Here is a 115,343-nt window from a genome sequence, read left to right as displayed (position 1 = left end):
ACGCGTTGCGTACCGTCGGGCGCGCTCGTCGTCAGTGTAGGCCGCGTAGGTGGCCAGCCCCTCGATCGCGAGCGCGTTCGGTCCTGCAAGGACAGTGTCGTCGACCGGCGGCTCGGCGGCCACCTCGCGATCCGTCGCATCCAGACTATGGGCGTCGCTCTCGCCCGGTGCCTGGCTGTTCGCGAAGGCGTCGACGGCGTCGTTCCAGAGCGTCGTCGTCAGGAACTCGATCGTCCGCGCGGCCGGCTCGCGGTACTCGTCTCTCCCAGTGAGGAGATACGCGTTCGCGAACGCGCGTACGAGCGCGCCGTTCGAGTCCAACAGCTTCTCGTGCTGGAGGCCCGACCAGTCGGGATCCGTCGCGAACCGATAGAAGCCCCCATCGTACTCATCGAGCAAGTTTGCGCTCACCGCGTCGAACGAGCGCAGCGCCATCTCCCGGTCGCGCTTCAGGGCGAACTCGAGTGCGTCGGGCAGCGGGAACTTCGGTTGCTGGCCCCAGCCGCCGGCGGTCTCGTCGTACGCCTCGGTGAGCTGGCCGAGCATGGCAGACTCGACATCCGGCGTGAGGTTTCCGGCGGGCGGGTTGTCTTCGCGGAGCGGTCGCGGGATGCGACCGGCACCACTGCCCTTGGTGTCCCACATGGTGCGGACGCTGTCGAGGACCTGTCGCATGCCGTCGTGGCCGAGGTAGCCCGCGCCAGTCAGCACCGAGCCGTCGGGGGCCAGAAAGACAGTCGAGGGAAAGCCGCCCATGTTGTACCGATCACGCACGCGCGGGCGACGGTCGACGTCGACACGAACGGGTACGAAGCTGTCGTTGACGTTCGCCGCGATCCGCGGCTCTGCGTAGGTCTCTTCGTCCATTTCGTGGCAGTGGTCACACCACGTCGCAGTGAGCGAGAGCAAGATAGGGATCTCTGCCGCTGCAGCCTCGTCGAAGGCCTCCTGGCCCCACTCGCGCCACTCGACGCGCGTTCCGTCGTCGCCGTCACTGCCCATACCGATACCCATACCCGAAGTGGGCGGGTGAGCGGCGTAAGCCCTTCGTTCGCCCCTCCCGTGGGGGCGAACTGGAGGACTTCCGCAGTGTAGTGAGAGTAAAGGGTTTTCACCCTTCGTTGGCTATATTGCGGTATGCTCCGGTGGATCTTCGCGCTGTTGCTCATCCCGTTTCTTGACGCGATGTTGCTCGGGATCGTTGTCTGGGAGGTCGCCGCAATCTCCTGGGTCGGTATGGTGCTTCTCGTCGTTCTCACAGGCCTCATCGGTATGCTCCTCGTCCGCGCAGAGGGCCGCAGAACGCTTCGAAAGATGCAGCGCTCGCTTGCCCGGGGTGATCCCCCGACGAATCAGCTCCTCGATGGGGCACTCTTGATCGCTGCCGGTGCGTTCTTGCTCACGCCCGGCCTCGTCACGGACCTTATCGGTTTCCTGATCGCGATTCCGCTCACCCGGATCCCGATCAGAACTGGTCTCAAGCGGTACATAATCGTTCCCTATGCCGACAAGAAAACCGGCGGTCTCGCAAGCGGTGCAGTCTGGACATTCGGCTTCCCCGATGGTGATCACCCAGACGCAAGCGGCGCTGGCACAACGCAGGGGACCACCGGAACTGGTGTCGGAACCGGCACCGCAGGTGGTACGTACGACCTCGGCACTGACGACTACTCGGTCGATACTGGTTCCAGCTCCGGATCGGAAGCAAGGTCCAGCCGAGATAGCGCCACCGACGACACCACGATCGATCTCGGGACAGACGAGGAGACAGAGAACGCGGATGACAATGACGAAGACAGTCAGCACGCGCGGTAGCGCGTCTCACAGGACGAAGAGAAAGAAACGCTTAAACATACCACCGAGCAACTAACGAGTGCAGACGCGGGCCAATAGCTCAATCAGGTTGAGCGCCACTCTGATAAGGTGGAGGCTCTCGGTTCAAATCCGAGTTGGCCCACTTCTTGCGACGAACAAACTCGTGAGCCGCAGGTGCGTGCTGCCGCGAGGATTTGAATGACGGAAGACGCACGCTCACGAGCGCAGCGAGTAAGGCCGTTTCCAGGTGGTTCAAATTTCAAACCCGAGTCACCCATATTCTCGCCGGGACAAATTTGCGAACATAACGAGTGAACCTGTCTTCGGGAACTCACAGCTATCCGTTCACAGCCACAGCCACAGCTACAGCTACAGCTATCCACTCATGCTCTCGATGCAACGTACTCTACACTCGTCTTCGAACTTCGCTACAAGTGATGTCTGCCACACTCTGCTGATCCGTGCAACTAAGAATCCGATATATTCGACACCATCGATGACCGCGTGCAACGCGGTCCTTGTTGCGTCTCTGTTCTCACAGGAAACCACTCACTGCTTTGCTTCATCTCGGTGGTACTCGAGTACGCCACAGTGCACAGTGCCCAGTTCCTAGCGACTTCCACCACACATGCGACGGACAGGTGTGATAAGAATATCAGGTAAGTAGTAGGTATGAGAGAGTTCTTCCAAGTAGAACATTCTATCACACAATAATGATCCCGCCGGATATTGCAATATATCCTCGAATCGAGGATAATAGAGCGTGTATTCTTAAATATTATGTAGTTGGTGTAGAGTGCGAAGAAATCCCGAATGTAGCTAATTTCTTGCCTGTTAACTGTGTTTCAAGGGTTCAACAGTGCTTTCAGCGAAACTAATAGAGATACTAATATATTTGTGCGATGTATAACTGAATTCAGATAGTTCGGCGAGGCTGTCGTCTCAGGACACGTTTGAAATAACGAGCCCTTCAGCACGGAGAACAACACCCACGTCGCCGTTGTCACCCTCGAACACTTCTTCGTGCGAGGTAATATCGTCAACACCGGCACCAACACGGAACTGTTCTACGTCCGGCAGGGATGCAAGCGTCCGTCGTTCCTCCGGCTGTAACTCGAGATCCTGCAGGAAAACCGTCTCCTCGCCCGCCTGACAGCGCACACGAACCGTCGCGGCCCGTGGCAGTTTGTTCTGGACGACTAGCGTCCCTGCCCCAAGCCCGACGAGTCCCTTCACGGTCGCGACGAGCATCGAGAGGTTCGTCGCACGAATCTGATTCCCGATTTTAGTGAACTCTTCCTCGAGTGCATCGGGAACCGCGGCCGGTTCCGGTGGGAAGTTCTCTGGATCGTTGCGGTAGACGAGTAGAGTGAGCGATGAGACGAGGACACCGAGCAGTCCAAGGAGGATGAGGAACCACGGCAGTCCGGCCTCCTCTTCCGGTGTCTCAGTCGTCGAGTCGGATTCGTTAGTCGAACCTGAGTCGGACTGGTTGGACGATGGCTCGTCTGGGTCGTCCGAACCACCGGACTCATCGACCGGTTCGTCGTCGATAATCTCGACACCGACACCGACTGTCGAAGCGGTGGTTGCGTTGTCCGTTTCAACGGCAAAGTCGTATGCACCGATCTCTTCTGGGGCGTCGATCGTCGTCGAAACGGTCGTCGATTCCCATGGGCCGAGCGTCACCCGGTCGACGTAGACGAGTTCGTCATCGAGCATGAACTCGACGTACTGGTCGCCGGGTTCAGTACCGGTGTTGTTAATCTCTGCAGTGAGCGTGAGTTCGCGATCGGTGTCGTTGGTGTAGTCGCCGGTCAGATTCTGTGGCTCGTAATGGGTGCTTTTGGATCGAACCGTGGCGTTCGCAAGCGCCTCGTCGTTGTTGCTGAGGATTGCAACCTCGATCATCGGAACGTCGGTCTCACTGGGACGGTAGAAGAACTGTTCAGTTGTCCGTTCACCAACATCGAGCGAGACGTTCTCCCGGTCACGAATGTGTCTCAACGTCCGATCCGAATCGGAGATTCCGCTATCGGTCCGCAGTCGGACCTCCTGCTGGCCGGCGATTTCGCCAGTATTCTCGATGACGACGGTTGTGACGAGTTTTTCGCTCGCGTTGACCGGGTCATTGACCTCCTCGATCGTTACCTCGAAACCGCTTCCGGTGATTCGGGGCTCGTCGGTGTCTCCGGAACCAGGTGTAATCAGTTCGGCGTCGACACGCGGTGCATCTCCCTGTTTCGTCTCGTACGAGAACGTCTCGGTGAGTGTCTCGGCACCGTCTAGTTCGACCGTCCGATTCTCGATGTGGTCACCGTCGACGTAGAACTGAATCGGATATTCCTGTGGTTCGTCCGGGATGCGGTCCGAGCGATCGTATTCGATCTCGGCAATGAGCTCAAGTGTCTCGCCTTCATCGGGGTTGTTCTGGTCGACAAACGTAGCCTGAACGTTCTCCTCGTGTGTTGCCTGGCCGATGACATCGACAGATGCGGTGTGTGAATTATAGCCGCTCTTAACCGTTGCGTCGACGGATGGTGAGTCGTTCTCATCGGTCTGATACGTGAACGTCTCGACGGTCTGCTCGCCGGGGCTGAGTGCGACTGGTCTCGTAGTCACGTGCGAATCGTCGATCAAGAAGTCGATAATGTAGTCCTGTTCACCGTCGGGGATGTTCCCGTGGCGAGTAATTTCTACAGGAACCTCAAGCTCGTCGCCCGCAGCAGGGAATCGCGTCCAGTCGTCGGTGATTTCGACATCGACGCTGGCCTCGTTGACGGTGATATCGGTCGTGTCAGTACTCCCATCCTCGGTACGTACACGAGCACTCTCGATTATGTCGTCACCTTCTTCGGTTTCGTATTCGAATGTGACCGTCCCCGAGTCATCACCATCTAGTGAGATCGAGTCTGTCAGTGTCTCTTTGATCTCGTCGTTGCCATCACGAAGGAAGAGCTCGAGTTCCTGGTCATCTGACCCGTAGTGTGGATTCGTGACTTCGACAGTGATAGAGAGCGTCTCCCCTTCTCCAGGGCTGTTCGTCTCGGTAATATTGGGCTGGAAGTCGACCGTATCGTGTTCGGTATACTCGACGACATCGTTGCCCGCTTCGACTGTCGAGCCGCCGTTGACAGTCTGAACCGTGCCGTCGTTGGTGAGTTCGAGTGTATCGTTGAGGTAGACTCCATCTGTGACGACGAGATCAGGGTCGTTCTCCGCGACGCGGACTTCGTTGTCACCGACCATGACTGGTTCACACGACTCTGTCACAACGGTGCCGCTCTCGAGGTCGACGACCAGCGCGTCACCACCAGCGGAAACGACGGGATCCGGTGGCAGCGACTCTACATCCGCACTCGAACCCGTGATAACGTACTCATCGTCGAACGTAACGACTACCGTATTTGAGTAGTCGTCCGACGAATCGGTACACTGCTGTGTCACAGTCGACAGTATCGATGGTGGGGGGCCATCGAGAGTCGTCGTCGATCCGCTCGTCTCTGCTGTCGGCCCATTGGCCACATTGATTGCACCCACTGTACCAACACCGAGAGCGACGAGCAGGACTGTCAACACGAGCACCACCCCGAGTGATCGAGGGACACGCCGACTGAAGCACAAACCCGATCCAGCGCCCGAAGTCACGTCCCCGTTCGTCATGCTGTGTTCGCTCCGTGCATTGCTGTCGCTGGTTCGGTTCCATCTCGTTCGACGGGACAACTCATCGTCGGCTGTTCGCCAGCGTCCCTGTGCTGCTCTGTCATAGTTTCTTCTTCCGCGTCGCCTCGAACCAACTCGAGTCGAGTCGCTCTTGACGAGCAGTAGGAAATCCATTCATATCATATTGCCGGCCCCGCGAGGTGTATTCGAGCGAGAGGGGGCCGAAACAGTTACCTATACACACCGAACGGCCGACGAATTTTTCACGGTCTGGTGTGACGGCATCGTAACGATGCCACGATATCCTGGGGGGCGCTCTGTTTGTGACGACGAGAGTGACCGGGACCCTTTGCGAGACCGATCACCGACTGCCTCACCGACAACACAGACCGCTGCCAACGCCGACTCGAGTTCGACCCCCCACTCGAGTACCGGACGCAACGGTCTGACTCGGCGCACTGCGCTGAGTGCGATGACGACCGCCGCGGTTGGACTAACGGCGGGCTGTCTCGATTCGATCCGCCACATAGGGCAGACACGAGTTCCGGTCGATCCCGAAGACCCCGGTGACGATCCGGATGCGACGCCGGGTGAGTTCTACCACCTTCTTGAGGAGAACGATATTGCGGTTAACGAACTCTATCACGATACGGAGGACGACGACTGGATTCTGTTCTATGAGTCTGCTGCGTCGGATGCGGTCGAATCAGACGACGAGATTGCGCTCATCTACCGCGTGTTCAGCGAGGGGTTGGTTGACCGCGGTGCGGAGGTCAACCACCTCTACACCGAAGTTGAGGATCGGTTCGATGGGCAGGTGGAAGGCTGGGCGGTCAGCGCCCAGTGGGCCCAAGAGCACCTTGATGGAGAGGCCTCGGATATCGAACTGTGGAACGCGATTGCTGGAACGAAGCAGTACGAAGACGGTGAAGGGCCGGGCGATGGGGGGAACGAGTCCGACGAGTCGACGACGGGGAGTGACGAAGAATCCGACGAGACTGCTGAAGACGACGAGAGCAGTGCTGAGGACGATTCGGAAGGCTCGGAAGGCGACGGAGACGACGGCACGGAAACGGACACTGCGGAGGAAGACAACGAAACAGAAACGGATACCGCGGAGGAGGACAGCAACGACAGCACTGAGACTGACGAGTCGGATGACGCAACCAACACTGAAACCACAAATGGCACTGAAAGCGACGAGTAAGTGCACTGAGCAGAGCCATCACAAGCAGCCCAGAATCGCCCCCGTGAGCGACCAGCCAGAACCCGCACCGTGGCGACGGGTTGCTGGCTCCCACCGGTGATCCCGTAGCTATGGCGTTATTCGAACTCGAGCGCAACGCGAACTTCGAACAACTCATTCGGCACCTCGAAGCCAGCTCGAACCCGGACATCCGCCGTCGTGCTGCCGAGATCCTCGGTAGCCTCGAGACGAGTGCGGATGATACGGTCACTGAGGGACAGCCCCGATCTGTTCGGGACGATGTCGTCGACGCACTCATCACGGCGTCACAGGACGACGAAAGCGACGAGGTCCGGGCCGCAGCGATCGACGCGCTGGACCAGTACGGCCAGGACGCACTTGAGGCGTTCATCGGCGAGCTCTCGGGGCAGGACTTCGAGAATCTTGCAGAGTGGAAGAAGGCGAAGGTGCTTGCACGCGGCCTGTCGGCCGACCGGGCTGAACTCCGGATGGCCGCTGCAACTGGCCTCGGACGGATCGGCGAGGACAACGTCGTGAAGGCGCTTGTCAACCGACTGGACGACCCTGATCCGCGAGTTCGGAAACGCGTTGCCCGCGCATTGGGGCGTATCGAATCCGCAGGGAGTGTCCCAGCGCTTGCGAAGCGATTTCACGCCGACACCTACGCCGTCCGAATCGAGATTGCCTACGCGCTCGCGGATATCGGGACGGACAACGCGCTTCGCGAACTCATCGATGTCGCCGACGCGGAGGACGAGGTGCTCCGGCGGATCGCGGTTGACGCACTCGGTCGCCTCGGCAGTACGGAGGCCGTTGAAGTCCTCGCGAACGCGCTGAGCGACGAGACGGACATTGTTCGCCGGACGGCCATGTTCTCGCTCGTCCAGTTGCTCTCGGAGGCCCCTTCGAACGCGAGCCACCAGGTGCGCGAGAAAATCGTCGGGGAACTCGAGGCGGCAGACACCGACGAGGTGATCGATCCACTGATCGAGATTCTGGATCGGAGTACCGAGACGGCACAGCGGCGCAACGCCGCGTGGCTTCTCGGACGCGTCGCGAACGACAACGACGGCCAGACGGAGGGCGCACAGGATGCGCTCATTGAGACGATGGGCGACGACGACGAGATGACTTCGAAGTTCGCCGCGACGAGCCTCTCGTTGCTCGACAGCGACGGCCTGGAGCTGCGGCTACTCGAGCTCGTTGAGGACGGGCTGAAAGACGAGGAGCTGCGCGTCAAGGCGCTGTTCGTACTGGGGAAGATCGGCACGGATACCTCACGGCGACGGCTCTCGAGTTTCGTCGAACGAACCGACAGCGATCGGCTGCGAAAGCGTGGGTTCTCCGCGCTCTCGAAGTTAGGTGGTGTCGGTACAGTGGCTGGTGACCCAATATGAGCAGTGGAGAACAGAAGCTGGCGGACGTAACGGGGAAGTTTACACAGGTCGTCCGGGAGGGCCGCAAACTCTCGGATACGAACTGGTCGAACGGCCGCATCGTCCTCTCGAACAAGCGAATCGTGATTGTCAGCAACGACGGGAAGGTGACGATTCCGCTCGGGAAGGTGCAGTCGATCCGCGGCCGGTACGACGTAAATCAGACCGTCGCGAAGGTCTCGAACTACATCAGCATCAACTACGGGGCGAACGTCTACCTCATCTCGATGGGCGACGTTCAGGAGTTCGAACTCCAGATCCAGAAGGCGGTGCTGGACGGCGAAATCGTCCTCGTGAGACATCCCGCGGTGAAAGGCGGGGTCGTCCAGGACTCCTCGTGGCGCAAGGCGCGCGTAAAGATCAACGAGGGTGTCGCGAACTTCGCCATCGAGAGCGGCGAATTCGTCCAGATCGAGGTTGACGACGTGGGGACTGTCGAGAGCGACGAACGGACGGTTCGCTCACAGGAGCGGCCCGTGATCGAAGCCGAGCACACAGAGGACGGCTCAAGTGTCCAGACGTATCTTTCCGGCTCGAGCCAGAACTGTGCGATGTTGAAGTCCGTGCTGGATCGCGGGGCAGAGAAGAACGCCTCGCAGATCGATCTCTCCGGAAAGGAAGAAGAAGTGTTGATGGCGATCTACTCGGGTGTCTCGCCGTTCGAGGTGCCGGAATTTTTGGATATCGATACGGACGAGGTCGAGGAGATTTACGAGCGCCTGATCGAGCTACAGGTGTTAGAGGAGGTTCGCGTTCGACGGGAGGTCGCATTGAAGCCGCGTGGGCGGAACATTGCGAGTGAAGCGATGAACAGCAAGTGAGGACTGACACGGGCACGGGGGCGGTCGGCAACGTTCGCAGCGGTACTTCCGGCACTTTCTATACTGAGATTAGAGCGGGTAGGTGCGACTAGTTGTCCAGCAAATCGAGAGAATAGTGTGGGAAACCAGCGTGTTCCCCATCCCCAGTTGTGTCGTCTCGCCTGTCGTGCGCAGTGTGTCGTCAGCCGGCCCTCACTCGGTCTTGAGGTAGCTCACGTCACGTTCGAGCTCGTAGCCACGCGGGACGCCGACGTTTTCCAGACAGTCGTTACAGAGTGGCTTCGCGTAGGTGCGATTGTTCGTCTTGCCGAGAATATTGGCGTCGTCGAGTGAGACGATGTCATCACAGCGGCTACACTCGATCTTGTCGCCGTCAACGATATTCATGCCGCAAATTCGTTCGAGCGGGGAGATAAGTCTCCCGGCCGACTGGTGGTGGATCGAGCTGGAACAGGGAAATTGGCCACTAAGTTTAACTACCTGTCCAGCAGCTCGGCCATTAGGTTTAAGATATACAGGTATCGGCAGTTAGAGTTAAGAGTGTAAAGTTTGGCAAGTAGACTTAATAACAATCACTCTGAACCTGTGTCCACTGCCCGGTATCGCCGGGTGTATAATACCAATGTTCGAACGAATTACAGACGACGACCGCGGTCAAGTGGGGATCGGCACCCTCATCGTGTTCATCGCGATGGTGCTGGTCGCTGCGATTGCCGCGGGCGTGCTGATCAACACGGCTGGCTTCCTGCAGACGCAGGCTGAAGCCACCGGTGAGGAATCGACGAGTCAGGTGAGCGATCGCCTGCAGATCGTGAGTGAGTCGGGGAGCGTCGCTCCCACTACGTTAGGTATCCATGATGGGTCTAACGATGGTGAACTTACAGTCACAGTGACGCCAGACGATGAGGCGCATACTGGGGAAGATATAACAATTTCTGTGGGCACCAGTGCTGCTGATGGGATCGAAGACACGCAGCTTGGTGAACTCCCAGAAGAAGTGGGAGTTGAAGGTGAGTTTGTCCTCGATGGGCTTCCTGAAATTGCTGATCTGGAAGTCACTATCGACGGTGACTCGTTCGCTGCAGAGACTGCACAAGTGGACACGACTGTCGCTGATCCAGAACATGACTTCGGCGCTCTCGAAGCAGCAGACGCACCAGCCGACAGTTCGCAGGTCTTCGCAGCGATCGAGCTGCCAGACGGAACCAATGAAGACTTCGATGAGTCGGAAATCGAAAACGAATTAGCTGTCCGTGCAACGGATAGTGACCGCAGCCAGGGCATCATTGAAGAGGTTGTCTTCGAAGCCAACGAGGCTGCTGACTTCGAGACTGCTGCAGTTGAAACTGCACTCGATGACGCCAACCTCGACGACGATGACGTGGCAGTCTTCGACCTAGGCGAACTTGACGAGGGAGACTACGTCCTCGAATTGATCGGCCTCGATGAAGAAGCCGTCGACACCTTTGCAGTTGATGACACGGGCGACGATCATGTGATTACAGACGGCGCAGCTGGACCAGTCGACATCATCCCGACTGAATCTCTTGAGTTCGGTGACTTCGAAAACCGCGTGAGTGAAGTCCAGTTCGTCACTGCAACGGCACCTGGATCGAACCCGATTGACCTCGAACAGACCTCTGTTCAGTTCATCGGCGAGCAGGGCGCAGACAGTGTTGCAATCAGTGAAGCCCGGAACGTCGAGAACATTCAGGGTGTCACTGACGGTGTGCTGACGGACAGCACTGACCGAGCGGAAGTGACGTTCCGTGTCGTCGGTGAGATTGATAACTACGACCGTCTGACCGAAGGTGAGCGGTTGTCGGTTATCTTCACGACCGACTCCGGTGCGACGACGGAAGCGGAACTTCGTGTTCCAACGACCATTACGAACGATGACGAATCGGTGAGGCTATAACAATGTTCGAAACCAACAATGACGACCGCGGTCAGGTTGGGATCGGTACCCTCATTGTGTTCATCGCAATGGTGCTGGTCGCCGCAATCGCTGCGGGCGTCCTGATCAACACTGCAGGTCTCCTGCAGTCGCAGGCCGAAGCGACAGGTGAAGAGAGTACTGAACTCGTTTCCGAGCGGATTGATGCCACGAGTGCTGTCGGTATCGTAGACAACGATGGCGGTGCAGAGGATGGACACCTCGAAGAGATCCGCGTTGGCATTACTGCCGCACCAGGGGCAGATGATATCTCTCTCGAAGATACGATAATCCAGGCTGTCGGTCCAAACGGACAGTCTAACCTCGTCTACGCCGACGATGAATTCGACCACGATGCTGACGAAGTCGAAGATCTCGAGGGAGCGTTCGTCGCTGAAAATGACAACGACGAATACGTCACCCCATCTGACGCAGTCCTCGACGACGAGAACGACTTCACGCTCGTCTTCAACCCAGAGGACACGCCGTTCGGAGATGGTGAACCGTTCGGTGAGGGAGACGAGTCGACACTCGACATCGTCTCGCCATCGTCCGCAACGACCCAGGTCACGCTGACTGCGCCTGACCTCTTCAGTGAGGACGGCGAAGCAGTTCGACTCTAAGTCGGCACAGCTGACCGCATTGCAGTTTATTTTTTAGCCGGTGCGTGCTCAAACCACAGTACAAGCGAAGAGCAACAGCAAGCACAGTACTGTGCAGTGCAGGACTGTCCCAAACCGACAGGGTGAAGACTGCTACCCAGCGCATCGTTACTCGAGTACACCACTCCACACCGAAACCGAGTAATCGACACCTGAAGACACGACTGGCCAGAGCGCTTTTAAGAATCTGAGACCTCAAAGAGACGTAATGGGGTTCAGTACGAGCGGCGCTGTTCTCGTCATCCTGGTTGGCTTCCTCGTTGCCGTCAGTGTCATCGTCCCCACGGTGTTCAGCGTCGGCGCGGCGACCGGCGACGCGTTCGCCGCCCAGAACGACCAACTGCGGGATCAACAGAACACCGCGCTCTCGATTGACACCTTCGAGTACATTGGTGACGATGACGAACACGACGCTCTCGTCGTCGTGACCAACGACGGGTCGACCTCGCTCTCCGTCGACAAGACCGACCTCGTCGTCAACGGCCACTTCTACCCCACGCACGGTTACGACGACGAGACCACGATCATCGACGGTGACGCAGAACGAGACGAGAGCGACGTCTGGGCCCCCGGCACGCAGCTCGAAGTCGAACTCTCCGACGGCGGCGACGCGAACGGCGAACTCGAGTTCGCCGGCGACGAAGACGAGGACAGTATTCGCATGACGACTGAACGCGGTGTTGCTGAGACGGCGTGGATTACGGTATCGGAGTGAACCCGGCGCAAGCGCGCGGCGGTTGCAGACGAACGCGGGCCAGAAGACAAACCAAGGACGAACCACAACGAATGGAGCACGAATAAATGTCGAGCGTCTCGGCGACCCACCTGATCATGTTCATTGGCAGTCTCGTGATCGCCTCGGCGGTCGCGGGAACGGTCATCATGGAGGTCGGGAACGTGAGCGACTCGATCGAAATGCGCGGTTCATCGGTCGCCGAGGAGATTGAGACCGACATCGCGATTATCAGCGACGAATCCCAGGCTGAGGCGATGGTTACTGCACCCGACGGTGACGACGTATACGAAATCACGGTTCTCGTGAAGAATATCGGCAGTGGGGATATCCCAGCACAACAGAGCGCCGTCGATGCGCTCGTTGACGGGACGTATTCCCCCGTGACGAACGTCGAACGGATCGACTACGACAGCAACACCTGGGACGCCGGTGGCGTTGTCGAACTCACAATCGAAACCCATCAAGTAAGTGGCGACACGGACGTGGCGGTGCTCGTTACGGGCAGTGAAGACACGATCACGTTCTACTGGGACGAAGACGACGACTGAACGGACCGAACAGAACTGCAATGAACTCAACCCACACATGACACTACTGCTATTCAGCCAACTCGGTGGCGGCGACGACTCGGACGACGCTGACGATACCGACGCCGACGAGGGCGACGACCTCCTCGGCAGCGACGACGGCTTGATCGGTGACGACCTCGGCTTCGAGGACGGCGGCGACGACGAAGACTCGATGGACGACGAGCTCACCTACCGCCTCGACGAGGTCGAAAAGGAGGTCGACTCCCTCGAGAACAAGGTCGAAACCGTCCGCGGTGAGAACGAACAGATCAGCGACTCAATCACGAGCGTCGAACGCAACGTCGACAAGCTCGTCGACATGTACGAGATCGTCACCCAGGGAATCAACCCCTTCGTTGGCGACCAGGAACTCGGCAACGCGTTCGAGACTGCCGCGGGACAGGGTGGTGTCTTCGGCGGCGAGGACGACCCCGCCGACGATATCGACGACGATATTATGAACTCCGAGGCGGAGGACTTTCTCGACGACGACCTCGATGAGGAGCCTACAGACGACGATTTCGACGAGGTCGACACCTTCGAAGACGGCGACGAGGATGTCCTGGAAGACGAGTTCGACGATGACGATGATGACGACGATGTTGGCGACGACGGCACCGACTTTGATGACGAGTTAGCTGCAGACGAGAATTCGTTCGACGACGAGCTTGGCGTCGAGATGGACGCAGAGTCGGAGCTATCCGACGAACCCCTCGACGAAGCCGCCGAAGATGACGACGAGAACGACGACGAGATTGAGATGGGCTCCACCGAGTCGACCAGTGACGCAGACCCAGATTCCACTGCTCCTGAGCCAGACCCAGCAGCCGAGGATCCATCCGCCTCAGCGCCCGACGGAACGAACGGCGAGGACGGCGACCTCCCGTACCTCGTCACCGTCCCTGCCAGAAACGACGCCGAACTGGCGGCACTCGAGTGGCTCCAGTTCCTCGTGGATGCGGTAGGACTCGAGGGGGCGGCACAGACGATTGCGTACTACGAGTCGGTGGGGTGGATCTCGTCGCCGGTGGAGACGTACTTACAGCGGTTGTTGAACGGGTTTGGTGGCGACGAAACGCCGTCTGCGGCTGGTGAGGTTGAGCCGAAGTCGGTGCTGCGAAACGATGAGCACAAGCGGAGTTTGCGGTATATTGCGGGAATTGCGACGCCAGAGCGTGATATGCCGGACGCTGAGGCTGTACCAAGCACTGAACCTGTGCAAGGGGTTGAGCCTGTCTCGGGTGCAGAAACTACGACAGCGCCTGCCGTTGGTGCTGACACTGGCACTGATACCGCCTCTGTGCCTGATAATCGCGATGAGACAGTCGCTGCGGCCAGCGCAGAGACGGCACCTGCACCGGACGCGTCACTCGAGTCCAATTCAGTGGACGCCGCTGCGAGCGAGTCGAGTGGAGGGGTGATGGAGAACGGTGCGGGAGGTCCTGAGCATGAGTCTGGAGGGAGGCACGGGTTAGAGGAGGAAGAGCAGGCAGCTTCGGAGGTGGCTGAGGGGGGGTCGGAGTCTGAGTCTGAGTCGGCGTCTGAGCCTGAGCCTGAGTTGGAGTCTGAGTCTGAGTCGGAATCAGCAGTAAACGACCGCGGGTCGGGTGACCCGCGGCTTTATTGATTCCCTCAGCCCTGCAGTTCAAGCACTCCGCGCTCTGCGATACGCGCGGATGAGGATGGGCGGCTTACAACTCGCCCCGACCCGAACAGACGCACCAACCTAACTTGCGGTTGGGTTTTGTGAGTCCGGTAATTTACCTCGTCTACATCTTCGATACCCCGATACTTCGCCCACGCTCGCCACGCCACGTTCACCGACGCATTCCTGTCAGCGTGGTCTTGCGTGACGGCACACTCCCCATTCGTGCAACGGAATCGGCGGCCCTGTCGATACCCGCGCTCACCACAACATGAACACGTCTTCGAGTTATGATACGCGTCAACCGTATCACACGGAATCGACCGCCACAACGCCTTGTAACGTACGAAGTCCTCGAACTTGTGGAACGGGAGCTTGTGCAACCGTCGATTCATATACGTGCCGTACTCGATAGCGTCGCGGATACCACTCAAATCCTCGAACACGATGACCGGGTTCGAGAATTGCTCAGCGAATTCGACGACGGCGAGCGACATGCGATGGAGAACCCACTCGGTGTAGCGTTCCTCCTTGTCGCTGAACGTGCGGTGGATGCTGGTTTGCCCGTGGGTTTGGCATCGTTTCTTCACCGTGTGATACCATTGGCGACGGGCTTTCACCGAACCGTAGTCAATGACCAGCGTGCCGAGCGTCTCGTGTGACTCACGGTCGAGTGCGGTGAGTGCGACGTTGCGTTCGTTGATGTCAACGCCGACGAGCGTGTCTGCTTCTTCCTCGGGGTCGGGGATGGTGAACTCCGTAGTGACCGTGACGTGTAGGTGGTACACGCCATCTCGGTACAGGAGTTCAGCTTGTCCCACTGACCAGTTATCGTTATCGAGTGCGTTCTTGAGTTGGTCAATATCGGTTTTTCGAGCCCGCAAGTGACCTCGGACCGTTTTGTACGGCTTCGGACTGATACGGAAGTCAACGCGGTCTTCCTCTTCATCGATGGAAAGCTCGTATCCTTCCATGTGTGCCATTACGATCGGGTACGCACCCGTCTTATCCGTAGATGGCGGCGATGGATTTCCGGCGCGAGTGTCGTCTTGGTTGTGCCACCAGTCGAGGAGGCGCTTGTATGACGTCCACGTACCGAGGGCTTTGCCAACGACGGCGCACTTGTTGTTGCGGAGGAAGTCGTCGCGGTCAACTTCGCGTTGAATCTCCGTTCGATTGTACCCATCTCGTTTGAGGTCGATGGTTTCGTTGAATATCTCGCGGGCTGTGAGTCGAGCGTCGTGAAGCCACTCGGGGTTGCCCGACTCGATGAAGAGGCGGGATTGAATAGTGCGAGTAGCTTCTTCGACACCCATAGTTTGACTATCGTTGCGAGCCATTATAGAACTGGTGTTTCGGCTTGCCAGAGTACCGCTGTCATGCGCATTCAATTAGTTTGTGCAAGTATCACTTCGTCTGGTGCCCCAAGTACCGGCACAGTGTCCTCGACATGGTACGAGATGACCTCGAAGACGTGTTCCATGGGACGGCTGGGCGGTTCGGGCATGATATTGTGGCACTGGAGATTGCGTCTGACCATGTTCACTTGTTCGTGGCGGCCGACGCGAAGTGGAGTCCCGCTGAGATTGCGAAGCAGTTCAAGGGGTATTCGGGTCACGAGATTCTACGGAGGTATCCAAATGTCAAGCAGGCATTCTTCTGGGGGAGCGGGTTGTGGAAGGATGGGTATTACGTGGGGACGACGGGTGAGGTTTCGGAAGAGGTTGTTCAGCGGTATATCGAGTCGACGGTTCATTGAGGAGAGCTTACGCGATTCACCCCCGGGCCAGGTGACCCGGGGAACTCTCGCTGCTTACTTTAGAATCGTGGGTGGAGTCGGGACAGGACTCGACAGCAGATGTGCGGTGCGGTGAGTCTACGTCTGAACCCGAATCCGGGTCCGGGCCAGGACCAGAATAAAGGTCAGAGTCTTAGTTTGCGCCCGAATATTACCGTTCGTCGTCACAGCGTGCTGGACGTTACCAACTGACCGGAGGCGATAGCGGCTCTGTATGCTTCTCTTTTGATCGGTGGATAATGGCGTCTACACCGGGAGCACTGTACACACCGAATGTGCCAGTGTGCGTCGGGTTGACGGTACCAGCCAGAAGTTTTGTATGCTGAGCTTTCAAAGGAGTCTCTACGACACGTACGCGGTCGCAGTCGACGCCGGTTGTCGGTAGCCGTGGCGGCTGTCGACGCGTGACCGCGATCGACGAAACTGCTGCAGACACGCGGTGCGGACCGAGGAACGCAGAACGAACAATGGGTATTGCGGATAACACAGCGGCGATCAACGACCTCAGCAAGTCCATCATTCGGTCGTACGACGAGATGGATCTCCCGGCACGGTTGTACGTTCCGGGGGTACTGCTGCCTGCGTTCCTGTTCTTCCTTGCGACGATCGTCATCGCGGTGATTCTCGATGTCTTCTTGCTGGTCAAACTCCTGATTCCAGTCCTCGGACTTGTGATCTTTCTCGCGGCAGTGGGCTATCCACGGCTGGCGGTCGACCAGCGTCGCATCGAGATGGAAAACCGGTTTCATCTGTTCATCATCCACATGACCATCCTGTCGACGACGAACATCGACCGGATGGAGGTGCTGCGCAAGCTCGCCCAGGAAGAGGAGTACGGCGAACTGGCAGACGAAGTCCAGCGCGTTGTCGACCTCGTCGATGTCTGGCACCTGAGTCTCGGCGACGCCTGTCGCCGTCGGGCGAAGGCAGTACCGAGTGAATCCGTTGCAGACCTCTTCGAACGGATGGCCTACACGCTCGGTGCTGGCCAGCAACTCGATGAGTTCCTGCACCAGGAACAGGACGTCCTCGTGGAGAAGTACTCGACGGTGTACAAGCAGTCACTTGGCAACCTCGACGTGCTGAAGGACCTCTACCTCTCGCTGATCATTTCGATGACGTTCGCGCTGGTGTTTGCAATCGTGCTGCCGCTGCTGACCGGGAACGATCCGACGCTAACGACTAGCATCGTCATCGTCCTGTTCGTCTTCATCCAGATCGGGTTCTTCTTCGTCATCCGCGCGGTCGTGCCCGACGATCCGATCTGGTATCTCGAAGACGGCTATCGTACGGCGACAAAGAAGCGAATGCTCGCTTCGACCGTCGTCGGCGTCGGATTGAGCGTTCTCACCGTCTTCCTGCTCGGGCTGATCTTCGTCGACGTGATTCCGGAACCGGGTGGACTCCCACTTCGTGACCTGCCCTCGATGCTCCACATGCCTATCGCGACCCTCCCGCTGTTGATCCCGGGACTCGTCTTCTGGTACGAAGAGCGACGCGCGTTCGAGCGCGATCGGGCGTTCCCGAACTTCATCCGTGCACTCGGGACAAGCGAGAGCGCAAAACAGAGCACCACCTCCGAAGTGCTCGCGACGCTGCGCTCGAAGGACTTCGGTCCACTCACCGAGAACGTCGACGACCTCTATCGGCGGCTAAACATGCGCCTGAGCACCGAGAAGTCCTGGCGTTACTTCACCGGCGAGACGAACACCTTCCTGATCCAGAAATTCAGCGAGATGTACCTGGTCGGTCGCGAGATGGGCGGCGGGCCGAAGCGACTCGGGGAACTTATCAGTACGAACATGAGCGAGATCATCAACCTGCGCGAAGAGCGCAAGCAACAGACGACCACGCTCGTCGGTGTCATGTACGGTATCACCGCCGCCTCGGCGTTCGCGTTCTTCATCGGACTCGAGTTGGCCCTGATGCTCTCGAGTTTCGATATCGATCTCGACGGCCAGATGGGCGGTTCGCTCATTCACACGAACGAGTACAACGTGCCGGTGCTCCGATTCCTGATCGTGCTGGTGTTGATCTTCAACGCGTTCATCTCGTCGCTGGTGCTTCGGGTGGCAGATGGCGGCCATTTCGGGAATTCGTACATTCACTTCACAGCACTGCTCTGGATTGGCGCGGTGACGGGAACGCTGACGGAGCGACTCGTCGATGTCCTCATCACGGTCGATCTGTGATTGGCTGGTCGTAATTGCTCGCCGTTTGCATCACTTTGTCTGGGCGGGTGTTCCATGGATATGGAGGTGACGTGGTCATCGTTATCGTCATCGTCACATCATCGTCATAGCTATCGTTGTCGTCACGGCCATCGCTGTGGCTCGTTTCCTGCTGACTAACACTATAGCCCACTGGACAGCTCACCCCGATCAGCGGTTGGACGGCTCCAGACGACTGGCCACAAGACAATTAATGACTGCGTCGAAATCGGTGACGTAGACAACCATGCGTTTCGACCGAGAGCAGCGATTTTACGCGGCGACACGTGGCATCGAATCTGTCCAGAGCGGCGCGCTCCTCTTTGGCTTCTCGCTTATTCTCTCGTTCTTTATGGGGACGGTTATTTTCATGAACGGCGGGTAGCCGGCTGGCGCTGACGTTGTTGCTTTCGCTTTCGCTGTCGCTGTCGCTGTGAGCCGTTCGAAACCAGCTGTACGCTCTCGCTGTCCTCCCGTGACCAACCGTTGAGATCGTGAGGAAACCTACTCGAGTGCGTCACGCAGGTCGCCAATCGTATCGGTTTCGTCGAGTCCGTGTTTGGCGGCGGTTTTTCGCAGTTGTGTCTCGGAGAGTTCAGGAGTGAATTCGGATTTGGCGAACAGGAGGGAGGCGGTTCGCATAGTGGGTGTGTTACGGGCGACGTGTTGGGCATACCAGAGGACGAGGTTGTCGAAGGTACCGACGACATCGTCGGAGGCGGTACGGTGGCGGACGGTGTCGCTGCCGAAGCGGGAGACGATATCGATTGCGAGCCGGGCGTCGGCGCGCTCGAGTTCGTCGGCGAGGATGGAGCGAGCGTGTTCGGGGCTCTGGGGTGGTTGTGGGGTGGGTTGTTGTTGCTGGTGCTGGTTCTGTGGCTGCTGTTGTCGCTGCCGCCGTTGTTGTTGCTGTTGCCCACCCTGCTCTTGGTGCGCTCGTTCCTGACGGGGGTCGTCTTGTCCTTGCGTTGGTGCGTGCTCTGACGGGCGTGCCCCGCGGTTTGTCCCAGTGTCCGTGTTGTGTCCACCTGCAGCGTCTGCAGTGGGCTGTGTCTGTGCGCTGGCGGCCTCCTCACGAGTGGCCCGCTGTGTTTGTGTTTCCTCAGGGACGTTCGGCGGGCTGTGGTCGGCCGAAACGACGTACCGGCTCTCTGAAACCTCGGCTACGTAGGGGCTCTCGGTGAAGTCCAGTTCGTCGGGCGAGAGGACGCCACCGCCGTTGTTGCCGCCGGGTTGCTCGCTCGGGAGCACGGGGGGTACGTCGGCGTCGTCCGTCGAGTCTGGGTCGCCACCCTCGTTACGATCTGTCATGGAACGATCGATAGTCGGTGTTCGGGGGCAATCGAAAAGAAACCTTTGTTCGGGTGAGCCGTGTGAGAACGGTGAAATCGACGAGTGGACGAACGCATCCGCTCGGTGTGACTCCAGTGATCTGGCGGCTCGGAGCGTCACGGGCCAATCGGCCACAATTACTTAATACGTAGGTTGTCATAGTTTTCCTGAATGACGACTCGTAGCCATCCGGAGCGTCGAGCCAGCAGGCAGGTTCCGATCGGTGGCCGATTAGGGATGGCAACGAGCGAACGCGCGGTAGACGCCAGCGGAACAGGTTCACCATGGTACTCTCGATAATCGGAAACATACTCGGAGATGGCGATGGCGACGGTGGTAGTGGCCGCTCGAGCTCCGAGAACGATAGCGACGACATCATCGGTGGTGACCTCACCGGCAGTATGAGCGACGACGAACTGCTACCTGGGGCGCGATCGGAGAGCGCCGGCGGTAGCAACGGCGGAACTGGCGGCGATGGCACTGGCGATGACGACCTCTTTGACGACGGCGACCTCGGTGGTGATCTTGACGGTGATCTCGATGGCGGTGGCGATGACTTCCTCGATGACGACTCGATGTCGATGGACGACATGGGTGAGATATCCGAGATGGGCGATATGGATGACATGGGGTCGATGGACGGAATGGACGACGGCACCACCGTCTCGAGCGAGATCGAAGCACGCGTCGAAGAGATGGAGAACAGCGTCGGCTCGCTTTCGTCGACGGTGAACACCGTCCAGAGCGAGAACGAAAAGATCGGCGAATCGCTCGACGATATCGAGGAGAACATCCGGAAACTACTCGAAGTCTACGAGATGGTAACCCAGGGTGTCAACCCGTTCGTCGAGGGAGACACCCTCGCCGATTCGATGACCGCCGGCGGTGCCGCAGGAAGTGGGAACTTCGGCGGCCAGAGTCTCTTCGACAGCAACGACGACGGCGAGGAGGACGAAGCGATCGACGAGGACATCGCAAACGCCGAAGCCGATGACTTTCTGGACGAGAGTATCATCGACGAGGACGACGGTTTCGACGATGGCGATGACGACCTCGACGATCTGGAGGACGATATGAGCATGGACGCAGATGCAGACAGCGACCTCGATGCAGACGCTGACTCCGGTGGTGACGATGACCTGTCGTTCGATGAATTGAAATCCGAGTACGACTCCGGCGATGCCGACTGGGACGCCAATAAGGCGGCCAACGACAACCTCGATGATGGAGGCTCCCAGGATGCCGAGGACGTCGCGGGTCCACTTGATGACGACCTCGAGGACGACTCGTTCGGTGACGATCTGGAAGACGACTCGTTCGACGACGACCTCACAGTCGAGGACGAACCGGTTGACGAAACCGCCTCGCTGATCGACGACGCGGACGCCAATGCCGCGGCGAACGACGCTACGGAACAGGCCGATGCCAGCCTCGAACACCCCACGTGGGACGACGGCGGTCGACCCTACCTCGAAACCATCCCCTCCGAGTACGACACCGAGTTCGTCGTCATGGACTGGCTCGAGTACCTGGTCAGCGAACTGGGGCTCAACGGCGCGGCTCGGACGCTTCGCTTCTACGAGTCGATCCACTGGGTGAGCACTTCGGTCGAATCTCACCTCCAGACAGTGCTGAACGGATTTGGTGGCGGTCCTGACATCGGTGACCCGGAACCCCACTCCTCGCTTGGCGTCGAGCACAAGCGAAGCCTCTGGTGGATTAGCCAGATCGCCACTCCGGAAAAGAAGCGCCGCCCGTTCGACGTGTGGGTCGCAGACGAAGGCATCATGATCGAGCAGGCGATGGCCGCCGCGGAGCAACACCAGCCAGAAGCTGCCACAGCGGACGACGCTACGCCGACCACGGGGGACGTCGGCGAAACGGACGCAGCAGCGACAATCGACGACGAGAGGCCGGCCACAACCGCGGGAGAAGAGCCCGCTGTTGGCGCTCCCAGCGAGGAACTCACGTTCGACGAATCGGCAGCTACCACGCGCCAACACGAGTCGTCACCGGAGCCAGAGCCAGAGCCAGACCCAGAGTCGGAACCGGTTGCGGTGGCGGATACCGACGAGCACGCTGCTGGGTCACTCGATACCCACGACTCTCCCGACGGTGCACTCGAGGAGGATGCGAACGACCATGTCAACGATAATGATGATGACGACATCGAACTCGAGTTCACTACGGACGAATCGCTCGATCCGTTCGCGGTCGAGGGCGACGAGCACGGCTCGACTGAGCACAGTGAAGACGACTGCTCGGAGTTGGGTGTGGGTGACGAGGAGACGGCAGCTGCGACCGCAACCGCGGACGAACTCGAGTCCAGCGGGGCACAGAAAATCTTCATCGAGGAGGCAGAGGAGGAGGCGGACACGCCGAGCCCAGACCACCGCAACGACCCGGCCGCCGACCGAGTCGAGCCGGAAGCGGAGGTCACGGACGGCGGACAGATGATCTGGGTCGATTCGGATGTCGTGCTCTCTGAGTCCGGTGCCAGACTGTGTAACACGCGTACCACTGCCGGTGGCGTCGACCGCGGGGCGCGAGCCGAAATCGCAAAGCCGCTCGTTGTCTCGGACGAACCAGCCGATCTCGAGGGCTGGCAGGTCGAACGGATCAAGCTCTTGCTCGCCCCGGAAGAGTTCGACATTGACCGTGAACATGGAACCGACCACGAGGAGGCGGCTGACGAGCACGAACAGGCTCGTGAGCGTGAGCAGTAACCACCCGTGGACGAGCACCGAGCAAGTAGACTGAAGAGCCAGGAGAACGAGCCACGAGGCAAGACGAGAGACGATGAGTCAGTTTAAAAATATCTTCTCACTCGGTCTCGACGACCGCGACCGACTGAACAAGGAGCTCGGGGGCGGTATCCCGACTGGAAGTATCGTACTGATGGAAGGCGACTACGGTGCCGGCAAGAGCGCGATTTCACAGCGCTTTGCGTACGGCCTCTGTCAAACGGAAAAGTCCGTGACGTTTCTCTCGACAGAGCTCGAAGTCAAGGGCTTCGTTGACCAGATGGACTCGCTGAACTACAACGTTGAGGAACATCTCCTCTTCGAGAACATGCTGTTCCTCCACGGCGACCTCGACAGCGGCGGTGTGCTCTCTGCGACTGATGAAGAGCAGACGCGCCAGGATCTGTTGACCGACCTGATGGACGAGGAAACCCTCTGGTCTGCGGACGTCATCATTATCGACACCTTCGACGCCATTTTGCGAAATGACCCGAAGTTCGAGGCGCTGGTTCGACAGAACGAGGAGCGTCAAGCCGCCCTGGAGATCATCTCGTTCCTGCGAGACGTGATCTCTCAGGGGAAAATCGTCGTGCTAACGGTCGACCCGTCGACGGTCGGCGAGGAGGCAATCGGTCCGTTCCGCTCGATCGCGGACGTGTTCATCGAACTCGAGATGATCGAGGTCGGGAACGACATCCGCCGGCAGCTGTTCATCAAGCGCTTTGCGGGGATGGGCGAACAGGTCGGTGACCGGATCGGTTACTCGGTTCGGTCCGGAACAGGGATCGTGATCGAGAACCGGAGTGTTGCCTAGAGGGTGATTGTGGCATGACGGAAATGGGGACGCCGAAGCCGTCGGACGAGCTTCAGGAGCTGGCTGCACGCCGTCCACACCTGCGTGAGCACCTGAAGAAGTTCAGGCAGATCACAGGCGAGTTCCCGCTGTTGATCGACGAACCGTCGGGCGAGTACGAGACACCGCATCCGAACGTCCTGTACCCGGTTGGTGGCCCGATCTACAGTCACGTCTACGGCGACGTAGGGACGAAGATGCAGTACTTCGCGGTCGAGCCGACGCTGTCGGACGAAGAGCAGTCGGTGTTCTCGACGGTCAAAGACTCGTTGCTTCGCCGAAGTGCGACCAAGGCAGCACCCGAGAAGGACGCAGAGTACAGCGACCGGATCGAGGAGTTGCTGAGCGAGACGACCCACATCAAGGGAGACGAGGTTGAAAACCTCGTTGAGCGGCTCAAGGTCCGCTTCCATCCGGGCATTCAGGAGATCCCACAGGAAACCTACGAGAACATTCGGTATCGGCTGAACCGGGACATTGTCGGTCTGGGGCCACTCGAGCCGGTCATGCGCGACCCGGCGAACGAGGACATTCACGTGATCGGCCCCAACGAGTGTTACGTCGATCACGGCGTCTACGGGATGGTTGAGACGACGGTTGACTTCGGCACGCAAGAGGAGTTCGACCGCTGGCTCTCGAACATGGGTGAACGCATTGGGAATCCGATGACCGACGCCGAGCCGATCGTCGACTCGACGCTGCCCGACGGCTCGCGTCTGAACGTGATCTACAGCGACGACGTGAGCGTGAAGGGGCCCTCCCTGACGATTCGTCAGGGCGACGAGGTGCCCCTGTCGGTCACCCAGATTACGAACTGGGGGACGCTCTCGCCCGAGCTGGCGGCGTACCTCTGGCTCTGTCTGGAGAACGAGCGAACGGTGTTCGTCGTCGGGGAGACGGCGTCCGGGAAGACGACGACGCTGAACTCGATTATGTCGTTCATTCCGCGGGATTCGAAGATCTACACCGCAGAGGACACGGCAGAGGTGCTCCCGCCACACGACACCTGGCAGCAACTGCTCACCCGTGAGAGTCGCAGCGAGGACAGCGCCGATGTCGACATGTTCAACCTGGTCGAGGCCGCGCTGCGTTCCCGTCCTGAGTACATCGTCGTGGGTGAGGTTCGTGGTGAGGAGGGTCGGATGGCGTTCCAGGCGGCACAGACCGGTCACCCGGTCATGCTTACCTTCCACGCGAGTGATATCGTCTCGATGATTCAGCGATTTACGGGTGACCCGATCAACGTCCCCGAGACGTTCATGGACAACGCTGACGTGGCGCTGTTCCAGAACCGTGTCAAGCAGGGCGACGATGTCCTGCGTCGCGTGACCTCGGTTCAGGAGATCGAGGGCTACTCCGAGCAGATGGACGGTGTTGTCACCCGACAGGTGTTCTACTGGGACCCCGTCGAGGACGAGATCGTCTTCCAGGGGATGAACAACTCCTACGTGTTAGAAGAGCAGATCGCGACCCTGCTCGGCTACGCGGACACGCGCGACATCTACGACGACCTGCAGTTCCGTTCGGACATCATCGAACGGATGATCCAGGAGAACATCCTGGCCTACCACGAGGTGAACGACACCATCGATTCGTTCCAGCGCGACGGTGTCGAGGGTCTGCCGTTCCACGTGACGCGGCCGGACTAAGGTACCCGTTCTTGATTTCGACCACGCCGGCGAAAACGTGTAAAGAGCTAAGAGATTTCGACGAGAAGGAACTGTCATGTCAGAAGACGTCGTTGCCGACTTTACCGGCCGGTTCTTCCGCAATCACGGGGAGTCACCGGGCACGCCAACGTCGGGGCGAATCATCATGACGAAACGCCGCCTAGTCCTCGCGACGAACAACGACAAGACGACGATTCCGCTCTCCACAGTCATTGACGTCAACGTCGGAAACGTCCCCAGTCACGTCAAACAGTTCTTCGACGACACCGTGACGATTGGCTACAACGACGACGGTCAGACCCGCAGCGCTGTCATCGAGAGCACGGGCGAAACCGTCGACACCTTCGTCGCAATTCTCTTTCGCTGTCTCCTCAACGGCCGCAAAGCGGCGGTCAAACACCCCGCACGCGTCGGTGGCCGCGTGAAAGAGACGCCCGTCGTGCCCGGCAAGATCCGTATCAAAAATCGACGAATCGAAGTCGCGAGCAAGCGCGGAACCTTCAGCTTCGATGTCGAAACCGTGATGCGAATCCAGCGCTCGAACAAACTCGGCGACAGCGCAGACCGCGTCACGCTGGTCGTCAAGTACATCGACACGGACACCGACGCCGGCCTGACGAAGACGTCACTCATCTCCCCCGCCAAGAGCCAGTACGTCAACCTGCTCGGGCGCTTCCTCCGACTTGAGTTCGACGACCTGCGCGAGGAGGTCGCCGACATCGAGCTGACGAACCCCGAAAAGCGTGTGCTGGTCGGTATTCACGCGACTGGCGGCGACATTGACTTTACGAATATGCTCGACGGCGACCCGGCGTACGTCACGAACGTCCTGAATTCGGTGCAAAACAAGGACCTGGTACTCGAGAACGCCAGCGGTCTGTCGCTGACCTCGAAGGGGCGAATTATCGTGAGCGAGCGGATCGAGGACGTGAACGCCTGAGTCTGGCCAGTGTGCGTTCTGCAGTGGTGGTGTGGTGGTGTGGTGGCTGTCTCTCCTTGTACTTACGATTGTCCAGCACTCCTCCTCGATCCAAATCAGAACTGAACTGAACTGAGTCGCGGCTGTGCGCTTCGGTTGCGTCGGGTGTCGCTTTGCTGTGGAGCGAGACAGAAGCCGAATAGAACAGCTAGGATCGAGACGCGCTACTGCTGGCGGTCGAACAGGTCCGCTGGGTCGACGCTCGTGTTCTCTGAATTCTCGATCAGCAGGTCGTCAAGTGCCTGTTTGAGTTCGGATCGGCGCGGGAGTGCAAGCATCTGGCAGGTGAACACCTGGTCGCTGTTGGTCTGGATGTTCGAGTCGAGCATGAACGCGTGATCGTCGGTTTCGGCCATCTTGGACGTGATCGGTGTCATGATCGACGAGCCGGTATCGGCGACGAACTGGGGCGGTTCGTGCTTGATTTCGGCGTTCAGCACGTTCGCCCAGCCGTCGACGAAGCCGCTGGTCATGATGTTGCCGAGTTCCTTCAGCGCGCCCTGTTCGACGGAGCCCCACTGTTCGTCGGTCTCCATCGGGACGAGCGAGTCGACGACCGCCCGCCCAGACGGCTGGTCGAACAGGATGACGAGGTTCCCGCTGAACTTGCCGTCGAACGGCATGACGGTCCCGACGTAGCGCTTGTTGCCGACCTCCGCCGGAATATCTTCGATCGGGACCAGCGTCAGGCGACTGATCTCGACCGTCGTATCGATGCCGGTCATCGACGTGATATTGGTTGCAGCCTTCTCTGCGCCCTCCTTGGTCATGTCGTTGAAGACCTTGAGCTTCTCCACCGAGACGATGTCTTCGGTCCGCGGTTCGAAGGCGCGCTCGAGTGAACTCGATTCGGGCACGAGCAGGATCCGGAAGTCGATTGGTTCGTTGACCCCTTCATCGGCGGCTTCGACGCGGCTGCGGAAGACGAACAGGTAGTTGTCTTCGGTCGTTGCAGACTTTGGCAGCACGTCGGTGCCGGTGCCCTGGATGTACGTCGGCGGCGAACTCTTTATTTTCGCGTTCAGGTAGTTCGCCCAGCCGTCGACGAAGCCGCTGGACATGATGTTGCCGACCTCCTCGATACTGCTCTTTTTCTTCTCGGGATCGTCGGCCGGGACGAGTTTGTCGGTGATCGCTTTCCGTCCCTGTTCGTCGAACGCGAGGACGACTTCACCCGAAATTTCGCCAGTGAGATCGATGTTGACGCCGGCGAACTCGTTGCCGATGAACTCGTACTGGAGGTCCGAGGAGGACATGAGCGAGACGTTCGTCACCTGCACGCTCGTGCTGATCCCCGTCAGTTGCGAGAGCGATTCGGCAGCCGATTGTGCGCCGTCGTGAGCGAGCTCCTGGTAGGTTTCGAGCTCGCGAATATCGATTTCCATGGAGGATTACCCGGCTGCGATGCTGTTGAGTTCCTCGAGGACGCTCTCCTTCTGGAACGGTTTCGTGATGTACCCCTCGGCACCAGCCTTGATCGAGTCTTTCATCTGCTCTGCCTGCTCGACGCTGGTGCACATGACGACCTTCGCGTTCGGATCCATATCCGTAATCTCGTCGGTCGCCTCGATACCATCTTTGATCGGCATCACGATGTCCATAAAGACGATGTCCGGCTGTTCTTCCTGATAGAGCTCGACGGCCTCGACCCCGTTTTCGGCCTCACCGATGATGGTGTGGTCTTCTTCCAAGATTTCACGGAGAAGATCCCGCATGAAGCCGGAGTCGTCCGTGATCAGCACATCCATGAACGAGTCAATACACGCAGATTACTTAATAATATTGACCAAGATGATGACACTCGGCGACTGGAATCCACTGACAGCGTGGCGGTCGACGAACGGGACAAGACGAGAGTTGGTCACGAAGGCGTCCCACTGCCTGTTTACTGATCCACACGGGTAGATTACGTCTAAACTGGGTCCACAGTGTCTGTAACCGATTAATGGTGTTCGTTTGACTCGAAAATCGGCCACAAGCTTTACAACCGTATGGCCATAAATCAGTTTCAAATCTGATAATACGAAGGTGTCTGTCGTTGGTACATCTACAACGGCTGGAAAACAAATAGCTCTGTCGTTCACGAAGCCGATTTGCTCAGCGATTGCAACGCAGTACTCGTTCAGCCACCACTAACAGCGCATCAACTCATACGGTCCGTTACCAGTGGTCGGTCCGACGGGGCCGCGATTATCGGGAAGACGCTACAACGGTCCGTATCACGTTCGCTGGTAAATCCGATGGCGATTATCCGTCGCCTCGAACGTCGACTTCAGCGACGGCGGAATCGTCTCACTCTTGCCGATCACCAGATAGCTGTCCTCCTCAAGCGATCGGGCGATCGTCTCGAGCATCGACCGCTTGTACTCCGTATCAATGTAGATGAATAGGTTACGGCAGGTCACCAGGTTGAACCCCGATTTCGACGCTCCGCTGATCAGATCGTGGCGTTCGAACGTCACCGGCCGCTTGACCCGGTCGCGCACGCGATAGACCCCTTCTTCTTGGTCGTGGTCGACGTACTGCTCGTAGTTCGAGAGGTACTCGAGTTCCCCGCCGAGATCGCTGGTTCGTGATTCCTCGTAGACGCCGTCGCGGGCGACTGTGAGGGCGTCCTCGCTGATGTCGGTGGCGAGGATCTCGACGGCGGATTCGTTGATCTGTGGATCGGCGTGGACGAGCATTGAGAGCGAGTAGGGTTCGCGGCCGTCGGCACAGGCGGCACTCCAGATCGAGACGCGACGTTCGCGAGCAGAGAGCGTTCGGAGAACGTCGCGAATGCCGTCCCAGACCTCGGGGTTGCGAAAGAAGCCAGTGACGTTGATGCTCATCGAGTCGAGCAGCGCCGCCTGCTCGTCGGGGTCGGTTCGGAGCTGGTCGAAGTACTCGCCGTAGTCGTCACACTTCGTCCGGCGAAGTCGGGCCGTGACTCGTCGGTCGAGGTAACTATCGTTGTAATGGCTGGTCGAGAATCCCAGTTCGGTTTCCATGTAATCGAGGAGAGCGCGGAACGAGTCATCGGCTGGCACGGTTCTACACAACTTTCAGATTCCGTGCAATAATAACCTTACGACACTGTTTAGCTCTCTTACGTCTTTACAGTAGTTAATTCGAATATGTGTTTCTCATTATGGTTGTGCTGAAGCTCTGGAAAATCCCAGGCAGGCATCGGGGAGAAACGAATGTTGAGTCATCGGTGGAGGTAAATCGGGCAGAACGTATAGCCTTCCAAACTATTATATGTGTTGACATCTCTCTCAAAGAGATGGGTTTCTCAGACAGCATTCAGTGACCCGCGATACGGTAGGCGAGGTGGGCAGTGGTCTGTGGTGGGCGTGGGTGATGACCGATCACCGATCACACTGTCGGTCGTCCGAACGTGTAACTACGTGGCCACGGAGTGGGAATGAGCGGCCGTGATGGCAATAACGGTTATGTGGGCGCAGTGAGATATTACTTGCAGGATTGGAGTCGGTGGCCTGACCGGCCAGCGGAACTGTCTCCGACGATACCAACGAGGGGAGAGACTGGGATGCAACTCGATTCACTACTACCAGCATGGATTCGGCACCAGTACAGTGTCAAGATAGCAGTCGCGCTCGGCTTCGTCGCCGTCGTGACCATTGGGTTCGGTGTGCTGTTCGGACTGCACATTGTCAACGGCCCGTCCGAGGGCCTCCAAGAGCGCGCAATCGCCGGCCTGACCGGTCTGCTCGTGATTTTCTCGGTTAACCTCGGACTCGTCGGCATTGTTCTCGGTGGGAACGTCGCGCTGTCGCTGCGCCAGCTCGGCGAGCAAACCGAGCGGATCGGGGATGGCGAGTTCAACGTCGACCTCGAAACCAATCGGGCCGACGAGATTGGCCAGCTCTACGACTCGGTCGGTGCGATGCGTAACTCGCTTGAAACGACACTCGAGGAGGTCGAGGCAGAGCAAGACCGCGCCGAGACGGCTCAGCAAGAGGCCGAGGAGCAAGCCGCCCAGCTCGAAGCAGAGCGCGAGCGGATTCAGGACCTCCAGCACCAGGCCGAACAGCAGAATCAGGAACTCGTCGCCGAAGCCAAGCGCTTCTCCGACGTGATGGACGAGTGTGCCGCCGGGGACCTCAGCCAACGACTCGAGCCACAGACTGACGACGAGGCGATGCAGGCCATCGCCGAATCGTTCAACCGGATGTTAGACCGCATCGGCGACGTCGTCGCCGAAGTCCAGGACGCAAGCGAATCGGTCGACGAGATGTCCGCCGATCTGCAGGGTTCGAGCCAGCAGATCCGCACAGCGAGTCAGGAAGTCGCCGAGTCAGTCCAGGAAATCGCAGACGGCGCGACGAGCCAGACCGAGGATCTCGAACTCGCCGCCAGCGAGGTCAGCGATCTCTCGGCGGCCACCGAGGAAGTCGCGGCGACGACCTCTGAGATTGCGACCCAGTCCGAAGGGATGGCGACACTCGCAGACGACGGCCAGGACGCGGCAGCCGACGCCGCACAGAACATCGACCAACTCGTCGAAACCACTGAAACTGTCGTCGAAACGGTCGAGGAACTCACCGAAGAAGCCGACCAGATCGGTGAAGTGATCTCACTCATCGACGACATCGCCGACCAGACGAACCTGCTCGCGCTCAACGCAAACGTCGAAGCCGCCCGCGCCGACGAGAGCGGCGACGGCTTCGCAGTCGTCGCAAACGAGATCAAATCGCTCGCCGAGGAAACCATGGATGCCGTCGACGAAATCGAAGGGACACTCGAGTCCATCCGTGACCGGACGGGGACGACTGCAGAGGAGATCACGATGGTTGACTCGAACATTAAGACGACGGCGACGCGCGTCGAGGAGCTACAGTCCCAACTCGAGACGATCAGTTCGGAGGCGAATCAGATGGACGCGAGTATCCAGGAGATTACGCAGACGGCGGACGATCAGGCCAGTTCGGCCCAGGAACTCGCGACGATCGTCGACGACGTGACGAGCGTCTCGGCAGAGACGAGCAGCCAGGCCGAGCAGGTCGCAGCGGCCTCCGAGGAGACGACGGCGACGACGGAGAGCGTCTCGACGATGGCGGGCGACCTTGACGAGCAGGCACAGCGGCTGAACGAGTTGATGAGGACGTTTACAATCGAACGCCAGGCGCACTCTCAGGTGGCGGCCCCGGCGGGAGTCGGAGACGACTAGCGCTGCGGGGACGCGTCTCCTTGAGCGGGTCGAGCAACAACCAGCAACACTCACTGACGATTCCACGAAACAGACTCATACTTACTAATGATCGAACACACGACGACGTTCGTACTAACGAGCACGATTCTTGCAGTGATGACGGCCATCTTTCTGCTCTGGACCCGTCGACTTGAGGTCGAGTCGCGGGCCTGCGGGTATGCGGTCGTCGTTGCCTGTGGTGCGATGAGCGCCGCGTACCTGCTCATGGCCGCAGGTGTCCTGCCCGTATCGACGACCGGGCGTGACGAGTCTCTCGTACGATTCCTCGGTTACTCTGTCGCCTGGGGCGCGGTCTGTTACGTGATCGAGACCGTCTCGGGAGCGGAACGACGGTACACGCTCACAACTTTCGGTGGGATTCTGCTGAGCCTCTGGGCGACTGTTGGAAGCTGGATACTTGCCGGCGCGGCGGGCACCGTTGCCTCGCTTGCGATCATCGCTGGCGTCGGTGTGATGGTGGCCACCCTGTACGGTCCGCTTGCACGCGAGGCACAAACCGTAAGCAGCGAGCGCACGCTCCTGTACGGGCGGCTCAAGAACCTGACCGTCCTCGTCTTCGTTGGCCTCCTCGCAACCGGGATGCTCTCCGCACAGAATCTCGGATTCACCGACGCCTTCGTCGGACAGACGCTCGCGACCTACCTTGATTTCGTCTGGCTCGCCGGCTTCGGCGGACTGGTGCTCCGGAGTACGGACGCGCTGTCTGATGCCGAAGACGACCGAGCCGCGACAACTGAGACGGACTCGAGTTCGAGTACCGACCATGCCACGTCCGGGGCGGTGCAGTCTACGGACTGATCGGTGCGGTGTCGGTGTTCAGGTTCGAGAGCGAGCGAAGAATATGTGAGTGACTGCGGGCGGGTCCTGATATTTCTACGCGACTGACGAACAGAGCAGCGAACGTACTGCTGGCAGCTACGTCGAGTGCGTGTCGTCGGCGAGCCGGTCGACTTCGGACTCGATCTCGTCGACGATGCCTTCAACCTGCTCGTTCTGATCGACGATTGCCTCGATTTCGGTCGCAACCTCGTGTGACTGTTCCATCGCGGTATCTGTCATGCTCGCGACCTCCTCAGTACTCGCAGCTTGATCGTCGGTCGCCGTTGCGACCTCCTGGATGCCCGTACTCGCCTCCTGAACGGACTCCTCGATGCGCTCTAAGTTGTCGACCGTCTCCTCGACCAGGCCAACACCGCTCTCGATCTCCTCGTTCGCGGTCTCGAGACTGTCGACTGTCTCTTCGGTGTCTGCCTGAATCTGGTCGATCATCCGCTCGATATTCTTGGCCTCTTCTTGGGACTCTTCGGCCAGGGATTTGACCTCGTTTGCGACGACCGCGAACCCGTCACCCGCCTCGCCGGCGGTCGCCGCCTCGATCGAGGCGTTGAGTGCGAGCAGGTTGGTCTGGTCGGCAATGTCGTTGATGACGTCGACGATCTCGTCGATCTTCTGGACGCTCTCGCGGAGATCCTCGACGTCGTCGGTCACCTCGTCGGCAGCGTCGTCGACGACACCCATCTTGTCGATGGCTTCTTCGGCCGTCGCCGTCGTATCGTTCGCAATTTCTTCGGCGCGTTCGCTGGTAGCGCTGACCTCCTCGGCGTTCGAAGCGATCTCCTCGACCGTCGCCGACAGCCCGGCAACCTCGCTCGAAATCTCGCCCATCGCGTCGGACTGCTTCGCCGCCAGGTCGCTGATCTCGTCGGAGCGCTCTGAGACCTCCGTCGAACTCTCGCGCAGGTCACTGACCGACGACTGGACGTTCTTCGAGACTTCGCGTCGGTGCTCGAGTTCGTCCTCGACATCGGCGTAGGCGTCGATGTAGGTATCCATCGCAATCTGTTGATCGACGTTCAGCAGTTTGAGTGTGGAAAGCGAGTGCTCGACGACATCGTCGACCATCGCCTGTGCTTCGGAGAGGGGAACGAGTGGCTCGTCCTGCGACGTGTCCGTTCCGTCCACCTCGGCCGCCTCCGCTTCGGGCACACTCCCGACGGCCTCACTGGCAAGATCGTCCATCGCGTCCTCGGCAAGCGCCGTCAGAATTCCCTCGTAGTAGATCGAGTAGCCGCCGAGATAGAACTTCGGCCCCATATCCAGCATATCGTGGATCTTGCCAATTCTGGCACGCCGCTCAGCATACTCGGCTCCATACGCACCGCGTCCGAGATCCAGGAGATACTCGTACTGGGTCTTCTCGAGTGCATCGACAGATTTCGACGAGGAATTGAGAACGGCGGTCGCATCAGCGTTCGACTGCAAATGGGCGTAGAACTCGTCGACGAGGTCGTCAGCAATCTCTTCGAAGAGTGGTGCCATCGACTCGAGTCGGTCCGCGTCTGCGCTGTCGAAGCCGACGAACTCTTTTCGCCACTCGATTTCGCGTCGATCAAGCCCGATCCGTGCGGCGAGTGCTTCTCCGTCGACGTGCCGTCTGTTGTTCGCGTCGATTTTGAACTGCGACTGACGCTCCTCCTGGTTGCTAGACATTAACTCAATGTTCCGTCGATCCAACTATATACTTGTTGGCGGCGATATATCTCACGGGCCATCCAAGCGCCTGCTGGCCGTTTCGACAACTCCGGGTCCTGAGAGGACGTTGGAAGAACGCGCAGTTGGCCGTGCGTCACCGCAGTCAAAACACGTAACAACCGTCAACCGCCTCAGACGCGAACGTCCGTCGGATCAATCCACAGCACGAACTCCTCTTCCTGTCGAACGATCCCAGCGATTCCCTCGCCGTCGACGGCGGTGTCGACCGTCGTCGCGTCGATCTGTCGCACCTGGCGCACCTCATCAGCGAGCCAACCGATTCGATCGGTCGAATCACGCTTGCGTTTGAAGACGATGATCCGATTCCCGAGTTCGTCGTCCTCGTTCTCGCCGAAGATTGTTCGCAGGTTGACTATTTTCGTCGTCTCGCCGCGAAGGTCCATCACGCCCTCGACGTGGTCGGGTGTGTTCGGAATCGTGGTCAGTTCGTCCGTGTTGACGATCTCCGCGACGTAGCCGATGTCGACACAGTAGCGGTTTTCGCCGAGGTCGAACTCGAGTACGTGGACGGAGATGTCGTCGGGTGTGTTTGTGTTTGTGTTGGTGTTGGTGTTCGTGCTGGTATTGGTGCTAGCGTCGGTATTCATCTCGTCGGTCGCGTTCGATCGTGTGGAGTTGGTCTGGTTCGTGGATACCATGGCAGTTCGGTGTCGATAGGTTGTCGGGCGGTCTTAGCTGTGATCGTCCGTCGAGAGGCGACGAACGTCGCCTTCGATGTCGTTGATCAGTTCGTCGACGGTTTCGGCGTGGCGTTCGATGGCCTCGAGACCGGTGGCGACCTGCTGGGATTTGTCCATCGCAGTGTCGGTCATGCTCGCGACCTCTTCGGTGCTTGCGGCTTGATCGTCGGTCGCCGTTGCAACCTCCTGGATGCCCGTACTCGCTTCTTGAACGGACTCCTCGATGCGCTCTAAGTTGTCGACCGTCTCTTCGACCAGGTCGACACCGGTAGAGACGCGCTGGTTTGCCGTATCGAGGCTGTCGACCGTCTCTTCGGTGTCTGCCTGAATCTGGTCGATCATCCGCTCGATGTTCTTGGCCTCTTCTTGGGACTCTTCGGCCAGGGATTTGACCTCGTTCGCGACGACCGCGAAGCCGTCACCGGCCTCACCAGCGGTCGCCGCCTCGATCGAGGCGTTGAGCGCGAGCAGGTTGGTCTGGTCGGCGATGTCGTTGATGACGTCGACGATCTCGTCGATCTTCTGGACGCTCTCGCGGAGATCCTCGACGTCCTCAGTTACGTTATCAGTTGCCGATTCGACATCCTCGATCTGGTCGATAGCCTCCTCGGCTGTCTCCGTCGTATCGTTCGCGATCTCCTCAGCGCGCTCGCTGGTAGCGCTGACCTCTTCTGCGTTCGAGGCGATCTCCTCGACCGTCGCCGACAGCCCGGAGACCTCACTCGCGATTTCGTTCATCGAGTTCGACTGCTCGGCCGCGAGATCGGTCATTGCTGCGGTCCGATCGGTCACGTCGTCCGTCGAGGCTGCAACCTCGCTCAGCGTCTCCTGAATCCGGTCACCGACTGACTCACGGTTTCGCTTCGTCTCCAACTGGTCCTTGAGCTGCGCTTCGTACTCTGCGATACGCTCCTTGTCGGCTGCCCGCTGCGTGCGCTGTGTGCTGGCGTAGGACTCCATCGCTAGCTGCTGGTCGACGAGACTGTGACGCAGGAGCGAGAGGGTCCGTTCGACAACGTTGGCGACGGCGTCGTCTACTGCCGCCTCAACATCGTCTGTGGGATCGACTTCGGTGTCAGTGTCGGTATCGGATTCGAATGCAGCTGCAACCTCCGAGTCGACCGCATCCCCAACTTCCGCTTTCACATCCGCAGCAATCGCCTCGAGTGCCTCCTCGTAGTACGCACCGAACGAGCCGATGTACACCTCGGGGCCTGCCGCGAGAAGGGTTCCGACAGCCGGTGACTCGAATCGCTCTGCGAACGCGTCCGCATCGGTCCGCCCCGCCGCCGCGGCGTCGACGAGCGCGGCCTGGGCTGACTCGAGTTGGTCGGCGCTCGCAGCTCGCTGGTTCTCGAGTGCACTCGAAACGGCAGGATCGCTGCGGGCAGCGTCGGCGGATGCTGCGGCGAGGGTTGTACGGTTGTCGGCGAGGATCTCCGAGAGCGACTCGAGTCGGGCCTCGTCGTCGGCGTCCAGTGACACGAGGTCGCTCGCGCGCTCGACGCTCGCGGGATCGACGCCGGCGTTCGTAATGGCGTCGACGTCCGCGTTCGTGACCGACGCCGACCCGGTTCCCGTTGGGTCGGTAGCGGCCTCGAGACGGGACGCTCCACCGTCTGTTCTGGGCATAGTGGTGACAGTGAGAGTCAGCTAAATAAGTGTTTTTGCAGATTTGAACAAGCGGGAGGTTTGGCGGCCACAACAATCATATACGGTGGTTTGAGAGCCGGGACACACGCATCGATCGATGCGAAATGCAGCCTCTGGTGAACGGTCACTCAGGATCGGTGAATAAAACAAGCGCAAAGACGACCGAATCGGTGAGCGAGGCGTCAGTCGATGTTCGCGATGAGTTCGTCGATATCGAGCCAGGCGACGAGCGTCGTTCGGTCGTCGTCGTCCTGCTTTTTGATGATGCCGCGAACGCACTCGTGTTGGTGGTCGCCGGCGGCGTCCATGACGCTGCCCGTCTCGTCGATCTGGCTGTCGTGGTAGGTAACGGCCTGCGAAACGTCGGTCACGCGGACGCCGAGTTTCTGCTTATCGTCGTCGCGTTCCAGCACGACGATGTACTGGTTGTCAGACAGTTCGTTGTGCTCGACGTCGAGCATCGTCGTCGGATCGAGGACGCCCGTGATCTCGCCGCGGAGGTCCGTCACGCCGTCGATGGCGGTCGGACCGCGCGGGAAGCGCGTGATGTCTTTCATTTCGACGATGGCGCTGATCCGGTCGATTTCGATGGCGTACCGATTCTCGTTCAGGTAGAACTCGAGCATCTGAATCGTCGACTCGCTGTCGTGTGCCGAGTGGATCAGCGTGTTCCCCTGATCGAACATGGCGTCCTTTCGCGCGGCGGTCGCGTCGCCGTAGCCCTCGGTGTCCGCCATTGTCGCAGAGCCATCGACGGTCGGTTCCGCACCAGTCCCCGTGAGTTCGGCGACGGTCGACTGGCTGGCGATTGCACCGCCGAGTGCAGCGAGCGGGCCGTCTGCGTCGGGTCCGGATTCGCGTTCGTCGAACGAGAGCGTGACGGCGGCGTCGGTGTCGGAATCGGTGCCAGCGTCAGGGTCGTGCTCGGAGCCAGCGCCGCTATCGTCGTCGATCACGTCTGTAGACACGTCGGTGTCGTCCGTCTCCGTCACTTCGGTATCTGTAGTCTCGGCAGTCTCCTCGGCGGGGGAAACAGCCCCACCCTTACCCTCACCAGCGGCGTCAGATTCGCCCGCTGCATCCGCAGTCTCCACCTCATTGGCCTCCGAATCGGTCACGTCCGATTCCTGTTCGGTCTCAGAACGGGGGTCTGCTGTCTGCTGCTCGTCGACGCCGTCACCGTCACCGTTATCCGGACCCTCGTCACTGCTCGCTACTGGCTCGTCGGGTTCGCTCGCCGATTCGTCACCGCTATCCGCGCTGTCGTCGTCCGTGGACGGAGACTCTGGCGCTGTCTCGTCTGGGTCGTCTTGCTCCGCTGTCTCACGTGCTCCCCCAGCCGCACGGTTGCGCATCTCTCGAAGTCGACGTGCTCTGTCGTCAGTCATGCTGGAATCTCCTGTCGTGGCAACTGCTCGTCTACCTGCTCGGCCATCGCCATGAACACCGCGCTCATATCTGTCTCTTCTTCCACCGCAAACACCGACTTCCCCGAGGCAAACGCCCGCTGCAACGCCACGCGCTTCCGGACCCGATACAGCGGCACATCCGGCAGCGCCTCGTCGAACCACTCGAGCATCTCCGTCGCCGCTCGCGTGTTCTCGATCCGGTTCGCTACCAGCGCCTGCGGCTCAATCGTCACGTCGTGGTCCATCTCTAGCGCGCCGACGTAATCGAAGAGCAACTCGAGTGACCGCTTGCTCGTCGGTTCGGCGAGCGCGGGAATCACGAGGTTCTCCGTCGCATACAATGCGTTGTCGGTCAGGAGGCCGAGGTGTGGCGAGCAGTCGACGACGGTGACGTCGTACTCACCTGTGGCCTCAAGTCGGTCGAGGAGTGCGTCGAGTCGTGTCTCGCCGTCGGGTTCCTGGACGAGCGTGGACTCGGCGGCGTTCATATCGACGTTGCTCGTGATGACATCCATCTCCGGGTGAGTGGAGATGAGGTCCTCGAGCTCGACGGCCGTCGGCTCGACGAGCGCGTCGAGTAGCGACGGCGGTTCGGCGTCGTAGGCCTCGAGCAGGCCGAGTCCTTCGGTCGCGTTCCCTTGCGGATCGAGGTCAACGAAGAGGACGTTACGTCCGAGTTCGTTCAACGCACCCGCGAGGTTGATCGCGACGGTCGTCTTGCCGACGCCTCCTTTCTGATTTGTCACACACAGCCGAGCAGCTCCCGCCATTCGAGTGAGTCGTTTCAACTCTGCCTACATAACTCACACGGCCAGCACGGGTGATAGTGTGGTCTTCGTCGGATCGAGCGGCTCTTGCCGGCCGGTTCGGCCGAACGCTTTATGCGGAGATCATTACAAACCAGTGCCATGGCAGTGAACGGATCGAGCGCCGACGCCGTCGACGCCGGCTACGCGACGGATTGTCTTGGCGGTCGTCGCGCGAGGCGAATCGAGGCGGGGGCGCTCAGCGCTTTGGCACAGCGTACTGGAGAACAAGATTGTGATGTCGGAGATACCTCCGGACGGCCCACCGAACGAGTAGTAACTCCACGGGGCTACTCCGCCGAGACGCGGGAGGACACCTGATGGTCGATGCAGTAATTGCAGACGACTCGGCGGTGATGCGTGAGACGCTCGGAAAGATTCTGGAGGACGGCGGGATCACCGTCGTTGCCCGTGCCAAAGACGGTGTCGAGGCGGTCGAACTCATTGAGCGCCACGATCCCGATGTGGCGACGATCGACATTCAGATGCCCAGACTGACGGGCCACGAAGTGATCGAGCAGGTGATGGCCGAGAACCCGATCCCGATGCTCGTCATCAGTTCGCAGACGACGCGCAACGCGGATGCGACGTTCGACGCGCTTGACGCCGGTGCAGTCGACTTTCTGGCGAAGCCGTCCGGCGACGGCTCGGTCAACATCTGGTCTCAGCAGGAGACGATCGTCGACCGCGTCCGGGCGGTCGCAGAGGCAGATGTCGCAGGGATGGAGACTGGCCGGGTCAGCAAGGACCAGTCCCAGACGATCAGCGTCAGTTCCGAGTTCCCCTGCGATCCGACGCTCGTCATCGGCGCATCGACCGGCGGCCCGCGAGTCGTCGAACAAGTGCTGTCCGAGCTTCCACAGCGGGCAGGCCTCCGAGTGCTCGTGGTACAACACATGGCAGATCACTACACAGAACGATTCGCGAAACGGCTCAACGAACGAACGACGTACGACTTCAGACAGGCCCGAGAGGGAGACACAGTTGGCCCTGGCGAGGGTGTCCTGGCGAAGGGAGGCTCACACCTACTGGTGACCAACGAACGGAACGGACGACTGACTGTCTCCCACGATAACGGCCCCAAACGCCATAACGTCAGGCCCGCCATCGACGTAACGATGGAAACCGCAGCCGAAACGGTCACCGGGAATCTCACCGGTGTGATTCTGACCGGGATGGGTGCCGACGGCGCAGCCGGCCTCGCCGAGATCAAAGACGCCGGCGGGAAGGCGATTGCCCAGGACGAGGCAACCTCACGCGTCTACGGCATGCCGAAGGTGGCAGCCGAGGAAGTCGACCTCGACATGGTGCTCCCGAAGGACCGAATTGCCGAGGGCATCACCAACGCCTTCCGGGGGTGGTCCGCGTGAGCGACGCCACCAGCACCTTCGTCCAAGAAAGCCAGGAAGACATCCAGAAATTAAACAACGCATTGCTCGATCTCGAGGACGACCCCGAGAGTTCCGACGCCATCGAGACAGTGTTCCGCGTTGCGCACAACCTGAAAGGCAACTTTGGCGTGATGGGCTACACCACGGCGAGCAACCTCGCTCACGCTATCGAGGACTTGCTCGACTGCATCCGCGACGACGAACTCGCGGTCACCGCCGAACGGATGGATCTCATCTTCAACGGCGTCGACCACCTCGCCCAGATGGTCGAGGAAATCTCGGACTCCGGCGAGACGAGCACCGATCCCGAGGAGACGATCGACGCGATCCGCGCGTCGATCGAGGGCGGCGAGTCCGCTTCGGCCGAGACCGCAGCGGCGGGCGACGAAGCGACTGGTGACGATGCCGTCGATACCGGCCGCGACATCCCAATCGAGGGCCTCGCCGATGACATCGATCTCGAGGCACTCGAGTCCGACACCGCCGTCTACCGGGCGGCACTCGAATTAGATGACAGTGGCTCGCCGCAGGTCGATGCGATGTTCGTCATCGACGCGGCCGGTGACGAGTACGAGTTACTGCGGACGGTGCCGACGAACGAGACGATCGAGGCAGGCGAGTTCGACGCGGTTTTCGACGCCTACGTGACGGCGACGGGCGACGACGCAGACAGCGACACCGTGGAGGCGTTCTTCGACGACAACCGGTACGTGGAGGGTGCCAGCGTCACGGACGTAACGAACGACATTCTCGACGAGGTGACGGCAGATGCAGACGATTCGGACGACGCAGACGCCGAGTCCGACGATTCGGCGGGGGGTAGTTCGAGTGTCACCCACAGTAGCAAGGAAGTCGAGTCGATCCGCGTCGACGTCGAACAGGTCGACCAGCTGTACAACCAGGTCGAGGAGATGGTCACGAGCCGGATCAAGCTCCGCAAAATCATCGAAGATAACGAGCTGGTCGAAGCTGAAGATGAACTCGAGGAGCACGGCAAGATCACGGCCAGTCTCCAGGATACGGTTCTCGAGATCCGCCTGGTGCCGCTGAAGAAGATCGTCGGCAACTTCCCGCGGGTCGTCCGTGACATCTCGCGCGATCAGGGCAAGGAGATCGACTTCCAGATGGAGGGCGTCGACATCGAGATGGATCGCTCGATCCTGAACGAGCTCGGCGATCCGTTGATGCACCTTATCCGGAACGCGGTCGACCACGGCATCGAGCCGCCCGAAGAGCGCGAGGAGAAAGGCAAACCTCGCGAAGGGTCGATCAAGCTTATCGGCGAGCGCGAACGTGACCGCGTCTCCGTGACGGTGAAAGACGACGGTGGCGGCCTCGACGTGGAGAAGATTCGTTCGAAGGCGATCGAGAAGGGCGTGATGTCCGAAGAAGAGGTCCAGTTGCTCGACGACTCCGAGGTGTACGACCTCATCTTCCACCCCGGCTTCTCGACGACCGACGAGGTGACCGAGGTCAGCGGCCGTGGCGTCGGCATGGACGTGGTCAACCAGGTCGTCCGCGGCGTCGATGGTTCGATCAACGTCGAGAGCGAACCCGACGAGGGAACCGAGATTACGCTGATGCTGCCCGTCAGCGTTGCGATCGTCCGCGTCCTGTTCGTTACCGTCGGCGACGAGACCTACGGCGTTCCGATCAAGAATATCGACGAAATCTCCGAGTTCGAGGACGTCGATATCGAATCCGTTGAGGGGCGTCAGACCGTCACCCACGACGGCAACGTCTACCCGCTGCTGTCGCTTGGCAACCGCCTCGATGTCCCCGACAGCGAACCCGACGAGGACGACATGGTCGTTCGTATCAAAGACAGCGTCAGACAGGTCTGTTTGCGCTGTTCCGACGTCATGGGGCAGGAAGAGGTCGTCATCAAGCCGTTCGAGGGCGTCCTGAGCGGCGCACCCGGGATCAGCGGCGCGTCGGTGCTCGGTGAGGGTGAAGTCGTGATGATCCTCGACGTGGATACGCTGTAGCAAGTACCAACGTACTCGAATTTGACAGGAACTGTAGACGACAGGTGTGGGTGCGTGGCTGGTGTGGCTGGTGACACACCGCGGTACCCGAACAGACAGCACTTCAGTATATGACGGATGAAAACCGACTCGGTCGGGACCAAAGCACGTCGGAACAAGCGGAGACACCGGGGACCGGCGACCTTACAGCAGAAATCATCGCCACGTTGCGTGCGGACACTGACTCGACAGACCCGTCTACAGCACGCGACGAAACCGGCGCTATCTCCGTCGGCATTGCCGACTACGCGCTCACCGACGACGAGACGCCGCTCAAAACCAGCGGCCTCGGCTCCTGTATCGGCGTCGCAATCCACGACGACCACGCAGGCGTCAGCGGTCTCCTCCACTTCATGCTCCCGGCTGCCGCCGACACGAACGGCACCCACCCCGACGCGAAATTCGCCGATACCGGCTTCGAGTCCATGCTCAAGTCCTTTCGCGACCTCGGGGGCACCCCTGCCCGCTCGTGGGCCAAAATCGCCGGCGGCGCAGCGATGCTCGACACCCAACTCACCGCTACTATCGGCGAGCGGAACATCAACGCGATTACGGCCGAACTCGAGGCCGCCCGCATTCAGATCCGGGAGACCGATGTCGGTGGCTACCACGGCCGGTCACTCGAATTCGACCCGGCGACGGGGACGTTGACGGTATCGAGTGCGAACGGCGATGTTCGGCGGCTGTGAGGGCTGTCGGTGCTGTTCGCGACAGAAACGCCGTAGAGCGGCGTGAAACACAGCCGCCAGAATTTATTTAGTGGGTACGTTCCTGATTCCCGACAATGCGAATTCCATCGGGTGTACCGGGGTTCGACGAACTGCTCAGCGGCGGGCTCTTGAAGGACCGCCTGTACGTCATCAGCGGCCCGCCCGGCAGCGGGAAGACGACGTTCTGCTCACAGTTCGTGACCAAGGGTGCGATTGACGGGGAGACGACGCTGTTTCTGACCCTCCACGAGTCCCAGCAGGAACTCGTCTCGGACATGGCCAACTACGAGTTTGGCTTCGACAAGGCAGTCAGCTCCGGCCACGTGAAGGTGCTCAACGTCTTCGATAAGGAAGCACAGCGACTCTTCTCGTCGTCCTCACGAAGCTCCGGAGACTTCCCCTCGAACGTCGAAAACCTCTCGAACCAGCTCGTCGCCTTCGTCGAATCACGCGACGTCGACCGGCTGGTCATCGACTCGACGATGCTACTCGAGTACTACTTCTCTGACGATCTGAACGCGCTAATCAAGTTCCTGACAAAGTTAAAACGCGCCGACGCGACGGTCGTCCTGATTTCGGAGATGACGGATCCGTCTTCCTACTCGGACGGCCACTATCTGGCCCACGGGGTGGTCTTCATGCACAACTATCTGGAGGCCGGCGGGATGACACGCGGGGTACAGATCATCAAGATGCGCGGGACGGAGATTGACTGTGACATTCGGCAGGTCGAGTTCACGGACCGCGGATTGCGAGTCGATCCGAGCACGAAGATCCAGACCTGAGTTCGATGTACGACAAAAGCTTCGGTACGGACTGGGAGTCGATCGACGGCCGCGAAGAGGTCGTCGAACGGGCCTACGCCCTCGGCGTCGCAGTGCGCCTTGGCGACACGTACACCGACGAACTCGATCGGCTGACGAATCAGGTAGAGACGACCTACGACGAGAGTTTCGTCAATCTTGCTTATCAGAAGGGGCGCGACGAGGCGGCGAATTTGTCGAGCCAGCCACCCAGGGAGATCTGGCAGGAACTGGTCGAGGATCAGACGATCATCGAGGCCAAGGAGACGGAGGAAACCGACGACACGCTTCCGGACGCGATTCGCGGCGTCGACATCGACAGTCCGCCTGCTGACAGCACTGAGAGTCTTCGCAGACCCGGGCTGCTGGAACGCCACCGTGCAACACAGGGTGAGTCGGAGGACGGCGTTCAGAGTCTGTTCGGTGACGGTCGGTCGATCTTCGGACGCTCGATGGCCAAGATCAGGCGGACCCAGTCACAACCGGACTCGCAAGGCGACGACGAGGACGGGGATAGTGGGGATGGCGATGACCCATCGGACGACACCGACGAGGCTGGTAGCAGCGACGAGCCACCAGCCACCGACTCGAGTTCGTCGCGCCAATCGAGGACGGACTCGAATGGTGGCAAGCGACCGTCGTCCAGTTCGTCATCGAGCGACGGCAGCGGTGGGTCCACGTCGGGGTCGGGCGAGGGGGCATGATAACGCGGCGGTCGCTAGGGTACTCGAGTGGCGAGCAGCGAACGGCGATGCTGAGCGATCATGCTGGGTGACGAAACTGGCACTCGGGCCCTGACGTAACACATACCGAACTATTCTCCCACGCAGATAGGTTTTGGAGTCTGAGTGGTGGCGTCTCAGCCAGCAAAGGCTGTCTGTTCGTCATCCGACGGCGAGACAATACCCGTGACGCTGTAGATGACGTAGCTCTCGAGGCGGGGTACTCGAGTCGAGACTGCTCTATCTTGTCGCCGTCTGTGGGTGGAAATCGTTCGGCCCACAGCGAGGAACCCAAAAGCCGCAAACGTGGCTAGGGACACGAAAACGACGGTATTCGGGCCGTCTCACACCGCGACAGACGAGACCAACACTGGGGCTGACAGAATCCCTTCGGAGAAGAACAACACCCCAGAATGTAGGGATGATGCTAAACAAATCAACTTATAGGGTGGTTCTTTGCGGAGCTAGAACGACCGGAGGTCCTCGAGTACCGCTGCGGCGCTGCCGTCGTCGATGACTTCGCGGGCGCGGTCAAGTCCGGCTTCGAGACTGTCGACATCCTGACGAGCGTACATCCGGAACGCGCCGTTGAGTGCAATAGCGTCGGCGAACTCGTCGTCGCGCTCGCCGGCGAGGACGGCCTCGGTGATGGCCGCGGAGTCGGCGGTCACGTCGTCGACGGCGAGGTCGTCGCCCTCCATCTCCATGCCGTACTCGGCGGTTTCAATCTCGTAATCCTCGAAGCCCTCTTCGCCGTCGGCACCCGTTTGGTCCCACTCGGCCACCTTCGTGTAGCCCGGCCGAATGTCGTCGTAGCCTTCCATCCCCTGGAAGAAGATCGCGCGGGAGAACTCGAGTTGCTCGCTCCCTTTGAGTAGGTCGGTCATCTTTTTCGCGAACGCAAGGTGGTAGAACGAGCCGAGGTGGACGTCGGCGTTTGCGGGGTTGGCGACGGTTTCAATGGAGTTGACGAAGGTTCGGACGCCCATCTGGTCGCGCCGGTCGAAGAGGTCGTGGACGCCGGGGTTGAACTCGGGCTGGTAGTAGAAGCCAAAGCCGGTCTCGTCGACCATGTCGGCGCTCTCTTCGGGTGTGAGTTCGGTCCGGACACCGAGTTCGTCGAGAACGTGTTTGTAGGCCGTTTCCTTCTGCGTCGGGACGCCGTCGCCGGAGTGGACGACGACGGGGGTGCCCGCGGCCGCGGCGACGATGCCAGCACCGACGCCGAGCAGGGCGGAGGTGTGCTTGCCGTCGTAGTTCGCGCCGCAATCGACCGGATCACAGTCCGGTTCGGCGGTGATCACGGCCTCTTCGCGCATCACGTCGGTGTAGGCCGCGAGCTCTTCGGGGTTGTTTCGCTTCCAGCGGTTCGCCAGCCAGAACGCGCCGAGCGTTGTCTCGTCGGGTTTGCCTGCGAGGATTCGCTGGAACGCTTCCCGTGCCTGCTCGCGGGTCATGTCGTCGGCGGACTTGTGTCCCGAACCGACGACTTCCGTCATCAGCCGTTTGAGCGGCCACTCACCGAACTCTTGGGATGCCTGAGCCATGCGAACTGCTTGGGACGGGCGGCGCAAAAGCCTCCCGTTTCCGGCGGGGGCACCGTTCGAACACAAACGGGTACGGTTGTCGGTGCATCAGTCGGGTGGTGCGCCAGTGGCTGGTGTGTTGGTGCAGCGTACATCGCTGACCAGGGCCGTGGGTCGTCCAACGTTTCTACCTCTATCTATTTATCTCTCTACTCCTGTCTCCATCTCCTCCGCTCTATCGACCAGCAAGTCGTCACATCACGAGTGTGACGAGCGAGCCTATCGCAGTCCAGCCAGTGTCCCCCGTAGCTAGGACAGGAACACCGCGGCGACACGGCTGGCGTGCTTGGAGTGACGGACTACAGGAATTGTAACGACGAGTGCGGTCACGAGTCCGGCGAGGCCCGCCGCCGTGTACATCGAGAGGAGTGGGAACAGTTCAAACGTTGCGACCAGCGGAGTGAGCGCAAGTGCAGCGAGAGTGGCGCGAATTGCCAACAGACGGATTGCCTGCGAGGGCAGATCGGCGGCGACGAGCCGGCGGCCGAGTACGATCAACTGCCAGCCGGCGAACGCGCCGAGCGAGGCTGCAAGAATGAGGATTGACTCCATCATTGCGTCGCTCGTCGTGACGAAGAAGCCGCTGAAGACAATAGCTGCGGCGAACGCAATTGTTGGCCGGTCGACACCCTGCCGACTCGCGAGCGCCTGCACTGCGAGAAGCAAGAGCGCGCCGACGGCAACACCGGCCACCACGTCGACGAGGTAGTGGACACCGAGTGCGACGCGACAGAAGGAAACGGTTGCGACCAGGCCAGCCGCCACGGCGAACCGACGGCGGCGTGTACTCACGGTGAGCACGGACGCCAGGCCAAAGAAGACGATCGTGGTGTTGACTGCGTGGCCGCTCGGAAAGCCGTAGCCGGATGCGAAGGCGGTCGCCTCGTAGAGTTGTTGGACACCGAACGGAAGCAACTCCGGATCGAGTAGTGGCTGGTCTGGCCGCGGGAAGCCGAAGATTTCCTTCAGCCCCTTGTAGAGTCCCATCCCCGCAAGCCAGACGCCCGCGACGGCCCCGATATCGTCGCGGTTTGGCGACCCGACCCAGTACGCGACGGTGAGCACGAGCGCCAGAAACCAGATATCGCCAAGTTGGGTGAGCAGGGCGATGATGACGGCTGCCCACTCGGGAATGTACTCTTGAATCGGTCCGAATTCACCGATGCCACGCGACATTGACGAATACTCACACGCGAACTAGTAAAACTCCTGCCTATCAGTGGTTGTGACTGCAACTCCTTTATTTAGGGGCGGACGCAAATCAAAATCACCTTTCTTTCACCCTATTTAAGTACACCCTCAGCCTGCGGTATGAATTCCTGCTTATATCTCTGCGTAACTCCAATAGTCATGGGTAATAGTCCTCAAATTCGCTTTCATCGTCGTCTGAATTAGTCATCTCTCGCCCTCAGTTGCATTGTGGGCCGTTTCCAATACTATCTCTGTTTGGTGGATGGTAGTTGCCAGAGTCGTGCATTTCCGACCTTTCGGGAAGTCACCTCACCCTTGTCTTCTAATTCAGAGAGTTTGGCAAACGCCGTCCGATACGCGCATCCCACTTCATCGGCCACTTCTTGTGTACTGGCTGCGCTAGAGAGTGATTGTAACGCCTCAGTGAACGATCCCAGTGGATACGTCTCGGTGTACTTCCCGCTTTCTTCGTCACGTTCTTTCGGCACTACTTCACCCATTTCGTTCACTTGTACAAGTTAGTTTTGACCACATCTACTAAGCACCAATGCATACTAGTGCAATGGAAAACGTTTTACCAATGCAGGCTAGTGCATTGGATGTGGAAATCCGGACCCTTGGGGCGTGACTATTCGAGGAAACGCCCGCCTGCTGGTACAGGCGGACCGGGTCCCCACGCTACAAACGAGGTAACCCATGAAGGAATTAGACTGCACTGGACTTCAGGATTCCGGCAGCGACGCAGATAACGATACTCGAATCATCAACAAAAACTACTGCGGCAAGGAGGGACCACGATGAGTTCCCTCGATTCGACGGATATGATCACGTCCCATGAGAACATCCCGGACGTGACTGTCGACTTTCTCACACCGACGAGTGTCTGGCACGTCCCCGCGGAGGACGGGCCGCTGATCAAGTCACTGAATCTTGATGCCTTCCGAACAGTCTGCGAATTCGAGGAGACACTCGACGAGATTGTAACCTCCGATCCAGCCGACAGCGAATGGGTGAGCAGCCGATGAGCAGCATACCGTTCCCAGCGGCTATTTCCCGGGATCGAACACTGAAACCCACGCCAGTTGGTGTGGATATTGGGGTGAAAAACCTCGTCGCCGCGGCCCCAGTGGATGCTGCTCCGGAGTCGGCAGTCGTGATAGAAGGTGACCACGTTCAGAAGGTCACAAAATCCTCGTCGAGGCGATGCAGGCGCTTCAGGGCGCGAAGTTCGACACCACCAATGGACAGACTCAGCTGTTCGCGGCACTCTGGCACCAGATCCGTCCACAGGTTTACGATGCCGCTGTCCGCGTCGTTCGCTACGCCCAGGAGTTCCCCGCGCCGACGCTCGTGCTTGAGGATCTGTCGTTCTGCGAAGCGACACTGTGGGAACGCCGGACGACTGACGACGTGGGGTCGTGGTTGCTCCCGGCTCTTCAGCACGCCATCGCGGTGAAAGCACACGACGCGGGCGTTCCCATGAGGTACGTCGATCCGAAGTACACGACTCAGCAGTGTCACAGTTGTGGCGAGCTCGGACACCTCGAGCGCGAGACGCTGGAGTGTACAATTGAAGACTGTCCCGTCAACACGGTGTGTCGCGACCGGAGTGCTGCCGTGAGCATCGCTCAGCGAGCGGACCTCGTTGAGACAACTGCAGTGGCCTACCATGCAGATGATTGACGACATCAACCGCGACGTGTTCGTCCGGATCTAGACCCTGCTAGCGGTCGGCGATTCGATCATGACCGACCGGCACCACGCCAGCAATGGGAAAGACGATCATAGGGAAGCCGGAGGGCGATCGCAAGCAGCAGACGACGAAGTATTCGACCACGACACTAGATGAGAGGTCCTGTTACACTCTCTCAGGCATGCTGATCCGATAAGATCTATTTCGCTCCGGACGCTATTGCCAGTGTACGAGATACCTATGTCTGCCCACGACGACCGAACCGATGTCGATGTCGTTATCGTCGGTGCTGGGCTGTCCGGCCTCACTGCAGCGAGAGAATTGACGGCCGACGGCCACGAGGTAACTGTACTTGAGGCTCGTGACCGCGTTGGCGGACGACTCGCTGCCCACGAACTCCCGGATGGCACCGTTGCCGATCTTGGAGCCCAGTGGATCGGGGTGTCACACGACGCCGTCATGTCGCTCGTCGAGGCGTTCGATCTCGAACTGACGGCGCAGTACGAGGACGGCCACGACCAACTCGTGATCGACGGCGACCGTCTGGCAGCGGCAGATGCAACCCAGGCGCTCCCGTCACAAGCCGACGCGGAGTTGACGGCAGCGGTTGACGAGCTTGAAACCCTCACAGCACAGCTCGTCTCTAACGATCCATCTGCGACACCCCAGGCCGAAACACTGGATGCAACGACACTCGAGTCGTGGAAGCGAGATCGGATCGACTCGACAGTTGCTCGCAGGGCGTTCGATGCGTTCTTCCAGTCTGAGTTCCCCGTCGAGACAACCGATATTTCGGTGCTGTACTTCCTCACACTTCTCGACAGCGTCGGCGGCATCGAACGACTAGTCGGCGAAACTGCGACAACCGAGTCGTACCGACTCGTCGGCGGCTGCCAGCAACTCGCGAAACAGCTGGCCGGGGAGCCCGGTGACGCGGTTCGTCTTGAGACACCCGTCCGTGCGATCGAGCGAAGCGACGACAGCGTCCGTGTTCGGTCTGATGACACTCAGATCACCGGATCGTACGCCATCGTTGCCGTCCCACCGGCGGTGGCCGGACAGATCGAGTACTCGCCGCCGCTCCCCGTCCGACGGGACGGGCTTCACCAGCGCATGCCGATGGGTGAGGTTATCAAGTTCGTCGTCGCGTACGAGGACGCGTTCTGGCGTGCCAACGGCTATTCCGGCACGGTGGTCGACGCCGACGGTCCTGTCAGACTGGTCGCTGATAGTACGCCACCCAACGGAGAGTGTGGCGTCCTCGTTGGCTTTCTCACAGCAGACGACGCCGTCGAGTGGAGCGACCGGCCGACCAACGAACGACGCGAGTGCGTGCTCTCAGCACTCCAGGACTACTTCGGTCCCGACGCGGGCGATACACTCGAGTACGTCGACTGTTCGTGGTCGACCCAGCCGTGGTCACGTGGGGGGTATGCTGGCAACATGACGCCGGGGACGCTAACGAGCTACGGTGATGCGCGGTCGAGGCCGACTGGGCGGCTCCACTGGGCGAGCACGGAGACCGCACGTGAGTGGAGCGGCTACATGGAAGGGGCCGTTCGCTCGGGCAAGCGTGCGGCAGCAGCGATCGGTGACCGGCTGACAGAGTAGCGGCCGGTGTGTCCGACCAACCCGAAAGCGATACGGCACCCGTTTCCCTAGAGCCGCCAATGACCACATCGGCGGGGACCTGGCGCGACGCCATCGACGACGTCGACGCAGCGCTCATCGACGGCTACCAGAGCGGCTTCCCCATCGAGGAACGCCCGTTCCAGCGGGTCGGGTCCGAACTCGGCATCGAGGCGGACGAGGCCGTCGACCGCGTCCGCGAACTCATGGACATTGGCGTCGTCCGCCGGTTCGGTGCCGTGCTCAACCCACCCGTGATCGGCTCCTCGACGCTCGCAGCCGTTAAAGCCCCAGCGGAGCAGTTCGACGACATCGCTGCGACGATCAACGGCTATCGGCAGGTCAACCACAACTACGCCCGCGACCACGAGTGGAACATGTGGTTCGTCGTCACCGCCGGCTCACAGGCCAAACGCGACGCGATCCTCGACGAAATCGAGGCGGAAACGGGTTGCCCCGTGCTCATCCTCCCGATGCTCACCGACTACTACATCGACCTCGAGTTCCCCGTCGTCAACACCGATCGCTTCGCCCGCGAGTCACTCACCGCACAGACCGACGCGTCGGCGACCCGGATCAGCGAATCCGCGACGGGCTCACTGTCGGTACTCGAGTCCGACCTCTTGCTCGCAATCCAGGACGGGTTCCCGCTGTCGGCGACCCCGTACCGAGATGTGGCCGACGAACTCGGCGCAGGCGTCGAGGATGTCTTGAGTGCAATTGAGCGGCTGCACGCGAACGGTTGCATCAAGCGCATCGGCTGTATCATCAACCACGTCGTGACCGGCTTCGATTCGAACTGTATGGTCGTCTGGGACGTGCCGGACGAGCGCCTCGACGAGTGGGGTGAGCGCGCGGGCGGGCTGCCGTACGTAACACTGTGTTACCACCGCCCGCGACGGCCTGAACAGGACTGGCCGTACAACCTGTTCACGATGATTCACGGCAGAGATTCCGATGCCGTCGACGAAAAGATCGACGAGTTGGCGACAGACTACCTGCCGGTCGACCACGATCGACTCTACTCGACAGAGACGCTGAAACAGACGGGTGCGCGGTACGAGGAAATCGTTGGTTCTGCCGACGAATAACGGGGCACCATCGCAGCGGCGGACCGCCACGATCTGACCGCAGCACCTGATCGCAATTCAGCCGAATTTTCTCGTTTTCTGGATACGTAACGCTTCGTGCGTCTTGGAGTTCCTGCTCTTGGCGTGCTTGCTGTGCCTGTGCGGCCTGTTCTGCGTTGAGTTGGCCGCTCTCGGGGTCGAGTGCTCGTGCAAGCCAGAGGGCGCTGTAACTCACCGCGATGAACCAGATGATCGCGAGGGTAGTGTCTATAGTAGCCACTGCAAGTCAAGCAAGTCAATGCAGTGGCTGCTATAGTTCCCACGCCTCAGGTGCGTCGATAGTCAGCGTCAGCTCAAACTCCAATTAGTACCAGTGTTCTCGACAGTCAGGTCGACGGTTGGCTGCGTACGTGGATACGAGCTAAAACGCTGATCAAAATGCGGTCACTCTACCTCTGCCACACAAACGAGTGTTTGTTACTGAAGTCTCGCCTGTGAGTTAGTTCTTGAACCGAACCCCAATCAGCGCTGTTGCGAGTAGGGCAGCAATTGCTGCGGGAACTCCAAAGCCAGGGATTGGAAGCATACTGGAGTCTTCCTCAACAGTGACGGTACCGGCAGCTGCATCGTTGATTGCGATGTCAAACTGACCACTCTCGTCGAACGAGTAGGTGAAAGTAATGATTTCCACTTCACCTGGACTGAGGCTGACGGTCTGTTCGTCTGCGGAAGTACCATCGACAATCAATTCTGCGGTCAAGTTATCGGCTTCGCCACCAACGTTCTCGATGGTGGCACTAGCTTCAATACTGTCTCCGACTTCCACTTCCGAGTCACTCAGTGACACGTCAGAAAGTTCGAAGGCAGCTTCGTCATCAGGCTCACTTGGATCATCTTTGTCGTCATGGTCATCAGCAACAGTGACCGTTCCAACTGTGGTCTCGCTTACTGCAACCTCGTACTCACCAGCCTTGTCGAACGTGTGAGTGAACGTAACGGATTCCGTGCTGTTTGCGCTCACATGACTGTCCTTCTCATCGACGGTTTCGCCGCCGATCATGAGTTTGGCAGTATACGTTCCATCGCTTTCACCGCTAACTTCCGAGATCGTTGCAGTTACATCGACCGACTCACCGGTCGAGATCTTTGTGTCACTGATACCCACATCCACATCAAACTGGGGTTCATCTGGATCTGGGTCAGATGGTGGTGGAGAGGTACCACCGCCGCCTCCGCCGCCACCACCGCCTCCGCCGCCACCGCCTCCACCTGAGCTATCATCTTCTTCAATTTCGATCGTCCCTTCGCTGACTTGGACTTCATCACTCGAGACACCAGTTGCTACGTGGATCCACTGGTATTCAGTTTCGGCCCAGTCGTCATAGGTTTCGACCGTAATCCGTTCACGTGTGTCACCGACGATAGCTGTTGACGAAGCATCTAGCTGAACATCGCCTTCATTAACCGAAGGGCGGTCGCTAAAATCAGCTTCGCCCATAAAGAAGCTGAAAATTGATTCAACCGTGAAAACACCAGAGTGTGCCTGGTTGTTGAGTTCGTTGCCGAAGAGTGAAACGTCCTCCTCTAGGTTCTGGACGCCGTGTAGTGATTCAATACTGGTGTTGAAATAGATATCCGTAGCAGAGATGTCCGTACCGAGATCTCCGTCGATATAGAGCCCACCTTCATCTGACTCATATTTGTCCTTATCGTACAGAACAACCCCGTGATTGACGCTTCCATCAAGTGACTCATCAAACTCTGATGCGGTTACATCGAACGTGATATCGTCACCGGGCTCGGCCGAAGAATCTACATCTACATCAGATGGGTCCTCGTGAGCTATAACTTGCTCTGTACCGAGGAGTGTACCATCTATGCTTTCAAGTTTTCCCTCACTCTCGTCTACGCTGAAAGTACCATCAGTTGCAGCGATGTACGTGTATGCTCCCGCTCCTTCATCGAAATCAGCCTCATGGCTGAACTCACCGTCGTCTACCCTCTCACTATCAATACTAAACGTGACGTTCTCGTTTAGGCTCTCAAGGTTCTCTTGTGTGAGTTCAGATTCCAACTGTCCGATGCTTGTTGGTAGGTCACTGAAATCAACATCGTCATTGTCAATATCTTCAGTCAGATACCCGGATAGAATTTGAACGTCATCCCCGCTATACTGATTGGCATTGACGTTTATGTGATCTCCAAAATTGAGGGTCACACCGTCATCGACGTTGTAGACGCCAACAGCATCCCACTCAACGGGTGTGTAGTAGTTATCTGTCTCTGCAGAAAGGTCGTCTGGCAGACTAACTGAGACACCAGCGCGATCAGTGTCTGCATTAAGTGCCAGCGGTGCCTCCTCCCACACAGAAAGGTTGCTATTGAGCTCTGCCTCATTCGCTGTTCCTATATTTCCGCTGGCCCCTACAACTCCGGCAAATGGAGAGAGGAGCATGATTGTGACTAAGAAAGTCACCTTTACCAGTCTTTCTGAACCACTCATATATTAATTAATCAAATCATACTGATTTAATAGTTTCGGGGGAATGCGTGCATAGTTTGCACTGGAGGTCTTTTTCTTTCTGAGAGTGTGTTTGGCGGTAAAATGGAAAAGCGAACTCAATACTCAGCGGTCTTGAGCGATCACAGCGACAAGTATTGCTGCGATAGCGAGGACAGTGAGGACCGCAGTCGACATCCCAAGACCATCGTCATTCCTTTCACTGGAACCGGCTGTGTCATCAGTTTCTTGGGTTTCGCTGGGTACAATTACGTTTGAGTCGCCGTCATCATCACTGTCATCGGTTTCTGTTTTATCTGTTTGCTCATCGGTATTATCCTTGTCATCACTCTTGTTGCTTTCCTCGTCGTTTGATTCCGTGTCATCGTCATCTCCCCCCTTGTCGTCATCTGCTTCGTCCTTATCACTGTCATCTGCCTCACTATTCCCGTTGCTGTCATTATCACCGATATCGTCGTCTTCATCCTCCTCAGCTGAGTCAGTAACCGTTAGCTCGCTTCCTTCGACAACTGCGTGGGGAACTTCGTAGCCTTCGACCGTGTCATCACCGATGACAGCACCGTAGACCTCGTAGGAGTCAGTTCCAAGTGCTGCCATCGACTTGGTTGCACTGTAACTCGTTCCATCTGTATGCTCAAGCATGAGCTCTGTTGCCGTGTCGCCGCTCCAGATAACGAGTTCGACCTCATCAGGGTGCCCATCAATACCAGCTGATTCAACTGTCGCCTCGAAGGTTACGTCCTCTGTGTCATCGACTGTAGTGGGATACTCTAGTGAGATATCGTATCCTTGGACAACAACAGGTATGACTGCCTCTCGACCCTCGTCTGTTTCGAGAGAGAGCATGTAGCCACCTGGTTCGATCGTCTCATCAATCTCGAACTCCAGTGTGCTATCCTCATCCTTCTGAGCCTCTGGTTTTGTGTCTGTATTGTATAAGTACAGGTCATACTCTGTTGGTCCACTTACATCGACCTCGAGTGTCTCTCCCTGTTCTATAACTGCAATTTGGTCGATTTCATAATCATCCCCCCTAATATCCACAGTCTCAGTCGGTGTCTCAATCGCTGGATCAGCAGTCATCTCGGTATCTGTTGTCGCAGCGACGGCTGTTACACCAATTACCGCAGCAGCGAAAACACCGGCTATGAGGAGGGCACTCAGTCCGATACTCTGTCTCATGTTTCGTAATCAATTAGGGACAAACAAAATCTTTCCCCTAGTAAAGTCTGTCAATATTGTACGTGGGCGGGGCAATCTCGACAGCTTCATTCGAAGCCGAATGTGTTCATTCGCAAGCAAGTACTACAACTCATCGATAGATTGAACCACTCCACTCAGACTGACTGGCGAGTAAGGTGTTGAGGAGCTAGACGAGTATCCAGTCACAAGCAGCGCTTCAAAGTCATCGACAGTGTTGTACTGCTCCTGATGAAGTAATGCCTTTTCTCCAAGAGTCGTACTCTCGTAGAGTCCTGATCGCTCAGCCGGCCCTACTTTTTGCACGAGTCCATAATCAGCAAACATTGGGAGACGCGTGTTGATATTCGCCCGTGACTTGCCGGTATGATATGAGAGGTTCATAGCTACATTACGACCAGTTTCCTCGAGTGTCGCTAGAATAAGACAGTCTGTTGGTTGGCGAAGTTTCATACTACCCTTAACCGCAAGCAGATGGGTGTGTCAAATATTTCTGTTGGCTAATTGGCCTGTCTGCTGATTCTGGGACCGAACATATTCTACACCACCGACGGCCAGACAGAAAATTTGCATCGTTGTTGAAGCCATTAGGAATCTCACTGTGGCAGTCAAAGTACTGTCTGCAGACGGAACAGGTCGAGCGACTTGGGGCCATACGGAAGACGTTGTCTTCCGTGATCAAGCGAACCTTCGGTTCGCAGCCTGCTTGTCTTTTCTACAAAATGTCCAGGGGTTTTGTCCTGCTCAGACGCCAGCCTGCAACGATCGCTGCGATGGTTCCAACAACAAGTGCGATGGCAAATCCACCAAGTAGTATGTCAGATGATGTTTGGACGAGGCCATCGAATCCAACAACTGCTGCGGCAATCTGGTTCAACAGCTCAACTGCTGGTGTGGTAAGAACCACACCAAGTAGTCCACCCGCGAAACCGATTGCCAGTCCTTGCCCAATGATAGAACCAATGAGAAGTGAGGATGAGACTCCTTGAGCAGTCAACGCAGCAACAGCCTCTCGTTGCTGATAGACAACCAGTGCGAGCAAGTTAAACGTTAGTGCGACACCTGCACCAATTGCGAGGACAACAAGCGCAGCACCCGCAGCAAGCACTAGGGCTTGTTCTTGGAGGACGCTCTCGAGTTGCTCCTGATTTGTCTGAATCTGATACTCAGGGTGGGACAACTCGAGATCGGCCTGGACCGTTTCTGCGTCGGCGCCGTCAGCAAGCGTGATCGTGATGAACGTTGCCGGCTCCGTTCGGGTCTCACCGGTTGCTTCGTGGAGCTCACTCAACGGCATCACAACCGTCGATGTTCCAAGCATCCGCTCAAATGTGGGTGAGAATCCGACGACGGTCACTTCAGTATCACGGGCTGCAGAGAGGGTTCCACCAACGTATAGTGTATCCCCAATATCGACATCGAGGGTCGCTGCTGTTTCCTCATCAAGCAGAATTTCGTTCGTCCGTTCACCGTCGTAGCTTCCGTTAGCGTAGTATGTGTCCCCGCTGAAGCGCTCTCCCTCGGTTACCTGGACAGATGGCCCGCCCCCAGAGACACCAGCACCGACGAACGTCTCAAAGTCTGCTGTCGGCTCAGTACCAACGTAGATCGTCTGGAAGGCCATTGGGATTGCATGCTGAACATCTTCGTGAGATTCCATCTCGCTGGCAACGGTCCGGGAATTATAGAGGGAGTTTTCGAAGCCACCACCGCCAGCAGTCGTCAGCCGGGTTTCACCAGCAGTTACCCAGAGATCCCGGTCCGCAGACTCGAATTGTTGGTGTCCGGTATCGATGACACCCATTCCAGCGCCAGCAAGCAGTGTCATCGACAAAACAGCGAGCGCGACACCAATAATGGCTAATCCGAGCCGGAACCGATGGTGACGGAGCTGGGCAATTGTAATGGCAGTAGCAGCACGCACCCGAGCGGCCCATCGACGGATCGCCACCCACCACTGTGTTCCTCGCCCCGTCATTAGGGGACACCTCCGGAAACGCGCCGCGCCAGTACCAACAGGTACGGAAGCGAAAGGACGCCAATGAGCAGCCCCACACCCCCTCCATAGAGGAGAAACCACGATTCTGAGAGGGCGATTGGTTCAGTCGTGAGTAGTTCCATGGCTCCAGTATTGACTGCCCAGATCCCACCCATCCCTGCAACTGCACCGAGGAATCCACCAATCCCTGTGACAACCATCGTTTGGACCCCGACGAGTACCAGCTGGCTTCGGGTTGAGATCCCGATCGCAGCGAGCGTCGCCAGTTGACGTTGGTCGGCAACCACCTCGAGGCCGTTCGTCGTCAACACAAACAGAGTGCCGACCGAGATAGCGATGATAAACGCAGTCACCGCAAGCGCTAGCGGGAGTTCTGAGTCCATTGCTTCGTTGGTGGTTAATTCTCCTCGCGTGAGGACTTCTGATTGGGGATATCTATCCTTGAGTGTTGTTTCGACTGCTGGTGAGTTCGTCCCCACGATGAACTGGTCGGCCTGGTCGTGTTCAGCAGCGCCTGTGAGTCTCTGTAGTTCGCTCAACTGCATGACTGCCACGGGAACGTTACCCACTGTATCGGAACCGTCGTCAACACCAGTTACAGTGAAGGATTCGTTGCCTGCGACCGTCAGTTGTGTCCCCGACCCGGCTTCAAGCAAATTGGACGCACTCTGAGAAAGGACGACATCACCGGTCCAGGGCCCATCATATGAGCCATCGGCGTAGTACGGATCACCATCGGAGAGGCCATCGGTTGTGACGCCGGTGACAGCGTCTAATCCGGGCTCATTGATAACACCGACGACGAGGATAAACTCAGTTTCTCCGTCGGCTTCCAGTTGGAGTATCTGTGAGAGAACAGGCGTTGCAAACGTAACCTCCTCAGTCCTGAATTGCTCGGTCGAATCATGCACCGACCCAAAGCGTGGGTTATCCGTCGCAAGGAGCGGTGAACTACTACCGCTATCTTCAGGTACGACCCAGTAATCGATATCGTCATCATAGACCGTTGTTCCAGTAGCGAGTCCGAGGCCGAGTCCAGTGACGACAACGAGTAATGCGATGATCGCAGCAACACCGAGAATACTCAACTGCATGCGTCGCTGATCGGTACCAACGGTCCGTGAGATAGTCCGACGAACACCGACACGAATCAGACCAATCCAGCGGGTGAGACGCGTCCGAACACTCATGTGTCAGCCTGTGTGGCCTCCACTCGAGTTCCATCTCGAAGCTGGACGATACGGTCAGCAATCTCGAGGGTGGGCTGGTCATGAGATGCAAGAACGACTGCACGATCGGTTGCAATCCGCTTGAACTCCTCGAGAACGCGCTGGCCCGTTTCGGTGTCGAGTTCGCCTGTTGGCTCATCAGCAATGATCAGTGTTGGATCCGTTGCGAGTGCCCGTGCAATGGCGACACGTTGTTGTTCACCACCGCTGAGTTCACCCGGACGATGACTGATTCGGTCTTCAAGACCAACACGTGTAAGGAGCGCCTCAGATCGTTCACGGCGCTTTCGTGTCCCCATCCCGAGTTCGACCAACGGGAGCGAAACGTTTGCACGCGCAGAGAGCGAATCGACGAGGTGGAAGTGTTGAAAGATAATGCCAACGTGTTCGAGTCGAAGCCGAATCCGTTCTCGTCGAGAGAGTGTTTCGAGATCCTGGTCTTGAAACTGAACGGTTCCAGCTGTTGGGGTTTCAAGCCCAGCAAGCAGATGTAAGAGTGTGGATTTGCCACTGCCACTTGGACCAGCGAGGCCGACAATTTCGCCGGCGTCGATAGCGACTGATATCTTATCGAGGGCGGTTACCGACGGCGGCTCTGGCCGACCCAACAGTTTGCCAACGCGACCGGGTCCCGACCCGCGTGTGTATACTTTGGTCACATCAGTGGCATAGACAACGGGTGACCGATCACCCTCAGTGGGGTGGGAGGAAGACGTGGCAGCGGGTGACATATTCGGAACAGTCGTGTGCTCACAAATGAAACTATCGCAATGATTTGTATGTTTTGGGTACATAGAAACCCCGAGCATTTACGATGGCTGAGTGATCCTATTTGACTAGATGGCGACTCACCGACGGATGCAGTTTATTCGCGGGCAAGTAGCGTGGATGCTCGCGATGGTTCTCTCGCTTACGCTCTTGGGATCGTTCTCCTATGAGTTGTTTTTCGTCCTCTCATTGATCGGCCTGTTAATCATCACCGAACTGACGGCCCCCTTTGCTGTCGCCCCAGACTGGCGACGCCGACTTCGGTGGATAATTCTCGTTGGTCTCGTTGGCTTTGGTATAATCGTTATCCAGCGAATCCTGGAGATTCTTCCACCCGAGGTGCTTCCATGGTAGTCTTGAGACACTGTATTACCGTGTCTGAGGTGAGTCAATGAATCCACTCGAGTGGTTCCGTAATCGGAACTCGCGAACTGGGATTGATTGGCCTCGAGTTCTACTGGCAAGCCTCCTTGTCGTTGTTTGTAGTGGCTTCCTCATCGCTGCAACGACCTCGTCGGTGGCGTTCGGTCCGTTCAATCCATCCTGGAACGGCATGTCTGAGTTGCATACGCAGGTCAACGATGAGCCAGGCGTCGAGAGTGACCTCATTCGAGAGACAACACGGTATACAGACCACCAGTCAAATGAAACGGTGGCAGTTGTCGTTGCACCGGATGAACCCTACACTGGGGACGATGCTGAGCGTGTTGCACAGTTTGTTGCTGATGGGGGAACGCTAGTCGTACTCGAGAACTTTGGAACAAACGGCAACCAGTTGCTTGCAGACGTCGGTGCAGAGGCCCGCGTTGATGGTGAGTTGCTTCGTGATCATCGGAGCAATTATCGAGGCCCATCGATGCCGATTGCGACCGGCGTCGCGAACCACACATACACTGCGGATGTTGAACAACTAACGCTCAACTACGCTGCGTCGGTTGAGTCACAGACGGGCACTGTCTTGGTTGAAACAAGCGATACTGCATACCGTGACCTCAACCGAGACGGCGAACTCAACGATGATGAAGAGCCCGGTGCGTATCCTGTGGCAACAGTCGAAACTGTTGGAGCGGGGCAGGTGATCACTGTCGGAGACCCCAGTATTGCTATTAATGCGATGATCGACGAACCAGATAACGCAGCGTTTCTTCAAGCCATCTATACAGACACAGACCAGGTCCTGATCGACCTCTCACACGCAGATGATCTCCCACCACTTGCTGGGGTAGCGTTAACGCTGCGAGAAACACCGCTATTGCAGGTACTCGTGGGGGCAATAGGAATTGGCCTTATTGCAGTCGGAACTCGCTCTCGTGATTGGCTCCGATCTGTCGTTATCGCTGTCTATTCGCGGGAGAGACCAGGCACGTCTCGGGCGATGTCTTCGGATGGTACTGCTGTCGTCGGTACTCGAGTACCGACACTCGATGATGAGCAGCGTGCAGCAATACTTCGTGAGCAACATCCCGACTGGGACGAAGAACGCATCTCACGCATCATAACAGCACTTAACCATACTGGATTGGAACAGGAGGACAACGAATGAGCGCCGACCAGCTGAACGATAGCGACGACGATTCAACCCAACTGCTGCCAGAGGCCCTCTATGACGACATCCAGTCGGCGGTAGATCAGGTTCTAATCGGCAACGAGGTGGCAGTCGAACAGCTCACGATCGCGTTGCTAACGCGTGGCCATGTCCTTCTCGAAGGCGTCCCCGGTGTCGCCAAAACGACGCTTGCAAATCTCTTTGCGCGTGCAACGGGGCTTGAGTACAACCGTATCCAGATGACACCCGATATCCTACCGGCAGACATCACGGGGACACACATCTACCGTGAGAATACTGGTGAATTCGAACTCCAGCACGGGCCGATCTTCTCAAATCTGGTCGTTGCTGACGAGATTAATCGTGCAACACCGAAGACACAGAGTGCCCTTCTTGAGGCGATGCAGGAGGAGAAGGTGACGATCGGAGGTGAGACTTTGGATCTCCCAACGCCGTTTATGGTTATCGCAACACAGAACCCACTCGAGATGGAGGGTGTGTTCGAGCTCCCGGAAGCACAACGAGACCGGTTCCGGTTCAAACTGCACATTGATATTCCAGAGCGAGCGGATGAACGTGAACTGCTTGACCGCTTTGATGAGAATCCAGATTTGGGTCCAGAAACGGTCGAACAAGTCGTTGAGCCAGCGCAACTACTCGAAGCACGCGAGATCGTTGCTGGTGTCCATATCGCTGTACCGGTCAAGGAGTATGTGCTAGATTTGGTTTCTGCATCCCGAACCCATCCCGATGTTACACATGGCGGCTCACCACGCGCAGCACTTGCGTTCCTCGAAGGTGCTAAAGCCCGCGCAGCAATCCATGGTCGTGAGTATGTGATCCCCGATGACGTGAAAACAATCGCTGACTCAATTCTCACTCACCGACTTGTATTGAGTACCGATGCTGATCTGAACAACGTTCAGCCAGAGGATATCGTCGAAGATATCGTCAGTTCGGTTGAGCCGCCGAGCTCGGATGTCGGTGCTATACAGCCACACAGTAGTTGAGGCACGAAAGATCTGTGTTGGCCAATTCAGGCTACAAGCCGAGTAGTGGGACAAGCTTGTAGCCCGTAATCGGCCGTGTGCCAGATTCAACGGCTCGATGAATCGAACAAGGTGTCTACTGTACTGCTCTGGTAGCAGGGCGAAGAGGACTCTCTCGTTAGTCGTCTGTTCTTGGGACCAACTACACTCTCCTTCGCATGTGTGTGGTAGGATGGAGAAGAGATCAACTTGATGGGTGCTTGTCGAGAACGATATATTTCATCACTATAGTCGAGAATATAGTACTGTTTTACCCGAGTGTTTTCTCGAAGAAACGTTCTTGTCGCAACTCTCGAAAAGTAATCAATCAGAGCTACGTTCAGCATTGCCCCAGCGACAGGTGACGAGCCAGTCTGCCTGGCCAGAGTCTGGTGACACTTCAAGCGTAATTGGCCGGTCGAGGCCCGTGGCAAATCCAACGGCAAGGAACGATCCAATTGGATGATCAAAGCGATCGACAGGGCCGAACGCACTTCCAGTAATGGCGACCGTTACTCGATCGTGCTCAGGGTCGCTATCGACATCGGTGCTGCGAGCGAGTTCAAACTGCTGAACGAGTGCATCGGTCAACTGTTCAGCAAGCACTGGTGGACTGGTTGCAAGTTCGCCAGACAGTCCACATTCGAACTCGCGGAAGAGTTCGGTTCCGGTTGGGGTTAACAGTAATCCACGACTATCCTCGTCGACAACAATCGGCCCCAACCGTGAATCGGGGATGGTAAATTCAGCATGCTGGGGCACGTATAGCTGTGCAGGCTCACGCTCACCTGGTACGTACACTTGCTCATCGTGCAACCCAAGTTCGTCGGCGATTCCTGCCAGATTTGTTGTAGTGGCGGTGTAGACACGTTCACCAACATCAGCAGCGACGAATTGGGTTGGCGTTAGATAGTACGTGAGTAAGGCACCAAAGAGCCCCGTTGCTCCAAGTCCAATCAGCACTTCACGCGCGGCCGGAAAGAGTAGTCCACCGAGGATAGCCAGTATTCCGATACCTGCTAACCCAAATGCCGTTGTTCGATACTGTGATCGACGTGCCCGGACGTATTCCTCTCGCAACCGTTCGTTTTCTTCTGTGAGGAGTTCAACTTGTGCTGAGAGTTTAACTGCTTCAGGATCGGAATTGGTGGCCTCAGTGTCGGTTTCGGCTTCTGTATCTGTCTTGGAAGAACTCATCAATCAGTCCTCTGTCGCGGATACGTTCGGTTCAGGAACGAGTCCGAGCTGGACACGTTCGTAGCGGTGCATCGTATATGCTCCCAGGGCAACACAGAAACCAAGTGTTCCTGCTGTAAGCCACACTGGCTGTGTCTGGGCTACCAGCCACGTCAGACTCCCAAACACGCCAGTACTGGCCAACAGAACAGCACTCTCGAAGCGGCCCCATATTCGGCGAAGAGTCGGTAAGAGAGTCACTGGGAGAAATGCGAGCATGATTCCGACAGCCATCACTGTATCGACCGCTGGAACCAGTGCTGCAAGGACAACAAATCCAGTTGCAATCGCATATGGCGTTCCAAGAGCATACCACATGCCAGTGGTGATGAGTACGATGAGAAGACTCAGTGGACCAACAGCCAGCGTCAGCAGGCCCGCACAGACGAGCACTGCAATGGCTGAGGAGACATCACGTGCCGGCAACGACGCAGTGGTTGGCTGAGTGTTCATGCAGGTTTACCTCGTGGCCGGCGAGCAGACAGCACACTCGAGAGGCGATCTTTTGGCCCGACTTCGAGGGCAGTAACACGATTCAGTTGTGCAAGGTCGCGCCGGAACGATTCGAACTCGACATAGCGATCGTACGCTCGTTCGATATCTGCCAACCCGCCAGACTCATACAGTACTGTCGGTGCAAGCAACACTATGACGGCATTTCCGTTCTTTCGAGCGGCCGTCACTGCCTCACGGAGCTCACCTGGATTCGAATCATCCGTACAGATAATCGTCAACTGTTGTGAATTGTGCTGTTGTATCGCTGTTCTGACCGCGCCGTAGAGTGGTTCTGACTCGATTCTTGTCTGGTAGCTCTTACGGGCTGCGTAGAACGGTCGGAGTGTCGATACAAATGTCTCCTCCTCTCCGGTAGCAGTGATCGCCTCGAGTTTCATCCGCGCATCAGCAGTTGTGTTTCTCACACTTGATTGTCGTCTATCCGTGCTATGTGTCTCGGGCAGCGTTAAGTGTGGTGTGTGTGGCTTTGTAGTGGGGGTCTCCTGCTCGACGGTAGTTGGCTCGAGAGTGAGCAGTTCGTGCTTGATTCGAGTATACATTACTGGCGTCGTTGTCGGCTCGATATGCGTCGTGATTCCGGCATCGCCGACACCGAGTAGTCCAACCGGGTCACCGAGTCGACGCGCACTCCCCATGATCGCGAGTGCAACCTCACGGAGGTACTCGAGTTTCGTCTCGCCAGGCTCGCCTGTCATGAGGTCACATCGCTGGTCGATAAGCAACAGCGTCCGGCGATCAGTTTCACCCTCGTATTCTCGTACATGTGGCGAGGAGAGACGTGCAGTCGCCTTCCAATCGATTCGGTCCATTGTATCGCCCGGAATGTACTCTCGCAGTTCTGCGGGCTCGATGCCGAATCCGTGGCGGCCACCATCGTGTTCACCGTATGCCGTTGCCAAGCGATCACCGCCTTCACCGACGTGAATGGCTCGAGGTTCGCGTGGTTCGACGGTTACTGAAGGTGTCGTTCCGATCAGAAGTGTTTCCCGAAAGAAGTCGTTCTCGATGGTCAGTGTCGGCGTGTCGAATTGGTGATGGCCTGCAACTGGCCATGAAATGGTGGTCGTGTGACTGACAGCTGTTTCGCCAGGGTCTATCGTCACTGATGGTTGTGCCTCTGCTACCGTTGCTGTTGGAAGGCCGGCTTCGATTTCAATCAACAACGACGATGGGTCAGCGAGTGTTGCGGCCAGCGTGACTGGGATTGAATCGTCAGTTTGGACCCCAGAACGGACTGGTGCTTGTTGCACTTCGAGATTATCAACTGTTGTTCTGAGCGTTCGTAGAAAATAGTACTGCTGGGCGATGATCCACGAACCAAGAAGTGTACTCCCAAGGAGTAACACTGGCCGAGCAACAATGACTGCCAGCAGTCCAAGCAAACCTGCCAGTGCGATTGCTGCCCATAACTGGCGCGTGGGTTGCATATGCGTTCGATACGCCGGGGGCCTGTTGAAGGTACTGATTGTTAAACGCGCGGAGAACGACATTCTAAACCGAAATACGGACCCACAACAGAGAACTGAAACTCTAGGACTGCAACGAACAGACACTTGGTGACGATCGACGATGGTACAGAGTGTGATCCGATTTGGGGACGATGGGTACGAGAAACGGCCGGTCTTCCTCTACGATGATTTCTTCATCACGCCGTTTCGGGGGAGTTCTTCGTCATCTGCAGTTGCTTGATCGCTTCCCGCAACTATAGTAGCCACTGCAAGTCACTGCACACCTGATCGCACGACGGCAGCGCGGTTCGGAGCGAGTGAACTGAGCGAGAACCGCGAACGTGCGATCAATGTGTAACTAGTTGCAGTTGGTACTATAATTCACGCGAATCTACTGCACACTACACGTGCGAACTGACCGATTCACGTCAGGAGCGTAAACGGAATTGCGAGAAGGGCCCCAATAAATACGAGTGCAGAGAATACGTTCCACGATTGAGTGGTAATACTGTAAAGCAAGCCTACAAGNCCCAACAGAGACGAGAGACAATACTGTCCCCCTATTGAGGAGTCCATCTTCCGTTCCGTTTCTCATTAACATATAATCACTTCAACACAGGGGAGTAAAAATGTAGTGCCACTGGGTTGTGCGAACATTGAGTTCCCTGCACTGGTCGTTAAATGGTCTGGTCAAGATTGTATGACACACTCCCGGGAGCAATGAGAAGACAGCTTTTTGCAGTCTGACTCACATTCAGCCAGTGTGACGTTCATCGCTGGCCGGACGACTGTCTTCGTCGCTCTGATCTGTTGTCTATGCTTGGCGACGACTGGTGCCATTGGTGGAGCAGTCCCGTCAACTACGGCAGCAGACTCGCTCCCAACCGAGACGGACGGCGACTCTGTGAGTATGCTGGTTGCGTCTCTTAGTTCTACTGCGTTCCAGGAAACAGACGACGAAAACGAAACTGTTCGCCACCAAAACCCAGACACCTATAGCGAAGACGATGGTGATGACGAACTCGATCAGTGGCTTTCTAGCTGGCTTACTGGCCAACTTGAGGAGAGTGCCATAGAGATCAGCGAGGGTCAGTATGAGACCGCAAATGAGTATATTGACGACGAGTTCGAAGATCGGCTAGGGCAGTACGTTGCTGTTGCTGGTGAGACTGACGGTGATGAATCAGAAGCCTATGAAGAAGCCCAACAGGACCAACAAAATCTCTCTGATTCGGTTGCGGAGTATGAGGAAACCCAGGACAAGTATGAAGCGGCCCGCGAAGACGGCGATGACGAACGGGCTCGAGAGTTAGCGCGAGAACTGGGGGAACTTTCCGAGGAGATCGGGGACCTGAGTCAATCTATTCAGAGTCATTATGACGTTATCGCAGAGGCCACTGGGACAGACCTGACTACTGCAATTGCTGCAGTTGAGGCTACAAACCAGTCGATACAGACTGACCAAGAGCAGATCAGGGAGGCGGAATTTGACGAGACAACGATCCGTATCACTGCCGTTGAGTCCACAACAGTCTCATTTACTACTCCACTCACAGCCACCGGTGAGATAGAGACTGCAGATGGGACTCCCGTTGCTGACGAACCAATCCGACTCAACGTCGGTAATCAGCTTCTCGAAACTGAGACGGACGACTCGGGCGAGTTCGAGTTCGACTACCGGCCAATTTCGATCCCTGCAGGCGAAACTGATCTCACCGTCAACTATCTCCCCGATAGTGGCTCACCATACTTTGGCTCTGAAACATCGATCGGGATCGATGTCGAACAAGTTGAGCCGACGCTGACGATCACATCGGTCGATCCAGAGACAGTCGCCTATAACGATACACTCGGACTCGAGGCAGAGCTGCGTGCTGGCGAGCAAGAGATCGATGACGTTCCACTCACAGTCACACTTGGTGAGCAAGACCTTGGTGTCGCCTCTCTCAACGCTGATGATCTTGTTTTTGATGGCGCTGGTACTGTCCCTGCAGCAGTGCCATCTGGTGAGCAAAACCTGACAGTGTCGCTGCCATTCGAAGCGCGGGCACTCGAGTCAGTGACATCCGAGACGACGATCACAGTGACCGAAACCGAAACCGAACTGAGCGTTGCTGCAACACAGAGTAAGACAAACGAGGACGAACTGAACGTAACAGGGGACTTTACTGCAGCTGGTAGTGGTGTTGAGGGACAGTCGATTCAGATTGCTATCGATGGTACTTCTTTCGAGACAGTCACGACTGAGGGGAGCGGTGAGTTTGAGACAACCATTGCTGTTCCCGAAGACGCCACTGGCGAACTCGAAGTCACAGCAGTGTACTCTGGCGATGGAACAAACCTGGCTAGTGCTGAAGCCACTACGGCCGTTTCTCTTCCTTCCGCTTCTTCCAGTTCGTCGTGGCTTTGGCTGGCTGGTGGGGGAGTGCTTTTTGTCGGGATCATTGGTGTCGGTGGTGGCCTCTACTGGTATCGGTCACAGCAACCGGCTGAGTCACCTCCTAGTCATCGACGCGATGAGAGTCCTGATATTGAGGAACCGACGCCATCTGTAGACTCCGAACCGGCAGCAGAATCTGGATCGTCACTCGTCCAGCCACTCTTTTCAGAAGCAACCGACCGACTGGATGAGGGTGACACAGAAGGGGCAGTCCAAACCTGCTATGCAGCGGTTCGACAGTCACTCGAGTCGGAACTCGATTCAGCGCAGGCGACTGGCTACACCTACTGGGAGTTCTACCGTTTGTTTGAGAGTGAAACGGATACGTCCGCGATCACGGATTCCCTTCGTACTGTGACGCAAGGATATGAACAGGCCACGTTCGATGTCAGTGGCGTCTCAAAGCACGAGGCGGAAACGATACTTGAGCACGCACGGAATCTGTGTCAGAAGGCTGAATCAGTTCCTCATAACTGAAATGGGGGTTGGGTTCTTTCGTCGTACTGCTGTGGACCACAGTCGATGACCGGTTGGTTTTTGATAGCCTCGTCGCTACGTATGATCAAATGACTACGTCGCGTTCAGTGGTGGCGATGCTTCCACGGCCAGTACGAACGCTGCCAGCTGATCTCGCTGCTGTCTTTGTATTTGTTGCTCTGACTAATATCGCCGTTCTTGCGCCGATTCTCAGAGAGACACCACTCCGGATTCCGCTTGGGTTGATTTTTGTCCTGTTTATTCCAGGCTATGCGTTCATCGCAGCGCTGTTTCCAGAAGCCGGTGAGTCACCACTCTCTGATGAATCGGAGAACAACACAACAACGTCGTCCGAGTCTGATTCGACGTGGGAGTCAGAAACGGAGTGGGGAACGGATACAGCGTCTTCTGGGGCTGCAGACGAAGCCGACACTGGCCGACTGTGGGAACGCGGGTTTAGACGGTCTGGGATCGATGGAATTGAGCGTGTCGCACTCTCGTTTGGTCTTAGTATTGCGATTACTCCGCTCCTGGGACTCGTGTTGAATTTCACGCCATGGGGGATCCGCTTGGTCCCGGTCATGATTACAGTGAGCCTCTTTACAGCCCTCACAACGGCAGTTGCGGCTGTTCGTCGGTGGAACCTCCCTGCAGATGAGCGGTTTCGAGTCCCGTACAAATCCTGGTATGCCGCCGGCCGCGCAGAGTTATTCGAACCAGACGATCGGGCAGATGCCGTGTTGAACGTCTTGCTGGTCGCATCTGTGGTGCTTGCTGTTGGGACCGTTTCGTTTGCCATACTGGTTCCACCAGAGGGAGAGCAGTTCTCGGCAGTCTACATCCTCACTGAGGACGATGATGACGAACTCGTCGCAGACAACTATCCGACCGAGTTTACCCAAGGTGAATCTGCGGAGATCGTCCTTGGTGTTGACAACGATGAACACCGGACGGTCGAGTATACGGTGATACTCGTCGAACAGAACGTCACCCAGGTCGGGAATGAAACGGTCGTCGAAGAGCAACGCGAACTCGAGCGGTTTGAACCCCAACTAGCCCACAACGAGACCTGGCATCACCAACACAATATCGAGCCAACGATGACGGGTGAAGATATTCGACTCGTCTGGCTGCTCTACTCAGATGCAGTCCCAGACGAGATTTCAACGGCGACTACGGATAATTACGCACATCTCTGGGTTGCCGTTGAAGAGTAGGTTCAGGCCATCCCACTCACAGACGGCAATTATATTCCAAAGCAATACTATTATATTATGACCTCGTATCCCATACGATATGAGTTTAACCTCCGCTGTTGTTCTCGCTGCCGGTGAAGGATCTCGGCTTCGGCCATTGACAAGCAATCGGCCAAAGCCATTGTTGCCTGCCGCGACACGGCCAATCCTTGAACACGTCTTTGACCAACTAATTGCGGCTGGAATCACGGATATTACTGTCGTCGTCGGATACAAACACAACCGCGTTCAGGCACATTTCGGCTCGACCTACCGAACTGTCCCATTGACGTATGTTGTCCAAGATCAGCAACTTGGCAGTGGGCATGCCCTGTTAGCTGCCGAATCCGAGATTGATGACACTGTCTTGGTCGTAAACGGCGATCAGTTCGTCGAGAGTACGATCATTTCTGCTGTGCTTGCAGCACACAACGGAGACTCTGCCGGGACGCTTGGTGTCCTCACCAAACTACAGATTGGGTCGTATGGCGGTGTCCTCATAGAGGATGGTATTGTCACTGAGATCGTCGAAAACCCACAAGACGACCGCCCGTACCAGCTCAACGCGGGCGTGTATGCGTTTGAGCCCGACATTTTCGATGCAATCTATGATGCTACCCCACAAGCTGGAGAATACTCGTTGACGGATGCAATTAGCGAACTACTCGATGATTCCGAAGTGCGGGCAGCAATCTCTGAGGGGGCCTGGGTTGATGCGACCTATCCGTGGGATCTCCTCGATATCTCGTTCGAACTGCTTGCGTCGGGACACATAGACGAACAGTGTGCGGTGACGATCGCTGAGTCAGCGACCGTTCATGACTCGGCTGTGATCCGTGAACCCGTTGTGATCGCCCCTGACTGTGAGATTGGTGCTGGGGCTGTCGTTGGACCCTATGCCTGTCTTGGCGAGAATACAACCGTTGGTTCGAACGCAGCCATCGAGCGCAGTGTCCTTGATGCGGATACGCGAGTCGAAACTGGCGCGACCGTGATTGATTGTGTCACTGGTGTCGGTGTCACTATCGGCCCTGGGACAACGATTCCTGGCGGGCCTGGTGACGTGCGAGTTGGCGACCGTGTCTTCGAAGATGAAGCACTTGGGGCGTTGCTCAGTGATCGCGTCACGGACGACGGTGGCAGTACGTACGTCCCTGGGACAGTGGTTGGCTCTGAGACGACGATCGAAGCTGGCGCAACAGTTCGCGGAACGATTTCGGAGAACACGGAGGTACGATCATAATGTGTGGCATTATTGGCTATACGGGAACTGAAAACGATGTCCAGGACGTGTTGATGACTGGTCTCTCGGGGCTTGAATACCGAGGGTATGACTCTGCTGGTCTTGCAATCGCCAACGGCTCACTTGCGGTCCACAAACGTGAGGGGGAAGTTTCGAAACTTGAGTCGGCACTCCCGGAAACGACACTCGATGGAGTGGCTGGCATTGGACATACCCGCTGGAGTACCCACGGCCCACCATCAGACGAAAACGCCCACCCACACACCGACTGTGAGTCCCGTGTTGCAGTCGTCCATAATGGCATTCTCGAGAACTACCAGTCTCTCCGTGAGGAGCTCACAGCGGATGGGCATGTGTTCAACAGTGATACTGATACCGAAGCTATCCCGCACCTGATTGGATCGGCCCTTGAGTCAGGTGCTGCGCCTGAGCAAGCGTTCCGCCAAGCCGTCGATCGACTCGAGGGAAGCTATGCGGTTGCAGCAGTCTTCCAGGGCGACGAAACGATCTATGTCGCCCGTAACGAGTCGCCGCTCGTTCTTGGTGTCGGTGATGACGGTCACTACCTCGCCAGTGACGTGCCTGCGTTCCTCGAGTACACGGACCGCGTGATCTACCTTGAGGACGGGCAGTTTGCACGAGTGACCCCCTCTGGGATTGTCGTTACGGACGAGCAGGGCGCGGTCGTCGACACAGCGATCGATACTGTCGACTGGAATCCTGAAGACGCAGGCAAGTCCGGCTATGACCACTACATGCTCAAGGAGATCCATGAGCAACCGACAGCGCTGCGGAAGTGTCTTCGGGAGCGAGTGTCCGAACTTGAGCACGAAATCACAGTTGAGGAGTTAGCCACTCTCGAGTGTTCTGGGTCTGTGCAGTTCGTTGCGTGTGGAACGTCCTATCACGCTGCGTTGTACGGTGCCAGATTGCTCCGTGAGAACGGCATCTCTGCACAGTGTTTCCTCGCCAGTGAGTATGACGCGCAGCGGATTCCGATTACTGATGAGACACTCGTTGTCGGCGTGACTCAAAGCGGCGAAACAGCTGATACGATGGGTGCGCTTCGAATGGCAAATCAAGCTGGCGCGACCACACTCGTATTGACCAACGTCGTCGGTAGCTCGGCTGCCCGTGAGTGTGATCACGTGATGTACATCCGTGCCGGTCCTGAGATTGGTGTTGCTGCAACGAAAACGTTCGTGAGCCAGCAGGCTGCACTGGCCCTGCTCTCGAGTGAGCTTTCTGGGTCGGAGGCTCCAGCGCTCATCAAGCACCTTCGTGGACTGCCGGACAAACTTCAGCACGTCCTCGATGAATCAACCGCTCAGGCGGTTGCAGAGGAATTTGTTGATGCTGATGCGTATTTCTTCATTGGACGGGGCTACAACGCGTCAGTGGCTCTTGAGGGTGCGCTCAAGATGAAAGAGATCACGTACAAACATGCCGAGGGATTCGCCGCTGGTGAGTTGAAACACGGTCCCCTCGCGCTTGTCACCGACCAAACTCCTGTCTTTGCGTTGGTAACTGGAGATACTGCTGCAAAAACGATCGGGAGCATCAAAGAAGTCGAAGCCCGCGGTGCCCCAGTCATTGCGGTGACTGACCGGCCAGCCGAAGTTGGACAGTATGCGTCGCACGTGCTTGAGGTGCCTGATGCCGGCCCATACCTCACACCCATTCTAGCAAACGTGCAACTACAGTTGGTGTCCTACTGGGTCGCTGCTCAACTGGGTCGTTCCATCGACAAACCGCGGAATCTCGCAAAGAGCGTCACTGTTGATTGAAGACGACCGTTTCAGCTAGTTGAATTGTCGGCTGACTCAGTCGCTGTTGGATTGCTTTCATTTAGCCGTTCTGAAACTGGTAGTGAAGACTGTAGCTGTGCAGCGATTCCCCGAGCTTTGGGCAACTCCTGTGTTTCCACTGATTGAAGCAGTGCGAGAGCGCGACGAGCACGTGCTTTTTCCACGACTCTTGTCGGTGTTCATAGGTTCGAATTACTCGTAGAAAGTCTCCTTTTGATTCGATTGCTACGACTGCCGGACGAGCGGATCGTACCAGTCCCGGTTGTCGCGGTACCAGTCGATGAATGTTGAGACTCCCTCGCGGATATCCGTCGTTGGTTCGTAACCCAGCTGCCCGTTCGCTTTCGAGATGTCAGCGTGGGTGTGTTCAGCGTCGCCCTCACGGGGATCGTCGTATTCGAGTTTGAGGGAGGGATCGATCTCCTCGCAGACGGTCTCTGCCAGGGTTTGAATATCGATATTGTCGGTAGAACCGACGTTGAGAATCTCTCCATCGGCGCTGTCGTCAGTGAGAAGCTGCGCGTTAACACGTTTCACGTCGTCGATGTAGGTAAAGTCGCGCGTCTGAGAACCATCACCGTAGATCACTGGCGGCTCACCATGGAGACTCCGCGAGACGAAGTTCGTGATTGCCATGTTCGGCCGCATCCGCGGACCGTAGACCGTGAAGTATCGCAAGGAAACCGTAGGAAGTCCATACACTTCGTTGTAGACTCGAGCGTACTGTTCGGTCGCGAGCTTGGAGACACCGTACGGGGAGACGGGCGTCGTCGGATGGGTCTCGTCGTAGGGGAGGTACTCAGGTTTCCCGTAAACCGATGACGAGGAGGCCACAACGACGCGAGTCACGTTGTGGCGGCGCGCCGCTTCAAGGAGTTCGATCGTGCCGTCAACGTTGTACCGGTTGACTGTCTGCGGTTTGTCAACGCTCTTGCGGACGCCAGCCTGAGCGGCCTGATGATAGATCACATCCGCCTGGGTAACACAATCGTCAACCGTGTCGGCGTCAGTGATCGAGTCTTCAACGAGTTCGTAAGTGCCGGCGCTATCGGCTGCAGCGGTGATCGCGGCCTCGACGTTCCGTTCTTTGATCCCGAGATCGTAGTACGGCTCGAAGCTATCGAGTACGGTAACGTCGTGGCCCTGCTGGACAAAGTGTTCCGCGAGATGACTGCCGATGAAGCCGGCGCCGCCAGTGACGAGGACGTGCATCAATTAGTGTTCTATCGACCACCGATAAAAACAATTTGGTTGTATTGTGAAATTGTCTAGGCTTTCCCTCTGGTGACTTCAACTGAAAGGTCAGCTCTGTTGAATCGCTGTAAGGTGGTAGATTCCACTGTTTGACGGCACGTCTGATGTTGTAGACCACACACACCAGCGCAATTTCACGGAACTTTCGATACCAGCTATGCGTTCGTACGGCATAGCCGGCGAGTACTTGGCGGCGGAGTTGACGGTTTCGGTCATTGACTGCTGAGCGTACCGATCTTCGTCAATTCGGACGTTGTATGCGTGATCGTACGGAGCGAAGATCCGGTGTTTGATCAGTTAGCGAATATCGAGTTCACGGAGTTGTTGCTTGTCATACCCTTATCAGCGGCCAGAGGCCGCAGATCGCTCGCGTTCTGGCGGGCGATCTGCTCACAGAGATCTGCGTTGGCCCCTAACGTCGTCGAGCAGTGAAGATCGAGCACAGATTGTGTTGCTGTATCGACGAGTTTTGTAATTTTCAGCGTCTGAACCTGATAATTCGTTCGTTTGCAGTAGTGGTGGTTTGTACAATCTCTCCCATAGAACGTGGCGTCGATCGCAGCGTGCTCAGAAAGATCGTGTAGCTGCTCCGACTGGCGCAGCAACACTTGTCAAATTTCTTCTCAAGTTGGTCGATACCAGTAATCTGGTTACGAAACTCATTGTAGTCTATTCAAATAGCGGAAAAGTTCTGGCGATCCTTCTGCATCTGCGCTCAATAAGAGTAAAAATGAACGATGTTTGGTTTCAACTTCCCTGCTGATCAAACTGATCGTGGATCTCGGAAACGAGTTATGACTAATTGAAGTGCGTTTACACCGTATTGAACCTCCCTCTGTTTAATCGCGCCAGTTACGATTGCAGTGGCGACGAATGTTATGAGTCCAACTATCGGAACGACAAGTAATGATACTAGAGCCGAACCAATCAGTGTACTCATTCCAAAAACTGGAATGGCCGTTATTACACAGGTTGCGATAATTCTTACCACAGGAAGGTGGTAGAACGGTTTGTAACCGACGTGCCGAGCCGCCATAGCCTGAAAAAGGGAAAGGCTCCCGTAGCCAAAGGATGTCGCGATAGCTGCTCCGTACATCCCATAGTGTGGAATCAATACTGTGTTGAGGAGAAGATTTATCAATGACGACATCGCCGTTGCAATGATGAGAGGCCGGAGGGATTGTCTTCCCTGGTTGATAGCCAGCGTTGGTCTCGCTGCTGCGAACCCGATCACACCAGGTAAAAGGAGCAAGAGTGGAGTCACAGCGGGTTCGAATTCGCTCCCAAGATAGAATCGGATGAAGTCATCCGCGAGAGCGGCCATCCCGATGGTCACTAATAATGTGAATAATAGCCCTAGTCGAGTCACCTGTGACGCCTGTCGCTGGATCTTTTCGAGATCATCATTTGCCCAGAGTTTCGATATTCGCTGCAATAATGCCAGCTGGATTACAACTGGAACAAACCAAAGCCGCTCTACAATCACAAGAGAACCTTTATAATAACCGACCGTGGTTTCAGATGTCCAGTATTGTAATAATAATACATCAACATGGTATAGAGACATTAGGAACCCAAAAAAGAGAACTGTAGATCCAATATACGGGTAGATATTCGCCGGAAGGGAGACATCAGGCGGTGACACAACGGAACTCAGGTTCAGATGTTTATTAAGTAATAACGCAGCAGCGGTGGCAACAACGAAACTCGTAACAATATCAGCTATGAGGATCCCTTCGACACCGTAGCCGAAATACGCTGCCGATAGTGCTAGGAAAGCGAACAAGCCGTCCTGAAATACCTTTAATGGTTCAGAAAAATTTTCGAGTTGTAACCCCATCAATGTCCTGATGAGATATTCTCGGCATTGCCTCCCGATCGCGTAAATACTTAAAATGTAAAATGAAAGGACGTACTCTGGCCCAAGTATCCGTTCGACGAATCCGCTACTGGCTCCGAGTACAAATATCGTAGCGACTACAACAGCGATAATTGTGGCTGGGCGTGCAACACCCCCAAAGACAGCATTTTGCCATCGATTATCATCTTTCTCGGAAATAAACTTCCTAACCGCATCATTTGTTCCTGATGTTAATAATATGTTTGCCATTGCGAAGACGGAGAGAATGAAGGCATATTTCCCGTATTTCTCGGGGCCGAGGAACCGAACGAGGAATGGGATGAAAACGAGACCAATCATTACCTGACCAAGTCTCCCTGCAGCGATGGATACTACTCCCTGGAGCAGCGATCGAGTCATAATTCAGCACCTCCGACTCTCACAGATAACGCTTTGAGACGCTCGAAACGGATGTCACAGGACATTAGATACAGTGGTGAATTGTTACAATCAATTCTCATCATGTATTGGCATATTTTAATACTGCATCATTATCGTATATTCTATTATATTCTTGATCGTATTCTAGTTCCGGGTCCCACGTGAGTATACGCCGTGTGTGCTGCCCCACGTATACCTCGATTCCGGTTCGATGGGCAATATACGAATGATCCTGATCGATAACCGACCCGTCATATAATGGTGGTGGGTTGCCCCTATCTAACGAACGATAGCTATCACAGTATTCAGGGTAGAGATATCGTTCCTGAGCGTAATACGTATCAGTGTGAATAGTGTCTGGAATGTAATGGCATCCAAATAGTTTCCCATCAACCTCAGGTTTGTCTAAGTAGTACCGTGGATTATTGTCATATTCTGGAAGAGCTGCCGGGGAAAATATCTGTGAAATCAAGAATACACCCAGTATACCCCACAGAACAACTCTCCAGATACGTCCGTCTCTCTCCCAGGGAGAGAAGGCCCACGCAACCATCCCGACCAAGAACATCTCTGATAATAGTAACGGCCGAGAAGGGTTAATTCCGCTGATTCCACCAACACCAATAAGTGTGAGAGCGACAGTAACTGTTGTAACGGATAAAACCATAACCGGCCCTAGCTTATCATATTTCTCTTTGAAAAGTTTTAGCCACGCAACACCAGACAGTAAGAGAAGTACGAAAATGTAACTTCTTTCAACAACTAATACGGTCATTGATGACTGTGGGAGCGGTAGTAGTGGTGGAACAGTACCGGGAATGGCGTATATCGCCTCAGAAGGATCTTGGATCGAACCTTCACCTGAGATCCCCATTAATAATCTCTGAATCCTGAAAATAACCATTGAAAGATAGTCGGAAATATACACCATTTGAACAACCACAAGAATACCAGATATTGCTACTAAATGAGCTTTAAATCTTCCCGAAAGAAATTGAATCCATCTTGAGGAAAGGGTTATATACCCTAAAAATACGGAAAGAACTAACGTCACCACTATAGGCGGAAGTTTGTGACTTATTACTAGTGAGAATAAAAGGGTGAGTACGATAGCTGTAATCAACTTGGATTCATCCTGATCACTTTGTAATGTATATAAAATAAGAATGAACATCGCGCACCAGATGAAAGTGGCGTGGAGTTGAGCCTTCGGACGATAGCTAAATGTCATCATAGTGGTGGAAAATGCAGCCAAGGTCATCGAAAGAAGAACCAATTGAGCAGATGGTTGTCGCCGGATCGATTTGACAATAGTGCCAGTTGTTAACGGGAAAATGAGTCCTGCTGCGAGCGGATATAAAACCATGCTATCCACGGTAGACATTGAGGTGATTATACTTGTCACCGAGATATTTATAAGAAAGAGCGGGGCTCCTTCATAAAAATCCAAACCCATCGTTTCCACGAAACCGTTTTCCACAAGTATCGATGCCCAATACGCATACAAATCTGGGTCAAGGCTAATCAACGATTCTGGATGTAAGAACACAACTACACGAATAGCGGATGCAAAGAATACAATTACCGCCACACCATGATTGATTGGATCGCTTGAGATTGAGATATATGTTAATATCGTCATCGCGATGAACAGTGTTCCAATATGCAGATACGGATAAAGAGTCTGCGTCACGTGTGTTGCAATGAAAGAGAATGACAGAACAGTTAGGCAAATTGAGATGCATGCCTTAATATTAATGTAGTGGCTCATTAGTTTGCTGCTGAGATTGTTACTACTTTCTTGGGACAATACTTATTGAATCCATCGGTACATCCAGTAGGTATCTAAAAGCGGTATCAGAGACTTCGAACACGATCAACCGTCAGAGGAGCAGTTAGTTGGATGTTTCTCCATGGCCGCATATTCACGGTCAGTTGATACACGGGTATAGATTGGAACACTCTCCTATCAACAATTATCCCCAAGCGTCCAGTAGGATCCGAGCTCGAAATCTGCTTGAACCGGATCAAACCTAGAGAGTCCCCCTCCTGGGGCAAGAGTCATCTCGCCGAATCTGATTACACCATCACGCGGATTATAGAGATCAACTCTTACAAAACCAAACTCCTTACCAAGAGTGGCTGCGATATCAACCATCTCTTCCAAATTATACGGTTCGTCGATATCTGGTGCTCTTTGATACCCTTTTTTAAAGTCCATTAATTCCCATTCGTCATTGTAAATACTCATTTTATGCTGAGAGAACCGCCCATAGTCAACCTGGATACATTTCGGTTCCCCCCCGAATACGAAGAATTTATAGTCCAATGGCGCTCTTCTGCCATTTTCATTGATATACTCCTCCACAATTATTTTTGGAGGGATGTCTGAATACCAATACTCCTTTGTATTTTCTCCGTATTGAATATCTAACCACGTTTCACACTGAGATATGATATCCGAATATTGTACATCCTCTTTATCATCCACGACAATCACGTTTCCGCAACTATGTGTGGGTTTGATTACGAACTGATCAGGTAAACCCTTGAAGGGAATTGACTCCGGATTGTCCGTCACATGATAGACATCGGTCAAAATATGCCCTCCGACTTTCTCACTGACGTATTCCCTTACAGCATACTTATCAGCTACCGTTGAGAAAACGTCATTATTGGTATATAGCTTCCTGTTAATTATTTTTTCATTCACTGACCTAGGATTTTGTATTTTTGGCCAGTATCCTAATGCGGGAAACGCGAGTAGCTTCTGATGGTACGTTTCTCCGAGCAACATCTCGAGATGAGAGGAGAACGGTGAATGCTGGAATAAGTATTTCCACGTATTGATAATTGCACCTTTTACACCCATATCCTGATACGACTGCCTTACGAGTTCGAACTTACTCTTTGTTTTCACTCTTGACATAATTTTAACACCTTCTTAGTTGTTTTCCAATATTTGGTCATAAACTCCTATCGTTTCCTCCACAGTGCTTTGCCACGAGTAGTTCTCTGTTACTTTCCTCCGGCCTTCAACACCCATTTTTTCACGAAGTGGCGGATCCTCAATAAGTTTTAGCATCGCTTCCGCAAGTTTAGCAGCATTTTCTGGGTCAACTGTTACTCCTGCACCGTTGACAATTGGTTTTAATTGGGGTAGTGAGGTGGTTATTACGGGTGTTTCACAGACCATGGCCTCAAGAACCGTTCGAGGCAACCCTTCGCTAAGACTCGGAAGGATGAAAGCGAGACTCTCGTTATACAATTTTGGCAACTCGTCGTTGGGAACTTCTCCGAGGAATTCGACTTGTTCTGCAATCCCGAGCGACACAGTTTGCTGTTCGAGTTCATCTCGTAGCGGGCCGTCTCCAACCAGTTTTAACGAAAGCTCCGGATGCTCCAGCACTAGGTCAGCAAAGGCATCGAGTAGATAGTGAGGCCCTTTTCCCTCTTTCAGGCGTCCTACGAACAACAACTGCTGTTGTGGCTCGATGCCGTTTGGTTTGAACTGCGAACAGTCGATCCCATTCGGAATAACGGAGATATCCGTGTCGATACCTCGGTCTTGGAGTCGCTGCTTATCTGTATTTGTATAGCACAGGATTCGATCCCCAGCCTCGAAGGTAAACTTTCCGAGGGTCGGGTTGAAGACCTTCTGCATCCATGTGGGCGCTGTTTGCGAGACGAGTCCATGATTCGTCACGACGGTCGGCATACTGCTCAGCCGACTGAACAGCGCAGCTACGTTGCTGCAGAAATACAGGTGAGAGTGAATGTGAAGGACATCATATTCATCAAGGTCATTGTGAAGCGTGCTAATCACGCCCGGAATAATCGTATTATCCAATGGTCGTGCGATTTCACGGTGCCGAAGCAATCGGTACCCGTCTCGGGTTTCCTTGCGAGGGAGCGATCGATTGCCGTTATCGGAGGTCAGGACGGTCACGTCGTGGCCCATCTCTGTCTGGACACGAGACATGTGATGAACGTGCAATCCGACACCACCGACTACCTCCGGGTAGATGCTTCCCGTTACTCGAAGAATTCGAAGGTTGTCATCACTCATTGTTGTGTCTTAGCGTTGCGAATCTGCACTTCTCGGTTCTCGCTCGCCTGCATGTCGAACAGCATCGCAAACATCAGGAACATACTCCCGACCGAAAACAGGAGTAGACTCGATGCACCACGGACAAACAACGGATCACCGAGCGCGACTTTCGCGTACAGTGACCACAGGCCACCAATGAGCCCCAACCCGGCCGTCGCCGTGCCGAACAGGTAGAACAGCGCGAGCGGATGGAAGTCAAGCACGAGGTATTTCACTTTCTGCCGCCAGAAGAAGTTCCGAAGCAGCATCCCCGACACCTTCCGGATGTACGTCGTGTAGTTGATTGAGGACTCCTCATCCCCATACACCGCAGGAATCGCCACGTCGGCGACCCGCATCCCCTTGGCGTTTAACTTCACCAGGAGGTCGTTACAGTACCCGTAGTACTCGTACATGTCCTCGATCCCGACGTTCGCCAGCGCGTAGTGGGAGATTGCCGTGTACCCGTTCTGAGGATCCATCGTTTTCCAGTAGCCCGAGGCGATCTTCGTCAGGAACGTCAGGATAGAGTTCCCGAAGAACCGGAACGGCGGCATGTCAGTCCGATACTCCTTGTACAATAGCCGATTCCCTTTCGCGTAGTCGGCCTCGTCCTCGACGATCGGATCGAGTAACTTTGGTAGCTGACGGAGGTCCATCTGGCCGTCGCCGTCAACCGTTGGCACGATGTCGACCGCATCTTCGAGCGCTGCAAGATATCCCGTCTTGATTGCACCACCGGCACCAAGATTCTCACGATGCTGGATGGGAACGACACGACCAATGGAGTTGTGGACGATTGCCCGTTGCTCGAGTGTTGACGTTCCACCGTCAGTGATGGTTTTTGGTTGCTCTTCAGTACTTTCACTATCGCCGTCAGTACTAAGTGACCCCGTATACTCGAGTTCGGACACTTCAGCGTCGTCTCGAGCGGCCTTGCGAATTTCGTCCCACGATCCGTCGGTCGAGCAGTCGTCGATCAGGTACATCCGATCGACATAGTCGGGCATTCCTCGGATCACGTCACCGACGAACCCTTCCTCATTGTAGGCCGGAATCACGACGCCAATTGAGTGGTCGCGATACATCAGAGCCTCCGATACACGAAGTCGTTTTCCTGTCCTTCGTTTTCGAACATTCCATCGACATCGACCAGCACCGGATCGTCGCTCATCTCGATCGCGAAATCCCCGAAGGGAAGGCCGTGGAACTCGCTGTGTGGCGTCCCAACAACGATTCCATCAAACTTGTCGACCTCAAGTTCTTCTTGCACAGTGATTCCAAACGCTTCGCGCATAGCCGAATTAGCCGCGTGCGGGTCGAAGCCGACGACCTCGATTCCAAACTCCTGCAGTTCATCGATGACGCCACTGATTGCAGATGTCCGGATATCTTCGACATCTGGCTTGTACGAAAGGCCAAGCACCAGCACACGACTATCTTGGAGCACGTTTCCGGCCTCGTTGAGCGCCTTGATTGTCATGTTCGCGACGTGGGTTGGAACGTACTCGTTAACCTCTCGAGCTTTCTGGATCAATTCGGGTGCGAAACCGTTTTGCTCGCTCTCGTAGATCAGATAGAACGGATCGACGGGGATGCAGTGGCCGCCAACCAGACCGGGCCGGTAGTCGTGGAAGTTCCACTTCGTTCCGGCGGCCTCAAGCACAGCCTGTGTATCGAGACCGAGGTGATCACACGCAACGGCTAACTCGTTTACCAGTGCGATATTCAGATCACGCTGTGTGTTTTCAACGCACTTTGCGGCCTCGGCAGTCTCGATGGTTGGCGCACAGTGGACGCCAGCATTAACAATAGTTCCGTACAGGTTAGCAAGATCGTCCAGAGTCTCATCAGTTAGTCCGCTCACGATCTTGACGACGTTTCGAAGGCCGTGGTCGGTATCACCGGGAACCACCCGTTCAGGTGAGTATCCGACGCCGAAGTCTTCACCTGCTTGTAGCTTGGATGTCCGTTCAAGTGCTGGCACAAATATCTCTCGAGTTGCCCCCGGGTACACCGTCGACTCGAGGATAACAGTCATCTCAGGACGGAGGTGCTCTCCAACTGTCTTGGCGGCTTGTTCAACGAGCCCGAGGTCTGGCTTTTCGAGGTCGTCAACGGGTGTTGGAACGGCAACGATGACGGTGTTGGCTTCAGTCATCGCACCGGCATCAGTTGTGAACGTAATCTCACTCTCACTGATTGTCGCGTCGCCGATGTCTCCGGTCGGATCGTGGCCAGCTTCGAGTGTCGCTACTTTCTCTGGGTCAACGTCAAAACCCCACACGTCGTGTCCTGCACTGCTGAACGTTGTTGCTAGTGGTAGTCCGACATACCCCAGACCAACCACACAAATCTGTGCAGTAACCGCTTGGGTCTCCCCGTCACTATATGCTTGTTTACTCATGCCATTATTTCTTTCTGATGTTTTTGCGCCAGTTTATGATCTACGGTGCTACTGTACTTGCTGTACGCATCCATCTCTCCAGTGTGGCGAACCAGATTCATGTCCGATAGTCGGCAATTTCTGTGCATATCGTTTCGAGATGCGATAGTTGCCACCTACGTTATTTCAACTATGGTTGGATAGTGAATAGATATATAAATAGCTACTGACTTTAATCTATGGGTGACTTATTATAGATGGGTCCTGGTGAAAAATACATTATTGACAATTTGCGATCTCCACTGTTCATCCATCAAATAGTATAAAATATTATTATAATATAATGTACAATCAATGGGGCCACCATGTAGAACCATCCAAGGGTATTTATCAATTGACCATACTGTGTCTACTGTGATGAAGATCGAACCGGACGGCACAGTACCACCGGTCGAAGATCCATTTACGGAAGGGAGTGTTGAGTCACGGATATACCGATCTATAGCTAAAACAGAGGGTAAAATCACCCCGTCTGAAATTTCAGACTTTGCCAACTGTGATCTGCAATTAACTCGTGAGTATCTTCGGTCGTTCACAAGCTTGGGTGTTGTAATCAAGCACACTGACGCTCCGCCAACCTACGAGCGCAACGATGCGCACTTCGAATGGGAGGCTGTCAAAGCACTTGCCCAGCAAAATCGTTTAAACGAGATTGAAGACCGAATTGTGGACTTGATCACTCAAATACATGACTTTCAAAAGCAATATTCGGCCGAAACTCCTGCAGATGTCGATTTAAAATCAATAAAAATCAGCGATGATGAGCTATCTGCATGGAAAAATGCTCGCGCAGAATTTCAACGATACAACCGCGCTCGGGAAATCAAACTGAGTGATCCAGATTCGGGTGACACTACATTTGACCAGTTTCCTTGACCATCTCATCGGAGTACCGTGAACAGGTTTTAAGGAATTTGGTCTAATCGCCTTGCACTACACAACCGTCACAATGACCGTAATTGCCGTCCTTAGTCAGAGGTGATCTCTACCTTCTTATCTCCATCATCCTTGCCAGTTTCCTGCAACCGCCGTTCAGCCTCTTCCCGATCTTCGGGATACCCAACATCAATGCGCCATCCTTCTAGCCCAATTGCGTCGATTGTCCGCCCGGACTGGATCAACAAATCAATGGCCTCGCTGATTTCGTATTCATCACGGTCCGACGGCTGTACCAAATGGCAAGCGTGAAAGATCGACGGCGTAAACGTATAGAATCCCGTCATCACGAGATTCGATGGTGGATCGTCGGGTTTCTCAACAACGTCAGTTACCTCGCCGAATTTGTTCGTGTCACAGACGCCATACCGGCTTGCCTCATCCCAGGGAACTTCTTCAACCAGGAACGCTGCATCAGCACGTTCTTCTTGCTGGCGGCGGACAACATCTTCGAGATTCGCTTGAAACACATTATCACCAAGAATCAACATAAAGTCGTCTTCAACATGCTCTTCAACGGTCAACAGTGCATGCGCTAACCCGTTTTGTTCCCGCTGATGACAGTAGGTGATCGGCACGCCGTCATAGTCGTCACCGTAGTGGTCGATAATCTTCTCTTTCAGATAGCCAACGACCACGATCAGTTCGTCGGCTCCAAGAGTAACGAGTTGCTCGAAACAATGAGTTAGAATCGGCTTACCGTCGACTTCTACCAGTCCCTTTGGTTTGTCTTCCGTGAGGGGACGCAGTCGCGTCCCTTTCCCTGCAGCGAGAACAACTGCTTGCATACCTCAGTTGTTTGTTCAGCGCCCCAAATATGTTTCGATAAACATAATCTCTAACGCACAATACCAGAAGTCCATACAAGCACTCCAGACATACTCAGTAATGCACGTCTCTGGTATCGCCAGCGGCTCTGTCGGAACGCCAATCAAAGACTGTTTCGCGGACCTGGACACGAGGTTATGGCGATCGACCTCGACGGAGCAGTTGTCAACACAATCAATTCGAGCTTGAGATCGGTCCGATGGAATCTCGCTGTCTTCGTCCCACCGTTTTCTGAAGGCGGTGGAATGTCTGGGTCTGGAGAGATTGGTAAATCGCCTCGGAGTCAAGTGGTTCGAGAGAGCGAAGCTCTTCCGAACGACCTCGAGACACTCGGCCGGCCCCGCCTGTAGAACGTGACAGTAAGTGACGGCCCATACCCACGGGCTGCAGTGAATACACTTCTGGGTGACCTGATTCAGTAAGTCCGCGCGAACAAGCTACTCTTGGCGATGCACTTCTCGTCGAGTCCCCTATTTCGTCTGTGAACGACTATAGTCCGTGATATGCGCCTGTTCAGCATATATCGGACACCCTCCTAGCGGCGGACCACCAGTCTGATTGCAGCGTCGAACTGCACCTTAGCCGAATTTCTCGTTCTCCGGATACGTGGCGCTTCGCGCATCCCGGTGTTCCTGTTCTTGGCGTGCCTGCTGTGCCTGTGCGGCCTGTTCTTCGTTGAGCTGGCCGCTCTCACGGCCGAGTGTTCGTGCAAGCCAGGCAGCACCGTAACTCACAGCAACAAACCAGATGACGGCGATAGCCACCAGGGACCAGCCGCCGAGGGCGACGATGGCGACGGCACCGATGCCACCGAGGGACACACCAGTAGCGGAGACTGCCTGTCTCGCTCTCGGCGAGAGCGTGGAGCGCATACGTGTCCGTTCAGTCTAATCGGTGATAGGTATTGGCCACAGAACACGTTTTCGCAGGGTGCTATCGGATCAGTTATCGAGTTCCTGCTCGACGAGTTCGATCGGTGTTAGCGGCTTGTCGTCTGTACTCGAGCGGCCCTCGAGTTGGCTGCGACAGGAGGCACCGGGGGCGACGACGCGGTCGCCGTCGCTGTCGTCGACCTGGTCGAACAGGATCGCCGCGATAGCGTCGCTCATCGAGGCGTGTTCGGCCTCGTAGCCGAAACTGCCGGCCATGCCACAACAGCCGGAGTCGAGCGGGTCGACTTCGTAGCCGGCGCGTCGAAGGACGCCAACGGCGTGGTGGTCCTTCTTGGTCGCCTTCTGGTGGCAGTGGCCGTGGTAGGTGAGCGACCGACTGAGTGCGCTGTCGCCGTCAGCGCCGGCAGCAGACGCGAAGTCGATCGCATCGTCCAGCCGGAACACGTCGAGATACTCACAGACGCCGTAGCTTGCCCCGGCGAGTCGCTTCGCGGACTCACTCGAGAGCAGGTCCAGATAGTCCGACTGGAACATGACCGCGTCGGAGGGCTCGATGACGACGACGTCCCAGCCGTCCGCGACGAGCGGCGAGAGGGAGGCGACGTTTTTGCGGGCTGTCTTTCGGGCCTTCTCGAGGAAACCCTTCGAGAACGCCGGTCGGCCTGTGTCGTCGAGTCCGTCGGGAACGGTGACGTGAACGCCTGCGGCTTCGAGGACGCGGACGGTGGCCTTCCCGGCTGCGGGATTGCTGTAGTTAGTGTACGTATCGGGGTAGACGACTGCCTTCTGTTCGGCCTCTGCTTCGGGGACGTGCGCGCCGCCGCGTTCCTGGAACCAGGTTCGGAACGTCACCGGTTCGAACGTCGGAATCGGGCGCTTCGAATCGATGCCGACAGTTGCCTCCAGCAGCGTGCGCGCGCCGGGAATCGACGCTATGGCGTTCGAGAGCGGCGCGAGCCGTGAGCCCCACCGCGAGAGCGTCGCGACGTTCGCGAAGAGCCGATCCCGCAGGCTCGCCCCGTTCCGCTGGTGGTACTCGTGCGTCACTTCGGCTTTGAGCTTCGCCATATCGACCTCGCTCGGACAGTCGATCGCACAGCCCTTGCAGCCGATACAGAGGTCCATCACTTCCTCGACGAACTCATCGGAGGTCGCCTCGTCGGGGTCCATCTCGCCACTCATCGCTTGTCGGAGCGCGTTTGCTCGGCCGCGGGTGGCCGTGATCTCCTCCTGACTCGCCCGATAGGTCGGACACATCACGCCGCCGGTCGTCTCCTGCTCGCCGCGACAGCCGCCACAGCCGTGACAGAGTTCGACCATGCCCTGCATCCCGTTGTCGTTGTCCCACTCGAGTGCGGGCTCGAAGTCGGCCTCGAAGTCGTAGTCGGGATCGAACCGAAGGTTCTCGCGCAGGTCGGTCGGGTTCTCCTCGCGGAAGACGACCTGCCCGGGGTTGAGGAGCCAGTCGGGATCGAACGCCGTCTTCAGGTCCTGGAAGGTCTCCCAGAGCTCCTCGCCGTAGAGTTTGCGGTTCCACTGGGTGCGTGCGCGGCCGTCGCCGTGCTCGCCGGACACCGAGCCGCCCAGTTCGACGACGAGGTCCGTCACGTCGTCCGCAATGCCGTGTAACTGGTCGAGCCCGAACTCCGTCTTCGTGTTGAGCAGCGGCCGGACGTGGAGTACGCCGGGGCCGGCATGGGCGTAGAAACTCGCGTAGGTGTCGTGCTCCTCGAGGATGGCCTCGAAGCGTTCGACGAATTCGGGGAGCTTCGCGGGTGGGATGGCAGTGTCCTCGATGAACGAGATATGTTTCTCGTCGGTCGTGCGCGAGAGCAAGATCGGAAGGCCGGACTTGCGAAGCTTCCAGAGCTTTGCACGTTCTGTCTTCTCGTAGGCCTCGAATGCGTCGATCGCGTGCCGGTCGGCATCAGTCGTCGGGGCGTCTGCAGCCGGCTCCCCCTCGGCGGTCGCGTCGGGACAGCGGTCGGCGAAGAGGTTGGCGACCTGCTCGCGTCCGTAATCCATATCCTCGGCGTAGAACTCGACGAGGAGCACGGCGTTCGTCCCCTCGGGCAGCATCTCGGCGACGGGGCCGAACTCGGCCGTATCGCGCGCGAGATCGAGCAGCACGTCGTCTAACACCTCGACGGCGGCCGGGCTGTGTTCGAGGATCGGTGCGACATCTTCCATCGCCTGGTGGAGGTCGGGATAGCACAACAACGAGACCGCCTTCGTTTCCGGCACCGGTTCGAGCGAAACCGTCGCCTCGGTGACGACCGCAAGCGTGCCCTCACTTCCCGCGAGCAGCCGCGCGAGGTTGACGGAGCCGGGGTCGCCGGTATCGCCTGCGGTCTCGCCACCGGGGAGGTCCGCCCCACGGTCCTCCGCGACGAGACGATCCAGGTTGTACCCCGAAACGTTGCGCTTGAGGTTCGGATAGGCTTCGTCGACGAGATCTGCTTTCTCGTCCAGAATGTGTGCTACTTCGGCGTAGATTCGCGCCTCGAGGTCACCCTCCGGATCCGCCCGTTCGTCGATTTCCTCGCGGGTGACCTCACCGAACTCGGTAACGGTGCCATCCGCGAGGACGACCTCCGCTGATTCGATATAGGCATCCGTCTTCCCGTACTTGAGCGAGTGCGAGCCAGTCGAGTTGTTCCCGATCGCGCCGCCAATGGCGCTCTTGTCGCCCCAGGCCGGATCCGGCGCGAACTTGAGATTGTGTTCGGAGAGCGTCTCGTTCAGCGTCCCGAGCACCGTCCCGGGCTGGACGGTCGCCGTTCGGCCCGCAGGGTCGATTTCCTGAATCGCGTTCATGTGTCGGGTGAAATCGAGCACGACGGCCCGGTTGACCGTCTGGCCTGCGAGGCTCGTCCCACCTCCGCGGGGCAAGACCGGGATCTCGCGTTCGGCGCAGTACTCGAGTATCCCCGCAACATCGGCGGTCGATTCGGGGAAGGCGACAGCGATGGGGGTCATCTCATAGGCGCTTGCGTCGGTCGCGTAGAGCTGTCGAGAGTAAGAGTCGGCACGGATGTCGCAGCTGACGAGCCGCGTGAGGTCGTCGACCAGCGCGGGCCGATCGACGTCCGAACTCTGATAGTCGTAGGTCGCACGTCGGTCGGCGGCCGGATCAACACTCGGCTCCAGAGACATACCTGACCCTTGCCCGTCAATGGCTTAAATGATCGTCCTTTGCGGAAAGATACCGTACGGTAGTGGCTGCTTCTCCATCATGATTACGAGCATAATGGTCTGAACATAGATATACGTCTTCTCTGGACCACTCACTCAGTCAACAATTGGACAAAACTCATCGAGAACGCTGGATTGGGGTGTGGTGAGGGGGGAGTAGACCTCTTAGGGTCCAAAATCTGTGTAGTCGTCTGACGATAGCAGTCATCAGCTGAACGCGGCTTTTGACACTCCTGTGTGCCCTTGGCCGACAGTTCAATCTGCGTCGACTCCTTGATCCTAACCTATTTACTCGGGTAACTATTGCCCGAGGTATCAGAAGAAATACTACTATAAAGAAAACGGCAGCACGCTGCTTACTCTCCCGTGAACTCCGGCTCGCGCTTCTCGAGGAACGCCTCGATGCCCTCGTCTTTATCCTTTGTCGCAAACAACTGCACGAACAGCTCCGACTCGTAGTCGAGCCCCTCTTCAAGTCCCATCCGGGAGCCAGCCTTGACCGCGTTCTTGGCGAACTCGAGTGCGATCGGACTCTTTGCCGCCATCGATTCGGCGAGGTCGTAGACGGCGTCGTCCAGGTCGTCTGCATCGTGGACCTGGTCCACGAGGCCAATCTCGTGGGCCTCCTGGGCGTCGATCAATTCACCGGAGAGGATCAGCCGCATCGCCTGGCCCTCACCGACGAGGCGGGCAAGGCGCTGGGTGCCGCCGCCGCCCGGGATGAGACCGAGGTTGATCTCGGGCTGTCCGAGTTTCGAACCCTCGGCAGCGATGCGGACGTCGCAGGCCTGGGCGAGTTCACAGCCACCGCCGAGCGCATGGCCGTTGATCCGCGCGATAACGGGAATCGACGCGTCGTCGACGGTCTCGTAGACTCGCGGTCGCTTGCTGGCTTCGCGCTGCTCGACGAGGTCGCGGTCTTTGAACTCCGTCACATCCGCGCCGGCGACGAACGCGCCAGAGCCCTCGCCGCCGGTGAGCACGAGCACGCGTACGTCATCGTCGTTCTCGGCGGCCGCGACGGCTTCCTTCAATTCGATACGAACCTGGCCGTTGAGCGCGTTCCGCGCGTCAGGGCGTTCGATTGCGACCGTTGCGACCTTCTCGGCGTGCTCGGCGACTGAGACGGAGACCAACTCGAGTTCCTCGCCGACTGCCGCCAGTCCACCAGTGTCCACACTCATTCGTCCGCACCCCACTCGCCGCTCATGCCGACGCGCTCGCCGTCCTCCCAGACGTAGAACCCCTCGCCGGACTTCTTTCCGAGGTTGCCCGCGCGAACCTTCCGGCGCAGCGCCTGCGGCGGCTTGAACCGCTCGCCGAGTTCCTCGCGGAGGTGCTTTGCAATGTGCAGGCGCACGTCGAGGCCGACATGGTCGCCGAGTTCGATCGGCCCCATCGGGTAGCCGTAGCCGAGTTTCATCGCCTCGTCGATGTCCGCCGGGCTGGCGACACCTTCCTCAACCATTCGGATCGCCTCAAGCCCCGTCACGAGGCCGAGTCGGGAGGTCGCAAAGCCTGCGCTATCGCGGACGACCACGTCCTCCTTCTCGATCTCGCGGACGTACTCGACCGCGAGCTCCTCGGTTCGGTCGTTGGTCTGTTCGGCGATCACGATCTCGACTAAGTCCATCAGATGCGGCGGGTTGAAGAAGTGCAGCCCAACGATGCGCTCGGGGGACTCGAGTGCGCTCGCCATCTCGGTCACAGAGAGCGAGGAGGTGTTCGAGGCGATCACCGTCTCCTCGCCGGTTTCGGCCTCGACGTCGGAGAGGACGTCCTTCTTCAGGTCCATGTCTTCGGGGACGGCCTCGATGACGAGGTCAGCGTCGACGACGGCGTCGGCGAGATCGGTCATGCCTTCGATACGCCCGAGTGTGGCGTCCATCTCGTCTGCAGTGAGTTTGTCCCGGTCGACACCGCCCTGGAGGTTTTCGCGAATCCCCTCGAGTCCTTTCTCGACGAGGTCGTCCTCGATGTCTCGCAGGACAACGTCGTAGCCCGCCATCGCGGACACCTGTGCGATTCCGTGGCCCATACTGCCGGCTCCGAGCACTGTGACTTGCATGGTCGAAACCCACACCGGAGTCGATCAAAAGCGTTCCTGTTCGCACACTTTGCCAGTCGATCGTTGCATATTACCTGGTGAAAAGATAGTAAAAAACACTCGCCAGTTATACACAACAGACACCCAATGAACTCCCGCGCCCTCCTGATCGTAGCCTTCCTCGTCAGGATTTTGCTGCCGGGCGCACTGGTGACATCACCGGTGTGTACTATAGTAGCCACTGCAAGTCAATGCACACCTGATCGCACGGCAACTGTGCGATCAGTGTGTAAATAGTTGCAGTTGTTACTATACGTCCCACTTGAGTCCCAGAGCTACGGCGTCGCCACCGACTTGACTGACACGTCCCACTTGATGGTTGCTGAAGCAAATTTCGACAGGGAGAACGCGACGGCAGTTACTGACCTCTCGTCCGCGACACAGCGTGCGTTCAACGAACCCCGGTTGGAACTGACGGACGGCGAATCCGGTTGGCAAGCGGTCACAGTGACGGTGTGTCACGACTCGCTGCTCGTCTGTCCGGCCTCCGACGAGGCTCCCGATTTCCCGCCCGACGGAACTTTCACCTTCCCTGTAAAACCTCGCATAGTCCGGGCGTACGCGTGTGTGTAATAAGCAAACCACAATATATATGCTCCCGTTGGCTGATGTTCAATCTATGCTGGATTTCGTTCAGCTCGAAGCGGATTTAGACCAGGAAGAACGGTTGATCCGGGACACTGCCCGGGAGTTCGTCGAGGAGCACGTCAAGCCCGATATTGGCGAGCACTTCGAGGAGGGGACGTTCCCGACCGAACTGATCTCCGAGATGGGAGAGCTCGGTTTCTACGCACCCAATCTGGAAGGGTATGGCTCGCCGAACGTCTCCGAGACGGCTTACGGCCTGTTGATGCAGGAACTCGAGGCCGGCGACTCGGGACTGCGCTCGATGGCCTCTGTGCAGGGTGCGCTTGTCATGTACCCGATCCACGCCTACGGCAGCGAGGCACAAAAGGAAGAGTGGCTCCCGAAACTCGGCCAGGGCGAGGCCGTCGGCTGTTTTGGACTCACTGAGCCCGAACACGGTTCGAACCCGTCTGGCATGGAAACCTACGCCGAAGCCGACGGCGACGGCTACGTCATCAACGGCTCAAAGACCTGGATCACCAACTCTCCGATCTCGGACGTCGCCATCGTTTGGGCGCGTGACCGCTCGGCTGAGGACAACCCCGTTCGCGGCTTCCTCGTTGAGACGGACCGCGACGGCGTCTCGACGAACAAGATCACCGAGAAGCTCTCGCTTCGTGCATCGATCACGGGCGAGATCGGTCTGAACGATGTCCACGTGCCAGAAGAGAACGTCCTCCCGGGCGTCACCGGTATGAAGGGGCCACTCTCCTGTCTCACCCAGGCCCGTTACGGCATCGCCTGGGGTGCGATCGGCGCAGCCCGGGACGCGTTCGAAGAGGCTCGCCAGTACGCCCAGGATCGCGAACAGTTCGGCGGTCCGATCGGCCGATTCCAGCTCCAACAGCGCAAGCTCGCCGAGATGGCGACCCAGATCACGCTCGCTCAGCTGCTCGCCTACCGCCTGGCCGAACTCAAAGAGCGCGGCGACATGCAGCCACAGCACGTCTCGATGGCCAAGCGGAACAACGTTCGAATGGCTCGCGACCAGACCCGTGTCGCCCGCGAGATGCTCGGCGGCAACGGCATCACGACGGACTACTCGCCGATGCGCCACATGGCGAACATGGAGACTGTCTACACCTACGAGGGCACCCACGACATCCACACGCTGGTGCTCGGCGAGGCACTGACCGGTATCAAAGCCTACCAGTAAGCAAACACCGGTTCCAGCACTGCCGTCTCACATCGCTGTCGGTTGCGTTCTTCTCTCTCCACGTTCTCTCACACCGCCTTCTTCCAGCGACAATCCGTTTCTGGTCAGTGGTCCACTCGTTGCACGCACTGAAATACGACGAATCGAACGAGGTGGTGAGTGCGACGATCTCGACAACCAGCTACGAGGACAACTACGTATTCGAGACGCTGGGTTGTTTGTATCGATGTGAGCAGGACGTGAGTTGGTCGATTCCGATACACGAAGGCAGGTCGTTCACTGAGCGGGACAGTGACGTCATCATGTAACATAAGTACGGTAAGCTAGCAGCCATCACTGATCGTAAACAGGTACAACCGTCACGTTCGACACAGTCTGTTTCACACTGAGGTGGACTTGTTTTATTCTCCGGAACATTCATGCGTGCGCCACCGGAACGCGCTGCTATGAGCACTGACCGAGACGACGTGGGGGTTTCCACGACCCGTAAGACGTTCGAACTCCTCGAAACACTCGCGGACGAGGACGGACTGACGATTACGGAACTCACGAAACGAACGACCGTCACCAAGAGCACCATTTATCGCCACCTCTCGACGCTCGTGGACCTCGGCTACGTCGTCGAACGCGACGGTGCGTACTTCGTCGGCTTTCGGTTCCTCGAAATCAGCGAACAGGCCCGCAACCGCAGGACGGGCTACACCGCAGCGAAACGGAAGGTATTCGAACTCGGCCAGGAAACCGACGAGCGCGCTGGCTTCATCGTCGAAGAAAAGTACGAAGGAGTTTACATCCACCGGTACGGCAGCCTCTCTGGTACGATGATCGGTAAGCGCCGACCGCTTCACTCGCTGGCCGCGGGCAAGGCCATCCTCTCGGAGTGGGACGACGATGCAGTCGCCGAGTTCATTGACGCCGTTGGACTAGATCCGAGCACGGACAACACCATCACTGATCCCGACGAACTCTACGCCGAACTCGAGAAGACCCGCGAGCGCGGCTATGCGGTGAACAACGAAGAGCACATGTCCGGCCTCCGCGGTGTTGCCGTCCCGGTCCATACGCCTGACGAAACGCTGCTCGGCGCGCTGAGTGTGTTCGGACCAACGAGCCGATTCAAGGACGAGTACGTCCACGAGGAACTGCCACATCGCCTCTGGGATAAGGCGGGCGAGATCAAAGTGACGCTGGCGTACAGCTGATCTGCAGGCACTGGTTGCAGTATCCGGTTTCTGTCCACATTCAGGTTCTGTCCGAGGAACACGTAACCCGACTTTCTGCCTTTCCGCCTTTCTGCGTTTCTGCGGAACAGACGGTCAGTCGATCCCAGACGAAGACGAACGTCACGCACTGACCGAGTGAAACGCATCCTGTCCTATCCAACTTCGACATACGAAACGGGTTCTCACAGTGTCGGACTGTGAACCACCGACTGCCTGTGACCGCTAGTCGCCCTGTTACACTTGTCCCCATCTATTGGGGAAAGTGTCCGGCATGCGGAACAGTTGTGTTCTGGGATGGACGTGCCATCACCGAAACGACTTTCGGCGACTGACCGAAAGTCGTCGCAAACGATGGACCACGGGAATAATCGACACGGATGGGGTCAGCGCGCGCGTCAGTCACCAGCACTGGGGGATGCTCCCTCGCTATGACCGACGAATCGTCGACACCAGGACCGAAGCCGAAAGTTGCCCGCCTCATCGCCGAGTACGAGCAGGAACTCGCCGGAATCGGCGGGGAACTCGAGAGTCGCTGGACGGACCCCGAGACCGATGACAGCTTGCGGTCGCTTGCAGACTGGTTCAACGAACAACTGTTACGGGCGGCACTCGCCGACGCCGGGGTCGAGACGGTCACCGACGACGTCTCACAGCTCTACTCGCTACTCGCGGGCGATACCGGGAGCCGTGGTGAACGAACGCAGATCGAGCGCCGACTCGAGCGCCAGGGCGTTGACGTGGCATCGCTCGCTGACGAGTTCGTCTCCTACGGCGCGATTCGGTCGTATCTGACCGGATATCGAAACGCCACACCACCGTCGGCCACCGAGCGAACGAACGCGACGACGATAGCTCGGACGATCGATGGCCTTCGCCAGCGGACGGTCGCCGTCACGGAGAGCAAACTTGATCGACTCCAGGATACCGACCAACTCCAAGTAGGCCCGCACCGGGTTTTTGCAGATGTACAGGTACTCTGTGAGCGCTGTGGAAAGCAGTACGACGTAGCGGACTTGCTGGATGCAGGTTCGTGTGACTGTTATGAGCCCTGACGACTGGCGGACAGACTGGTGGCGACCGCACATGCCTCCGTCCCGTTGCTCAACGAACATGGTGGCATCCTCAATCCATAACTGCAAACAACGGGCGAACTGTTTCGTATACTGAACCCATAACACCAGTACTGGTGTTACGGTACCTATCCGGTGAGCCTTAAATCTCAGTCACGCGGTCGTATTCGTCGTCGATAGCCGCCGCGTCCTCGGGCAGCAAGGCCACGACCAGGAAGTCGGTGTGGGACTCGAAGTACTCCACGAGCGACGCGATTCGGTTCGAATCCAGTGCCTCCAGTGAGTCGAGCAGCATGAACGGCACCTCCTCGTAAACCTCGTGGACGAGATAGCCTGCGAGCCCAAAGATCAGGCCCGTCACCTCACGCTCACTCTCGCTCAGGTGGTCGATCGTATCTTCGTAGGTCCGCCCATCTGCCGTACTCCGGACGATGTGCAGGTCAAATGCCGTCTGTTCGACCTTCCGTCGTCCCTCGCGAACCGTCTTCCCGACCCGCTCGATCCAGATCCGGTCGATGTTGTCGTACTCGAGTACCTCGAGCACGGCATCCATGTGCTCGTTGAACGATTCGACGGCCTCGCGTTCGATCCGGTCGATTCGCGTGCGGAGTTCCTCGAGTTCCTCGCGGATTTCCTCACGGCGCTCTTCGAGGCGCTCCTGTTCGTCGAGGTCGGATTCGATCTCCTCGATGCGCTCGGTCGTCGTCTCGAGGTCGCGCTCGAGTCGTCCGAGGGAGAACTCGAGTTCGTTCGCGCGGCGGTTGAGATCGAGGAGGCTCTCTTCGTCGTCCTCGCTCTCGTCGTCGGATTCGGCCTCGAGTTCGGCAGCTTCCGTTTCGAGCACGTCGATTTCGGCTTCCAGTTCCTCGCGGCGGTCGGTGAGGTCGTCGAGGCGGGCCTCGCGCTGGTCGATCTCGTCGCTGACGGACTCGAGTCGGCGGTCGACGCGTTCGTGCCGTTGGCGCGTCTGGTTGATCTCGCGGCGTTCAGTACGAAGCGATTCGATCCGATCCTCGAGGTCGTCGCGCTCTGCCAGTTTCGTCTCCTGGTGGTCGCGCAGGCGCTCGATTGTGCCCTCGATCTCCTCGCGTTCAACCTGTGTCCCGCAGGTCCAACAGCGGACAGTTTCTTGGTCCTCGACGAGCTGATCGGTGAGGGATTCGGCGTCCGACCGGTGTTCGTCCCCGTCGGCCAGCAACTGCCGAATTTCGGGATGTGATCCCTCAAGCATCTCTTCGTTGAACTGGACGATGCTCTGGAGTTGGCTGATAACACCGTCAATTGACTGTGATTGGCGCTGGAGGCGGTCGATCTCGTTGTCAACCTCCTCGCGATCGAGCGAGTCGAGATCGGGAAGCTCCGCGCGTTCGTCCTCGAGTTCCTCGCGCTCCTCGCGCAGCGCGGAGAGACTTTCCCGTTCGGTTTCGAGATCGAAGCGGATATCTTCGAGTGCGGAGCGGCGCTCGCGAAGTTCGCTCAATTTTTCCTCGAGTTCGTCCTGGCCCTCCTGCTGGGAGTCGGCGCTGGCTTCGGCCTCCTCAATGGCCTCTTTGACGGTCTCGAGTTCGTCGCGTTTGTCCTCGATTTTGTTCTGGAGATCGGTGCGTTCCTGTTCGAGCCCCGGGAGATCGTTCTTGAGCGACTCGAGACGGTCGAGTTCACTCGAGAGTTCGTTCTTTTCGTCGGTCAGCCGCGAAATTTCGCGTTCGATCTGGTTGGTGTCGACTGGTCGGAGGATGATCTCACGCAAGTCGTCCTCCATCGTGACGGCGCGTCGAGCCGGGTTGGACTCGAGTAAGAACGCATAGAGATCGGCGAGTTTCGGATCGTCGAGATAGGGATCGCCGTCAGTGACGACGGTGTTGCCAGAGCGAGTGAGCGTCCGGGTGTAGGTCTTGCCGTCGAGTTCGAGTTCGGCGTACCCCTCCTCGGCGTCGGCCTTGAGCGAGGCCGATTTGCCGCCGAGGGCGGCCATGAACGCCTGAAGAAGCGACGTACGGTTCGTCGCGTTTCGCCCGGCGAGGACGGTTATACCCGACTCGAGTTCAACTGTCGTCTCATCAATCCCTCCGATGTTCTGTGCCCGTAACTGCGCCTTGTGGGCAATCGGCTCCTGTGTAGCCATCATTGGAATAACTTCCTAGCCGAGTGATAAACCTTTGGAGGGGAGTGATGGGGCTATCGGTGGATCCTTGAGTGACGAACTGACGACTTCCCGTAGCCATCTCTAAAATATACTAAAAGTATATTTGTATAGTTATATTATGTATTGGGGTTGCCATCCCGAGTATCGCGTACAGGGAACAGCAGAAATTCATTCATGGCCGCTGAGAGGGCCATACAATCAGGAACGGCTCTCCCAGAGCAAGTGTGAAAGGAGATCGCTACTGGTGCTAAAAATAACCATTCTGATTATTTTGGAGATGTATCGACTGGGGTACATTAATATATATCGTATTAGATTCTACTCCTCACTTTAATGCTACTTAACAGTACTTGATCTATTTTGGGCTATAGTTTATATACGATAGCGAGGCCAGTGAGTTTATGGCTTCACAAAAGACGCTATCGCGACGCACTGCACTCCGAACGCTGACCACGCTCGCAACCGGCCTGATAGTCGGCGGTGCAAGTGTCTTCGGATTCGTCAGTGCGCAATCCGACACAGATTCCGATGGACCTGCCGATACCGAACGGTACGTTGCCGTCGTCGACCGGATCGTCGACGGTGAACACGTCGTCTTGCTACTCGAGGAGGACGGCCAGCTCGTCGACGAGTTGGTCGTTCCGCGATCGGAGTTCGACACCGTTTCAGAGACCGATATTTTGGCCGTCATCATCGCGGACGACGAACTCATTGACTATCGAATCCTCCCGGAGCGACCCTGTGATATCGATGCTGTGGACGTCTCTGCTGGCACCCAAGACAAACTGGGTGTCGATCGTGAGACGCTGTCAGCACCGTCCCGTCGGGGTCGTGGTGAACGACCCAACTGTCTCTAGCGCCCTCGCCACCATTGTTTTTTGAATGGGTGCTATTACTGAACAACGAAAATTTTTGGTGGTGAAATAACGAACGAGTTTATGTGTAGCCCGAGTGATGGCGCATCCATGTGGCTTGTTGACAAAGCATGGTCATCACCGGTGCAGCGGCAGGGATCGGACAGGCAACCGCCGAGCGGTGTGCCGAAGAGGGCGCACACGTCATCGTCGCGGACATCAACGACGATGGAGCGGCCATCGCCGAGGCCATCGAAGAGGCAGGCGACTCCGCCGCGTTCTACAAACTCGACGTGACCGACGCCGAGCAGTTCCACAACGTGATCGACGAAATCGTCGCCGAGCACGGACTCGACGTGCTAGTCAACAACGCCGGTACCGGCCACCCCGGCGGCAGCCTAGAAACCATCGACGAATCCATCCGTGATTTCGTCGTCGACGTCAACATCAACGGCGTCTGGAACGGCTGTCACGCCGCACTGCCGTACGTAAAAGAGCAGGGCCACGGTTCGATTGTCAACGTCGGTTCGCTGGCGAGTCTCCTTGGACTCCCGAAGCAGGCAGCGTACTCGCTGACGAAGGGTGCGGTCCTGAACATGACCCGTGCCGTTGCGGCTGAGGCTGGCCCCTACGGCGTCCGCGCGAACACGGTCTGTCCGGGCTTCACCGAAACGCAGTTACTCGATCAGTATCTCGCCACTCAAGACGACCCCGAAGCAGCGCGCGAGCAGATGACCGAGGAGTACCCGCTGAAACGACTCGCCACGCCCGAAGAGATTGCCGACGCGATTCTCTTCCTCGCGAGTGACGAAGCGTCGTTCGTGACTGGCCACGGACTGGTTGTCGACGGCGGATTCTCAGCGTAACGCTGTTACGTGGGTACCGTTTCACCATACTGCGATCCAGTTTCCGTTACACCACATCACACCACATCATACCACAACCAGTTCCCGTTGCACCACGTCGCTCTCATCAGTTCTCCGACTCTCGAACCAGTGCAACACTCGCAAGCGCCTCTCCCTCCACAACAGTCGCTTCCTTCGTAAGCGCGTACAACAGTCCCGCTCGCTCCGTCGTCGCCGTCACCAACGGCTCGTATGTCGCCGGATCGAACACCGTTCCCAGGGTCGTCCCCGCCGAGATGAGGTCACCTAACTCGAGTGCCGGCTCGGGACGGAACAGGCCGGATTCGGGTGTCGTCACCTTTCCGAGGTGGTTTCGGGCAACGGTCTGGTCGTGATCGATGATATTTCCTGGAAGGAGCTCAAGTGTACGGCAGACGTTGAACAGTCCATCAACGCCGGTTTCGACGGCGCTCTCGACGATCTGTTTATTGTGTGCGAGTTCGGGTGTGACCGCTGGAATGTCCTCCCCAGCGGCTGCGACACGGAGTTTGCCGGCGAACCCGCGACGGTGCCACTCCTCGGAGGCGTCGTCGTTTGCCTCTTCCGAGAGAAGCAGGTCGGTCCCGAACGCGGAAGCGAGTTCGCGGGCGCGGTCGTCGCCCTCGCGGTAGACGACGTGTGGGTACATGTCTGGACTGCCAGTGTGGAGGTCGACGATCGCATCGGCCTGTGTCACGTACTCCCAGAGCGTGGCAGCCATGCGCTGGTGGAGGCTGCCGTCAGCATCTCCCGGCCAGACCCGGTTCATATTGCTGTTGACACTGTCGAAGGTCTCTGGAGCGGTGTAGGAGACACGGTCGAAGGTGAGCGGGTTCGCGACGGGGACGGCGACGATGGTCCCCGACAGGGGTACCTCCAGGAGCCGCTCGTGAAATCGCCGCAGCGTTTCGGTGCCGTTCACCTCGCGGCCGTGTTGGGCGGCCTGGATGTACAGTGTCGGCGACCCTGCAGTGGTGGCGTCGGCAGCCGTGTCGGCGTCCGCACTGGCAGGACGATAGGTGTGAACCGTCGTCGTAAGCGAGACACCTGATGGGAGCCGTGCGAGCGTCACCGTCTCCGACGTATGCTCCGTCTCGGTCATGCACCACGCTACCACCGCCTGTTGTATGTAGGTGCGGCCCGCGAGGCGCAGCCTGTGACCACTGTCCTCCCGCGAGCCAAGACCACTACCGTTTTCACTCGTCCCGTCGACCCCGACGTATGGGTAACGTTACTGCAACCCTGCACACGAACCGGGGCGACATCGAGGTCGAACTCTACGACGAGCGTGCACCGAGCACCGTCGACAACTTCGTCGGACTCGCGACCGGCGGTAAGACGTGGGAAGACCCCGAGACGGGCGAGGAAGTCGACGGCGAGCCGCTGTACGACGACGTCGCCTTCCACCGCATCATCGAGGGCTTCATGATTCAGGGTGGCGACCCAACCGAAACCGGCCGCGGCGGCCCGGGCTACCAGTTCGACGACGAGTTCCACGACGAACTGCGCCACGACGACGCCGGCATTCTGAGCATGGCCAACTCCGGTCCGAACACCAATGGCTCGCAGTTCTTCATCACGCTCGACGCCCAGCCACACCTCGACGACCGCCACTCTGTCTTCGGCAAGGTCACCGACGGAATGGACGTCGTCGAAGAGATCGGCAGCGTCGACACCGACCGCAACGACAAGCCGCGCGAAGAGGTCGTACTCGAGTCGGTTTCGGTCGACTACGAGTAAGTAGTGTTGTTCGGACTGGCACAGCTTGGCCCAGTCCGGTTTCGTTCAGTTCCATTCCGTTTTCGAGCCAGAGACCTGTTTGCGAGAGATCTATTGGGACACTCCTGCAGTCACTCGGAGTTGCGCTCGAGTTCAGAAACAGGAGCGAGGTCGAGATCGATATCCGGCTCGAAGAGTTCCTCGATGTGACATTCGAAGAAGGCAGCCAGTTTGAACGCGAGTTCGAGTGACGGATCGTAGCGTTCGCGCTCGATCGCGTTGATCGTCTGGCGTGTCACGTCGACGGCCTCGGCGAGGTCGCCCTGACTCAGCGCCGCTTCTTCCCGCCGTTCGGTGAGATGGTTCTTCATAGCTGATAGCGGTCAGGAGTGACGGCTGACGATCATGTAGCAGGCAACATAGAGGAGCCCGAGTCCCGAGAACAGGTAGATCCCACCCCAGATCCTCGCCGAGATCGTCATGTAGTTGCCCGCACCAAGGACGTAGAGCGCCGGAACAATCCCAATTCCGACCATGGCCGCGATGCCGATTGTCATCCCGCTCGCGCGGTTGTGAAGACGTTCATCGCGCTCGTCGGCGAGTTTCGTGTCGCTGACGTATGGAACCACGACTGCCACGATCATGGCAGCCCAGACCGTCACGAGATACGTGGCGGTTCCGATGAGCTGTTCTTCCAGGAGGATACCGGCAAGTAGACCGAGACAGCCGATTCCAACGAGCCCCCAGACCGCTCGTTCGTACGTTCGCTTGCCGATTCCGAGTACTGTGTTCGTCGATTGCCTGGTGTCGGACATGCTTTACAGTAAAGCGTACTTTACACCAGTGCTTAAAACCATCGGTGGTCGTTCGACACCTCTGGGCTGGACAGCCGTCGACATCCCCGACCAGCAGGCCGGACGATCGTCGTTACAGGTGCGAACAGCGGTACCGGTCGCGAGACTACCCGCGAACTCGCGTGCAACGGCGCGACCGTGATCATGGCGTGTCGGAGTCTCGACCGCGGCGAGTGACTCACCACAACCGTAACGCGAAAGTCGACCCAGCCGAACAGCCATACAATGACTGACGACAGCGACGACGACGACATCCAGCGCGCGAGCGACGTCGGTTCGGCCGATGCGCCGCCGATCGAGGAGAAGCCCTACAAGATAATCTTCGAGGCGAACAAGTGCTTCGGGGCCGGGAAGTGCGCCGAGGTCAGCGACAACTGGGAGATGTCGCTCGCCTCCGGCATCGCGAAACCGAACGAGTACTTCATCGACGAGGAGGACCTAGACCACAACGTCCGCGCCGCGGAGATCTGTCCGGCGAAGAAGGACGACGGCTGTATCCACGTTATTGACCGGCGAACTGACAAGGAGATTGCGCCGGATCCACACGGCGACGGGACGCTGAGTGTCGACTGGTAGCACTGGTCGTGTTCACAACGGCTGGGCTGTCTCCATGGATTGGCCTGAGAGACGAACACCGAAACGCACATTTTAGCGGGGCGGATATCCACGAGTGCACTTTTGTGCGAGGGTAGCCAAGCAGGCCAACGGCGGTGGGCTTAAGACCCGCTCCCGTAGGGGTCCGAGGGTTCAAATCCCTTCCCTCGCATGTTACCGCGAACATCCGTGAGTAGTGACTGCGAGACGACGGGGTTTGAATTACGGAACGAAAGAGCGAAGCGACCGAAGTTCAGGTGGTTCAAATCCCTTCCCTCGCGCTGGTTCTGACCACCACTGTCACTGATTCCGTCGCCCTTCGGTGCACCACCATCGCCTCGAGGACACCTCCTGCTCAGGAACCGAGACTGAACACGCAAGTCCCACCCTTTCCCAAAGGCGGCCGCTAGCAGACACATGGTCGCGCCGGAGCGTGAGCAGTCCCGGATTGCGGGCAACAGAATGGCCGTCGTCATCGCTGCCAGTTCCATCGTGCTCGCTCTTCTCTTGGCACTCCTCTGGTGGTACGACATCCTCGACGCGCTCATCCCCGAACATGGACTGCCAATGGAAACCCTCCCGTTCTACCTGCTCGCAATCGTCGTCGGTTTCGCGCTTCTCGTCTGGGGATGGCAGCGTGTGCTTGGCCTTCTCGAGTAGGCCGAGAAATGCCCAAAAAGCCCCCACCTGCGCCCATCAGAACGGATACTCCCGCGACTCGTGCTGCACCGAAATCCACTTTGCCGTCGTCACTTCCTCGAGTATCGACTCGCCGTTGTACCGCCCCAATCCGGATTGCTTCATCCCGCCGAACGGGACATGGGGCTCGTCGTTGACCGGTTGGTCGTTGATGTGGATCATCCCCGTCTCGATCCCGTCTGCAATCCGACGCGCCTGGGCGAGATCCTGGCTGTGCACCGAACCCGAGAGGCCGTGAATCGTGTCGTTGGCCAGTTCGATCGCCTCCTCGGTACTCGAGTACGGGATCACTGGCGCGACGGGACCGAAGTGTTCGTTGCAGGCGGCAGGCATGTCGTTGTCGGCGTCCGAGAGCACCGTCGGCTCGACGACGAGGCCGTCGTGATCGCCGCCGGCCTTGAGCGTGGCTCCCTCTGCGACAGTGTCTTCGACGTACTCGACAATCTGGTCGCGCTGGTTCTCGTCGATGATTGGACCGATGATCGTCTCCTCGTCGGTCGGGTCGCCGGTTGGCAGGCTCGCGGCGCGCTCGGCCAATCGGTCAACGTACTCGTCGTAGACTTCCTCGTGGACGAGGTGGCGGTTGGCCGAGATGCAGATCTGGCCCTGGTGGAGGAACGAGCCGAAGGCACCGGCGTCGGCGGCCTGTTCGACGTCTGCCCGGTCGGTGACGATGTGGACGTTGTTCCCGCCGAGTTCGAGCGCCGGGAGCGCACAGTTTCCCGCGGCCTGCTCGGCGACGGAGAGACCAACCGGCGTCGAACCGGTGAACGCGACCACGCGCGGGATATCGTGGCCAGCAACTTCGTCGCCAATTTCGGAGCCGGAACCGGGAACGACGCTAATCAGCCCCTCGGGCGCACCCGCTTCTTCGAAGATGCGCGCGAGCAAGAGACCGCCCGTGATCGGCGTGTTCGAGGCCGGCTTGAGCACCACGCCGTTGCCCGCCGCAATCGCCGGCGCAACCGCTCGCATCGAGAGATGCAGTGGGAAGTTCCACGGCGAGATCACGCCGACGACGCCAACCGGGACGCGTTCGACCGTGTTCTCCTTGCCCGGGACGATCGACGCCGTTTGCTGGCCGTCCATCCGAAACGGGAAGCTCGCCGCCTGCTGCATCATCCCCGTTGCCGTCTGAATCTCGGCGACTCCCTTGATCCGCGTGCTCCCCGCCTCGAGTGCGAGCAACTCGAGTATCGCCTCGCGATTGTCACGGACGAACTCGAGTGCGGCAGTGACGACCTGGGCGCGGCCCTGCGGTGGTTGGTCGGCCCACTGTTCCTGTGCCGCTGCGGCGGCTTCGTAGGCTTGATCCACGTCGGCGGGCGTGCCGGCGGGGACCGTCGTGAGTTCCTCGCGTGTGTAAGGGTTCTGGATGGAAATCGAGTCACGATCACCCTGATCGGTCCACTCGCCGGCGAGGTACAACGCGTTCCAGCCGTCGGTCTCTGCGTCGGTTCCGGTGCCGGGAGAAAGGGGAAGCTCCGTCATGGCTCGGCTTACCTGACCAGTGAGGAAAAACAGCGGACCAGCAGGCGCAACCCGGTGAGGATAGCGAGCAGGGAGTGCAGGGGGAGCAGCGCCCGACTACTCGAGTTGGGCGTTCGGGAGCAGCCACGCGAGCGGGACGTAGAGGACGGCACCGGTGAGGAGCGCGATGGCGAGGCCGAGGAACGGATCGAACTCGACGAACTGTGTGACGATCAGGACGATACCAGCGGGCGGGAGCGCCATGCCGGCCGCGAGCCGATGGAACGAGCGGAACGGACCGCTTCCGTTCTCGGGTGCCATGTTCTCGAGGCCGCCGTGTGGCTCCGCCCACATGAACAGCGGGAGGAACAGGAAGATACCCCCGCCAACGAAGAGGCCGGCGAGCGCGCCGATTGCGGGGTCCTCGAACATGAAGTGGCCAATGACGGCGAAGAGACCGATGTCGACGAGTCCTACTGCTGCACCGATTCGCTCGGGTGTGAGCGGGCTGTCCTCGAACTGCGCCATGTTTGTTCCGTGTGCGTCTTCCATAGACGGTAGACTGATTCGTTCGGTATCACTTTTTCGTTGCGCGACCCACGGAGTGAATTTCAACGCCGAGACCGCTCGTACGAGACCAGGGAGTGACACACTCAGCGATGAGAAAGCAGGTTGTACCACGTGGTGTCGATCACTTCCCTGTCCGGAACGACAGATCCAGCGACGGCGCGGAGTGGGTCAGCGACCCCATCGAAATCACGTCTACGCCTGTTGCCGCGTAGTCGGCCACGGACTCGAGGGTGATCCCGCCGCTGGCTTCGGCAAGCACGCCTTCGTATTCTGCGAGCAGCGAGACGGCTTCGCGCGTTTCCGCCGGCGTCATGTTGTCGAGCAGGACGATATCCGCACCAGCCTCGGCGGCCCTCGGGGCGTCTTCGACTGTCTCGACTTCTACGTCGAGTTTCGTCGCGAACGACGCGCGCTCGCGGAAGTGCTCGATCGCGCCCTCAAGCCCCATCTCGGCGATGTGGTTGTCCTTCACCATGACCATGTGCGAGAGGTCGAGGCGGTGGGTGTCGCCACCACCGGCGACGACGGCGCGCTTCTCGAGTCCGCGCAGGCCAGGCGTGGTTTTTCGGGTTGCAGCGATTCGCACGTCGGTAGAACTGGGTCTGGAGCCGGAATCGGAGTCGGATTTGGATTCGGTTCCCTGCTCGCGGTCTGCGGCCGCTTGCGTCTGCGGGGCGCGTTGTGCCTCGCATGCTTCGTCGACAACTCGGCGCGTCCGCGTCGCGATGCCCGAGGCGTGGCCCGCGAGGTTGACCGCGACGCGCTCCCCGCGGAGGACATCGCGGGCGCTCCCCTCGACGGCGAGGAGTTCGTCGCCCGCCTCGATTCGCGCGCCCGACTCGAGTTGGTCCGTCACGGTCACGCCGAGGTACTCGAAGACGGCGGCTGCGGCCTCGAGGCCGGCGGCGACGCCGTCCGCTTTGGCGACGAGTCGGCCGGTCGTCTCGCCGGGCACCTGGTTCGTCACGTCGTGGTGGCCGATGTCTTCGTGGAGCCAGCGGTCGATCTGTGCGTCCGTGATCATGTCGGCCTCTCGTTGTTGTGGTCGGCGATCATGGCGAGCTATGGGTGTGGCTGCTCCGGTTCTCTCTCGTCCTCGACAACGTAATGACATCCTACGGACTCCGCATTCTCGCTGGCAGCGCGCGCGATCAATAGCGCGACGACGCTCGCGTTCCGCAGTTCGTAGAGATCACGTGCCGTCCGTGTGCGGATGTAGGCGTCCACCTCCCCCTTAAGTCGCCGGAGGACGGCACCCGCGCGGGCGATCTCCTCGGGGTTGCGTTCGAGCCCGAGATACTCGTCCATCGTCCGCTGGAGCCGCGCGAACTTCTCGGTGGCGAACCGCTCGGGGAGATCGGGATCACGGTTCAGGAGGTCCGGCGCGTCGACGACTGTGTGGTCGGGGTCGGCTCCAACCCCGGCCGCGTCCTCTCCCGCCCGCAGTCCCCAGACGAGTCCCTCGAGAAGGCTCGTGCTCGCGAGGCGGTTCGCGCCGTGAACGCCCGTCCGGGCACACTCGCCGACGGCGTAGAGCCGATCCAGCGACGTGCGCCCACGGTCGTCGACCGCGATGCCGCCACAGAGGAAGTGCTCGCAGGGTGCGACGGGAATTTCGTCGCCTTCGATGCCGCGGTCGCGACACTTTGCGGCGATAGTCGGGAACTCAGCGTCGAACTCGAGTGGGCTTACATCGAGCACAACTTCGCCGGTCGCCTCGCGCTCGGTTTCGACCGCGCGGGCGACGACATCCCGCGGCGCGAGTTCGGCGTCGGGGTGGTAATCGGGCATGAACCGGTCCCCGTCGGCGTTGCGGAGGAGTGCACCCTCGCCGCGAAGGGCTTCGGAGAGGAGAAACGTATCCTGCTTCGCGGCTCCGCCGCTTCGCTTCGAGGCGCTACGCGCCTCGCAATCGGAGGCCGTCGGGTGGAACTGGACGTACTCGAGATCAGCCACGTCTGCGCCAGCGAGCGCCGCCATCGCGATCCCGTCGCCAGTGGCGTCGTCCGGATTGGTCGATCGGCTGTAGAGTGCGCCGATGCCGCCGGTTGCGAGGATCGTCGTCCCGGCGTAGATTGGGTGGCCGTCGGGCGCTTCGTCCGTGACCACGCCGTAGACCCGGCCCTCGTGCGTGATGAGCTCGAGTGCAGCCGTATCCTGGCGGACCTCGATCCGCTCGTGGTCGTCGACGTGGTTCAGGAACGGACGGAGGATGTGGGTGCCCGTTGCCGCGTCGACGTGGAGGATGCGGCTCTCGGAGTGAGCAGCCTCGCGAGCGTAGTCGAACTCGCCGCTGTCGGTCTCGTCGAACCCGATGTCCAGGGTGTCGATGAGCACGTCCTCGACCGCTGCGTCGGCGTGCTCAACGAGGATGTCGACGGCGTCAGGATCGGCAGTGCCGTCGCTGGCTGCGATGATATCCTCCGTGAGCGCGGCGGGATCGCCGCGGGTGGTCGAGATGCCGCCTTGCGCCCAGTCGGTGCTGGCGTCGTCGGGTTTCGTCGCTTTGGTCAGCAGGAGCACGTCGACACCCTCACGGGCGGCGGCGAGTGCGGCCGAACAACCTGCGATACCGCTGCCGACGACGACCACGGCTGCGGTTTCGGCGCTCGCTGCGTTCGGTGTGGATTGTGTGTCGGTCATCGTCTCAGATTTCGAGCATTCGATCGAGTGCAACCTGTGCGAGCTCTTTTTCGTCGGGGGCGACCTCAATCACGTTTCGCTCGCGGCCGGCGACGAGTTCCTCCAGGACCCACGTCAGATAGTTGGGGTCGATCTGGCGCATGGCGTTGCAGTCCATGCAGGCGTCACCACAGAGGGGGAGCACGTTTACCTCAGGGTGCCAGCGCTGGAGGTGACGGGTGAGGTGAATTTCGGTGCCGATGGCCCACGTCTCGCCCGGCTCGGCGTTTGCAACGGTGTCGCAGATGGTCGCCGTCGAGCCAGCCACGTCGGCGGCCTCGACGACCTCGCGGCGACACTCGGGGTGGACGATGACATTGGCATCCGGATCGTCCGCACGGACCTGTTCGATATGCTCCTCGCTGAAGCGCTCGTGAACCTGGCAGTAGCCGTCCCAGAGGATGATATCGCTCTCGGCGACTTCCGTGGCGTCCTTGCCCTCGGGATCCCAGGGGTCCCACTCGGCGATGGCGTCTTCCATGCCGAGCCGGTGGGCGGTGTTCTCGCCGAGGTGCTTGTCGGGCAGGAACAACACCTTGTCGCCGCGGTCGAACGCCCACTCAAAGGCTCGGTGTGCGTTCGAGGAGGTGCAAACGAGGCCGCCCTGGCTGGCACAGAAGGCCTTCAGGTCGGCGTAGGAGTTCATGTACGTGATCGGGATGATGTTCGCGTCGGGCGCGGCAGCGGTGATCTCCGCCCACGCGGCGTCGACCTGGAGCGCCTCGGCCATACCAGCCATCGGGCAGGATGCCTCCATGCTGGGGAGGATCACCGTCTGCTCGTCGTCGGTGATGATGTCCGCGCTCTCGGCCATGAACGTCACGCCGCCGAAGATGACGTACTCGGCGTCCGCCTCGGCGGCCTCCTTCGAGAGCTGATAGGAGTCACCCACGAAATCGGCATGTTCGACGATCTCGCGTCGCTGATAGTTGTGTCCCAGAATAACGACATCGTCGCCGAGTTCGGCGAGCGCCGTTTCGATACGGTCCGTTCGTTCTGCCTCGTCTAAGTCCCGGTAGGCTGTCGGGAGCTGCTCTAACGAGTCGTACTTGAACAAACTCAGGTCGGTTTCCAGTTCCGCAGTTTCCATCGTGACCATTGTATGGTACCCGTCGGTACATCGACAACACACGGCGGTATTGAATAACTTTTTCCTTCAATGCGGCACATCGGTTGCATTCGGAAGTAGTATGTCGGCTACTGGGATGGAAGTGTCGGTAAATCAGACCTCCTAATAGGTTCTGTTCGTGACTGGTCCGCTGTTGGTAACAGCCGTTTTTCGGTCCAGCGGCCGTAATGAATCAGACCAATGTCACTCGAGGACGCCTTCGACGAGTTCACCCATCGTGACTGGGAGCGCACAGAGTGGGAACAAGTGCGTGAGGACGCCCAGCCGACAGCGCCGGATACACCGGAGACCGTTCGACTCGCCATCGTCGGCGTCGGCAACTTTGCTCGCAATCGAGCGCTCCCCGCGATCACGGACTCGCGATACTGCGACCCGACCATGCTGGTCACCGGCTCACCCGACCAGTGTCGAACCCTCCACGAACAGTTCGACATCGACCACATCGTCACGTACGATGCCTTTCTCGCCGGCAACCACATCGACACCTACGACGCCGTCTACGTTGCGACCCCGAACACGTTCCACAGTCGCTACGCGATCGCCGCCGCAGAACATGGCAAACACGTCATCTGCGAGAAGCCGCTCGAAACGACGCCGGAACGAGCCCAAGAGATCGTCGACGCTTGCGACGAGGCCGGCGTGACGCTGATGACCGCCTACCGACTCCAGGTCGAACCCACCGTCCGCCGGACAAAGGAGCTCGTCGCCGACGGCGTCATCGGCGACGTCGTCCAGGCCCACGCCGGCTTCTCCCACCCACTGCTCGACCACGCCGACCCCGACACCTGGCGACTCGACCCCGACCTCGCCGGCGGCGGCGCGCTCGTCGACCTCGGCATCTACCCGCTGAACACCATCCGCTTCATCCTCGAGCCCGAGCCCGACGGAGTGTACGCACAAATCCACTCGAGTGCCCCACCGTTCGACGCGGTTGACCAACACGTCTCGTTCCAACTCGAGTTCCCGACGGGTGCGACGGCTGCCTGTACGGCGAGTTTCGACGCACACGCAAGAAGTTGGCTCGAGTTGATCGGTACGGACGGGCTGATTTCGATCACGTCGCCGTTCGGTGGCGTGGTGCCCCAAGAAATGATCGTCGAGAGCGGCGACGTTCGGATGGAGTACACCGGGCCGCCGGTAGACGAGGTTCGAGAGGAGTTCGAATATTTCGGCTACTGCGTGTTGACGGGGGCTGATCCGGAGCCGGACGGCGAGGACGGGGTGATGGATTTGGCGATTATCGAGGCGGCGTACGAGTCGGCGGAGACGCACTGTCGGGTGGGGTTAGAGTAGAAGAGGGCCGGTTACAGCTGCGTCGGCGCTAGCGCGTCGATTGTCGCCTCGGTCACGGCGTTCGAGGCCGGCTCCGGCACGACGACGATCGGGTGGTCGATGCCGGTCTCCGACACCAGCGTCCGGAGCTGGTCGCGTGCGTCGTCGGGCGTGCCTGCGACGCCGAGGTCAGTGAGCATCTCGTCTGAGACTGCCTCGGTGGCGGCCGCCCGCTCGCCCTCGCGCCAGGCCGTCGCGATTCGGTCCGCTCGCTCGGGGTAGACCGTCGAGACTGCATGCCGGTATCCCTCGCCGCTGCCGACGTAGTAGGCGACGTGCTGGCGCAGGGTCTCGCGGGCCTCGTCGGCGTCCTTGCTGACCGCCGAGGGAACGTACGGTGCGATGGTGATCCCGTCGGGATCTCGGTCGCGTTCGCGTGCGGCGTCCGCAACCTCTTCGAAGGCTGAATCGAGATTCGAGAACGGGATATTGTGCGGGATCCAGCCATCACAGAGCCGACCGACGACACGTCGGTTCGCCGGACCGAGTCCGGCGTGGTAGATCGGCACCGGCGCGTCGATCGAAGGGAAGTCTGCGGCCTGGAGGAGTTGCCCCTCGTAGTCGACCGGCTCGCCGTCGCCAGCAGTGAACTCGCGAATCAGCTCGATCGTCTCGTGGGCGCGCCGAACGGGCCGATCGAAGGACATGCCGTGCAGATCCTCGACGGCCTTCGGCGTGCTCGTTCCGAGTCCGAGTCTGAATCGCCCGTCGGAAGCCTGCGAAAGCGAGGCTGCGGTCATCGCGAGCACGGCCGGCGACCGGGAGTAGACGTTCAGAATCGCGCTCCCGAGGTCGATCGCGTCGGTCCGGCAGGCCATCTCCGTGAGCTGGACGACGCCGCTCGCGCCCCAGAGTTCCCCGACCCAGACGGCGTCGTACTCGCGTTCTTCCGCCCGAACGGCGATGTCTGCCTGGTCGACGTCCCCGAACGACGTGACCATGAGTCCTACGTCCATAGCCGGAGGATACATGTGAATTGATAAAAGTGTCCGTGCTCACTCTACGCTGGAGCGGTGACATATACATTGTGAACCGCCTCGGGGTCAAGCAGTTCGAGACGCCCAGCGTCTCGTCACTAAGCAGAATCTGAGATTCCGCGAGGTCTGCGAACCCGACGGTTCGCTTGATCACGGGAGACAACGTCTTCCGTACGACCCCAATGCACTCGGCCTGCTTTTTCTGTAGAGAGGCGTGAGAAGGACGTTCGCATCAACCGCTGTCGTCACGGTTGGCTCTGAAGACGTTGTCGTCGTTCTCATCACCGACGACTCGGGGAGATCCTCCACGGAGTCGACGAATTCGTCCAGGCATAGTGTCACTCCTGTCAGCGCTTCCACGGTGTCTCTTGAAGGGGTCCTCACCATCCGCTGTCATTGGTTCCTTCTTCTGAATCTTGTAACCGGATCCAACCTCCTCGAAGACGACCTCGTCACCGGGTTCGATTCCGAGCGCCTTCCGGATCTCATTCGGGATCGTGACCTGACCTTCGGTGGTGACGCGCGGCATATATTACTTTAGAACAAGGTGTGATCCTGTATATGTATTACCCAGCGCACCACGTTCGACCTTTCAGCGAGAGTGGCAAGTGGTTGCAATAACCACCAATCACGCTGCAGTACGGCTTGATACGGTCTACTGTAACGATTTACCGGAACAACCGCAGGACAGTTCGCGGTTGCTCGATAAAGGACTTACAGCAGTCCGTGTGAGACCCTTTTCCGTGTGCAAAAATTGTACGTCGGCAGTCCCGTTGCCGTTCAGAATCCCGTTTCAGCCGTCATCCAGAGTCCGAAGACGAAGACGATTGCGCTGATCGCGAGCCACGAGAGTTGCTGTCTGACGAGCAATCTGGCGGCTCCGTCCTGACACGAGTCCGCGACGACGAACGCCGGTGTGTCCGGTCCGTCGCCGACGACGGCACTGATGTCGCGCATCGTCTCGCGAGCCTCTACGTCGTAGCGCGACTGGCCGAAGACGTACGCCTCCTCGCCGGGGTCGAGCCGGCGCTCGTGGTACTTTCGGTCGTTCCCCGTCGCGAGCTCGACGACGCCGAGATCGAGCGAGGAGTTCTCGGACTCGAGATCAGACTCGTGCTCGAGGAATCGCCGGATCGACTCGGGTTCGCGCTCACCGCCGTCGATTTTGGTGCTGGCCGACGTGGAGAGGGCGAGGTCGGCACCAGCCGGTTCGATGCGGACGCTCGCCGTGCGGTCCTCGAGTCGGAACGGGAGTCCGCCCATCCCACTGTCGACGGTGTTCCACGAGGAGTTCTTGCCGCTTGACTGGTGCTCTTCGACCTCGTACTCGTAGACGAGACAGGGTGTGCCGGTCAGCGGGGCCTCGACAGTGCCGGTGATTTCGCTTGCGGTGCCCTCGAGTTCGACCGGGCCGTCAGCGCGCTCGGCGGTGATCACGTCGTCGGTGTCGCCGCGGTAGACGTGGTAGGCGGGGCGAAGTCGGTAGCCGGTGTAGAGGAAGCCGGCGATGCCGAGGAGGAGCAGTGCGAGTCCAACCATCGGCGGAACGTCTCAGTTTAGGACCATAACGGTAGCGGTTCGACGGCTCTGCACATTCGGCGGAGCTGCAGTATACCCCCGACAGCTCACTCGTGACGCAACGCCTCGATCGGATCCACCCTCGCCGCTCGCCAGGCCGGATACAACCCCGAAACGACACCTACACCGATCCCGACCGCTGCCGCGATGGCGATCCACTCGAGTGGGTAGACCATCGGCCACCCAATGAGTTGCACGCCGAGGGAGCCGACGCCGAGACCGAGCGCGATGCCAAAGATGGCACCGACGAGCCCGAGGATGACGGCTTCGACGAGGAACAGCTGCATGATGTCTCGCTTCGTTGCACCGATGGATTTCATGACTCCAATCTCGCGAGTGCGTTCAGTGACGCTGACGATCATGATGTTCGCGATGCCGATGGAGCCGACGACGAGCGCGATGGCGGCGACGGCGGCGACGAAGCCAGTGAGCTGGTTTACGAGGTCCATGAACTGGTCGATAGCGTCCTCGACGGTCTGGACCTCGATCTGATCACCGTCCTGTTTCAGTTCGGCTGCGTGGGAGTCCGTTTCAAGATAGTCGGTGATAGCGTCCTGCGTCGGTTCGATCGCTTCAACGTCTTCAGCGCCGATCTGGAGGAGCGGATACGCACGCTCGTCGTCGCCGTCAGGTGTCTCGATCGTCGTCGTGTAGTACGACTCGGCTGGAACGTAGACGTGTGGTGGCGTCTGGCCGCCGAACTCTTCTTCGATGACGCCCGTCACCGTCACGGTCGTCGTCTCGCCGTCCTCGAAGGTGAGCGTGAGCTCGTCGCCCGTCGAGACGTTCTCCTCGAAGACCTGATTCGCCGGTTCGTTGATCACCGCCTCGTCCTCAGCGTCGCCGTCGAACGTCTCGCCGTCGACGAACGGTGTGAACTCGAACGCATCGTCTGTTGTCGCCTGCACGTCGATCACGCCGGTCACCCGCTCTTCGTCTGTTTCGGTCTGGACCACGTCGAGTGATCCCTCTGGCGCGACGAATTCGACGCCGTCGATCTCCTCGAGTGCCTCGATGTCGCTCTCCGTGTAGATCGGCGTCTCGACCGGCATGATACCGAAGCCACCCTCCGGTTCGGTTTGGGTTTGGACGAGCATCACCGGCTCTTGGTCGTCCTCGATATCGCCGACGATGCTCTCGGAGAAGCCCGAGCCGAGCACCATGAAGGTGATCACCGCCGCGATACCGATGATGACGCCGATGGTGGTCAGCGTCGAGCGAAGCTTGTGGGAGGTGATCGACCGCCAGCTAATTCGGAGGCTCTCGAGTAGGTTCACGTCGACCACGGCCCACGCGAGCGCATTGGCGCTCGCTACCTCGTACAGCCAGTTAGTCGTTGCAATCGATCAACAAGCGTGAGAATCGGGCGGTCGCTGTACTGACTGCGAACGTTGTCCGTTGGACTGTCGGTCGCTCCGGTCCACGGAAGTCAGGTCACCCCCAGTCACTCCGAGGCACTACAGTCACTCAGCGGCGTCGTACACCACATCGCCGTCGACCAGCGTCATCGCCACGTCAATCTCATCGATCGCCTCGGGCTGCTCCCACGGCGACTTCTCAAGGACGACCAGATCGGCGCGCTTGCCGACCTCGACGGTCCCCAGTCGATCCTCGTCGAAGCCGACGTACGCGCCACCGCGCGTGTAGGCCCGTATCGCATCGGTGACCGAGAGGCGCTGGGCGTCCGTGCCGGCGTTGACCGCGTGGTGGATGCCGAGCAGCGGATCGAGCGGCATGCAGTCCGAACTGAACGCGAGCGGGACGCCGGCCTCGAGCACGCGGCGGAATCGGTTGGTTTGCTTGCGCCGTTCTTCCCCCAGGCGCTGGTCGTAGAGTCCGCCTTCGTCGGCCCAGCGGTGGAAGTTGGGCTGCATCGAGGCGACGATTCCCGCGTCGGCCATCCGGGCCAACTGGTCGTCGTCGGCGAGTTCGGCGTGCTCGATACGGTGGCGCGAGCCGGCCGGATCGGCGGTGGACTCGAGTAGGGAGAGCGTTTCCTCGATGGCCTCGTCGCCGATGGCGTGGATGGAGAGCTGGAGGTCTGCGGCGTCCGCGCGGTCGACGATGTCGCCGAGTTCGTCGGGGTCGACGACCCATTGGCCGCGTCCGTCGTCTGTGTCTGTGTTTGCGTTTGTGCTTGTGTCGTCTGTGTCTGCACCCACCTTTCTGTCTCCATCTCCATCCTCGCCCCCGTCCGCGCCGACGTACGGCTCGTATACCTTCGCCGTCTCACCGCCGAAGCTCCCATCAGAGAAGGACTTGATCGCGCCCACCTGCACGCGCTCGCTGCCCGCGTTCGTCGGCATGCCGGCCGTGGTGAGGTGCTCAAGAAAGTCGCTCCAGTAGTTGATCCGCACGCGAAGCGGTAGGTCGCCCTCGGCTGCCAAGTCGCGATAGGCTCGGGCGGCCGTCGAACGTTGAACCATGTCATGGACGCCCGTCACGCCGAGTTCGACCGCGTGCTCCGCAGCCGCCGAAATGATCTCGCGCATCTCTGCTCGCCCAGCCGCGACTTCATCTTTGACGACGCCGATCGCGTCCTCGACGATGACGCCGGTCGGTTCGCCGGCCTCGACGTGGACCTCTTCGTCAGGCAGGTCGTCCTCGAGTTGCGCCAGCGCGACGGAGTTCAGCGAGGCCGTGTGACCGTCGACCCGAATCGCGGCGATGGGGCGCGTCTCGGAGACTTGATCGAGGTCCTCGCGCGTGAGGTACTCTGCCGTCTCGTCCCACGTGCTCTCGTCGTAGCCAAACCCAAGAATCCAGTCGCTTTCGGCGTCGTCGGTCCCACCCGATACACCCGCTGCACCCGCTGCACCCGCTGTTTCGTCTCTGCGAACGCCAAGGGACTCGAGTGCCTCTGCCCGCGAGTCGACTGCCGAGAGGTCGGCGTGGACGAGGTGTTCGCCGAGGTGGTCGAGGTGGGTGTGGGCGTCGATGAAGCCCGGGAGGACGGTGCGGCCCTCGCAGTCGATAACCTCGGTTTCGACGCCCTCGAGGAACTCGATTTCGTAGGTGTCGCCGAGACGAACGAGTTCGCCGTCGCGGATCGCAGCGGCTTCGTGGACGGTGTCGGATGCCGTCAGGCTGTGGATCTCCGCGTTCGTGAGCAGCAGATCGGCGGCTTCGGTCATGGTCGTGGTGTGGGAAACCAGGGGCAAAGAGAAACCGATTTGGGACGCGACTGGTTTGCGCTCGCCTGCGGTCCGTGACGGGGCGGAGCGGGCAGGACCGGCGGGACGGAACACTGCTCCAGAAGCACCCGCGCGAATCAGCAACCCTTAGGAGACACCGCTGTCTCCACCAACGCATGACCACGACCGATCCGGAGGCCCTCGCCGACCGCGTACAGGATGGCGACCTCCGCATCCACGAACTCGAGGAGCACACCGACGCCGACACCGCGGCCGAGGCCCGACGTCTGTTCGTCGAACGCGAGACGGGAACTGACCTCAGCACTACCGGCGACTACGCCTTCCCCGCCGAGCAGGCCGACTCCGCAGTCGAGAACATGATCGGCGCGGCCCAGATTCCGATGGGTGTCGTCGGTCCGGTCGATGTCTCCGGCAGCGCGGCCAACGGCGAGCACTACCTACCGATGGCGACGACCGAAGGGGCGCTGCTGGCGTCGGTCAACCGCGGTCTCTCGGTGATTCGATCGGCCGACGGCGCAGACGCCCGCGTGACGAAAAACGGGATGACCCGCGCCCCCGTGTTTCGGGTCGAGGGCGTTGCGGAGGCCGCTGAAACGGTCGAGTGGGTCGATGACAACGTCGATGCGCTTCGGGAGGCCGCCGAGTCGACCACCAGCCACGGCGAACTGCTCGCCGTCGACACCTAC

At 58.2% G+C, this 115,343-nt stretch carries 95 protein-coding genes, 2 tRNA genes and 3 pseudogenes (1 of these 100 running past the window's edge); 49 read left to right on the top strand and 51 right to left on the bottom strand.

Features of this window, described 5'->3' with window-relative positions; genetic code table 11:
* Positions 1 to 1,014, bottom strand: partial view of a DUF255 domain-containing protein gene (locus C482_RS19935; protein WP_006169652.1) — the 5' portion only. Its footprint begins 669 nt before the window's first position; only the first 1,014 of its 1,683 coding nucleotides appear in the window; its start codon is at positions 1,012 to 1,014; its stop codon lies beyond the left edge, outside the window.
* A gap of 123 nt (positions 1,015 to 1,137) precedes the next feature.
* Here C482_RS19935 and C482_RS19930 point away from each other — a divergent pair, with 123 nt between their 5' ends.
* Both C482_RS19930 and C482_RS19925 read left to right on the top strand, forming a co-directional pair.
* Complete coding sequence (locus tag C482_RS19930; RefSeq protein WP_006169651.1) at positions 1,138 to 1,815, top strand: FxsA family protein; 678 nt, start codon at positions 1,138 to 1,140, stop codon at positions 1,813 to 1,815.
* A gap of 68 nt (positions 1,816 to 1,883) precedes the next feature.
* Positions 1,884 to 1,957, top strand: a tRNA-Ile gene (locus C482_RS19925).
* A gap of 800 nt (positions 1,958 to 2,757) precedes the next feature.
* On the opposite strand, the gene C482_RS19920 is transcribed toward C482_RS19925, so the two are convergent.
* Positions 2,758 to 5,355: a hypothetical protein gene (locus C482_RS19920; RefSeq protein WP_241431963.1), complete on the bottom strand. Its 2,598-nt coding sequence runs from the start codon at positions 5,353 to 5,355 to the stop codon at positions 2,758 to 2,760.
* A gap of 595 nt (positions 5,356 to 5,950) precedes the next feature.
* Here C482_RS19920 and C482_RS19915 point away from each other — a divergent pair.
* The 3 genes from C482_RS19915 (at position 5,951) to C482_RS19905 (ending at position 8,942) form a co-directional block, all read left to right on the top strand.
* Positions 5,951 to 6,685, top strand: coding sequence for a hypothetical protein (locus C482_RS19915; RefSeq protein ID WP_049897033.1), 735 nt, complete (start codon positions 5,951 to 5,953; stop codon positions 6,683 to 6,685).
* Positions 6,686 to 6,795: 110 nt separating this feature from the next.
* Entirely contained in the window at positions 6,796 to 8,082 is a 1,287-nt protein-coding gene (locus tag C482_RS19910) for a HEAT repeat domain-containing protein (protein WP_006169648.1), read from the top strand.
* Entirely contained in the window at positions 8,079 to 8,942 is an 864-nt protein-coding gene (locus C482_RS19905; protein ID WP_006169647.1) for a CheF family chemotaxis protein, read from the top strand. Before C482_RS19910 ends, C482_RS19905 begins: the two co-directional genes overlap by 4 nt.
* 192 nt (positions 8,943 to 9,134) lie before the next feature.
* On the opposite strand, the gene C482_RS19900 is transcribed toward C482_RS19905, so the two are convergent.
* On the bottom strand, positions 9,135 to 9,329 hold the full coding sequence (locus C482_RS19900; protein ID WP_006169646.1) for a hypothetical protein: 195 nt from the start codon (positions 9,327 to 9,329) through the stop codon (positions 9,135 to 9,137).
* A 235-nt stretch (positions 9,330 to 9,564) separates the two neighbouring features.
* Between C482_RS19900 and C482_RS22930 the strand changes: the two genes are divergently transcribed.
* The 5 genes from C482_RS22930 to C482_RS22695 all read left to right on the top strand — a co-directional run bounded on the left by C482_RS22930 (position 9,565) and on the right by C482_RS22695 (position 14,472).
* The gene (locus tag C482_RS22930; protein ID WP_006169645.1) at positions 9,565 to 10,860 is read left to right on the top strand and encodes an archaellin/type IV pilin N-terminal domain-containing protein; all 1,296 of its coding nucleotides are present in this window, start codon (positions 9,565 to 9,567) and stop codon (positions 10,858 to 10,860) included.
* Positions 10,861 to 10,862: 2 nt separating this feature from the next.
* Positions 10,863 to 11,501 carry an archaellin/type IV pilin N-terminal domain-containing protein gene (locus C482_RS19890; protein ID WP_006169644.1) on the top strand — a complete coding sequence of 213 codons (639 nt, stop codon included), beginning with the start codon at positions 10,863 to 10,865 and terminating at the stop codon, positions 11,499 to 11,501.
* Positions 11,502 to 11,748: 247 nt separating this feature from the next.
* The gene (locus C482_RS19885; RefSeq protein ID WP_006169643.1) at positions 11,749 to 12,255 is read left to right on the top strand and encodes a flagellin; all 507 of its coding nucleotides are present in this window, start codon (positions 11,749 to 11,751) and stop codon (positions 12,253 to 12,255) included.
* A gap of 86 nt (positions 12,256 to 12,341) precedes the next feature.
* Entirely contained in the window at positions 12,342 to 12,824 is a 483-nt protein-coding gene (locus C482_RS19880) for a flagellin (protein WP_006169642.1), read from the top strand.
* A 37-nt stretch (positions 12,825 to 12,861) separates the two neighbouring features.
* On the top strand, positions 12,862 to 14,472 hold the full coding sequence (locus tag C482_RS22695; protein WP_006169641.1) for a FlaD/FlaE family flagellar protein: 1,611 nt from the start codon (positions 12,862 to 12,864) through the stop codon (positions 14,470 to 14,472).
* A 5-nt stretch (positions 14,473 to 14,477) separates the two neighbouring features.
* Here C482_RS22695 and C482_RS19870 read toward each other — a convergent pair whose 3' ends face one another.
* Positions 14,478 to 15,806 (bottom strand): RNA-guided endonuclease TnpB family protein, encoded by a 1,329-nt coding sequence (locus C482_RS19870; RefSeq protein WP_006169640.1) that lies wholly within the window; start codon positions 15,804 to 15,806, stop codon positions 14,478 to 14,480.
* 44 nt (positions 15,807 to 15,850) lie between these two features.
* Between C482_RS19870 and tnpA the strand changes: the two genes are divergently transcribed.
* The 3 genes from tnpA (at position 15,851) to C482_RS21955 (ending at position 18,883) form a co-directional block, all read left to right on the top strand.
* Positions 15,851 to 16,249: an IS200/IS605 family transposase gene (tnpA, locus tag C482_RS19865; RefSeq protein ID WP_049897031.1), complete on the top strand. Its 399-nt coding sequence runs from the start codon at positions 15,851 to 15,853 to the stop codon at positions 16,247 to 16,249.
* Positions 16,250 to 16,755: 506 nt separating this feature from the next.
* Positions 16,756 to 18,480 (top strand): archaellar assembly protein FlaJ, encoded by a 1,725-nt coding sequence (gene flaJ, locus C482_RS19860; protein ID WP_006169636.1) that lies wholly within the window; start codon positions 16,756 to 16,758, stop codon positions 18,478 to 18,480.
* A 265-nt stretch (positions 18,481 to 18,745) separates the two neighbouring features.
* The gene (locus C482_RS21955; protein WP_006169635.1) at positions 18,746 to 18,883 is read left to right on the top strand and encodes a hypothetical protein; all 138 of its coding nucleotides are present in this window, start codon (positions 18,746 to 18,748) and stop codon (positions 18,881 to 18,883) included.
* Between the two features lie 119 nt (positions 18,884 to 19,002).
* On the opposite strand, the gene C482_RS19855 is transcribed toward C482_RS21955, so the two are convergent.
* Positions 19,003 to 19,809: a DUF7500 family protein gene (locus C482_RS19855; RefSeq protein WP_006169633.1), complete on the bottom strand. Its 807-nt coding sequence runs from the start codon at positions 19,807 to 19,809 to the stop codon at positions 19,003 to 19,005.
* A 305-nt stretch (positions 19,810 to 20,114) separates the two neighbouring features.
* Here C482_RS19855 and C482_RS19850 point away from each other — a divergent pair, with 305 nt between their 5' ends.
* From C482_RS19850 to C482_RS19835, 4 genes are all read left to right on the top strand, one after another.
* The gene (locus tag C482_RS19850) at positions 20,115 to 22,556 is read left to right on the top strand and encodes a FlaD/FlaE family flagellar protein (RefSeq protein ID WP_006169632.1); all 2,442 of its coding nucleotides are present in this window, start codon (positions 20,115 to 20,117) and stop codon (positions 22,554 to 22,556) included.
* 73 nt (positions 22,557 to 22,629) lie between these two features.
* Positions 22,630 to 23,388 (top strand): ATPase domain-containing protein, encoded by a 759-nt coding sequence (locus C482_RS19845; protein ID WP_006169631.1) that lies wholly within the window; start codon positions 22,630 to 22,632, stop codon positions 23,386 to 23,388.
* Between the two features lie 14 nt (positions 23,389 to 23,402).
* The gene (locus C482_RS19840) at positions 23,403 to 25,076 is read left to right on the top strand and encodes a type II/IV secretion system ATPase subunit (protein ID WP_049897029.1); all 1,674 of its coding nucleotides are present in this window, start codon (positions 23,403 to 23,405) and stop codon (positions 25,074 to 25,076) included.
* Between the two features lie 76 nt (positions 25,077 to 25,152).
* Entirely contained in the window at positions 25,153 to 26,037 is an 885-nt protein-coding gene (locus tag C482_RS19835; protein WP_006169628.1) for a CheF family chemotaxis protein, read from the top strand.
* A 203-nt stretch (positions 26,038 to 26,240) separates the two neighbouring features.
* On the opposite strand, the gene C482_RS19830 is transcribed toward C482_RS19835, so the two are convergent.
* The 3 genes from C482_RS19830 to C482_RS19820 all read right to left on the bottom strand — a co-directional run bounded on the left by C482_RS19830 (position 26,241) and on the right by C482_RS19820 (position 29,105).
* Positions 26,241 to 27,461, bottom strand: a complete 1,221-nt coding sequence (locus C482_RS19830) for a chemotaxis protein CheC (protein WP_006169627.1) — start codon at positions 27,459 to 27,461, stop codon at positions 26,241 to 26,243.
* Between the two features lie 6 nt (positions 27,462 to 27,467).
* The gene (gene cheY, locus C482_RS19825) at positions 27,468 to 27,824 is read right to left on the bottom strand and encodes a chemotaxis protein CheY (RefSeq protein WP_006169626.1); all 357 of its coding nucleotides are present in this window, start codon (positions 27,822 to 27,824) and stop codon (positions 27,468 to 27,470) included.
* Between the two features lie 471 nt (positions 27,825 to 28,295).
* On the bottom strand, positions 28,296 to 29,105 hold the full coding sequence (locus C482_RS19820) for a CheR family methyltransferase (RefSeq protein WP_006169625.1): 810 nt from the start codon (positions 29,103 to 29,105) through the stop codon (positions 28,296 to 28,298).
* A 503-nt stretch (positions 29,106 to 29,608) separates the two neighbouring features.
* On the opposite strand from C482_RS19820, the gene C482_RS19815 reads away from it, so the two are divergent.
* Together C482_RS19815 and C482_RS19810 are read left to right on the top strand one after the other, a co-directional pair.
* Positions 29,609 to 31,249 (top strand): methyl-accepting chemotaxis protein, encoded by a 1,641-nt coding sequence (locus C482_RS19815; RefSeq protein WP_006169623.1) that lies wholly within the window; start codon positions 29,609 to 29,611, stop codon positions 31,247 to 31,249.
* An 87-nt stretch (positions 31,250 to 31,336) separates the two neighbouring features.
* On the top strand, positions 31,337 to 32,089 hold the full coding sequence (locus tag C482_RS19810; protein ID WP_006169622.1) for a bacteriorhodopsin: 753 nt from the start codon (positions 31,337 to 31,339) through the stop codon (positions 32,087 to 32,089).
* Between the two features lie 117 nt (positions 32,090 to 32,206).
* Here the strand turns inward: C482_RS19810 and C482_RS19805 are convergent, their stop codons facing one another.
* The 5 genes from C482_RS19805 to C482_RS19785 form a co-directional block, all read right to left on the bottom strand.
* The gene (locus C482_RS19805; protein ID WP_006169620.1) at positions 32,207 to 33,781 is read right to left on the bottom strand and encodes a globin-coupled sensor protein; all 1,575 of its coding nucleotides are present in this window, start codon (positions 33,779 to 33,781) and stop codon (positions 32,207 to 32,209) included.
* Between the two features lie 173 nt (positions 33,782 to 33,954).
* Positions 33,955 to 34,431: a chemotaxis protein CheW gene (locus C482_RS19800; protein ID WP_241431962.1), complete on the bottom strand. Its 477-nt coding sequence runs from the start codon at positions 34,429 to 34,431 to the stop codon at positions 33,955 to 33,957.
* An 84-nt stretch (positions 34,432 to 34,515) separates the two neighbouring features.
* Positions 34,516 to 36,156 carry a methyl-accepting chemotaxis protein gene (locus C482_RS19795; RefSeq protein ID WP_006169617.1) on the bottom strand — a complete coding sequence of 547 codons (1,641 nt, stop codon included), beginning with the start codon at positions 36,154 to 36,156 and terminating at the stop codon, positions 34,516 to 34,518.
* A 203-nt stretch (positions 36,157 to 36,359) separates the two neighbouring features.
* Positions 36,360 to 37,565, bottom strand: coding sequence for a chemotaxis protein CheW (locus C482_RS19790; protein WP_006169615.1), 1,206 nt, complete (start codon positions 37,563 to 37,565; stop codon positions 36,360 to 36,362).
* Positions 37,562 to 38,356, bottom strand: a complete 795-nt coding sequence (locus tag C482_RS19785) for a ParA family protein (RefSeq protein WP_006169614.1) — start codon at positions 38,354 to 38,356, stop codon at positions 37,562 to 37,564. Before C482_RS19785 ends, C482_RS19790 begins: the two co-directional genes overlap by 4 nt.
* Positions 38,357 to 38,494: 138 nt before the next feature.
* On the opposite strand from C482_RS19785, the gene C482_RS21415 reads away from it, so the two are divergent.
* The 6 genes from C482_RS21415 (at position 38,495) to C482_RS19760 (ending at position 44,027) form a co-directional block, all read left to right on the top strand.
* Positions 38,495 to 38,713, top strand: coding sequence for a hypothetical protein (locus tag C482_RS21415; protein WP_152422062.1), 219 nt, complete (start codon positions 38,495 to 38,497; stop codon positions 38,711 to 38,713).
* Positions 38,713 to 39,762 (top strand): chemotaxis-specific protein-glutamate methyltransferase CheB, encoded by a 1,050-nt coding sequence (cheB, locus tag C482_RS19780; protein WP_006169612.1) that lies wholly within the window; start codon positions 38,713 to 38,715, stop codon positions 39,760 to 39,762. Before C482_RS21415 ends, cheB begins: the two co-directional genes overlap by 1 nt.
* Positions 39,750 to 41,771 (top strand): chemotaxis protein CheA, encoded by a 2,022-nt coding sequence (gene cheA / locus C482_RS19775; RefSeq protein WP_006169610.1) that lies wholly within the window; start codon positions 39,750 to 39,752, stop codon positions 41,769 to 41,771. Before cheB ends, cheA begins: the two co-directional genes overlap by 13 nt.
* A 110-nt stretch (positions 41,772 to 41,881) precedes the next feature.
* Positions 41,882 to 42,499, top strand: a complete 618-nt coding sequence (locus C482_RS19770) for a chemotaxis protein CheD (protein WP_006169609.1) — start codon at positions 41,882 to 41,884, stop codon at positions 42,497 to 42,499.
* A gap of 95 nt (positions 42,500 to 42,594) precedes the next feature.
* Entirely contained in the window at positions 42,595 to 43,305 is a 711-nt protein-coding gene (locus C482_RS19765; RefSeq protein WP_006169607.1) for an RAD55 family ATPase, read from the top strand.
* 5 nt (positions 43,306 to 43,310) lie between these two features.
* Positions 43,311 to 44,027, top strand: a complete 717-nt coding sequence (locus tag C482_RS19760; RefSeq protein WP_006169606.1) for a hypothetical protein — start codon at positions 43,311 to 43,313, stop codon at positions 44,025 to 44,027.
* Between the two features lie 482 nt (positions 44,028 to 44,509).
* On the opposite strand, the gene C482_RS19755 is transcribed toward C482_RS19760, so the two are convergent.
* Both C482_RS19755 and C482_RS19750 read right to left on the bottom strand, forming a co-directional pair.
* A complete protein-coding gene (locus C482_RS19755; RefSeq protein ID WP_006169605.1) occupies positions 44,510 to 45,592 on the bottom strand; it encodes an anthranilate phosphoribosyltransferase in 1,083 nt (360 codons plus the stop codon).
* A gap of 288 nt (positions 45,593 to 45,880) precedes the next feature.
* Positions 45,881 to 46,807, bottom strand: a complete 927-nt coding sequence (locus tag C482_RS19750) for a phosphatase PAP2 family protein (protein ID WP_006169603.1) — start codon at positions 46,805 to 46,807, stop codon at positions 45,881 to 45,883.
* Between the two features lie 812 nt (positions 46,808 to 47,619).
* Here C482_RS19750 and C482_RS19745 point away from each other — a divergent pair.
* The 4 genes from C482_RS19745 to ahbB all read left to right on the top strand — a co-directional run bounded on the left by C482_RS19745 (position 47,620) and on the right by ahbB (position 51,235).
* Positions 47,620 to 47,847, top strand: a complete 228-nt coding sequence (locus C482_RS19745; RefSeq protein WP_006169601.1) for a hypothetical protein — start codon at positions 47,620 to 47,622, stop codon at positions 47,845 to 47,847.
* 178 nt (positions 47,848 to 48,025) lie between these two features.
* Positions 48,026 to 48,505: a zinc ribbon domain-containing protein gene (locus C482_RS19740; protein WP_006169600.1), complete on the top strand. Its 480-nt coding sequence runs from the start codon at positions 48,026 to 48,028 to the stop codon at positions 48,503 to 48,505.
* Positions 48,506 to 48,755: 250 nt separating this feature from the next.
* Positions 48,756 to 50,126, top strand: a complete 1,371-nt coding sequence (locus C482_RS19735; protein WP_006169598.1) for a flavin monoamine oxidase family protein — start codon at positions 48,756 to 48,758, stop codon at positions 50,124 to 50,126.
* 59 nt (positions 50,127 to 50,185) lie between these two features.
* Positions 50,186 to 51,235, top strand: coding sequence for a siroheme decarboxylase subunit beta (gene ahbB, locus C482_RS19730; protein ID WP_006169597.1), 1,050 nt, complete (start codon positions 50,186 to 50,188; stop codon positions 51,233 to 51,235).
* 478 nt (positions 51,236 to 51,713) lie between these two features.
* Here ahbB and C482_RS21665 read toward each other — a convergent pair whose 3' ends face one another.
* From C482_RS21665 to C482_RS19705, 6 genes are all read right to left on the bottom strand, one after another.
* Positions 51,714 to 53,717, bottom strand: coding sequence for a CARDB domain-containing protein (locus C482_RS21665; RefSeq protein ID WP_152422061.1), 2,004 nt, complete (start codon positions 53,715 to 53,717; stop codon positions 51,714 to 51,716).
* A 123-nt stretch (positions 53,718 to 53,840) separates the two neighbouring features.
* Complete coding sequence (locus C482_RS19720) at positions 53,841 to 54,917, bottom strand: hypothetical protein (RefSeq protein WP_006169593.1); 1,077 nt, start codon at positions 54,915 to 54,917, stop codon at positions 53,841 to 53,843.
* 123 nt (positions 54,918 to 55,040) lie between these two features.
* Positions 55,041 to 55,388 carry a hypothetical protein gene (locus C482_RS22560; protein WP_006169592.1) on the bottom strand — a complete coding sequence of 116 codons (348 nt, stop codon included), beginning with the start codon at positions 55,386 to 55,388 and terminating at the stop codon, positions 55,041 to 55,043.
* A 262-nt stretch (positions 55,389 to 55,650) separates the two neighbouring features.
* Positions 55,651 to 56,913 (bottom strand): ABC transporter permease, encoded by a 1,263-nt coding sequence (locus tag C482_RS19715; protein WP_083858662.1) that lies wholly within the window; start codon positions 56,911 to 56,913, stop codon positions 55,651 to 55,653.
* Positions 56,913 to 58,124 carry an ABC transporter permease gene (locus C482_RS19710; protein WP_006169590.1) on the bottom strand — a complete coding sequence of 404 codons (1,212 nt, stop codon included), beginning with the start codon at positions 58,122 to 58,124 and terminating at the stop codon, positions 56,913 to 56,915. Before C482_RS19710 ends, C482_RS19715 begins: the two co-directional genes overlap by 1 nt.
* Positions 58,121 to 58,894: an ABC transporter ATP-binding protein gene (locus C482_RS19705; RefSeq protein WP_049897028.1), complete on the bottom strand. Its 774-nt coding sequence runs from the start codon at positions 58,892 to 58,894 to the stop codon at positions 58,121 to 58,123. Before C482_RS19705 ends, C482_RS19710 begins: the two co-directional genes overlap by 4 nt.
* Before the next feature lie 127 nt (positions 58,895 to 59,021).
* Between C482_RS19705 and C482_RS19700 the strand changes: the two genes are divergently transcribed.
* The 3 genes from C482_RS19700 to C482_RS19690 are packed head-to-tail and all read left to right on the top strand — an operon-like array spanning position 59,022 to position 61,487.
* The gene (locus C482_RS19700) at positions 59,022 to 59,285 is read left to right on the top strand and encodes a hypothetical protein (protein ID WP_006169588.1); all 264 of its coding nucleotides are present in this window, start codon (positions 59,022 to 59,024) and stop codon (positions 59,283 to 59,285) included.
* Between the two features lie 37 nt (positions 59,286 to 59,322).
* The gene (locus C482_RS19695; protein ID WP_049897027.1) at positions 59,323 to 60,474 is read left to right on the top strand and encodes a DUF4350 domain-containing protein; all 1,152 of its coding nucleotides are present in this window, start codon (positions 59,323 to 59,325) and stop codon (positions 60,472 to 60,474) included.
* On the top strand, positions 60,471 to 61,487 hold the full coding sequence (locus C482_RS19690; protein ID WP_006169586.1) for an AAA family ATPase: 1,017 nt from the start codon (positions 60,471 to 60,473) through the stop codon (positions 61,485 to 61,487). The genes C482_RS19695 and C482_RS19690 overlap by 4 nt, the downstream gene beginning before the upstream one ends.
* Before the next feature lie 342 nt (positions 61,488 to 61,829).
* Here the strand turns inward: C482_RS19690 and C482_RS19685 are convergent, their stop codons facing one another.
* From C482_RS19685 to C482_RS22775, 3 genes are read right to left on the bottom strand one after another with little or no spacing between them, the layout of a single operon-like run.
* On the bottom strand, positions 61,830 to 62,702 hold the full coding sequence (locus tag C482_RS19685; RefSeq protein ID WP_006169585.1) for a hypothetical protein: 873 nt from the start codon (positions 62,700 to 62,702) through the stop codon (positions 61,830 to 61,832).
* 3 nt (positions 62,703 to 62,705) lie between these two features.
* On the bottom strand, positions 62,706 to 63,194 hold the full coding sequence (locus C482_RS19680) for a hypothetical protein (protein WP_006169584.1): 489 nt from the start codon (positions 63,192 to 63,194) through the stop codon (positions 62,706 to 62,708).
* Positions 63,191 to 64,156 (bottom strand): DUF58 domain-containing protein, encoded by a 966-nt coding sequence (locus C482_RS22775; RefSeq protein ID WP_338043535.1) that lies wholly within the window; start codon positions 64,154 to 64,156, stop codon positions 63,191 to 63,193. The genes C482_RS19680 and C482_RS22775 overlap by 4 nt, the downstream gene beginning before the upstream one ends.
* 1,369 nt (positions 64,157 to 65,525) lie before the next feature.
* Between C482_RS22775 and C482_RS19670 the strand changes: the two genes are divergently transcribed.
* The 4 genes from C482_RS19670 to glmS all read left to right on the top strand — a co-directional run bounded on the left by C482_RS19670 (position 65,526) and on the right by glmS (position 71,887).
* Complete coding sequence (locus C482_RS19670; protein WP_006169581.1) at positions 65,526 to 67,622, top strand: Ig-like domain-containing protein; 2,097 nt, start codon at positions 65,526 to 65,528, stop codon at positions 67,620 to 67,622.
* Positions 67,623 to 67,711: 89 nt separating this feature from the next.
* The gene (locus C482_RS19665) at positions 67,712 to 68,839 is read left to right on the top strand and encodes a DUF1616 domain-containing protein (RefSeq protein ID WP_049897025.1); all 1,128 of its coding nucleotides are present in this window, start codon (positions 67,712 to 67,714) and stop codon (positions 68,837 to 68,839) included.
* Positions 68,840 to 68,918: 79 nt separating this feature from the next.
* Positions 68,919 to 70,100 carry a sugar phosphate nucleotidyltransferase gene (locus C482_RS19660; RefSeq protein WP_049897024.1) on the top strand — a complete coding sequence of 394 codons (1,182 nt, stop codon included), beginning with the start codon at positions 68,919 to 68,921 and terminating at the stop codon, positions 70,098 to 70,100.
* Positions 70,100 to 71,887, top strand: coding sequence for a glutamine--fructose-6-phosphate transaminase (isomerizing) (gene glmS / locus C482_RS19655; protein ID WP_006169577.1), 1,788 nt, complete (start codon positions 70,100 to 70,102; stop codon positions 71,885 to 71,887). Before C482_RS19660 ends, glmS begins: the two co-directional genes overlap by 1 nt.
* Positions 71,888 to 72,133: 246 nt before the next feature.
* On the opposite strand, the gene C482_RS19650 is transcribed toward glmS, so the two are convergent.
* The 8 genes and pseudogenes from C482_RS19650 to C482_RS19620 all read right to left on the bottom strand — a co-directional run bounded on the left by C482_RS19650 (position 72,134) and on the right by C482_RS19620 (position 81,940).
* On the bottom strand, positions 72,134 to 73,120 hold the full coding sequence (locus C482_RS19650) for a GDP-mannose 4,6-dehydratase (RefSeq protein ID WP_006169575.1): 987 nt from the start codon (positions 73,118 to 73,120) through the stop codon (positions 72,134 to 72,136).
* A 127-nt stretch (positions 73,121 to 73,247) separates the two neighbouring features.
* A pseudogene (locus C482_RS19645) lies at positions 73,248 to 73,773 on the bottom strand (transposase); the annotation flags it as partial.
* A gap of 152 nt (positions 73,774 to 73,925) precedes the next feature.
* Positions 73,926 to 75,422, bottom strand: a complete 1,497-nt coding sequence (locus C482_RS19640) for a lipopolysaccharide biosynthesis protein (protein ID WP_083858660.1) — start codon at positions 75,420 to 75,422, stop codon at positions 73,926 to 73,928.
* 100 nt (positions 75,423 to 75,522) lie between these two features.
* The gene (locus C482_RS21410; protein WP_152422060.1) at positions 75,523 to 77,136 is read right to left on the bottom strand and encodes a hypothetical protein; all 1,614 of its coding nucleotides are present in this window, start codon (positions 77,134 to 77,136) and stop codon (positions 75,523 to 75,525) included.
* Between the two features lie 276 nt (positions 77,137 to 77,412).
* Positions 77,413 to 78,372, bottom strand: coding sequence for an ATP-grasp fold amidoligase family protein (locus tag C482_RS19635; protein WP_006169570.1), 960 nt, complete (start codon positions 78,370 to 78,372; stop codon positions 77,413 to 77,415).
* 15 nt (positions 78,373 to 78,387) lie between these two features.
* The gene (locus C482_RS19630; RefSeq protein ID WP_006169569.1) at positions 78,388 to 79,512 is read right to left on the bottom strand and encodes a glycosyltransferase family 4 protein; all 1,125 of its coding nucleotides are present in this window, start codon (positions 79,510 to 79,512) and stop codon (positions 78,388 to 78,390) included.
* Complete coding sequence (locus tag C482_RS19625) at positions 79,509 to 80,621, bottom strand: glycosyltransferase family 2 protein (RefSeq protein ID WP_006169567.1); 1,113 nt, start codon at positions 80,619 to 80,621, stop codon at positions 79,509 to 79,511. Before C482_RS19625 ends, C482_RS19630 begins: the two co-directional genes overlap by 4 nt.
* Entirely contained in the window at positions 80,621 to 81,940 is a 1,320-nt protein-coding gene (locus C482_RS19620; protein ID WP_049897020.1) for a nucleotide sugar dehydrogenase, read from the bottom strand. The genes C482_RS19625 and C482_RS19620 overlap by 1 nt, the downstream gene beginning before the upstream one ends.
* A 396-nt stretch (positions 81,941 to 82,336) precedes the next feature.
* On the opposite strand from C482_RS19620, the gene C482_RS19615 reads away from it, so the two are divergent.
* On the top strand, positions 82,337 to 82,855 hold the full coding sequence (locus C482_RS19615) for a DUF7342 family protein (RefSeq protein WP_006169565.1): 519 nt from the start codon (positions 82,337 to 82,339) through the stop codon (positions 82,853 to 82,855).
* Between the two features lie 92 nt (positions 82,856 to 82,947).
* Here the strand turns inward: C482_RS19615 and aglF are convergent, their stop codons facing one another.
* The 5 genes from aglF to C482_RS19585 form a co-directional block, all read right to left on the bottom strand.
* The gene (gene aglF / locus C482_RS19610) at positions 82,948 to 83,703 is read right to left on the bottom strand and encodes a UTP--glucose-1-phosphate uridylyltransferase AglF (RefSeq protein WP_006169564.1); all 756 of its coding nucleotides are present in this window, start codon (positions 83,701 to 83,703) and stop codon (positions 82,948 to 82,950) included.
* 618 nt (positions 83,704 to 84,321) lie between these two features.
* Positions 84,322 to 84,615: a hypothetical protein gene (locus C482_RS19600; RefSeq protein ID WP_006169563.1), complete on the bottom strand. Its 294-nt coding sequence runs from the start codon at positions 84,613 to 84,615 to the stop codon at positions 84,322 to 84,324.
* 69 nt (positions 84,616 to 84,684) lie between these two features.
* Positions 84,685 to 87,792, bottom strand: coding sequence for an FAD-binding and (Fe-S)-binding domain-containing protein (locus C482_RS19595; RefSeq protein ID WP_006169562.1), 3,108 nt, complete (start codon positions 87,790 to 87,792; stop codon positions 84,685 to 84,687).
* A 395-nt stretch (positions 87,793 to 88,187) separates the two neighbouring features.
* Positions 88,188 to 89,015, bottom strand: coding sequence for an enoyl-CoA hydratase/isomerase family protein (locus C482_RS19590; RefSeq protein ID WP_006169561.1), 828 nt, complete (start codon positions 89,013 to 89,015; stop codon positions 88,188 to 88,190).
* A complete protein-coding gene (locus C482_RS19585) occupies positions 89,012 to 89,899 on the bottom strand; it encodes a 3-hydroxyacyl-CoA dehydrogenase family protein (protein ID WP_006169560.1) in 888 nt (295 codons plus the stop codon). Before C482_RS19585 ends, C482_RS19590 begins: the two co-directional genes overlap by 4 nt.
* A gap of 658 nt (positions 89,900 to 90,557) precedes the next feature.
* On the opposite strand from C482_RS19585, the gene C482_RS19575 reads away from it, so the two are divergent.
* The 3 genes from C482_RS19575 to rdfA all read left to right on the top strand — a co-directional run bounded on the left by C482_RS19575 (position 90,558) and on the right by rdfA (position 93,996).
* Positions 90,558 to 91,721, top strand: coding sequence for an acyl-CoA dehydrogenase family protein (locus C482_RS19575; RefSeq protein WP_006169558.1), 1,164 nt, complete (start codon positions 90,558 to 90,560; stop codon positions 91,719 to 91,721).
* 446 nt (positions 91,722 to 92,167) lie between these two features.
* Positions 92,168 to 92,923: an IclR family transcriptional regulator gene (locus C482_RS19565; RefSeq protein WP_006169556.1), complete on the top strand. Its 756-nt coding sequence runs from the start codon at positions 92,168 to 92,170 to the stop codon at positions 92,921 to 92,923.
* Positions 92,924 to 93,372: 449 nt separating this feature from the next.
* Positions 93,373 to 93,996 carry a rod-determining factor RdfA gene (gene rdfA / locus C482_RS19560; protein ID WP_006169555.1) on the top strand — a complete coding sequence of 208 codons (624 nt, stop codon included), beginning with the start codon at positions 93,373 to 93,375 and terminating at the stop codon, positions 93,994 to 93,996.
* Positions 93,997 to 94,156: 160 nt separating this feature from the next.
* Here rdfA and C482_RS19555 read toward each other — a convergent pair whose 3' ends face one another.
* On the bottom strand, positions 94,157 to 96,139 hold the full coding sequence (locus C482_RS19555; protein ID WP_006169554.1) for an archaea-specific SMC-related protein: 1,983 nt from the start codon (positions 96,137 to 96,139) through the stop codon (positions 94,157 to 94,159).
* Between the two features lie 422 nt (positions 96,140 to 96,561).
* Here C482_RS19555 and C482_RS19550 point away from each other — a divergent pair, with 422 nt between their 5' ends.
* Together C482_RS19550 and C482_RS19545 are read left to right on the top strand one after the other, a co-directional pair.
* Entirely contained in the window at positions 96,562 to 97,017 is a 456-nt protein-coding gene (locus tag C482_RS19550) for a hypothetical protein (RefSeq protein WP_006169553.1), read from the top strand.
* A gap of 128 nt (positions 97,018 to 97,145) precedes the next feature.
* The gene (locus C482_RS19545) at positions 97,146 to 97,880 is read left to right on the top strand and encodes an SDR family NAD(P)-dependent oxidoreductase (protein ID WP_006169552.1); all 735 of its coding nucleotides are present in this window, start codon (positions 97,146 to 97,148) and stop codon (positions 97,878 to 97,880) included.
* Positions 97,881 to 97,986: 106 nt separating this feature from the next.
* Here C482_RS19545 and C482_RS19540 read toward each other — a convergent pair whose 3' ends face one another.
* Entirely contained in the window at positions 97,987 to 99,000 is a 1,014-nt protein-coding gene (locus C482_RS19540; protein ID WP_006169551.1) for a succinylglutamate desuccinylase/aspartoacylase family protein, read from the bottom strand.
* A gap of 119 nt (positions 99,001 to 99,119) precedes the next feature.
* On the opposite strand from C482_RS19540, the gene C482_RS19535 reads away from it, so the two are divergent.
* Positions 99,120 to 99,638, top strand: a complete 519-nt coding sequence (locus C482_RS19535) for a peptidylprolyl isomerase (RefSeq protein WP_006169550.1) — start codon at positions 99,120 to 99,122, stop codon at positions 99,636 to 99,638.
* A gap of 110 nt (positions 99,639 to 99,748) precedes the next feature.
* Here C482_RS19535 and C482_RS19530 read toward each other — a convergent pair whose 3' ends face one another.
* Complete coding sequence (locus C482_RS19530) at positions 99,749 to 99,988, bottom strand: helix-turn-helix transcriptional regulator (RefSeq protein ID WP_006169549.1); 240 nt, start codon at positions 99,986 to 99,988, stop codon at positions 99,749 to 99,751.
* A gap of 12 nt (positions 99,989 to 100,000) precedes the next feature.
* On the bottom strand, positions 100,001 to 100,432 hold the full coding sequence (locus tag C482_RS19525) for a hypothetical protein (RefSeq protein ID WP_006169548.1): 432 nt from the start codon (positions 100,430 to 100,432) through the stop codon (positions 100,001 to 100,003).
* Positions 100,433 to 100,493: 61 nt separating this feature from the next.
* On the opposite strand from C482_RS19525, the pseudogene C482_RS22555 reads away from it, so the two are divergent.
* The 4 genes and pseudogenes from C482_RS22555 to C482_RS19510 all read left to right on the top strand — a co-directional run.
* Positions 100,494 to 100,645: pseudogene (locus C482_RS22555) on the top strand (short-chain dehydrogenase); the annotation flags it as partial.
* 51 nt (positions 100,646 to 100,696) lie between these two features.
* Positions 100,697 to 101,047 (top strand): ferredoxin, encoded by a 351-nt coding sequence (locus tag C482_RS19520; RefSeq protein ID WP_006169547.1) that lies wholly within the window; start codon positions 100,697 to 100,699, stop codon positions 101,045 to 101,047.
* 106 nt (positions 101,048 to 101,153) lie between these two features.
* Positions 101,154 to 101,237, top strand: a tRNA-Leu gene (locus C482_RS19515).
* A 245-nt stretch (positions 101,238 to 101,482) separates the two neighbouring features.
* Positions 101,483 to 101,725: a hypothetical protein gene (locus tag C482_RS19510; RefSeq protein WP_006169546.1), complete on the top strand. Its 243-nt coding sequence runs from the start codon at positions 101,483 to 101,485 to the stop codon at positions 101,723 to 101,725.
* A gap of 36 nt (positions 101,726 to 101,761) precedes the next feature.
* Here C482_RS19510 and C482_RS19505 read toward each other — a convergent pair whose 3' ends face one another.
* From C482_RS19505 to nadA, 5 genes are all read right to left on the bottom strand, one after another.
* Positions 101,762 to 103,255 (bottom strand): aldehyde dehydrogenase family protein, encoded by a 1,494-nt coding sequence (locus C482_RS19505; RefSeq protein WP_006169545.1) that lies wholly within the window; start codon positions 103,253 to 103,255, stop codon positions 101,762 to 101,764.
* 96 nt (positions 103,256 to 103,351) lie between these two features.
* On the bottom strand, positions 103,352 to 103,786 hold the full coding sequence (locus C482_RS19500) for a hypothetical protein (RefSeq protein WP_006169544.1): 435 nt from the start codon (positions 103,784 to 103,786) through the stop codon (positions 103,352 to 103,354).
* A 139-nt stretch (positions 103,787 to 103,925) separates the two neighbouring features.
* Positions 103,926 to 104,828: a carboxylating nicotinate-nucleotide diphosphorylase gene (gene nadC, locus C482_RS19495; protein ID WP_006169543.1), complete on the bottom strand. Its 903-nt coding sequence runs from the start codon at positions 104,826 to 104,828 to the stop codon at positions 103,926 to 103,928.
* A 38-nt stretch (positions 104,829 to 104,866) separates the two neighbouring features.
* Positions 104,867 to 106,447 carry an L-aspartate oxidase gene (locus C482_RS19490; protein WP_006169542.1) on the bottom strand — a complete coding sequence of 527 codons (1,581 nt, stop codon included), beginning with the start codon at positions 106,445 to 106,447 and terminating at the stop codon, positions 104,867 to 104,869.
* Positions 106,448 to 106,451: 4 nt separating this feature from the next.
* Complete coding sequence (gene nadA, locus C482_RS19485) at positions 106,452 to 107,585, bottom strand: quinolinate synthase NadA (RefSeq protein ID WP_006169541.1); 1,134 nt, start codon at positions 107,583 to 107,585, stop codon at positions 106,452 to 106,454.
* A 210-nt stretch (positions 107,586 to 107,795) separates the two neighbouring features.
* Here nadA and gfo6 point away from each other — a divergent pair, with 210 nt between their 5' ends.
* Entirely contained in the window at positions 107,796 to 108,908 is a 1,113-nt protein-coding gene (gene gfo6, locus C482_RS19480; protein WP_006169540.1) for a D-xylose 1-dehydrogenase Gfo6, read from the top strand.
* Positions 108,909 to 108,919: 11 nt separating this feature from the next.
* Here gfo6 and C482_RS19475 read toward each other — a convergent pair whose 3' ends face one another.
* The 5 genes from C482_RS19475 to C482_RS19455 all read right to left on the bottom strand — a co-directional run bounded on the left by C482_RS19475 (position 108,920) and on the right by C482_RS19455 (position 114,636).
* A complete protein-coding gene (locus C482_RS19475; protein ID WP_049897018.1) occupies positions 108,920 to 109,903 on the bottom strand; it encodes an LLM class flavin-dependent oxidoreductase in 984 nt (327 codons plus the stop codon).
* A gap of 253 nt (positions 109,904 to 110,156) precedes the next feature.
* Positions 110,157 to 110,453 carry an AbrB/MazE/SpoVT family DNA-binding domain-containing protein gene (locus C482_RS19470; RefSeq protein WP_006169538.1) on the bottom strand — a complete coding sequence of 99 codons (297 nt, stop codon included), beginning with the start codon at positions 110,451 to 110,453 and terminating at the stop codon, positions 110,157 to 110,159.
* Positions 110,454 to 110,704: 251 nt separating this feature from the next.
* Entirely contained in the window at positions 110,705 to 111,463 is a 759-nt protein-coding gene (locus C482_RS19465; protein ID WP_006169537.1) for a hypothetical protein, read from the bottom strand.
* 86 nt (positions 111,464 to 111,549) lie between these two features.
* Positions 111,550 to 112,779 (bottom strand): ABC transporter permease, encoded by a 1,230-nt coding sequence (locus C482_RS19460; RefSeq protein WP_049897035.1) that lies wholly within the window; start codon positions 112,777 to 112,779, stop codon positions 111,550 to 111,552.
* A 186-nt stretch (positions 112,780 to 112,965) separates the two neighbouring features.
* Positions 112,966 to 114,636 carry an amidohydrolase gene (locus C482_RS19455; RefSeq protein WP_006169535.1) on the bottom strand — a complete coding sequence of 557 codons (1,671 nt, stop codon included), beginning with the start codon at positions 114,634 to 114,636 and terminating at the stop codon, positions 112,966 to 112,968.
* Between the two features lie 176 nt (positions 114,637 to 114,812).
* Here C482_RS19455 and C482_RS19450 point away from each other — a divergent pair.
* Positions 114,813 to 115,343, top strand: a pseudogene (locus tag C482_RS19450) (3-hydroxy-3-methylglutaryl-CoA reductase); the annotation flags it as partial.

This window comes from Natrialba chahannaoensis JCM 10990 (assembly GCF_000337135.1).
Lineage (GTDB): Archaea > Halobacteriota > Halobacteria > Halobacteriales > Natrialbaceae > Natrialba > Natrialba chahannaoensis.
This window is presented reverse-complemented; position numbering and strand designations above follow the sequence as displayed.

What these genes read in the sequence shown, in the direction of transcription:
- C482_RS19545 (WP_006169552.1), top strand. Translation starts at nt 97,146, where the DNA reads ATGGTCATCACCGGTGCAGCGGCAGGGATCGGACAGGCAACCGCCGAG.
- C482_RS19880 (WP_006169642.1), top strand. Translation starts at nt 12,342, where the DNA reads ATGTCGAGCGTCTCGGCGACCCACCTGATCATGTTCATTGGCAGTCTC.
- C482_RS19715 (WP_083858662.1), bottom strand. Translation starts at nt 56,913, where the DNA reads ATGACGGGGCGAGGAACACAGTGGTGGGTGGCGATCCGTCGATGGGCC.
- C482_RS19475 (WP_049897018.1), bottom strand. Translation starts at nt 109,903, where the DNA reads ATGGACGTAGGACTCATGGTCACGTCGTTCGGGGACGTCGACCAGGCA.
- C482_RS19740 (WP_006169600.1), top strand. Translation starts at nt 48,026, where the DNA reads ATGCAGGCGCTTCAGGGCGCGAAGTTCGACACCACCAATGGACAGACT.
- C482_RS19855 (WP_006169633.1), bottom strand. Translation starts at nt 19,809, where the DNA reads ATGACAGATCGTAACGAGGGTGGCGACCCAGACTCGACGGACGACGCC.
- nadC (WP_006169543.1), bottom strand. Translation starts at nt 104,828, where the DNA reads ATGATCACGGACGCACAGATCGACCGCTGGCTCCACGAAGACATCGGC.
- C482_RS19905 (WP_006169647.1), top strand. Translation starts at nt 8,079, where the DNA reads ATGAGCAGTGGAGAACAGAAGCTGGCGGACGTAACGGGGAAGTTTACA.
- C482_RS19890 (WP_006169644.1), top strand. Translation starts at nt 10,863, where the DNA reads ATGTTCGAAACCAACAATGACGACCGCGGTCAGGTTGGGATCGGTACC.
- C482_RS19635 (WP_006169570.1), bottom strand. Translation starts at nt 78,372, where the DNA reads ATGTCAAGAGTGAAAACAAAGAGTAAGTTCGAACTCGTAAGGCAGTCG.
- C482_RS19845 (WP_006169631.1), top strand. Translation starts at nt 22,630, where the DNA reads ATGAGTCAGTTTAAAAATATCTTCTCACTCGGTCTCGACGACCGCGAC.
- C482_RS19535 (WP_006169550.1), top strand. Translation starts at nt 99,120, where the DNA reads ATGGGTAACGTTACTGCAACCCTGCACACGAACCGGGGCGACATCGAG.
- cheB (WP_006169612.1), top strand. Translation starts at nt 38,713, where the DNA reads ATGGTCGATGCAGTAATTGCAGACGACTCGGCGGTGATGCGTGAGACG.
- nadA (WP_006169541.1), bottom strand. Translation starts at nt 107,585, where the DNA reads ATGGTCACGATGGAAACTGCGGAACTGGAAACCGACCTGAGTTTGTTC.
- flaJ (WP_006169636.1), top strand. Translation starts at nt 16,756, where the DNA reads ATGGGTATTGCGGATAACACAGCGGCGATCAACGACCTCAGCAAGTCC.
- gfo6 (WP_006169540.1), top strand. Translation starts at nt 107,796, where the DNA reads ATGTCACTCGAGGACGCCTTCGACGAGTTCACCCATCGTGACTGGGAG.
- C482_RS19615 (WP_006169565.1), top strand. Translation starts at nt 82,337, where the DNA reads ATGAAGATCGAACCGGACGGCACAGTACCACCGGTCGAAGATCCATTT.
- C482_RS19665 (WP_049897025.1), top strand. Translation starts at nt 67,712, where the DNA reads ATGACTACGTCGCGTTCAGTGGTGGCGATGCTTCCACGGCCAGTACGA.
- C482_RS19705 (WP_049897028.1), bottom strand. Translation starts at nt 58,894, where the DNA reads ATGTCACCCGCTGCCACGTCTTCCTCCCACCCCACTGAGGGTGATCGG.
- C482_RS19680 (WP_006169584.1), bottom strand. Translation starts at nt 63,194, where the DNA reads ATGAACACTCAGCCAACCACTGCGTCGTTGCCGGCACGTGATGTCTCC.
- C482_RS19695 (WP_049897027.1), top strand. Translation starts at nt 59,323, where the DNA reads ATGAATCCACTCGAGTGGTTCCGTAATCGGAACTCGCGAACTGGGATT.
- C482_RS19465 (WP_006169537.1), bottom strand. Translation starts at nt 111,463, where the DNA reads ATGGTTGGACTCGCACTGCTCCTCCTCGGCATCGCCGGCTTCCTCTAC.
- C482_RS19640 (WP_083858660.1), bottom strand. Translation starts at nt 75,422, where the DNA reads ATGACTCGATCGCTGCTCCAGGGAGTAGTATCCATCGCTGCAGGGAGA.
- C482_RS19750 (WP_006169603.1), bottom strand. Translation starts at nt 46,807, where the DNA reads ATGTCGCGTGGCATCGGTGAATTCGGACCGATTCAAGAGTACATTCCC.
- C482_RS19550 (WP_006169553.1), top strand. Translation starts at nt 96,562, where the DNA reads ATGGCTTCACAAAAGACGCTATCGCGACGCACTGCACTCCGAACGCTG.
- C482_RS19625 (WP_006169567.1), bottom strand. Translation starts at nt 80,621, where the DNA reads ATGTATCGCGACCACTCAATTGGCGTCGTGATTCCGGCCTACAATGAG.
- rdfA (WP_006169555.1), top strand. Translation starts at nt 93,373, where the DNA reads ATGACCGACGAATCGTCGACACCAGGACCGAAGCCGAAAGTTGCCCGC.
- ahbB (WP_006169597.1), top strand. Translation starts at nt 50,186, where the DNA reads ATGACCACATCGGCGGGGACCTGGCGCGACGCCATCGACGACGTCGAC.
- C482_RS19585 (WP_006169560.1), bottom strand. Translation starts at nt 89,899, where the DNA reads ATGCAAGTCACAGTGCTCGGAGCCGGCAGTATGGGCCACGGAATCGCA.
- C482_RS19720 (WP_006169593.1), bottom strand. Translation starts at nt 54,917, where the DNA reads ATGAGACAGAGTATCGGACTGAGTGCCCTCCTCATAGCCGGTGTTTTC.
- C482_RS19630 (WP_006169569.1), bottom strand. Translation starts at nt 79,512, where the DNA reads ATGAGTGATGACAACCTTCGAATTCTTCGAGTAACGGGAAGCATCTAC.
- C482_RS19510 (WP_006169546.1), top strand. Translation starts at nt 101,483, where the DNA reads ATGGTCGCGCCGGAGCGTGAGCAGTCCCGGATTGCGGGCAACAGAATG.
- C482_RS19835 (WP_006169628.1), top strand. Translation starts at nt 25,153, where the DNA reads ATGTCAGAAGACGTCGTTGCCGACTTTACCGGCCGGTTCTTCCGCAAT.
- C482_RS21955 (WP_006169635.1), top strand. Translation starts at nt 18,746, where the DNA reads ATGCGTTTCGACCGAGAGCAGCGATTTTACGCGGCGACACGTGGCATC.
- C482_RS19885 (WP_006169643.1), top strand. Translation starts at nt 11,749, where the DNA reads ATGGGGTTCAGTACGAGCGGCGCTGTTCTCGTCATCCTGGTTGGCTTC.
- C482_RS19785 (WP_006169614.1), bottom strand. Translation starts at nt 38,356, where the DNA reads ATGGCGGGAGCTGCTCGGCTGTGTGTGACAAATCAGAAAGGAGGCGTC.
- C482_RS19490 (WP_006169542.1), bottom strand. Translation starts at nt 106,447, where the DNA reads ATGACCGACACACAATCCACACCGAACGCAGCGAGCGCCGAAACCGCA.
- C482_RS19930 (WP_006169651.1), top strand. Translation starts at nt 1,138, where the DNA reads ATGCTCCGGTGGATCTTCGCGCTGTTGCTCATCCCGTTTCTTGACGCG.
- C482_RS19850 (WP_006169632.1), top strand. Translation starts at nt 20,115, where the DNA reads ATGGTACTCTCGATAATCGGAAACATACTCGGAGATGGCGATGGCGAC.
- C482_RS19815 (WP_006169623.1), top strand. Translation starts at nt 29,609, where the DNA reads ATGCAACTCGATTCACTACTACCAGCATGGATTCGGCACCAGTACAGT.
- C482_RS19575 (WP_006169558.1), top strand. Translation starts at nt 90,558, where the DNA reads ATGCTGGATTTCGTTCAGCTCGAAGCGGATTTAGACCAGGAAGAACGG.
- C482_RS21415 (WP_152422062.1), top strand. Translation starts at nt 38,495, where the DNA reads ATGGCAGTGAACGGATCGAGCGCCGACGCCGTCGACGCCGGCTACGCG.
- C482_RS19800 (WP_241431962.1), bottom strand. Translation starts at nt 34,431, where the DNA reads ATGAATACCGACGCTAGCACCAATACCAGCACGAACACCAACACCAAC.
- C482_RS19915 (WP_049897033.1), top strand. Translation starts at nt 5,951, where the DNA reads ATGACGACCGCCGCGGTTGGACTAACGGCGGGCTGTCTCGATTCGATC.
- C482_RS19700 (WP_006169588.1), top strand. Translation starts at nt 59,022, where the DNA reads ATGCAGTTTATTCGCGGGCAAGTAGCGTGGATGCTCGCGATGGTTCTC.
- C482_RS19620 (WP_049897020.1), bottom strand. Translation starts at nt 81,940, where the DNA reads ATGAGTAAACAAGCATATAGTGACGGGGAGACCCAAGCGGTTACTGCA.
- C482_RS22930 (WP_006169645.1), top strand. Translation starts at nt 9,565, where the DNA reads ATGTTCGAACGAATTACAGACGACGACCGCGGTCAAGTGGGGATCGGC.
- C482_RS19530 (WP_006169549.1), bottom strand. Translation starts at nt 99,988, where the DNA reads ATGAAGAACCATCTCACCGAACGGCGGGAAGAAGCGGCGCTGAGTCAG.
- glmS (WP_006169577.1), top strand. Translation starts at nt 70,100, where the DNA reads ATGTGTGGCATTATTGGCTATACGGGAACTGAAAACGATGTCCAGGAC.
- C482_RS19840 (WP_049897029.1), top strand. Translation starts at nt 23,403, where the DNA reads ATGACGGAAATGGGGACGCCGAAGCCGTCGGACGAGCTTCAGGAGCTG.
- C482_RS19540 (WP_006169551.1), bottom strand. Translation starts at nt 99,000, where the DNA reads ATGACCGAGACGGAGCATACGTCGGAGACGGTGACGCTCGCACGGCTC.
- C482_RS19870 (WP_006169640.1), bottom strand. Translation starts at nt 15,806, where the DNA reads ATGGGTGTCGAAGAAGCTACTCGCACTATTCAATCCCGCCTCTTCATC.
- C482_RS19565 (WP_006169556.1), top strand. Translation starts at nt 92,168, where the DNA reads ATGAGCACTGACCGAGACGACGTGGGGGTTTCCACGACCCGTAAGACG.
- C482_RS19650 (WP_006169575.1), bottom strand. Translation starts at nt 73,120, where the DNA reads ATGCACGTCCTCGTCACTGGCGGCGCCGGCTTCATCGGCAGTCATCTC.
- C482_RS19500 (WP_006169544.1), bottom strand. Translation starts at nt 103,786, where the DNA reads ATGGAAGACGCACACGGAACAAACATGGCGCAGTTCGAGGACAGCCCG.
- C482_RS19900 (WP_006169646.1), bottom strand. Translation starts at nt 9,329, where the DNA reads ATGAATATCGTTGACGGCGACAAGATCGAGTGTAGCCGCTGTGATGAC.
- C482_RS19595 (WP_006169562.1), bottom strand. Translation starts at nt 87,792, where the DNA reads ATGTCTCTGGAGCCGAGTGTTGATCCGGCCGCCGACCGACGTGCGACC.
- C482_RS19805 (WP_006169620.1), bottom strand. Translation starts at nt 33,781, where the DNA reads ATGTCTAGCAACCAGGAGGAGCGTCAGTCGCAGTTCAAAATCGACGCG.
- C482_RS19810 (WP_006169622.1), top strand. Translation starts at nt 31,337, where the DNA reads ATGATCGAACACACGACGACGTTCGTACTAACGAGCACGATTCTTGCA.
- C482_RS22560 (WP_006169592.1), bottom strand. Translation starts at nt 55,388, where the DNA reads ATGAAACTTCGCCAACCAACAGACTGTCTTATTCTAGCGACACTCGAG.
- C482_RS19710 (WP_006169590.1), bottom strand. Translation starts at nt 58,124, where the DNA reads ATGAGTGTTCGGACGCGTCTCACCCGCTGGATTGGTCTGATTCGTGTC.
- C482_RS19830 (WP_006169627.1), bottom strand. Translation starts at nt 27,461, where the DNA reads ATGGAAATCGATATTCGCGAGCTCGAAACCTACCAGGAGCTCGCTCAC.
- C482_RS22695 (WP_006169641.1), top strand. Translation starts at nt 12,862, where the DNA reads ATGACACTACTGCTATTCAGCCAACTCGGTGGCGGCGACGACTCGGAC.
- C482_RS19690 (WP_006169586.1), top strand. Translation starts at nt 60,471, where the DNA reads ATGAGCGCCGACCAGCTGAACGATAGCGACGACGATTCAACCCAACTG.
- C482_RS19745 (WP_006169601.1), top strand. Translation starts at nt 47,620, where the DNA reads ATGAGTTCCCTCGATTCGACGGATATGATCACGTCCCATGAGAACATC.
- cheY (WP_006169626.1), bottom strand. Translation starts at nt 27,824, where the DNA reads ATGGATGTGCTGATCACGGACGACTCCGGCTTCATGCGGGATCTTCTC.
- C482_RS19765 (WP_006169607.1), top strand. Translation starts at nt 42,595, where the DNA reads ATGCGAATTCCATCGGGTGTACCGGGGTTCGACGAACTGCTCAGCGGC.
- C482_RS19735 (WP_006169598.1), top strand. Translation starts at nt 48,756, where the DNA reads ATGTCTGCCCACGACGACCGAACCGATGTCGATGTCGTTATCGTCGGT.
- C482_RS19590 (WP_006169561.1), bottom strand. Translation starts at nt 89,015, where the DNA reads ATGAGTGTGGACACTGGTGGACTGGCGGCAGTCGGCGAGGAACTCGAG.
- C482_RS19600 (WP_006169563.1), bottom strand. Translation starts at nt 84,615, where the DNA reads ATGCGCTCCACGCTCTCGCCGAGAGCGAGACAGGCAGTCTCCGCTACT.
- C482_RS19790 (WP_006169615.1), bottom strand. Translation starts at nt 37,565, where the DNA reads ATGACTGACGACAGAGCACGTCGACTTCGAGAGATGCGCAACCGTGCG.
- C482_RS19760 (WP_006169606.1), top strand. Translation starts at nt 43,311, where the DNA reads ATGTACGACAAAAGCTTCGGTACGGACTGGGAGTCGATCGACGGCCGC.
- C482_RS19455 (WP_006169535.1), bottom strand. Translation starts at nt 114,636, where the DNA reads ATGACCGAAGCCGCCGATCTGCTGCTCACGAACGCGGAGATCCACAGC.
- C482_RS19555 (WP_006169554.1), bottom strand. Translation starts at nt 96,139, where the DNA reads ATGGCTACACAGGAGCCGATTGCCCACAAGGCGCAGTTACGGGCACAG.
- C482_RS19755 (WP_006169605.1), bottom strand. Translation starts at nt 45,592, where the DNA reads ATGGCTCAGGCATCCCAAGAGTTCGGTGAGTGGCCGCTCAAACGGCTG.
- C482_RS19660 (WP_049897024.1), top strand. Translation starts at nt 68,919, where the DNA reads ATGAGTTTAACCTCCGCTGTTGTTCTCGCTGCCGGTGAAGGATCTCGG.
- C482_RS19795 (WP_006169617.1), bottom strand. Translation starts at nt 36,156, where the DNA reads ATGCCCAGAACAGACGGTGGAGCGTCCCGTCTCGAGGCCGCTACCGAC.
- C482_RS19770 (WP_006169609.1), top strand. Translation starts at nt 41,882, where the DNA reads ATGACGGATGAAAACCGACTCGGTCGGGACCAAAGCACGTCGGAACAA.
- C482_RS19505 (WP_006169545.1), bottom strand. Translation starts at nt 103,255, where the DNA reads ATGACGGAGCTTCCCCTTTCTCCCGGCACCGGAACCGACGCAGAGACC.
- aglF (WP_006169564.1), bottom strand. Translation starts at nt 83,703, where the DNA reads ATGCAAGCAGTTGTTCTCGCTGCAGGGAAAGGGACGCGACTGCGTCCC.
- C482_RS19520 (WP_006169547.1), top strand. Translation starts at nt 100,697, where the DNA reads ATGACTGACGACAGCGACGACGACGACATCCAGCGCGCGAGCGACGTC.
- C482_RS19910 (WP_006169648.1), top strand. Translation starts at nt 6,796, where the DNA reads ATGGCGTTATTCGAACTCGAGCGCAACGCGAACTTCGAACAACTCATT.
- C482_RS19525 (WP_006169548.1), bottom strand. Translation starts at nt 100,432, where the DNA reads ATGTCCGACACCAGGCAATCGACGAACACAGTACTCGGAATCGGCAAG.
- C482_RS19685 (WP_006169585.1), bottom strand. Translation starts at nt 62,702, where the DNA reads ATGAGTTCTTCCAAGACAGATACAGAAGCCGAAACCGACACTGAGGCC.
- C482_RS19470 (WP_006169538.1), bottom strand. Translation starts at nt 110,453, where the DNA reads ATGCCGCGCGTCACCACCGAAGGTCAGGTCACGATCCCGAATGAGATC.
- C482_RS21665 (WP_152422061.1), bottom strand. Translation starts at nt 53,717, where the DNA reads ATGAGTGGTTCAGAAAGACTGGTAAAGGTGACTTTCTTAGTCACAATC.